At 68.8% G+C, this 104,967-nt stretch carries 91 protein-coding genes and 10 pseudogenes (1 of these 101 only partly in view); 59 read left to right on the forward strand and 42 right to left on the reverse strand.

Going from position 1 to position 104,967, the window contains the following annotated elements; genetic code table 11:
* The 3 genes from FCH28_RS08170 to FCH28_RS08180 all read right to left on the reverse strand — a co-directional run.
* On the reverse strand, window positions 1–1,326 hold the 5' portion of the coding sequence (locus tag FCH28_RS08170) for a PKD domain-containing protein (RefSeq protein ID WP_136739005.1). Its footprint begins 429 nt before the window's first position; 1,326 of the gene's 1,755 nt are visible here — the first part of the coding sequence; the start codon lies at window positions 1,324–1,326; its stop codon lies off the left edge, out of view.
* A gap of 260 nt (window positions 1,327–1,586) precedes the next feature.
* The gene (locus FCH28_RS08175) at window positions 1,587–2,798 is read right to left on the reverse strand and encodes an MFS transporter (RefSeq protein WP_136739006.1); all 1,212 of its coding nucleotides are present in this window, start codon (window positions 2,796–2,798) and stop codon (window positions 1,587–1,589) included.
* Between the two features lie 113 nt (window positions 2,799–2,911).
* The gene (locus tag FCH28_RS08180) at window positions 2,912–3,670 is read right to left on the reverse strand and encodes a DeoR/GlpR family DNA-binding transcription regulator (protein ID WP_136739007.1); all 759 of its coding nucleotides are present in this window, start codon (window positions 3,668–3,670) and stop codon (window positions 2,912–2,914) included.
* Window positions 3,671–3,907: 237 nt separating this feature from the next.
* Here FCH28_RS08180 and FCH28_RS08185 point away from each other — a divergent pair, with 237 nt between their 5' ends.
* The 7 genes from FCH28_RS08185 to FCH28_RS08215 all read left to right on the forward strand — a co-directional run bounded on the left by FCH28_RS08185 (window position 3,908) and on the right by FCH28_RS08215 (window position 14,425).
* Window positions 3,908–5,146, forward strand: coding sequence for an MFS transporter (locus tag FCH28_RS08185; protein WP_187363780.1), 1,239 nt, complete (start codon window positions 3,908–3,910; stop codon window positions 5,144–5,146).
* The gene (locus FCH28_RS08190; RefSeq protein ID WP_136739008.1) at window positions 5,143–5,760 is read left to right on the forward strand and encodes an HAD family hydrolase; all 618 of its coding nucleotides are present in this window, start codon (window positions 5,143–5,145) and stop codon (window positions 5,758–5,760) included. Before FCH28_RS08185 ends, FCH28_RS08190 begins: the two co-directional genes overlap by 4 nt.
* A gap of 3 nt (window positions 5,761–5,763) precedes the next feature.
* Window positions 5,764–8,445 carry a class III lanthionine synthetase LanKC gene (gene lanKC, locus FCH28_RS08195; protein ID WP_136739009.1) on the forward strand — a complete coding sequence of 894 codons (2,682 nt, stop codon included), beginning with the start codon at window positions 5,764–5,766 and terminating at the stop codon, window positions 8,443–8,445.
* An 871-nt stretch (window positions 8,446–9,316) separates the two neighbouring features.
* Window positions 9,317–10,585 carry an aspartate aminotransferase family protein gene (locus tag FCH28_RS08200; protein ID WP_136739010.1) on the forward strand — a complete coding sequence of 423 codons (1,269 nt, stop codon included), beginning with the start codon at window positions 9,317–9,319 and terminating at the stop codon, window positions 10,583–10,585.
* Window positions 10,582–11,535 (forward strand): inositol monophosphatase family protein, encoded by a 954-nt coding sequence (locus FCH28_RS08205; protein WP_136739011.1) that lies wholly within the window; start codon window positions 10,582–10,584, stop codon window positions 11,533–11,535. The genes FCH28_RS08200 and FCH28_RS08205 overlap by 4 nt, the downstream gene beginning before the upstream one ends.
* Window positions 11,532–12,566, forward strand: a complete 1,035-nt coding sequence (locus tag FCH28_RS08210) for a zinc-dependent alcohol dehydrogenase (protein WP_136739012.1) — start codon at window positions 11,532–11,534, stop codon at window positions 12,564–12,566. Before FCH28_RS08205 ends, FCH28_RS08210 begins: the two co-directional genes overlap by 4 nt.
* Window positions 12,563–14,425, forward strand: coding sequence for a beta-galactosidase (locus FCH28_RS08215; protein WP_169314086.1), 1,863 nt, complete (start codon window positions 12,563–12,565; stop codon window positions 14,423–14,425). The genes FCH28_RS08210 and FCH28_RS08215 overlap by 4 nt, the downstream gene beginning before the upstream one ends.
* 71 nt (window positions 14,426–14,496) lie before the next feature.
* Here the strand turns inward: FCH28_RS08215 and FCH28_RS08220 are convergent, their stop codons facing one another.
* Window positions 14,497–14,910, reverse strand: a complete 414-nt coding sequence (locus FCH28_RS08220; protein ID WP_136739014.1) for a hypothetical protein — start codon at window positions 14,908–14,910, stop codon at window positions 14,497–14,499.
* A gap of 289 nt (window positions 14,911–15,199) precedes the next feature.
* Here FCH28_RS08220 and FCH28_RS08225 point away from each other — a divergent pair, with 289 nt between their 5' ends.
* Entirely contained in the window at window positions 15,200–15,802 is a 603-nt protein-coding gene (locus FCH28_RS08225; protein WP_246102568.1) for a GNAT family N-acetyltransferase, read from the forward strand.
* 9 nt (window positions 15,803–15,811) lie between these two features.
* Here FCH28_RS08225 and FCH28_RS08230 read toward each other — a convergent pair whose 3' ends face one another.
* The gene (locus tag FCH28_RS08230) at window positions 15,812–16,795 is read right to left on the reverse strand and encodes a trypsin-like serine peptidase (RefSeq protein WP_246102516.1); all 984 of its coding nucleotides are present in this window, start codon (window positions 16,793–16,795) and stop codon (window positions 15,812–15,814) included.
* 351 nt (window positions 16,796–17,146) lie between these two features.
* On the opposite strand from FCH28_RS08230, the gene FCH28_RS08235 reads away from it, so the two are divergent.
* Window positions 17,147–17,896 carry an ATP-grasp domain-containing protein gene (locus tag FCH28_RS08235; protein ID WP_136739017.1) on the forward strand — a complete coding sequence of 250 codons (750 nt, stop codon included), beginning with the start codon at window positions 17,147–17,149 and terminating at the stop codon, window positions 17,894–17,896.
* A 266-nt stretch (window positions 17,897–18,162) separates the two neighbouring features.
* A pseudogene (locus tag FCH28_RS08240) lies at window positions 18,163–19,157 on the forward strand (M20 metallopeptidase family protein).
* 76 nt (window positions 19,158–19,233) lie between these two features.
* On the opposite strand, the gene FCH28_RS08245 reads toward FCH28_RS08240, so the two are convergent.
* Both FCH28_RS08245 and FCH28_RS08250 read right to left on the reverse strand, forming a co-directional pair.
* Complete coding sequence (locus FCH28_RS08245; RefSeq protein ID WP_246102518.1) at window positions 19,234–19,929, reverse strand: hypothetical protein; 696 nt, start codon at window positions 19,927–19,929, stop codon at window positions 19,234–19,236.
* A 226-nt stretch (window positions 19,930–20,155) separates the two neighbouring features.
* Window positions 20,156–20,896 (reverse strand): class I SAM-dependent methyltransferase, encoded by a 741-nt coding sequence (locus tag FCH28_RS08250; RefSeq protein ID WP_136739018.1) that lies wholly within the window; start codon window positions 20,894–20,896, stop codon window positions 20,156–20,158.
* A 514-nt stretch (window positions 20,897–21,410) separates the two neighbouring features.
* On the opposite strand from FCH28_RS08250, the gene rho reads away from it, so the two are divergent.
* From rho to FCH28_RS08290, 9 genes are all read left to right on the forward strand, one after another.
* A complete protein-coding gene (rho, locus tag FCH28_RS08255) occupies window positions 21,411–22,583 on the forward strand; it encodes a transcription termination factor Rho (RefSeq protein ID WP_136739019.1) in 1,173 nt (390 codons plus the stop codon).
* A gap of 70 nt (window positions 22,584–22,653) precedes the next feature.
* Window positions 22,654–24,024 carry an acyclic terpene utilization AtuA family protein gene (locus FCH28_RS08260; RefSeq protein ID WP_136739020.1) on the forward strand — a complete coding sequence of 457 codons (1,371 nt, stop codon included), beginning with the start codon at window positions 22,654–22,656 and terminating at the stop codon, window positions 24,022–24,024.
* Entirely contained in the window at window positions 24,021–24,350 is a 330-nt protein-coding gene (locus FCH28_RS08265) for a DUF4387 domain-containing protein (protein WP_136739021.1), read from the forward strand. Before FCH28_RS08260 ends, FCH28_RS08265 begins: the two co-directional genes overlap by 4 nt.
* A gap of 129 nt (window positions 24,351–24,479) precedes the next feature.
* Window positions 24,480–25,877 carry a tetratricopeptide repeat protein gene (locus FCH28_RS08270; protein WP_136739022.1) on the forward strand — a complete coding sequence of 466 codons (1,398 nt, stop codon included), beginning with the start codon at window positions 24,480–24,482 and terminating at the stop codon, window positions 25,875–25,877.
* 23 nt (window positions 25,878–25,900) lie between these two features.
* Window positions 25,901–26,332 carry a protein-tyrosine phosphatase family protein gene (locus FCH28_RS08275; protein ID WP_136739023.1) on the forward strand — a complete coding sequence of 144 codons (432 nt, stop codon included), beginning with the start codon at window positions 25,901–25,903 and terminating at the stop codon, window positions 26,330–26,332.
* Window positions 26,333–26,867: 535 nt separating this feature from the next.
* Window positions 26,868–27,029 (forward strand): hypothetical protein, encoded by a 162-nt coding sequence (locus FCH28_RS37985; RefSeq protein ID WP_169314087.1) that lies wholly within the window; start codon window positions 26,868–26,870, stop codon window positions 27,027–27,029.
* 209 nt (window positions 27,030–27,238) lie between these two features.
* A complete protein-coding gene (locus FCH28_RS08280; RefSeq protein WP_136739024.1) occupies window positions 27,239–28,327 on the forward strand; it encodes a helix-turn-helix domain-containing protein in 1,089 nt (362 codons plus the stop codon).
* 68 nt (window positions 28,328–28,395) lie between these two features.
* Complete coding sequence (locus FCH28_RS08285) at window positions 28,396–28,950, forward strand: hypothetical protein (RefSeq protein WP_136739025.1); 555 nt, start codon at window positions 28,396–28,398, stop codon at window positions 28,948–28,950.
* A gap of 107 nt (window positions 28,951–29,057) precedes the next feature.
* Window positions 29,058–30,902 (forward strand): glycoside hydrolase family 15 protein, encoded by a 1,845-nt coding sequence (locus FCH28_RS08290; RefSeq protein WP_136739026.1) that lies wholly within the window; start codon window positions 29,058–29,060, stop codon window positions 30,900–30,902.
* 51 nt (window positions 30,903–30,953) lie between these two features.
* Here FCH28_RS08290 and FCH28_RS08295 read toward each other — a convergent pair whose 3' ends face one another.
* Window positions 30,954–32,402, reverse strand: a complete 1,449-nt coding sequence (locus FCH28_RS08295) for a pyridoxal phosphate-dependent aminotransferase (RefSeq protein WP_136739027.1) — start codon at window positions 32,400–32,402, stop codon at window positions 30,954–30,956.
* A gap of 708 nt (window positions 32,403–33,110) precedes the next feature.
* Here FCH28_RS08295 and gntA point away from each other — a divergent pair.
* Window positions 33,111–33,812: a guanitoxin biosynthesis heme-dependent pre-guanitoxin N-hydroxylase GntA gene (gntA, locus tag FCH28_RS08300; RefSeq protein WP_136739028.1), complete on the forward strand. Its 702-nt coding sequence runs from the start codon at window positions 33,111–33,113 to the stop codon at window positions 33,810–33,812.
* Window positions 33,813–33,864: 52 nt separating this feature from the next.
* A pseudogene (locus FCH28_RS08305) lies at window positions 33,865–34,554 on the forward strand (protein-L-isoaspartate(D-aspartate) O-methyltransferase); the annotation flags it as partial.
* Window positions 34,555–34,710: 156 nt separating this feature from the next.
* Here FCH28_RS08305 and FCH28_RS08310 read toward each other — a convergent pair.
* The 3 genes from FCH28_RS08310 to FCH28_RS08320 all read right to left on the reverse strand — a co-directional run bounded on the left by FCH28_RS08310 (window position 34,711) and on the right by FCH28_RS08320 (window position 38,359).
* Window positions 34,711–35,484 carry an alpha/beta fold hydrolase gene (locus tag FCH28_RS08310; RefSeq protein ID WP_136739186.1) on the reverse strand — a complete coding sequence of 258 codons (774 nt, stop codon included), beginning with the start codon at window positions 35,482–35,484 and terminating at the stop codon, window positions 34,711–34,713.
* Window positions 35,485–35,594: 110 nt separating this feature from the next.
* On the reverse strand, window positions 35,595–37,418 hold the full coding sequence (locus tag FCH28_RS08315; RefSeq protein WP_136739029.1) for a TIGR03767 family metallophosphoesterase: 1,824 nt from the start codon (window positions 37,416–37,418) through the stop codon (window positions 35,595–35,597).
* A 224-nt stretch (window positions 37,419–37,642) separates the two neighbouring features.
* Window positions 37,643–38,359 carry a TetR/AcrR family transcriptional regulator C-terminal domain-containing protein gene (locus tag FCH28_RS08320; protein WP_136739030.1) on the reverse strand — a complete coding sequence of 239 codons (717 nt, stop codon included), beginning with the start codon at window positions 38,357–38,359 and terminating at the stop codon, window positions 37,643–37,645.
* Window positions 38,360–38,488: 129 nt separating this feature from the next.
* On the opposite strand from FCH28_RS08320, the gene FCH28_RS08325 reads away from it, so the two are divergent.
* Complete coding sequence (locus FCH28_RS08325) at window positions 38,489–40,162, forward strand: CocE/NonD family hydrolase (protein ID WP_425471899.1); 1,674 nt, start codon at window positions 38,489–38,491, stop codon at window positions 40,160–40,162.
* 630 nt (window positions 40,163–40,792) lie between these two features.
* Here FCH28_RS08325 and FCH28_RS08330 read toward each other — a convergent pair.
* The 3 genes from FCH28_RS08330 to FCH28_RS08340 form a co-directional block, all read right to left on the reverse strand.
* Window positions 40,793–41,386, reverse strand: a complete 594-nt coding sequence (locus tag FCH28_RS08330) for a hypothetical protein (RefSeq protein ID WP_136739031.1) — start codon at window positions 41,384–41,386, stop codon at window positions 40,793–40,795.
* Window positions 41,387–41,914: 528 nt separating this feature from the next.
* Complete coding sequence (locus tag FCH28_RS08335) at window positions 41,915–42,451, reverse strand: hypothetical protein (protein ID WP_136739032.1); 537 nt, start codon at window positions 42,449–42,451, stop codon at window positions 41,915–41,917.
* Between the two features lie 128 nt (window positions 42,452–42,579).
* On the reverse strand, window positions 42,580–43,734 hold the full coding sequence (locus FCH28_RS08340; protein ID WP_136739033.1) for a PP2C family protein-serine/threonine phosphatase: 1,155 nt from the start codon (window positions 43,732–43,734) through the stop codon (window positions 42,580–42,582).
* A 154-nt stretch (window positions 43,735–43,888) separates the two neighbouring features.
* On the opposite strand from FCH28_RS08340, the gene FCH28_RS08345 reads away from it, so the two are divergent.
* From FCH28_RS08345 to FCH28_RS08355, 3 genes are all read left to right on the forward strand, one after another.
* The gene (locus FCH28_RS08345; RefSeq protein WP_136739034.1) at window positions 43,889–44,620 is read left to right on the forward strand and encodes a DUF7873 family protein; all 732 of its coding nucleotides are present in this window, start codon (window positions 43,889–43,891) and stop codon (window positions 44,618–44,620) included.
* A 594-nt stretch (window positions 44,621–45,214) separates the two neighbouring features.
* Complete coding sequence (locus FCH28_RS08350) at window positions 45,215–45,937, forward strand: TetR/AcrR family transcriptional regulator (RefSeq protein WP_136739035.1); 723 nt, start codon at window positions 45,215–45,217, stop codon at window positions 45,935–45,937.
* A gap of 27 nt (window positions 45,938–45,964) precedes the next feature.
* Window positions 45,965–47,254 (forward strand): cytochrome P450 family protein, encoded by a 1,290-nt coding sequence (locus tag FCH28_RS08355; protein WP_246102522.1) that lies wholly within the window; start codon window positions 45,965–45,967, stop codon window positions 47,252–47,254.
* Window positions 47,255–47,258: 4 nt separating this feature from the next.
* Here the strand turns inward: FCH28_RS08355 and FCH28_RS08360 are convergent, their stop codons facing one another.
* A complete protein-coding gene (locus tag FCH28_RS08360; RefSeq protein WP_136739189.1) occupies window positions 47,259–48,023 on the reverse strand; it encodes a class I SAM-dependent methyltransferase in 765 nt (254 codons plus the stop codon).
* Between the two features lie 226 nt (window positions 48,024–48,249).
* Between FCH28_RS08360 and tap the strand changes: the two genes are divergently transcribed.
* Both tap and tpg read left to right on the forward strand, forming a co-directional pair.
* A complete protein-coding gene (gene tap / locus FCH28_RS08365) occupies window positions 48,250–50,658 on the forward strand; it encodes a telomere-associated protein Tap (protein ID WP_246102523.1) in 2,409 nt (802 codons plus the stop codon).
* Window positions 50,659–50,660: 2 nt separating this feature from the next.
* Entirely contained in the window at window positions 50,661–51,221 is a 561-nt protein-coding gene (gene tpg, locus FCH28_RS08370; RefSeq protein ID WP_136739037.1) for a telomere-protecting terminal protein Tpg, read from the forward strand.
* Between the two features lie 39 nt (window positions 51,222–51,260).
* Here tpg and FCH28_RS08375 read toward each other — a convergent pair whose 3' ends face one another.
* On the reverse strand, window positions 51,261–51,929 hold the full coding sequence (locus FCH28_RS08375; RefSeq protein WP_136739038.1) for a TetR/AcrR family transcriptional regulator: 669 nt from the start codon (window positions 51,927–51,929) through the stop codon (window positions 51,261–51,263).
* 251 nt (window positions 51,930–52,180) lie between these two features.
* A complete protein-coding gene (locus FCH28_RS08380) occupies window positions 52,181–52,603 on the reverse strand; it encodes a MerR family transcriptional regulator (protein ID WP_136739039.1) in 423 nt (140 codons plus the stop codon).
* A 116-nt stretch (window positions 52,604–52,719) separates the two neighbouring features.
* Between FCH28_RS08380 and FCH28_RS08385 the strand changes: the two genes are divergently transcribed.
* A complete protein-coding gene (locus FCH28_RS08385; protein ID WP_136739040.1) occupies window positions 52,720–53,583 on the forward strand; it encodes a polysaccharide deacetylase family protein in 864 nt (287 codons plus the stop codon).
* 212 nt (window positions 53,584–53,795) lie between these two features.
* Window positions 53,796–54,347, forward strand: coding sequence for a hypothetical protein (locus tag FCH28_RS08390; RefSeq protein ID WP_246102570.1), 552 nt, complete (start codon window positions 53,796–53,798; stop codon window positions 54,345–54,347).
* Window positions 54,348–54,496: 149 nt separating this feature from the next.
* Here FCH28_RS08390 and FCH28_RS08395 read toward each other — a convergent pair whose 3' ends face one another.
* Together FCH28_RS08395 and FCH28_RS08400 are read right to left on the reverse strand one after the other, a co-directional pair.
* Window positions 54,497–55,411, reverse strand: a complete 915-nt coding sequence (locus FCH28_RS08395) for a phosphatase domain-containing protein (RefSeq protein WP_136739042.1) — start codon at window positions 55,409–55,411, stop codon at window positions 54,497–54,499.
* A 2-nt stretch (window positions 55,412–55,413) separates the two neighbouring features.
* Window positions 55,414–56,625: an RNA ligase gene (locus tag FCH28_RS08400; protein WP_136739043.1), complete on the reverse strand. Its 1,212-nt coding sequence runs from the start codon at window positions 56,623–56,625 to the stop codon at window positions 55,414–55,416.
* A gap of 383 nt (window positions 56,626–57,008) precedes the next feature.
* Here FCH28_RS08400 and FCH28_RS08405 point away from each other — a divergent pair, with 383 nt between their 5' ends.
* Window positions 57,009–58,433, forward strand: coding sequence for an FG-GAP-like repeat-containing protein (locus FCH28_RS08405; protein ID WP_136739044.1), 1,425 nt, complete (start codon window positions 57,009–57,011; stop codon window positions 58,431–58,433).
* Between the two features lie 187 nt (window positions 58,434–58,620).
* Here the strand turns inward: FCH28_RS08405 and FCH28_RS08410 are convergent.
* Window positions 58,621–59,662: pseudogene (locus FCH28_RS08410) on the reverse strand (vWA domain-containing protein).
* A 943-nt stretch (window positions 59,663–60,605) separates the two neighbouring features.
* Between FCH28_RS08410 and FCH28_RS38495 the strand changes: the two are divergent.
* The 6 genes and pseudogenes from FCH28_RS38495 to FCH28_RS39055 all read left to right on the forward strand — a co-directional run.
* A complete protein-coding gene (locus FCH28_RS38495) occupies window positions 60,606–61,376 on the forward strand; it encodes a hypothetical protein (RefSeq protein WP_187363781.1) in 771 nt (256 codons plus the stop codon).
* A 208-nt stretch (window positions 61,377–61,584) separates the two neighbouring features.
* Window positions 61,585–62,718: a chitinase gene (locus tag FCH28_RS08420; protein WP_136739045.1), complete on the forward strand. Its 1,134-nt coding sequence runs from the start codon at window positions 61,585–61,587 to the stop codon at window positions 62,716–62,718.
* 642 nt (window positions 62,719–63,360) lie between these two features.
* Window positions 63,361–63,507 (forward strand): hypothetical protein, encoded by a 147-nt coding sequence (locus FCH28_RS37990; protein WP_169314088.1) that lies wholly within the window; start codon window positions 63,361–63,363, stop codon window positions 63,505–63,507.
* Between the two features lie 570 nt (window positions 63,508–64,077).
* A complete protein-coding gene (locus FCH28_RS08425) occupies window positions 64,078–65,133 on the forward strand; it encodes an alpha/beta fold hydrolase (RefSeq protein ID WP_222852397.1) in 1,056 nt (351 codons plus the stop codon).
* Window positions 65,134–65,310: 177 nt separating this feature from the next.
* Window positions 65,311–65,721 (forward strand): hypothetical protein, encoded by a 411-nt coding sequence (locus tag FCH28_RS08430; RefSeq protein WP_136739047.1) that lies wholly within the window; start codon window positions 65,311–65,313, stop codon window positions 65,719–65,721.
* Window positions 65,699–66,192, forward strand: a pseudogene (locus FCH28_RS39055) (SAM-dependent methyltransferase); the annotation flags it as partial. The gene FCH28_RS08430 and the pseudogene FCH28_RS39055, both read left to right, overlap by 23 nt.
* Window positions 66,193–66,428: 236 nt before the next feature.
* Here the strand turns inward: FCH28_RS39055 and FCH28_RS08440 are convergent.
* Window positions 66,429–67,349 (reverse strand): DMT family transporter, encoded by a 921-nt coding sequence (locus FCH28_RS08440; protein WP_246102571.1) that lies wholly within the window; start codon window positions 67,347–67,349, stop codon window positions 66,429–66,431.
* Window positions 67,350–67,401: 52 nt separating this feature from the next.
* On the opposite strand from FCH28_RS08440, the gene FCH28_RS08445 reads away from it, so the two are divergent.
* Both FCH28_RS08445 and FCH28_RS08450 read left to right on the forward strand, forming a co-directional pair.
* Window positions 67,402–67,926: a MarR family winged helix-turn-helix transcriptional regulator gene (locus tag FCH28_RS08445; protein WP_136739049.1), complete on the forward strand. Its 525-nt coding sequence runs from the start codon at window positions 67,402–67,404 to the stop codon at window positions 67,924–67,926.
* A gap of 216 nt (window positions 67,927–68,142) precedes the next feature.
* Complete coding sequence (locus FCH28_RS08450; protein WP_246102525.1) at window positions 68,143–68,598, forward strand: hypothetical protein; 456 nt, start codon at window positions 68,143–68,145, stop codon at window positions 68,596–68,598.
* 193 nt (window positions 68,599–68,791) lie between these two features.
* On the opposite strand, the pseudogene FCH28_RS39845 reads toward FCH28_RS08450, so the two are convergent.
* The 3 genes and pseudogenes from FCH28_RS39845 to FCH28_RS08480 form a co-directional block, all read right to left on the reverse strand.
* Window positions 68,792–69,791: pseudogene (locus FCH28_RS39845) on the reverse strand (IS630 family transposase); the annotation flags it as partial.
* A gap of 75 nt (window positions 69,792–69,866) precedes the next feature.
* Window positions 69,867–70,598 carry a dienelactone hydrolase family protein gene (locus FCH28_RS08475; RefSeq protein ID WP_136739051.1) on the reverse strand — a complete coding sequence of 244 codons (732 nt, stop codon included), beginning with the start codon at window positions 70,596–70,598 and terminating at the stop codon, window positions 69,867–69,869.
* 499 nt (window positions 70,599–71,097) lie between these two features.
* Window positions 71,098–71,517, reverse strand: a complete 420-nt coding sequence (locus FCH28_RS08480; RefSeq protein WP_136739052.1) for a hypothetical protein — start codon at window positions 71,515–71,517, stop codon at window positions 71,098–71,100.
* A 390-nt stretch (window positions 71,518–71,907) separates the two neighbouring features.
* Between FCH28_RS08480 and FCH28_RS08485 the strand changes: the two genes are divergently transcribed.
* On the forward strand, window positions 71,908–72,579 hold the full coding sequence (locus FCH28_RS08485; RefSeq protein ID WP_246102527.1) for a hypothetical protein: 672 nt from the start codon (window positions 71,908–71,910) through the stop codon (window positions 72,577–72,579).
* 616 nt (window positions 72,580–73,195) lie between these two features.
* Here the strand turns inward: FCH28_RS08485 and FCH28_RS08490 are convergent.
* Window positions 73,196–73,414: an EF-hand domain-containing protein gene (locus FCH28_RS08490; RefSeq protein ID WP_136739053.1), complete on the reverse strand. Its 219-nt coding sequence runs from the start codon at window positions 73,412–73,414 to the stop codon at window positions 73,196–73,198.
* 193 nt (window positions 73,415–73,607) lie between these two features.
* Between FCH28_RS08490 and FCH28_RS40040 the strand changes: the two genes are divergently transcribed.
* A complete protein-coding gene (locus tag FCH28_RS40040) occupies window positions 73,608–74,282 on the forward strand; it encodes a DUF4158 domain-containing protein (protein ID WP_246102575.1) in 675 nt (224 codons plus the stop codon).
* Here the strand turns inward: FCH28_RS40040 and FCH28_RS08500 are convergent.
* Complete coding sequence (locus tag FCH28_RS08500) at window positions 74,261–74,557, reverse strand: winged helix-turn-helix transcriptional regulator (protein ID WP_136739192.1); 297 nt, start codon at window positions 74,555–74,557, stop codon at window positions 74,261–74,263. The two genes, FCH28_RS40040 and FCH28_RS08500, sit on opposite strands and share 22 nt — an antisense overlap.
* Window positions 74,558–74,696: 139 nt before the next feature.
* Between FCH28_RS08500 and FCH28_RS38500 the strand changes: the two genes are divergently transcribed.
* The 3 genes from FCH28_RS38500 to FCH28_RS08515 all read left to right on the forward strand — a co-directional run bounded on the left by FCH28_RS38500 (window position 74,697) and on the right by FCH28_RS08515 (window position 76,184).
* A complete protein-coding gene (locus FCH28_RS38500) occupies window positions 74,697–74,900 on the forward strand; it encodes a hypothetical protein (RefSeq protein ID WP_187363783.1) in 204 nt (67 codons plus the stop codon).
* Window positions 74,893–75,204 (forward strand): EthD family reductase, encoded by a 312-nt coding sequence (locus tag FCH28_RS08510; RefSeq protein WP_136739054.1) that lies wholly within the window; start codon window positions 74,893–74,895, stop codon window positions 75,202–75,204. The genes FCH28_RS38500 and FCH28_RS08510 overlap by 8 nt, the downstream gene beginning before the upstream one ends.
* Before the next feature lie 110 nt (window positions 75,205–75,314).
* A complete protein-coding gene (locus tag FCH28_RS08515; RefSeq protein ID WP_136739055.1) occupies window positions 75,315–76,184 on the forward strand; it encodes a PhzF family phenazine biosynthesis protein in 870 nt (289 codons plus the stop codon).
* A 351-nt stretch (window positions 76,185–76,535) separates the two neighbouring features.
* Here the strand turns inward: FCH28_RS08515 and FCH28_RS08520 are convergent.
* Window positions 76,536–77,287 (reverse strand): annotated as a pseudogene (locus FCH28_RS08520) (IS5 family transposase).
* A gap of 36 nt (window positions 77,288–77,323) precedes the next feature.
* Entirely contained in the window at window positions 77,324–77,614 is a 291-nt protein-coding gene (locus tag FCH28_RS08525) for a hypothetical protein (protein WP_136739056.1), read from the reverse strand.
* Window positions 77,615–78,376: 762 nt separating this feature from the next.
* Here FCH28_RS08525 and FCH28_RS08530 point away from each other — a divergent pair.
* Window positions 78,377–79,789 (forward strand): AMP-binding protein, encoded by a 1,413-nt coding sequence (locus FCH28_RS08530; protein ID WP_136739057.1) that lies wholly within the window; start codon window positions 78,377–78,379, stop codon window positions 79,787–79,789.
* A gap of 64 nt (window positions 79,790–79,853) precedes the next feature.
* Here the strand turns inward: FCH28_RS08530 and FCH28_RS39675 are convergent, their stop codons facing one another.
* On the reverse strand, window positions 79,854–80,330 hold the full coding sequence (locus tag FCH28_RS39675; protein ID WP_281289685.1) for a transposase family protein: 477 nt from the start codon (window positions 80,328–80,330) through the stop codon (window positions 79,854–79,856).
* Window positions 80,331–81,114: 784 nt separating this feature from the next.
* On the opposite strand from FCH28_RS39675, the gene FCH28_RS38505 reads away from it, so the two are divergent.
* Window positions 81,115–81,288 carry a hypothetical protein gene (locus tag FCH28_RS38505; RefSeq protein ID WP_187363784.1) on the forward strand — a complete coding sequence of 58 codons (174 nt, stop codon included), beginning with the start codon at window positions 81,115–81,117 and terminating at the stop codon, window positions 81,286–81,288.
* A 246-nt stretch (window positions 81,289–81,534) separates the two neighbouring features.
* Window positions 81,535–81,681, forward strand: coding sequence for a hypothetical protein (locus tag FCH28_RS38000; RefSeq protein ID WP_169314090.1), 147 nt, complete (start codon window positions 81,535–81,537; stop codon window positions 81,679–81,681).
* A 1,374-nt stretch (window positions 81,682–83,055) separates the two neighbouring features.
* Here the strand turns inward: FCH28_RS38000 and FCH28_RS08555 are convergent.
* Both FCH28_RS08555 and FCH28_RS08560 read right to left on the reverse strand, forming a co-directional pair.
* On the reverse strand, window positions 83,056–84,219 hold the full coding sequence (locus FCH28_RS08555) for a cysteine desulfurase family protein (protein ID WP_246102529.1): 1,164 nt from the start codon (window positions 84,217–84,219) through the stop codon (window positions 83,056–83,058).
* Window positions 84,216–84,884, reverse strand: coding sequence for an ArsR/SmtB family transcription factor (locus FCH28_RS08560; RefSeq protein WP_136739058.1), 669 nt, complete (start codon window positions 84,882–84,884; stop codon window positions 84,216–84,218). The genes FCH28_RS08555 and FCH28_RS08560 overlap by 4 nt, the downstream gene beginning before the upstream one ends.
* A gap of 86 nt (window positions 84,885–84,970) precedes the next feature.
* Between FCH28_RS08560 and FCH28_RS08565 the strand changes: the two genes are divergently transcribed.
* Complete coding sequence (locus FCH28_RS08565; protein ID WP_136739059.1) at window positions 84,971–86,335, forward strand: MBL fold metallo-hydrolase; 1,365 nt, start codon at window positions 84,971–84,973, stop codon at window positions 86,333–86,335.
* Window positions 86,332–87,600, forward strand: coding sequence for an MFS transporter (locus tag FCH28_RS08570; RefSeq protein ID WP_136739060.1), 1,269 nt, complete (start codon window positions 86,332–86,334; stop codon window positions 87,598–87,600). Before FCH28_RS08565 ends, FCH28_RS08570 begins: the two co-directional genes overlap by 4 nt.
* A 348-nt stretch (window positions 87,601–87,948) precedes the next feature.
* Here the strand turns inward: FCH28_RS08570 and FCH28_RS08575 are convergent, their stop codons facing one another.
* Both FCH28_RS08575 and FCH28_RS08580 read right to left on the reverse strand, forming a co-directional pair.
* The gene (locus FCH28_RS08575) at window positions 87,949–88,368 is read right to left on the reverse strand and encodes an arsenate reductase ArsC (protein WP_136739061.1); all 420 of its coding nucleotides are present in this window, start codon (window positions 88,366–88,368) and stop codon (window positions 87,949–87,951) included.
* Between the two features lie 71 nt (window positions 88,369–88,439).
* Complete coding sequence (locus tag FCH28_RS08580; protein ID WP_136739062.1) at window positions 88,440–89,075, reverse strand: arsenate-mycothiol transferase ArsC; 636 nt, start codon at window positions 89,073–89,075, stop codon at window positions 88,440–88,442.
* Window positions 89,076–89,147: 72 nt separating this feature from the next.
* Here FCH28_RS08580 and FCH28_RS08585 point away from each other — a divergent pair, with 72 nt between their 5' ends.
* The 4 genes from FCH28_RS08585 (at window position 89,148) to FCH28_RS08600 (ending at window position 92,039) form a co-directional block, all read left to right on the forward strand.
* Window positions 89,148–89,462 (forward strand): ArsR/SmtB family transcription factor, encoded by a 315-nt coding sequence (locus FCH28_RS08585; protein WP_136739063.1) that lies wholly within the window; start codon window positions 89,148–89,150, stop codon window positions 89,460–89,462.
* Window positions 89,463–89,502: 40 nt separating this feature from the next.
* The gene (locus tag FCH28_RS08590; RefSeq protein WP_136739064.1) at window positions 89,503–90,303 is read left to right on the forward strand and encodes an aquaporin; all 801 of its coding nucleotides are present in this window, start codon (window positions 89,503–89,505) and stop codon (window positions 90,301–90,303) included.
* A complete protein-coding gene (locus FCH28_RS08595) occupies window positions 90,300–91,379 on the forward strand; it encodes an ArsO family NAD(P)H-dependent flavin-containing monooxygenase (RefSeq protein ID WP_136739065.1) in 1,080 nt (359 codons plus the stop codon). The genes FCH28_RS08590 and FCH28_RS08595 overlap by 4 nt, the downstream gene beginning before the upstream one ends.
* A 111-nt stretch (window positions 91,380–91,490) precedes the next feature.
* Complete coding sequence (locus FCH28_RS08600; protein ID WP_187363785.1) at window positions 91,491–92,039, forward strand: DinB family protein; 549 nt, start codon at window positions 91,491–91,493, stop codon at window positions 92,037–92,039.
* Between the two features lie 27 nt (window positions 92,040–92,066).
* Here FCH28_RS08600 and FCH28_RS08605 read toward each other — a convergent pair whose 3' ends face one another.
* Window positions 92,067–92,426 (reverse strand): ArsR/SmtB family transcription factor, encoded by a 360-nt coding sequence (locus tag FCH28_RS08605; RefSeq protein ID WP_136739066.1) that lies wholly within the window; start codon window positions 92,424–92,426, stop codon window positions 92,067–92,069.
* A gap of 150 nt (window positions 92,427–92,576) precedes the next feature.
* Here FCH28_RS08605 and FCH28_RS08610 point away from each other — a divergent pair, with 150 nt between their 5' ends.
* A complete protein-coding gene (locus FCH28_RS08610) occupies window positions 92,577–93,938 on the forward strand; it encodes an NAD(P)-binding domain-containing protein (protein ID WP_136739067.1) in 1,362 nt (453 codons plus the stop codon).
* A gap of 5 nt (window positions 93,939–93,943) precedes the next feature.
* Window positions 93,944–94,344, forward strand: a pseudogene (locus tag FCH28_RS40045) (MFS transporter); the annotation flags it as partial.
* Between the two features lie 140 nt (window positions 94,345–94,484).
* Here the strand turns inward: FCH28_RS40045 and FCH28_RS38650 are convergent.
* On the reverse strand, window positions 94,485–94,892 hold the full coding sequence (locus FCH28_RS38650; protein ID WP_222852399.1) for a hypothetical protein: 408 nt from the start codon (window positions 94,890–94,892) through the stop codon (window positions 94,485–94,487).
* Between the two features lie 8 nt (window positions 94,893–94,900).
* Complete coding sequence (locus FCH28_RS38655) at window positions 94,901–95,464, reverse strand: GNAT family N-acetyltransferase (protein WP_222852400.1); 564 nt, start codon at window positions 95,462–95,464, stop codon at window positions 94,901–94,903.
* A gap of 313 nt (window positions 95,465–95,777) precedes the next feature.
* On the opposite strand from FCH28_RS38655, the pseudogene FCH28_RS39075 reads away from it, so the two are divergent.
* A pseudogene (locus tag FCH28_RS39075) lies at window positions 95,778–96,155 on the forward strand (transposase family protein); the annotation flags it as partial.
* Between the two features lie 35 nt (window positions 96,156–96,190).
* Here FCH28_RS39075 and FCH28_RS08625 read toward each other — a convergent pair.
* The 3 genes from FCH28_RS08625 to FCH28_RS08635 all read right to left on the reverse strand — a co-directional run bounded on the left by FCH28_RS08625 (window position 96,191) and on the right by FCH28_RS08635 (window position 97,780).
* Window positions 96,191–96,403 (reverse strand): DUF4287 domain-containing protein, encoded by a 213-nt coding sequence (locus FCH28_RS08625; protein ID WP_136739069.1) that lies wholly within the window; start codon window positions 96,401–96,403, stop codon window positions 96,191–96,193.
* Window positions 96,404–96,483: 80 nt separating this feature from the next.
* Window positions 96,484–97,056 (reverse strand): dihydrofolate reductase family protein, encoded by a 573-nt coding sequence (locus FCH28_RS08630; RefSeq protein WP_136739070.1) that lies wholly within the window; start codon window positions 97,054–97,056, stop codon window positions 96,484–96,486.
* 163 nt (window positions 97,057–97,219) lie between these two features.
* Window positions 97,220–97,780 (reverse strand): dihydrofolate reductase family protein, encoded by a 561-nt coding sequence (locus tag FCH28_RS08635; RefSeq protein WP_136739071.1) that lies wholly within the window; start codon window positions 97,778–97,780, stop codon window positions 97,220–97,222.
* A 162-nt stretch (window positions 97,781–97,942) separates the two neighbouring features.
* Between FCH28_RS08635 and FCH28_RS08640 the strand changes: the two genes are divergently transcribed.
* The 3 genes from FCH28_RS08640 to FCH28_RS08650 all read left to right on the forward strand — a co-directional run bounded on the left by FCH28_RS08640 (window position 97,943) and on the right by FCH28_RS08650 (window position 100,447).
* Complete coding sequence (locus FCH28_RS08640; protein WP_136739072.1) at window positions 97,943–98,587, forward strand: TetR/AcrR family transcriptional regulator; 645 nt, start codon at window positions 97,943–97,945, stop codon at window positions 98,585–98,587.
* Window positions 98,588–98,868: 281 nt separating this feature from the next.
* Window positions 98,869–99,561 (forward strand): GTP cyclohydrolase I, encoded by a 693-nt coding sequence (folE, locus tag FCH28_RS08645; RefSeq protein ID WP_169314091.1) that lies wholly within the window; start codon window positions 98,869–98,871, stop codon window positions 99,559–99,561.
* Window positions 99,554–100,447 (forward strand): RibD family protein, encoded by an 894-nt coding sequence (locus FCH28_RS08650; protein WP_136739074.1) that lies wholly within the window; start codon window positions 99,554–99,556, stop codon window positions 100,445–100,447. The genes folE and FCH28_RS08650 overlap by 8 nt, the downstream gene beginning before the upstream one ends.
* 298 nt (window positions 100,448–100,745) lie before the next feature.
* On the opposite strand, the gene FCH28_RS38005 is transcribed toward FCH28_RS08650, so the two are convergent.
* On the reverse strand, window positions 100,746–101,477 hold the full coding sequence (locus FCH28_RS38005; protein ID WP_169314092.1) for a hypothetical protein: 732 nt from the start codon (window positions 101,475–101,477) through the stop codon (window positions 100,746–100,748).
* 792 nt (window positions 101,478–102,269) lie between these two features.
* A pseudogene (locus FCH28_RS08660) lies at window positions 102,270–103,442 on the reverse strand (IS701 family transposase).
* A gap of 146 nt (window positions 103,443–103,588) precedes the next feature.
* Here FCH28_RS08660 and FCH28_RS08665 point away from each other — a divergent pair.
* Window positions 103,589–104,532 (forward strand): IS5 family transposase gene (locus FCH28_RS08665; protein ID WP_425471900.1). Its coding sequence is split into 2 segments (ribosomal slippage): window positions 103,589–103,954 and window positions 103,957–104,532, totalling 942 coding nucleotides; the frame shifts between segments, so codons are not numbered across the junction.
* Window positions 104,533–104,554: 22 nt separating this feature from the next.
* On the opposite strand, the pseudogene FCH28_RS08670 reads toward FCH28_RS08665, so the two are convergent.
* A pseudogene (locus FCH28_RS08670) lies at window positions 104,555–104,839 on the reverse strand (phage tail protein); the annotation flags it as partial.
* Between the last annotated feature and the right edge of the window lie 128 nt (window positions 104,840–104,967).

Genomic DNA, 104,967 nt, shown 5'->3' on the forward strand with positions numbered 1-104,967 from the left:
GTCGGTCACCGGAGTGTTCCAGACCTTGGAGTCCCGGGTGAGAAGGGCGTTGTCCACGGTGAACAGCCCATCGGCCGCAACCGCGTACGGACCGTCCGTGGACGCCTTGTTGGCGGCGGCCGCGGCCTGGTGGTAGGCGGCATTGGCCAGTTGTGTGTACTGCTCGTAGCGCTTGGCGACGCCGCCGAGGGCGCCCTTGCAGGAGGTCAGCCACCATCCGGTGGCTCCGGGGGTCGAGCAGGTCTTCACCGGGATCGGAGAACTGCTGCGGCTCAGCGCGTAGTAGAAGTCGGCCACGATCACCTTCGGCCGCCCCGGCAGGGAATGGGCCTTCTCGATCGCCGCCCGCATCCCGCGCCCGCCGTATCCGACCTTCGCGCCGCTGAAGTAGGGCACGTCCTTGGCCGGGTTCTCCGGTGCCGCGCCGATGCCGGAGCACTCGCGCTTCACGGCCTTCGGCAGGTCCTCCGAGCCGGGGGTGATGCCGGCGCCGATACCGAAGAACGGGTCGAGGTCGTTGATGCACCCGTTGATCACGACCAGATCGAGACCGTAACCGCCCTTCCGCGCCTGCGCGCCCGCCTTTTCCAGTTGGCAGAACACGTCCGGCGTCTGCTGGGTGACCTCGCCGAATTCCATCTCCCCGTCGCCGTCCGGGTCCTGCCGTTCCGTCGTGTGCAGACACGCCGCGTCATTGTTGCCGGCGGGCAGATCGGGTGCGTCGAGCACCGCGCCGGAGATCGAGTAATCCAGGTGCTGATGGCCCCGTCCGGTCTCCCGGCCGAGCAGCTGCCCCGTCAGATAGGGGAACTTCTGGTCGTGGTCCAGGCCCTGCCCCCAGACCACGGAGTCACCGACGGACGCCACCCGCACCGGGTCGCACCCCCTGCGTATGGTGTCCCGCCAGACCTTGCCGTAGCGGCCTGCCGGACGGCCGTCGGCGGAGGCAGCGAGGCGGGCGTCGACCTGCAAGGCGGTCTCGGCTGCGGGCACCCGGTCGAAGGGGATGCTGAACTTCGCCGTGCCGACACTCGCGGTCATGTCGAGGCGCCCGCCGGCCAGTTGCTCTGCACCGGCGCGTATGCGCCACTCCACGGCGGCTCCGGCCTTCGCCGCGGCGGGGTCGTAGATCTGCACCCGGCCGCGTACGGCTCCGCTGCACACCGGATTCGGCGTCAGGTCCACGTCGAGGACGAGGGGAAACGCCGATCCCGCCAGGGCGGCCCTGGTCTGCGCCGCGGCGGGAGCCCCGCCGAGGAGCTGGCCGAGGAGCAAGGCGGCCGCGCCGACCGCCGCGAAACGCCCCGTGACCGAGCGACGGGCCACCCCCGGCCCGCTCGTAACGGAACCCGCGCCGGTGCCCGCCCTTCTCCGCACAACCCACCGCGACCACGCCAATCTCACGCCAACACCCCTGCTTTCGCTGTGATTTCGGACCGTGCGGAATCAACTGAATCCCGCACCGGTAGGGATGATGGCAGTCAAAAGAGCGGTATGGACTGCGAGTGGGACCCTGTGCGGGGTGAAACTGATCACTTACCGACAGTTACGGGCCATGTGTGAGGGCTTGCCTCGGTGGTGGCTGCTCACCGGCGGGGTGGGGTGGGCCGGAGAATTCCGGCCGAGCAGGCGGCCGCGACACAAAAGGCCACCGGGAGGAGGAACGTGAAATTGAGCGGAACGGCATGGGTGAGCGGCCCGATAACGGCCGGGCCCGCCAGCATTCCGACGTACCCCATGCCCGCCACCTTGGACACATTCGCCCCGGACGATGCCGGATCCACATTGCCCGCAGCGGTGAAGAACTGCGGAATGCACCCGGAAAGGCCGATGCCGAAGAGCGTCCAGCCCGCCAGGGCCAAGGGCACCCAGGAGGTCAGTGCGGCAAGTGCCAGCCCCGCCGCGGCGAGGCCGGCGCCGTAGCGGACCACGAACACCCGGCCGAACCGCGCCACGACCCGGTCGGTGGCGAACCGTCCGGCGGTCATCGCCGTCGCGAAACCACCGTAGGCCAGCGCGGCGGTCGCGGCGGGAGCGTCCAGCACATCCTGCAGGTGAAGAACGCTCCAGTCGTTGGCGACGCCTTCGCAGAGCATGAGCATCAGGGCGAGCGCACCCAGTGCCCAAATCCGCGAGGGTGTACGGCGCTTGGCGGCCGGCGCGTCCGCGGCCGGGGGAGTTCCGGTCGGCGGCGCGGACTCGGCACGCAGCAGGCCCGGCATCGCGATGAGGGTGACCACCACCCCGAAAAGGGCCACACATGACAGCGTGAGTCGGATATCCGCATCCCAGCTGATCGTCCGAGCCCCCACCAGCGCGGCGATCACGCCTCCAATGGAGAACACCGCATGGAACGCCGACATCACCGGCCTGCCATATCCGCGTTCGACCTGCACGGCCTGGGTGTTCATGCTGACGTCCAGACAGCCGTTGCCGAAACCCAGTGCCAGCAACGCCGCGGCCAGCGTCCAAGGAGCGTGGGCCAGGCCGGGGAGGATGACGGCGGTGCTGCACAGCACCCCGCCGACCAGCACGACGTTACGGCTGCCGAATCGGTCGGCGAGAGCACCGCACAGCTGCATCCCTGCGAATGCCCCGCCGCCCAGGAAGAACAGCAGCCATCCCAGTACCACGTGAGAGATGCCGACCTGGTGCTCGATCGCGGGGATGTGGACGATCCACATCCCCATGACAAAGCCGTTGAGCGCGAAGAACACGAAGGTGCAGATGCGCGCCGTACGGAGGCGTCGCGTCGGTGGTGCGGAGGTGGGGGGAGTCGATTCGATCGATTCAATCATCGGAGGTGATGGTATCTCACATCATTGATGTGCGCCCTTCACAGGTCGGGCGTCCGGCATGGATCCGGACAGACGGCCTCGGGCAGCTGAATCCAGCAGACGGTTCAAGACAGTCAGACATGGATGATGTCCACGCCCGCCGCGCGGAGTTCCTCGATCGCCGGAGCTCCTTGCGGCGCGTCCGTCACCACCAGGCTGATCTGTTCGACGGAACAGATCCGGCCGAGGGCCACCCGCCCCAGTTTCTCCGCGGTGGCCGCCACGATGGTCCGGCGCGCCGATCGCGCCGCCACCCGCTTCACATGGACGTCGTCGAGGCTGTAGGCCGTGGCTCCATTCGCCGCGTCGAGGCCGCAACACCCGAGGATGAAGGTGTCGTAGCGAAGGTCCTCGAAGGTACGCAACGCGGTTTCACCGTAGAACGCCAGCTCCCCGGGCCGGACCTGGCCACCGGGAAGGAGGAGCCGGATGCCTTCGTTCTCGGTCAGCGGGTAAGTGGCGTGCAGCGAAAGCGGGGTGACGGTCAGTCGGCGGCCCGCCATGGCCTGGGCGATCGCCACGGCGGTCGTCCCGGTGTCGAGCGCCACGGTCTCCCCGTCGTTGAGCAGCTCCACCACCACCTTGGCCAGCTTCGCCTTGCTCTCACCGCCGACCATGGCCCGCACGGCGTACGGCGGTTCCACTCCGCTGAGCAGTGCGCTGACCGCCCCACCGTGCACGCGCCGCAGCGCGCCCCGGGATTCCAGCACCTCCAGATCCCGTCGGATCGTCATCTCCGAAGCCTTGGCGGAACGGGCGAGTTCAGCCACTGAGGCCCGGTTGCGGTCTGTGAGCAAGGACAAGATGAATCGGTGACGCTCGGCAACATTCATGCCGTTGGCTTAGCACATCAACAGGCCGACTGCGAGTCTTGCACCCTTGGTTCGTTGGGATCGGCAGCCGAGTACGGTCCTCGTGGTTGACTAACTCTCATGTTGAGTGTGTACTCACACGCATTCGATGTGCTTTTTGCTTCGGAGAGGTCGTCGGCACCGCCGGCGCGCCCTCGCCGGCACACCGTTCAAGATTCCACCAAGCCCACCCACATTTCTCCTCGAAGGAGGACATCGATGGCCACGCCCGGCAAGGCTCTCCCCCCGAGAGGAAGCACGCCACCGCTGTTCACCCGTGCCGCCGTCGTTGCGTCCTGCGTCGGCTTCGTGGTGATCGGTGCCCTGCAGGCGCTGTACGGACCGGCGATCCCCGCGCTCCGCGAAAAGTTCGATCTCACACCGGCCGCAGCGGGACTGGGACTCAGCGCCCACTTCATCGGAGCGCTGCTGGGCGTCCTGGTCTTCCACCTGTTATGCGGGAAGACCGGGAACCGGCAGCTGCTCGGCGGCTCCTACCTCCTCATGGCGCTCGGCTCCCTGGGCTTCGCCCTGTCACCGGCCTGGCTCCCGGCGCTGGCCTCGGCGTTCGTCGCCGGCCTCGGGTTCGGCGGCATCGACTACGGACTCAACCAGCTCTTCTCCCTGGGCTTCGGCGATCGCAGCACGGCGATGCTGAACCTGCTCAACGCTCACTTCGGCATCGGAGCGGTGGCCGGACCCGCGCTGGTCGGCTGGCTCGGCGCCGAGAACTATCTCTGGATCTTCGGTGCCACGGCGGCCATCTCGGTCCTTCTCATGGCAACCCTGGGTGGCGTGGCGCAGAAGGAGCCGGTCAGCGAAAGCCAGACGCACCGACCCTCCGGGCAGTCCAGGATCCTGCCCATCGTCGCGGCGTTCATCGGCATCTACGTCTTCCATGTGGCGATCGAGACCGGCGTGGGCGGGTGGGAACCGACCCACCTGGAGACCTTCGGCTATGGAGCCGCGGCCGCCGCCACGGCGACCTCCGCCTACTGGCTGGCGATGACCGTGGGCCGGTTCCTCGCCGTACCGCTGACCCTGCGCTTCTCCGCTCCGGCGATCGTCATCACCTGTTGCCTGGGCATGGCCGCCTCCCTCCTGCTGGCCACCATCCCGGCAGCGGCCCCGTACGCGTACATCGGCGTCGGCCTCACCATCGCTCCGATCTTCCCCACCTGTCTTCCCTGGCTCAACCGCGCCGTCCCCACCGTCGCGGCGGCCGGCGCCTATGTCATCGCCGCTTCGATGATCGGCGGGGTCGCCTTCCCGCCCCTGCTGGGAACCGCCATCGAGAAATCCGGTGTCCGGTCGGTTCCCCTTCTGCTGTTCGCCCTGGCGGTGTTCTGCGTACTGCTGAGCCTGTGGCTCACCAGGAAGACCTCGGCGGCCAACGCCCCTGCACCCCGATCGCCGCTGGACGAAGCGGTGTCCCCCGACGCGGAGGTGACCACATGACCGCCGTCCTCTTCGACATGTTCGGTGTCATCGCCTGCCATCAGCCCGCCGACGCATGCGCTCGGCTGGAGGCCACGGCCCAGGTCCCCGGCAAGGATTTCTGGGACAGCTACTGGGGCCTGCGGCAGCCCTACGACCGAGGTGACCAGTCCGGCCCCGAGTACTGGCGGACGGTCGCCGATTCTCTCGGAGTGTCCTTCGACGAGCGGCGCACCGAAGCCCTCATCGCGGCCGACACAGCCAGTTGGAGCGAAGTCGATGCCGAGATGGTGCAGTTCATCGGCGAGCTGGCGGACGGCGGGACCAGGATCGGTCTGCTCTCCAACATTCCCGAGGAACTGGCCGCGCACTACGAAAAGCACCAGCCGTGGCTGCGGAACTTCGAATTCCTGGCCTTCTCCTGCCGGATCGGACACGCCAAGCCGGAGCCGGGCGCCTACACATGGTGCAGCGACGCATTCGGCCTGGCACCCGAGGACGTGCTGTTCGTCGACGACCGGCAGGACAACGTCCGAGCCGCCGAGGCCCTGGGGATGCGGGCCCACCTCTTCACGTCACTGGCCACGCTCAAGCCGGCACTGGCGGAATCGGCGCTCAGACCGGCAGGTGGCTGACGTATGAAGATGCGCCACCAGCAGTTCAGTCTGATCGACCCGGTCTTCTACGAGACCCCCTACGGCGTACGCCCCGGGGACACCTCCTTCGCGGTCGGCACACTCACACCGCCCGACGGATGGCAGCGCCACGAGGGCGAGGCATGGCTCCATCTCGCCCCCAAGGACCGGCAGTTACCCGATCAGGGCTGGAAGATCCATGTATCGGCCCGCCCCGAAAACGCCGAACGCGTCCTGCGGAAGGTCTGGCAGCACTGCACCCGCCACCGCCTGGCATTCAAATTCCTGCGGACGCCCCGCCTGCATCTGCTGCAGAACTCCAAGTACGCCGACCGGAGCTCCAGTGGAAAGCTGGCCACCCTCTACCCCTGTGACGAGCAGGAGCTCGAGGCCACGCTGAACGGCCTGGCGGCCGAACTGGGCGAAGAGCCCGGCCCGTACATCCTCAGCGATCTGCGCTGGGGCGCGGGGCCCCTCCATGTGCGCTACGGCGGATTCGCCGAGCGCTACTGCACGGACCTGCACGGTGAACCCGTGTTGGCGATCGAACGGCCCGACGGACAGCTGGTTCCCGACGAACGAAGACCCGCATTCCACCTGCCGTCCTGGGTCCCTCTGCCCGACTTCCTCACACCGCACCGGGACGCCCGTAACGACAAGGCGGGCGCAGAGCAGTTCCCGTACGACATAGACGGCGTACTGCATTTCTCCAACGGCGGCGGAGTCTATTCGGCACGCGCGAAATCCGACGGGACGCGAGTGGTGCTCAAAGAGGCCCGACCGCACATCGGGTCCGACAGCCGGCAGCGCGACGCCCAGGACCGGCTGCACCACGAGGCACGCATGCTGCGACGCCTCGACGGGCTGCCCGGCGTGCCGGCGTTCCACCGGCACTTCACCGAGTGGGAACACCACTTCCTCGCCATGGAACACGTCGAGGGCACCCCCTTGACCCAATGGGTCGTCCTCCACCATCCGCTGACCAGGGCATGTCCCGACCCCCAGGAGATCCGCCGGTACGCCGATCAGGTGCGCGCCATCATCGAGCGGACGCGGGTCATCACCGACTCCTTGCTGGAGCGCGGAACCGCGCACGGTGACCTGCACCCCGGCAACCTCATCGTGGCCGACGACGGGTCGGTCCATCTGGTGGACTTCGAATTCGCCAGGGACCGGGGAGAGGACCCCGAGCCGGGGCTCGGCGCGCCGGGTTTCGTGCCACCACCGGGGCTCACCGACGAACAAGCCCACCGGTTCGCGACAGCGGCGATCTGGCTCCACTGCATGCTGCCCCTGAGCCCGCTGCTCGAACTCGCCCCGGAGAAGACCGAACGCCAGGTGCGGGAGGTGCAGCAGCTCTTCGAGCTGCCGCACGACATCTGCGAAGCGTTTCTCGACGACCTCCGCCCCACGCCGAAGGACGCCGCCCCGCCCCGCCGTGAGGTCGGCGACTCACCCCTCCGCTTCGGCCCGCAGGCACCGCCGTGGTCCGAGATCCGCGCCTCCGCCGCCCGCGCCCTCACACTCAGCGCCACCCCACACCGTCAGGACCGGCTCTTTCCCGGTGACGTCAAGCAGTTCCCGCACGGCGGTTCCGGATTCGCCTACGGCGCCGCCGGTGTGCTGCACGCCCTGGCGACCGCCGGGCGGCGAAGAGATCCACGTCTGGAGGAATGGCTGCTGGAGTCCGTCACCCGGCGCACCCCGCTGCTGCCGGGGTTCTACGACGGCGCCCTCGGCATCTCCTATGCGCTCGACGGGCTCGGCTACCGGGACGCGGCCGACCGGCTGGTGGCCCAGGCGCTCGGCAGGCTCCCCGAAGTCACCGGCGCCAATCTCTTCGACGGCCTGGCCGGAACGGGGCTGCAGCTGCTGCGCCGGACCCGTTCGGGCCAGGAGGACCACCGGGCGGTGATCGGCGAGATCGCCAACCGGCTGGCCGGCTCCGTCGAGAGCGGCGTACTGCGCGGCTCGCCCGGAGGGGCCGGCGGACAGCGGCAGGACCCGGGCACCCGGCGTATGACCTACGAAGCCGGGCTGCTGTACGGCTGGTCCGGCGTGGCGCTCTTCTTCCTGCACCTGCAGGAACTCACCAAGGACGAGGCGTGCCTGGACCTCGCCCGGCGCGCACTGCACCGTGACCTCGACTCCTGTGTGGAGCTCGCGGACGGCTCGGTGCAGATCCGGGACGATGCCAACCGCGCCCTGCCCTATCTCGCCAACGGCGGCGCGGGCATCGCGCTCATCGCCGATCTGCTGCTCGCCGTCCGCCATGACGACCGATCGGCCGAGGCCCTCCCCGGGCTGCTGCTGGCCTGCACCCCCGAACTGGTGCTGGGCAGCGGTCTCTTCCACGGGCGCGCCGGCCTGCTGGCGGTCCTCAGCCGTCTCACCGCGCGCCGTCCCGAACTGGGGCACGGCACATCGAGCCACCGGCTGCTCGGCACGCTCGACCGCCATGCCCTCTCATACCGGGGGCACCTCGCCTTCCCCGGTGACCACAACCTGCGGCTTTCCATGGACGTGGCCACCGGGACCGCGGGAGTGCTCCTCGCACTCAAGACCGCCTACGGAAAGGAGGACACCGAGTTCCTGCCTTTCATCAGCCTTCCGGGAGACACCCCCGGCCCTGACACCGAGGGCTCTCCCCGTTCCGACAGTGCAACTGAATTCACAGAGAGGTGATCACCATGGGTTTCATTCTGGACCTTCAGGAGATGGAGTTCCCGCAGGAGTCCTCCCAGCTCGTCTTCAGCACGCAGAGCGTGTGGTGTTCGGTCTTCGGCTACTGCAAGTAGGAGCCTGACCGACCCTCAGACCGGCGCTGGGGCGGGGGACCTGACCCCCCTGCCCCAGCGCCTTGCTGTGTTCGCGCGCGGCCGGGCCGGAGCCCCTGGCACCTCACTCGGCCAAGAAGTGAACATCATTGACGCAAAAAGAAGCACGCATAATGTTTGAAATGATCACGCTCCATGCTCAGAAGGCGCTTTCCTGGTGGCGATGACGCCCCTTTTGGGGCGTCAGAAACCCCGTCGGATCGTCATTTACGCAGGTCAACCCGGCGTCTCCAGGCGCTTACCGGTGAAACCACGGGCATGTCGGACGAACTCCCGCAGATGATCTAGGCAATCGAACATTGAACCTGTTAGAGTTCTGGCGTCGGGAGCTGAAAGGCCCACAGAGCTGGACACATCTCCCGGGCGTATTCCCAGATGCCGCGCAGACCAGCGCATCGTTACACGGGGGAATCATGAGCAGCAAGATCTACTTCATGCGGGATGGCGTGACCCGATCGGCCATCGCTGTGCGACATCACACCCAACCTGCATTCCTGTCACTCACACAGCCCTGAGCGATGCTTGGCCGGCCCGGGTGCCGGCTTAGCAGGTGGCACCACCGGACAACGCAACAGAGTTTTTGTCGCATCCGGTCAACACCCATGTTCAGGCGGCGAGTTCGTCCGTCCCGCATCGAGACCCGCTGACGGGCGTCGGTGGCTGCGCAGAAACGTTCCGGCCAGCCGATGCCAAGAGCGGCTTCCCCTCAAGGAGCACTCATGGACGTCAAAGACGTACGCGACTTCATCTACTACCCCGTCAGCGCCCAGAAGATGGTGCGCGGCGAAGGGATCTACCTCTACGACGAGGACGGCAACGAGTACCTCGACTGTGCGTCGGCCACCTTCAACCTCAGCCTCGGGTACTCCCACCCGGCGGTCATAGCGGCGATGAAGGAGCAGTTAGACCTCTTCACGCACCTGACCTCGTCCATGCAGAGCGACCCCATCAACGGGCTGGTCAAGAGACTGGTGGAGGTCTCCCCGGACAATCTCACCAAGGTCCACCCGAAGGTCTCCGGCGGCTCCACCGCCAACGAGGGCGCCATCAAGATGGCGCAGCACGCCACCGGCCGCTCCGAGGTCATCTCCCTGTTCCGCAGCCACCTCGGACAGACCATGATGATGACCTCGATGTCCGGCAACGCCTTCCGCAAGGAGCCGTTCCCCTCCCTCTTCCCGCGCACCCTGCAGGTGCCGGACCCGTACTGCTTCCGGTGCTTCTACGGCCAGAAGGAAGGCAGCTGCGGGATGATGTGCGTCGACCGCATCGAGGACTTCCTGGAGTACGCCAGCACCGGTCAGGTCGCCGCCATCGTCGTCGAGCCGATCTCCGGCAACGGCGGCAACATCGTCCCGCCGGACGGCTACTTCCAGAAACTGCGGGCCTTCTGCGACGAGCACGACATCGTGCTCATCTTCGACGAGATCCAGACCGGGATCGGCCGCACCGGGGAGATGTTCGCGGCCCAGCACTTCGGGGTCGAGCCCGACGCCATCACCACCGCCAAGGGGCTCGGCGGTTCCGGCGCCCAGGTCGCCGCGATCCTCACCAACGAGCGGCTGGGCGGCCTGCCGGCCAACCACCACTCCTTCACCTACGGCGCCAACCTGCTGGCGGCCGCGGCGGCCAACGTCACCCTCGACATCATCCGGCAGCCGGAGTTCCTCGCCAACGTGCGCGCCACCGGCAACTACATCCTCGGCCGCCTCGCGGACATGAAGACCCGCTACCCGGCCATCGTCGACGTACGCGGCGTCGGCCTCATGATCGGCTTCGAGATGGCGGAGCCCGACGGCAAGCCCGCCGTCAAGCTCACCAACCACCTGGCCGGCGCGGCCGGGCAGCACGGACTGATCCTGCGGACCTCCCGCTACGGCTACGGCAATGTGCTCAAGATCCGCCCGCCGCTGATCCTCACCCTCGACCAGGCCGAGTTGCTGTGCGACCGGCTGGAGAACCTCTTCCTCGCGGAGCTTTCCTCATGAAGAACCTTCTGACCGGCCTCGGACAGCATGTGCGGTCCGAGCTGATGGCCTACGCGGACCGGGGACTGGCCCGGCAGGTGCACGGCGACTCCCCGGGCGGCGACGCCCAGTTCGACGTGGACGAGGTCGCCGAGCGCGCCGTGGTGGAATATCTGCGCGCCCATGCCGAGATCCCGCTGGCGGTCTACACCGAGGACGGCTCGCTTCTGGAGCTGGCGCCCGACCCGCAGTATGTACTGGTCGTGGACCCCATCGACGGGACCCGGCCCACCTCGGCCGGCCTGGAGATGGGCATGGTGTCGATCGCGGCCGCACCGCTGGAGAAGGACTCGCCGACCCTGGCCGATGTCACCGCCGCGTATCTCCTGGAAATCAAGTCCGGCGCCTGGATCTACGGGGACGACGACGAGGGGCTGTCCAGCGGCGGTTACGCCCATCCGCTGCCGCGGCTCAGCCGGACCACGGACCCCGCGAAGATGTTCTGGTCGATCGAGTTCAACGGCCACCCCATGCACCTGATGAACGCGGCCTACGCACATCTGGTGGACCGGTCCGCCAACACCGGTGGCGTCTTCGTGTTCAACAGCGCCTCCTTCTCCATCTCCCGCGTCATCACCGGCCAACTCGACTCCTACGTCGACATCGGCAACCGCATCCTGCGCGACCACCCGCACACCGAAGCGGAGTTCCTCAAGGCCGGGCGGGGTTCGATCCTGCACCTCTTCCCGTACGACATCGCCGCCGCGGTCTATCTCGCCAAGCTCAGCGGGGTCACGATCACCGACGCCTACGGCGAGGACCTGGGGACCACCGAACTGCTCGACCTGGACCCCATGAACCAGAAGTCGTGCATCGCGGCGGCCACCCCCCAGCTCCACAAGGAACTGCTCGGCGCCATCCGCTGGGACATCCCGGGCGCCACCCCCACGACGGCAGGAGACGCGGCATGAAGGCACTGATCCTCAACCAGCAGCGGACCATCTCGCTGGTCGACCATCCCAAGCCCGAGGCCGACGCTCCCACCGACATCGTCGTCCGGGTCGTACAGACCGGCATCTGCGGCACCGACCGCAGCGTCTTAGTGGGCAAGTTCCCCGCCGAACCCGGCGTCGTGATGGGCCATGAGGCGGTCGGCTTCGTCGACTCGGTCGGCTCCGCCGTCACCGGGCACCAGCCGGGCGACCGGGTCATCATCAACCCCACGCTCTACTGCGGCGGTTGCCCGTCCTGCCTCAAGGGCCACTGGGACTTCTGCGTCAACAAGGCCGGTACGGAGGTCGGCCTCGACCTCGACGGCGCGTTCGCCGAGTACATCCGGCTCCCCGAACGATTCATCCACGCCATGCCGGAGGGTATGGACTTCGACCGCGCGGTGGTCGTCGAGCCCCTGGCCTGCGCCCTCAACAACATCGAGGCGGGCGACCTGCGGGCCGGCGAGACCGCGGTCATCGTCGGCGGCGGCCCGGTGGGCGTGGTGTGCGCGATGGCGGCCCAGCACTACGGCGCCCGGGTGCTGCTGATCGAGCCGGACCCCTACCGCCAGGAACTGTGCCGCAAGGTCTTCGCACAGTCCGACGACGGGCGGGTCAGCGTGCACGCCCCGGACGAGGCCGAGCTGGCCGAACGCGGCGATGTCGTCATCGACACCGTCGGAAGCCTGCTGGAACAGAGCCTGGGGTACGCGGCCACCCGCGGCCGGGTCGTCATCATGGGATACAACAGCAATGCCGCGGCGACCGTACGGCCGCTGGAGCTCCTCCAGCGCGGCCTGCGGATCATCGGCGCCGGCGACTACAACAGCCAGCTGTTCCCCAAGGCGATCGAGCTGGCCCAGTGGCTGCCGCTGGAGAAGCTGGTCACCCACCGCTTCCCGCTGGAGGAGCACGAAGCGGCCTTCGCCGCCCTCGCCGCCGCCCCCGGCACCCCGTACTCCGCGCTGAAGGTCGTACTCGTACCCGACTCGTCCGGAGACCCCGCGTGAACTCTCCCCGTCTTTCGCTCCTGCCCGGACTCAACCGCCCGGTCGTCATAGGCGAATACCCCTACTACCGTGCGCAGCCCGAGCGGTGGGCACCCAATCTGCGGGAACTGCGGCGCCTCGGTGTCGACGTGGTCTCGTGCTATCTGCCCTGGCGCTTCCACGAGACCGATGGCGAGCGGCCCTTCGACTTCACCGGGGCCACCGACCCGCAGCGCAATGTGATCGGCCTGCTGGACGCGGCCGCCGAGGCCGGGCTGGGCGTCCTGCTCAAGCCGGGACCGTTCATCCACGCCGAGGTGCAGCTCGGCGGCCTGCCGGACCGGCTCTGCACGCCGGAGCGGACGCCCTACACCGGGCTCCACGGCTGGGCCCTGACCTCGCAGGGCCGGCCGCTGCCCAGCCTGTTCGACCCGGCCGTCCGGGAGGAGACCGCGGGGTGGCTGCGGGCCGTCGCCGACGAGGTGATCGCCCCACGGCTCTCTCCCCACGGGCCTGTTGTCGCCGTCCAGCTGGGCAACGAGGGCATCTGCGGAGACGCCCACCTGCCGATCACCAGCCAGGACGGCGGCCCGCACGCCCGCGCCGCGTTCGCCACCTGGCTGGCCGGACGGGGCCTCGCCGACGCCTCGCAGCAGACCGCGCGCGACGTCGAACAGTGGTCGCCCGAGCTGCGCGCGCTGTGGTCGAGGTGGTCAGGACGGGCCATCGCCGACGTATGGGACTGGTTCAGCGCCCTGCTGCCGGAGGGCGTGGCCAAGGTCGTCAATGTGCCGCTCGCGCCGGTCGCGGGGCCCGAACCCACCATCGACGCCTGGGCGGCGCGCACCAGGGGCATCGCCGGCGCCGGGTACCACGTGGGGCACACCGAGTGGGTGGGCAATCCGAGTACGGACCCGGACGCCTTCCGGGCCCATCTGCTCGGCATCCGGCTCAGCCGCTCCGACGTCCTGGAGGCCAACTGGGGCTTCACCTGGACGGACAGCGGCTTCGCCGAGGCCCGTACCCCGGTCTTCAACTCGCTGCTCGCCCTGATGCTCGGGTCGGGAACGGTGAGTGTGTACACGGCCGTGGCGACCGGATCGTGGGGCGCCCACATAGAGATGGACGCACAGGGACTGCTGGCCGAGGGGGTGGATCCCGCGCTGCACGCTCCGCCGTACTGCCCGGGGGCGCCCACCACCGAGAGCGGCGAACCCGGCGCCACCGGCCGGGGGCTGCGACTGCTCGCCGCGTTCCTGGACCGCTTCGGAGACCGGCTGCTGGCGAGCGAGCTGGTACGGGACGCGGTGCTGGCCATCGACCGCGCCCTGCCCGAGGCGGAAACGTGGGCGCCGGAGGCCGACACCGCACTGCGACAGTCCGCGACAGCACTGCACGATGTGCTGCTGCGGCGGTCCCTCCTGGTGGATCCGCAGTGGCTCGACGAGGACGGCACCACGCCCGTAACACCTCCGGAGCTCCCCGTGGCCGTACTCCGCTCGACGCCGAACGCCGCCGGGACGGACGCGCCCTCCCATGAGGTCGCCGAGCAGCTCGACAAGCTGCTGTCGGCCGTCGGACGCCCGGTGTGGACGAACGAGGAGGGCAGGGCGGCCGTCCTGCGCCGAGTGGACCGGCATCGCCACGTCGAGTTCATCGCGGTCTTCAACTCCACGGACGTCGCCGACCGGGTGACCGGTCGGGCGGGGGAGGAGCGCTACGAGATCACCGTTCCTCCCGGTGGCGCGGTGGTGGCCGTGATATCCGGCGGCGTCCTCGAAAGCTGGCTGGCCACCCCGGCGGAACCGGACGGCCCCGCAGCCGCCCTGTCCGTCGACGGCCGGCCGAGGGACGACCTCAGCCTCCTCGTCACGACCTGAGCGGAGCCCGGTTGCCGGTCGCATGTGGTCGGCAACCGGGCCCGCACACCGATCCACCGGAACAGGTCGCCTCAGGCCCGGTACAGCGCCTCTTCGAGGCGTGCCTTCACGACCTCCTCGTACTCACGGCCCTGGCGCCTGTCCTTGCGCCGGTTGGCGTCCAGGGCTCGTTCGGCATAGTCCTCGGACTTCTTCAGGAGGTCCCTGACCCGTTCCCGGTGGTGTGCGTTCCGGCAGGCGGGCAAGGCGTGGCCGATCTCCTTGACGGTGGCGTCGTTGTACCTGGCGGCCTCTCTCGTGTCCCCGTCGTCGCTGGACATGATGGCGTAGTAGTTGCGTGACTTGGCGAAGTCGATCCTGCCCTTGCACTCCGAAGCGGCAGCGGCCGGCTGGGCCGCGGCAAGGGGAATGACGAAAGTGGCGGCGGCCAGCGCAAGCGCCGTGGCCGCCCCGGCCGTCCTGGAGTTCCCCGCTATCCCACGCACTGTGACTCTCCCTGGATTCCGGGACCCCTGCCGGGCCCCGTGACTGTCGGCCGGCGGTCATCCGGCCGCCACCCATCATGCCGATCCTGGAGAAGCGCTCACCTCCTCTTCAGGTCGGAGTTCCCTCCGCCGCACGGCGGAGGCAACTCCGGGGCCGACGCGCGGCGGGACGCCGCCTCGTCGGGGTGTCTCCTGCACGCGATGCTCCGCCGCGCACCGCTCGCACCGAACCGGAGACCACCTGAGCCGGAGCGAGTCCGCCATCGGCCACAATCGGCGTGTGCAGATCATGTCCTTCCCCGAAGCCGCCACCCCGCCCCAGCTGCGCGCTCAGGTCCTCGACCTGCAGCGGGAAGCCTGGCCCCCGGCGGAGCCCGTCGACCCAGCGGCCGCAGCATCCGGTGACGCCGCAGGACCTGCGCCCGACCACGTCCACGATCCCGCGCTGGAACCCCTGTCGATGCTGCTCGTCGCCGACGGCACGGTGCTGGCAGCGCTCGACGTCCTGGCCAAGCCGATCGTGCACGCCGGCCGGCGCTACCGGGTAGGCGGGCTGAGCACCGTGGTGACCCGGCAGGCGGTACGAGGCCAGGGCCACGGCCGGCGCCTGGTGGCCGCCGCCCACGAGGCGATGCGGGCCTCGGATCTGGACCTGGGAGTCTTCACCTGCGATCGCCCCCTCCAGGCCTTCTACGAGAGCGCGGGATGGCAGCACCTTCCCGGCACGGTGCTCATCGGAGGTACGCCGCAACGCCCCTTCCCCAGCGACCGACCCGGCTTCGACAAGGTCACCATGGCCGACTTCTTCACCGACCGGGCCCGACACGACCGCCCCGCCTTCCGGCACGCCCGCATCGAGCTGTATCCCGGCGACATCGACAAACTCTGGTGACGGAGACGGCTATTGGCGCGGCGCCGCCGGTGCTTCGTCGCGCAAGGGGCGCGGCTCCGCCGGAGTGTCGCCGCGCACGGCGTGCCGATAGAGCCGCAGCGTGTCGAGTGTGAGGTACGAGCTGTAGGAGAGGTCCGGGAAATCGCCGCCCGTGTGGTAGCCGCCGATGACGCCGATCAGGGCGAAACCGCCGAGACGCGGTACCAGGAAGGGCCCGCCGGAGGTGCCACCGATATAGCCCGCACAGGCGATCTCCAGAAAGTCACCGGGCACGGCCGGTTCGGTACTGGTGTACCGGTGCGTGGAGGAGGTGCAGTCCAGTGGTTTGGGGTGGGTGGCGTCGTCGTTGCCCGGGTAGCCGATGAGCCGCACCCGGCGGTGGTCGTACCCCGAGTTGACGAGGAGGTCGTAGCCGCCGGTCACGTCCTCCACCTCGGTCCCGTCCTCGCGCACACTCAGCCGTACGACCGCGTAGTCCCAGCGTGCGCCCGCGTTCGTCCCCAGGTCGTAGTACCGCTGGTCGATGTAGACACGGTCGATGGGGAAGACCCCGTGCGGCTTGAGGCCGTCGTGATACTGGGGCACGAAGGACAGATGGCGCTTGGGGTCGGCGCCGCGCAGGCAGTGCGCGGCGGTGATGACGAGGTCGTGGTGCGGGCTGCGGACGACCGTTCCGCTGCAGAACCGGCCGGTGTTGTTCTCGTCCGTCCAGAAAAATGTGCCCACCTGGGGGACACCGTCGAACGGGTGGCTCGGCGGAACCGGCTCCGCCGCGGCTCGGCGGGGTGCCGGCGAACGACCCGCGGCGGCGGCCGGTTCGGCGGCCCGCATCCGCTGCGGGGTCCAGTACGCCCGGTCCGGAGCTGACGAGGCGTCCGTGGCGCCGGCGGCGTGTGCGAACGGTCCGGGCAGGGTGCCGGCGAGCGGCAGCGCGAGAAGCGAGGTGGCGAGCAGCGTCGGGACGAGGCCGCGTACGGCGAGCGGTCTGCGCACGGTGGGGATCCTTTCGCGAGGACGGCGTACGGGGGACGGGGAGCGGGAGGACCGGCGAGAGGAACGTAGCGAAACTCCGCGTGAGTCGTATGGGTTGATGCCCGGGTTTGTTCGCCGCATGTCGCGGGGCAGTCATCCTCTCCGATGACCGTTCCCGACGTGGCCGTCCCCGCCGGAGGAGTACCCCGTGCGTGTGTGCCTGCCGCAGCTGGCTCGCGGCCGCCGAGTCCCCGAGCCGCGCCACTGCACGGACATGGACGTCGTGTGGGTGCTCAACTACCCGCAGCCCACGGGACGACCGGGCCGTTCGAGACCTAGGCCTGGCAGCTCCTGTGGCGGCTCAACCAGCGGGTGCCCTTCGTCAACGACGTCACCGGCATTCTGATGCTGGGCAACAAGACGAACCTGGACACCGTCGTCCCGCCGGGGCATCTGCCGCGCACCCTGATCTCGCACTCCTTCGACCAGCTGTGGGCCCACTACCAGCGGGAACCCGGCGCCACCTGGCTGGTCAAACCGACCGACGCGGACGCCGGCGCCGATGTGTACCTGCTCCGGCCGGGATCGTCCAACAACCGTGTGCTGCTCCAGTCCATGACCGGGAACACCGGGGTCACCGAACTGCTCACCAAAGGCGGCCTGAGGGGCTTCGGCAACCGGTACTGCGCGCTCCAGGAATACCACCCGCACACCGACGAGAAGCGCGTCATCCTGGCCGCCGGGCGGCCCGTGGCCCAGCAGCTCCACCGGCTCGCCCCCGACGAACATCGCGGCAACACCGCCCATCGTGTCCACTGCGCCGAAACCGCCCTGACCGCCGATGAACAGCAGCTGTGTGAGCGGATCGGCCGGCGGCTGGCCCGGCACGGCATCCGCTTCGCCGGCATCGACCTCGCCCACCCCTACGTCTTCGAGGTCAACCTGGTCAATCCCGGTGGTCTCGACGAACGCGTCGCCCTGGGCCTGCCCGACCGCAGCCCGGACATCCTCCAGGCGCTGCTCGACCAGGCCCGGCGTGACTTCTCCCGTGACGCTCCTGGTGACTTCCCCGACGAGGTTCCCAGCGACCATCCCGGTGACGACCCCGGAGGACTCCAGTGACCGGATCCCACACGGCCGCCGACGCACCCGACCCCCTCACCGGGCTGCTCGCGGAGGCACGCCGGCTGCTGCCCGGCATCATCGCCGTCCGCCGGACCATCCACCGCGCACCGGAGCTGGGCCGGCACCTGCCGCGCACCCAGCAGACCGTGCTGCGCGCGCTCGACGGGCTGGGCCTGACGGTGCGTACCGGAGAACGCCTCAGCTCGGTCGTCGCCATCCTGGAGGGCGCACGGCCCGGCCGTACGGTCCTGCTGCGCGCCGACATGGACGCCCTGCCCCAACACGAGGAGACCGGTCTGGCCTTCGCCTCCGAGACACCGGGGGCCATGCACGCCTGCGGCCACGACACCCACACCGCCATGCTCATCGGCGCCGCCCGGCTGCTGGCCGCCCGCCGTGCGCGGCTGGCGGGCCGGGTGGTGTTCATGTTCAGCCCGCCGAGGAGTCCGGCGGCGGAGCCGAGCACATGATCGACGAAGGCGTCCTCGACCCCCCACCCGCTTCGGACAACCCCGATGCCCCTGACGGTCACGGCGTGGACGCGGCCTTCGCCCTGCACATCACCACCCGCTTCGAGACCGGAACGGTGCATCTGCGGCCCGGCCCGATGTTCGCCGCCTCCGACCTGATGCACCTGACCGTACGCGGCCGCAGCGGCCACGCCTCCGCCCCGCAACTGGCCCTCGACCCCGTCCCCGTGGCCTGCGAGATCGTCCAGGCCCTGCAGACGATGGTCACCCGCACCGTCAGCGTCTTCGACCCCGCCGTGGTCACCGTGGCCGCCATCCGGGCCGGCACCACCACCAACATCATTCCCGACACGGCCGAGATCCACGGCACCGTCCGCACCCTGTCCCCGGCGACCCGCCAGACGGTGCGCGACGGCATCGCCCGCGTCGCCCACCATGTCGCCGCCGCCCACGGCGCGTCCGTCGAGGTCGACCTGCCCGAGAGCTACCCCCCGGTCGTCAACGACTCCGCCTTCGCCGCTTTCGTCCATGACACCGCGGGCGCCCTGCTCGGCCAGGACCGGGTGCGGAGGCTGCCCGAACCGTCCATGGGCGCCGAGGACTTTGCGTATGTGCTGCGCAGAGTGCCCGGCGCGATGGCCTTCCTCGGGGCGCGTCCCGGCGGCGCGCCGCACGGCGGCGTCCCGGACTGCCACTCCAGCCATGTCGTCTTCGACGAGGAGGCGCTGGCCGTCGGTGCCGCGCTGCATACGGCAGTGGCCATGTGCCATCTGACGCACCGTCCGTAGGGCGAGGCACAAGTGTGCCTCCCGCCCCGGGGGGACGGGAGGCACTACGGCCGGCGGCCGCCTTGACGACGCTTCGTCAGCGCTTGACGACGAACGCCTGGCCCTGCTTGGCATCCGCCGAGCAGGACTTCTGCTCCGCATCCGTCATCTTGCGCGTCTTGACGATCACCGCATTGCTCTGCCCGTCCGTGCCGTTGGGCGCGGGACCGGTGACCGTGTCCGGCACGTACCAGTAGTAGTGACCCCACTTGGGGCTGTCGTAGTGGGTCTGCCAGGTGCCCGAGACGGTCTGCATCACCTGCGCACGGGAGATCCAGCCCACCTCGCCGGGCTTCACCGTCATGTTCATGGAGCTGTTCTCGGTGTGTGAGCTCGACCAGGTGTGGCTGTAGGTCGCGGTGACACTCAGGTCGATGAGACCGGCGATCTTTCCGCCGGCGGTGACGGAGACGCCCGCGGAGTCAGTGGAACCCACCGTGTCCGCCCAGCCCATCGACTGCGTGGCATCCGAAGTGCTGCAGTTGAAGAGCGAGTTGGAGACCTGGTGGAAGTCGCCGAGGTACGCCGTACCGAGCTTCGGCTCGTTGAAGCTGCACTTGCCCTCGCCGGAAGCACAGTCGGCTATCAGCTGCTCCCGGGTGGGCTGGTCATCCGCGGCGGCCGGCGCCGCCATCGCCGCGACCAGACCGAGTGCCGCGGTGGACAGCGCCATCAGCCGGCTACCGCCGCGGATGGCCCTGCTCGCCCTGCTGGTTGCGCCAGTTCCGCTCATCGAGCTTGTCTTGAACTTTTTGGTCATCTTGCTTGTTGCCTCTCGCCCAGCTTCGTGGAAGCGACGAGTCCGGTGGGGGGTGGTCGTCGCTGTTCCGTTTGAGACTGGAGTGAAATTTGATTCAACTACACCAAGAATCAGTAAAGTTGTAGTTGATGGTGAAACAGGTACTTTGCGGTAATAAGAAACGGAGGCAGCGTCAGGTCGGTCGAGGGCTGAGGCGGCGTCAGATCGGCTGGCGATCCCGGGTGGCGACCACCAACCGGCACCGCGGGCTGCCGTCGGGGCGTCGGCCGAGTTCCGGGAGCGCGTGCAGCCGTACGTCGAAGCCGGCCCCGGCCAACTCCGCCCGCACATCCGCGAGACGGAACGTCCTGTAGTACATGACGAAGTGCGGGCGCCACAGCGCGTTGCGGATCCGCATCGCCGCGTCGAAGGCCAGCATCATCCAGTAGCCGGGCGACCCCGGACGGGCCGGTGCGACGACGGGGAACACGAAACGGCCGCCGGGGCGCAGCACGGAGTGAACCTGCGCGAACAGTCCAGGACGCTCGCGAGGCAGGAAATGCCCGAACGCGCCGAAGCTCACCACGAGATCGAAGGCAGGCCCGAACGGCAGGGCCCGCGCATCCGCGCGCACCCACTCCATGCGCGGCGCCGCGGCGGCCACCGGCTCACGGGAACGGCCCACCGCGAGCATCCCCGCGCTGATGTCGACCCCGGTGACCCGCTCCCGGCACACCTGGCGCAGGACGTCCATACCGGCGCCGGTGCCGCAGCAGAGGTCGAGGCCGCTGTCGAACGGGCCGAGGGTGCGCAGTACACGGGAGACGGGAGCCAGCACCGAGGCCGGGGTCCGGAACGGCGTATGGTCGAATTTGGGCGCGAGCAGGTCATAACCGCGCTCGACGGAGGACAGCGCCTGGACGGCGAGTTCACGGAACGTGGGGCCCTGGGGTGCGAACATCGCACTCAGCATAGGCCCGGTCGGATCCCTACTTGTCCGTACCTCGGCAACACACCGCGACGCGACGACATCCCGGCGCCCGCCCCCTCGACACCGGTCCGATCCGTAATCCGCTGGACCGACCACGCCGGGCGGGTGGTACTCTCCGAGAGGGACGCACTCATGCTCGCCGAAATTCCGGCGCGGGTGCCACTTTCCCCTTCATATGGCTGTCGAGCAGCCACCTTGAACAGTCACTGTGAACCGCCGGCTTGAACGGCTCTCCCTGTGCAGCCGTGCCTCTGGGCCAGCAATGCAGCACCGGCTGACCGGCTGTTTCCCTCTTTTCCGGCCGCGGGCCATCTGACCGCCCGCCCGGCGCCGAGCGCGATCTCGTCGCGCCGCCTCCCGCCTTCCCAGGCCGGCCTCCCACCCACTTCAACCCATCCTCACCGCCCTTTCCCACCTCCCTTTCCCACCTCCCTTTCCGAACATCCACGTTTCTGCGAACGTCCCGAGAGGACAGCCCACACCCATGACCATGACGCCAATCCACCACACCATCAGCACCGACCGTCCTGTTGAGCCGACTGAGGCGCAGCCCTCCGTGTCGGCGGCCGGAATCCTGGATATCGCCGACGAAAGGCAGGGATCCGGATTCCTTCGCGCCGAGGGGCTCCTCGCCTCGTCCGAGGACGTCCGAGTGTCCCTCGCCCTGATCCGCAAATTCGGCCTGCGCAAGGGCGATTTCATCGTAGGGAAGCGCACCCGCCAGCGCTCGCTCGTCCAGGTCGAGTCGGTCGACGGCCGCCCGCCGGAGGCATTGCGCGGCCGGCCGCATTTCCGTGACCTCACACCGCTGCATCCGCGAGAGCGTATGCGTCTCGAAAACCCGGCAGGCGGGCTGACGCCACGCATCATCGACCTGGTCACGCCGGTCGGCAAGGGCCAGCGCGGGCTGATCGTCGCGCCACCCAAGACGGGGAAGACGGTCCTGCTGCAACACATCGCCGCCGCCATCGCCGACAATCACCCCGAATGCCGGCTGATGGTGGTCCTGGTCGACGAACGGCCGGAGGAAGTCACCGAGATGCGCCGATCCGTACGCGGAGACGTGTTCGCCTCGACCTTCGACCGGCCGGCGAAAGAACACATCGCACTCGCCGAAATGGCAGTGGAACGCGCCAAACGACTCGTCGAGGACGGGCAGGACGTTGTGGTCCTCCTCGATTCCCTCACCCGGCTGTGCCGTGCGCACAACAATGCCGCGGCGTCCGGCGGACGGACGCTGAGCGGAGGTGTCGACGCCGCGGCCCTGTACGGACCCAAGCGGCTTTTCGGAGCAGCGCGTCTCGCGGAGGAGGGTGGTTCGCTGACCATTCTCGCCACTGCGCTGGTGGAGACCGGTTCCCGGGCCGACGATTACTTCTTCGAGGAACTGAAGAGCACCGGAAACATGGAACTCCGCCTCGACCGGACGCTCGCGCAGAAGCGCCACTACCCGGCCGTCGATATCACCGGATCCGGCACCCGCCGCGAGGAACTGATGCTCTCGATGCCGGAATTGACCGCCACCCGCCTACTGCGACGTGCCCTCCGGACCGGTGACGTATCGCAGAACACGGAGGCGTTGCTCGACAAGGTCCGGAGTGCCCCCGACAATGCGACATTCCTGCGGCAGGTGCGGCACACTGCGCCGGGTGAATGATCCAGCAGTACCCACAGAGCCGCGGTCCCCGGGCCCCGCGGCCGCCGACCACCTTCCGGAGGGCCGAACGATGGACGAGATGCGCGTACTGGCCCCCACGGCGATCCTCGGCTACGGATTCCCCGAGGCGTCGTTCGCCGCCGGCCTGGCCCGCCGACCGCATGTCATCGCCGCCGACGCAGGGTCCAGCGACCCCGGCCCGTACTACCTGGGTGCGGGCACCTCGTTCACCGACCGTACGGCGGTCAGGCGCGACCTGGAGCGGATGATCACCGCCGGGCAGGAGCTGGGGATCCCCGTGGTCATCGGTTCCGCGGGCGGTGCCGGGGCCGCACCGCACCTGGACTGGCTCCGCGGCATCGTCGACGACATCGCCGCCGAGCAGGGGCTCCGGCTGCGCGCGGCCGTCATCCCCGCCGACATCGACCGGGACACCGTCCTTGAGGCCCTGCGGGACGGCCGGATCAGCGCGGTTCCGCACGGCCCGCAGCTCACCGCCGACGACGTTCAGGCGAGCACCCACCTGGTGGCGCAGATGGGCACGGAACCGCTGGTGGCGGCGCTGCGCGCCGGCGCCGACGTGGTTCTCGCCGGGCGCGCCTACGACCCCGCGGTCTTCGCCGCGATGCCGCTGCTGCACGGCTTCGACGAGGGACTGGCCCTGCATATGAGCAAGATCCTGGAGTGCGCCGCGATCGCCGCCGTACCCGGCAGCGGAAGCGACTGCATGCTCGGCACCCTGCGCCGAGACCACTTCGTCCTCGAACCGCTCAATCCCGACCGCCGCTGCACCCCCACCTCCGTATCCGCGCACACGCTCTACGAGAAGAGCGACCCCTACCGCCTGCCCGGCCCCGGCGGCTACCTGGATCTCAGCGACTGCGTCTTCACCCCGGAGGACGACCGCAGCGTTCGGGTCACCGGCTCCCGCCACCTCGCCCAGCCCTTCGCGGTCAAGCTCGAAGGCGCCCGGCTGCGCGGCTATCGCACCGTTTCGGTGGCCGGCGCCCGGGACCCGTTCTTCATCCGCGAGATCGACACGATCGTCCAGGGCGTACGGGACCGCGTGGCGGACAACTTCCCCGACATCCCGGCGGACAGCTACCACCTGCTCGTCCGGGTCTACGGGGCCGACGGCTGCATGGGCACGCTCGAACCGTCCCCCCGGCCGACCGGTCACGAGGTCGGCATCGTCATCGAGGCCGTCGCCGACACCCAGGACCTCGCCGACACACTCTGCGGCTTCGCCCGCTCCACGATGCTGCACTTCGGCTACCCGGGCCGCATCTCCACGGCCGGCAACCTCGCCTTCCCCTATTCCCCGTCCGACTTCCACGCCGGCGAGGTCTACGAGTGGAGCGTCTACCACCTGATGGCAACCGACGATCCGCTCGCACCCTTCCCGATCAGCTACATCGACTACCCCGGAGACCCGTCGTGACCGCAGACACCGCTCCGCTGACCGAACTCGCCGACGTCATCCGCAGCAAGAACTGCGGACCGTACGAACTCACCATCGACATCATCTTCACCGGCCAGGACCAGTACGACCTGGTCAAACGGCAGCGGGCCATCAACCGGGACCTGGTGGCGGAGCTCTACCGGATGCCCGTCGACGACGTCAGCGAGCCGATCTTCTACGATCCGGCGAAGGCCGTGAAGATCAACCTGCGCCGCCCCCTCGTCTCCGGGAACGTCGGCGAACGCGACGTCTACGGAGCGCAGCAGCACGGCCCCTTGCTGGCGATGCGTCTGCCGACTCCCTGAGCTCCCGTTCCGCGGCCGCGCACCCGGGTAAGGGATATATCCGGCTGAGCCGGCAGCTGCCGCCGACCCGGCCTGCGCGCCACCCCACCCGCACCCGCCACGGCACCACCCGCACTCCGAGGAGCCCCCATGACATCGGACCGGCACGGGCACGTGATGAGCGCCACCGGCGCCGAAGCCCTCCCGCACTACGAACAGGCCCTGGACGACCTGCTGTTCTTCCGCCCCCAGGTCCTCGACACAGCGCAGTCGGTCCTCGCCGCCGCGCCGCACTCGGTCATGGGGCAGGCGCTGGTCGCGTATCTGGGCGTCCTGGGAACCGAGGAGAAGGACGCCGCCGCGGCGCGGGAGAACTTCGGCCGCTTCCGCTGCGGTCTCGACACACAGCGGCTGACGCCCCGGGAGCGGATGCATGTCGCCGCCGCGACGGCATGGCTGGACGGTGATCTGCACCGCGCCGGCGATGCACTGGGCGACCTCACCGTCGACTTCCCACGCGATGCGCTCGCCCTCTTCGCAGGCCACCAGCACGACTTCCTCACCGGGAACGCCCAGCGCCTGCGCGACCGCGTCGGCGGCGCCCTGGACGCCTGGGACGAGGACGACCCCCACCATGGGCCGCTGCTGGGCATGTACGCGTTCGGCCTGGAGGAATCGGGTCACTACGAACACGCCGAGGAGACCGGCCTCGCCGCCCTCGCGCAACACCCCGACGACGTGTGGGGGATCCACGGCGTGGTGCACACCTACGAGATGCGGGGACGTTTCACGGACGGCATCCGCTTCCTCGACGCCCGCACCGACCACTGGGCGAGCGGCAGCCTGCTCACCGTCCACAACTGGTGGCACTACGCCCTCTACACGCTGGAGACCGGCGACACCGCACGTGTGCTGGAGATCTACGACTCCGCCCTCCACCACGAACGTTCGGCGGACGTGGCGATGGAACTGCTGGACGCCGCGGCCCTCTTGTGGCGGCTGTACCTCGCCGAGCACCAGCACGGCGCACGGTGGGGCCGGCTCGCGGACGCCTGGGAGCGCCGCCACGACGGACCCCACTACGCCTTCAACGACGTGCACGCGGTCATGGCGTACGTCGGCGCGGACCGTGTCGCCCAGGCGCAGCGCCTCGTCGAGGACCGCGAACGCTGGGTGGCGGCGCGGCCGTCCGGCTCCAACCACGCCATGACCGCCGAGATCGGCGTCCCGGTCTGCCGCGCGCTGATCGCCTACGGGCAGCGCGACTACGGCCTCGCGGCCGACCTGCTGCTCCCCGTCCGCCATCGCCTCCACACCTTCGGCGGCAGCCACGCCCAACGGGACGCCATCCAGCGCACCCTCGTCGAAGCATCCCTGCGCGCGGGCCGCACCGACCTGGCGCGGACCCTGCTCAGCGAACGCATCCAGCTGCGGCCCGTCTGCCCGTACAACTGGACGGCCAAGGCCAGGCTGGAGGACATGCTGGGCGATCCGGTACGGGCTGAGGCCGCCCGCGAACGCGCCGCCGCTCAGGCGGCTCTGTCGTGAACCACGGCAACTAAAGTGATCGGATGACCGACATCTGGAAGGCGACCGACACCGGCGTCCTGCGGCTTCCCTCCGGACGCCTCATCCGGGGCCGCGGGCTTCGTCACCCGCTGCCGGACGGCCCGACCCCGACATACGGCGTCTACCTGCTCGGCAAGCAGCCTCCCGAGTTCCCCTGGGAGGTGGAATGGCTGCGCTGGCCGGACTTCCGGCTGCCCAGCGACCGCACCCGGGCCCGAGCCCTCCTCGGCGACGTGTTGGCCCGCGCCGGCACCGAACGCGTCGAGATCGCCTGCGGCGGCGGCCGTGGCCGCACCGGCACCGCCCTGGCCTGCCTCGCCGTCCTGGACGGCGTACCGGCCGACCGGGCAGTGGACTTCGTACGCGAGCACTACGATCCCCGCGCGGTGGAAACCCCCTGGCAGAAGCGCTACGTTCGCCGTTTTACCGAGTGACCGCTCTCCACGACCACGTCGCCGCCTGCCCCGTTTCGCCGGAGCTTGCCGCGCACATCGTGTGTCTGGCCCGTTTCGTCACCGGGGCCGGTTCTGACATGCCCGGCACTCCGGTCGAATGCCGCGCCCTCGCCCGGCAGTGTGCAACCGGCATGTGCCGACGGCACGAAATTTGCTGACGCATATCGCAAAGTTGCTCGACGAGTGTGCTGGTACGCGAGATGATGCGGTCGTCGCCGATACCGCGACGCGGTGCCGTTGTTGCTTTCGTGCACCCGATGAACGGCCTTTCCGCTTTCGTGACGGATCCGTCGCTCTCCGTGTAAGCGAGGGGTTAGGGTCGGCATGCGAAAGGGCCCCGAGGTGGCGTCCAACCTTCCCGCAGGGCCCTTCCGTTCATCTGTGACAACGAAGCAAGGAGAACTGGATGCCCCATCGTCCGCGTCCTGCCGGTCCGGCGCTCGCAGCGCTGACCAGCGGGTTCGAAGCTAGCATGCACCGCCTTTACCGATGGCAAACATCAGGCGTAGTCGACATGACTGTCAGCCTCGGCGCCGGCGTCTTCATCGCCGTGGCTTCGCTGGGCATCGTGCTGATCTACGGCCCGGCTGCCGCGCCCGCCGTGGCGCTGGCGGTACCGCTCGCTCTCGCGGCCAACCGCTCTCACCTCAGCTATCGCGCGGTGCGCTGGCGGTAGTCGATGCCGGGGGCCGGCCGCCACGGCCGCGCAGCGCGCCGCACGGACCGGCCCCCGGCACCCTCCCGCCGCACCCCAGCCGGCGAGGGCCCCGGCGGTTTCGTTTCACCGGACACCCCACAGCGCCCGCCCTCGCGTGACGAAAGCCACCGACCGTGTGACACCACGCCAGGGCGTCACGCAACCCCGTACGCAAACACGGAACTTCGATGACGAAGAGCAACGCGCACATCATCTGCGGCTACTGCCGCCGTACTTTCCAACGTCCCAAGCCCACCGGCCGCACCCCCCGCTACTGCAGCGCCAGATGCCGCAGCGCCTCCTACCGTGACCGCACCGCCACCCCGGCCGAGCCCCGCCGCTACGACGACGATGTCGTACGCATCAGCCGAGCCCTGCTGACGAAGGCTCAGGTCCTGGACCACATCGCGCGCAACCGCGTGCAAGCCCTCCCACTCGAAGCCGTCGAGCAGTGTGTGGCCCTGCAACGCGACCTGGGCGACGTCACCGCCGTCATCATCCGCCAGGCACTGTCCTACGGGGCGCCCTGGCCCCAGATCGCGAACGCCATGAACAGCTCGGCGAGCACCCTCAAGGGCAGCTACTCCGCGGAGAAGGTCGACAAGATCCTGGCCAGGCGCGCGGACCGGGGCCCCGCCCGGCTGCGGCGACCGGCCGGTCTCCAGAACGGCAAGCCCGCGAGCACCGTGTCGCGGGCCAGCTGCTGGCTGCCCGGCCAGCCCGGCTACGCCCTCTCCCGCGCCCTGTCGCACCTGGGCCGCGCCGGCGGGCAGCCGACCGTACGTGATCTGGCGGCCAGCACGGGCGTCTCCACCTCGTACATCTACCGGATCATGTCGGGGGAGCGGACGCCCACCTGGGAGGTCGCCGCGGGCTTCGCCCGAGCCTGCGAAGCCGACCCCGACGACCTGAGCTTCCTGTGGAACACCGCCCACGAACTCCCCTCGGACCCGCCGCCCGGCCAGACCTACCCGGAGGCCGTCCATGCGCTCCAGGCCGCGCTGCGCGGACTCCGCCTGGCCGCCGCCTGCCCCGAGATACCCACTCTCCTGCGGCAGGCGCCGGCGCCGCTGACCGCCGGCGCGGCCACCGCCCTGCTGTCCTCCCAGACCCCGGCCGCCGGCTTCCTGCGATGGCCGGTGGTCGGCGCGCTCGCAACGGCTCTGCAGGGCGATCCGGACGCGATCCGGCCGCTCTGGGAACGCGTCGACGCACTCGCCCCCACCGCTGACGACGCCGACCGCGGCCGCTCGTGGCCGGCGGAGGCATTCGGCTGACCCCCATGGACCGCGCCGCACGGATATCCGACCACCCGCGCCCCACACCGATTTCCCCCGGGGGAAACATGCCGTCCGCACCCTCCGCCGCTGGCACCACGACGCACACCACCCCCGTGCGGCCGAAGCTCGGCGAGGCAGCGATCACCGTGGTCCTGCCCGCCGACTTCACCGCTTTCTGCCAACTCCACCACGACGTCTACCAGCACTACGCCCACCACCTGGTCGCCGATCGCGACGCGGCGGCCCGTGCCGTCCAGCACGCCCTCGGCGACCTCGCCGCGTCCTGGACGCAGGCCCTCGCCGGCCACCACACCAGCGCCATCGCCTGGACGGCGCTGACCAGACGCGTCCACGACGCCGCCCGCACCCCCTCCAGCACACCCGCCCAGGCCCTCTACGACCTGGTGCCCGCACCGGAAGCCGACGCCGCCGTTCTCCACCGCGTCATCGGCCTCAGCATCACGAGCACGGCCGACACACTCGGCACCGAAGCCACCGCCGTCACCTGGCTGCTGAACACCTTCGGCCGACGCCTGGGCGCCGACGCCGCCGGGACCTTACGCGCCTGCTGGACGGCAGCCGGAGGGGCCGTCGGGCCACCCTGCTCATCCGGGCGCTGACCTGCGGGTTCGCTCATGTGCGCGGAGCGCCGCCGCCCAGGTTCGGTCCGCCGGCGACTGGCTAGCCTGAGGAGAGAGGCATACGTCATCGGCACCAGGAGGCCGACGTGACCGCTGAGGCCGGCACCAGCCGCTACCTGCCCGTCGCCGAACACGGACTGATCGGCGATCTGCGCAGCGCCGCACTGGTCGGCACCAACGGCACCATCGACTGGTACTGCTGCCCGCGCTTCGACGCCCCCAGCATCTTCGCCTCGATCCTCGACGCCGACCGTGGCGGGTCCTTCGAACTCGCCGCGGATGTCCCGGCACGCACCAAGCAGTTCTACTTCCCCGACACCAATGTGCTGATCACCCGCTTCTTCGCGGACGACGGAGTCGGCGAGATCCAGGACTTCATGCCGGTCGTCGACGACTCCCGGGAGGCCGACCGGCACCGGCTGATCCGCCGGGTGGTGTGCGTACGCGGATCGCTGCCGTTCCGGGCCCGCATGGCGCCGCGCTTCGCATACGGGACGCAGCCGCACAGCGTCCACGTCCAGGACGGTCAGGCGGTCTTCGAGACGCCCTCCCTCACCCTCGCGCTGACGGCCACCGTGCCGATCGAGGTCAGCGGCCCGGACGTCTGGTCGCTGTTCAAACTGCACGAAGGCGAAGCCGCCGTCCTCGCCCTCGACCGGGTGGGCGGCGACGTGGCACCCCGCTTCTGCGCGCTCTCCGAAGCGGAGCACGAGTTCAACGCCACCGTGACCTACTGGCGGCGGTGGCTGTCCCGCTCCCGCTACCGGGGCCGCTGGCGGGAGATGGTGCACCGCTCCGCCCTCACCCTGAAGCTGCTCACCTACGCCCCGACCGGCGCCATCATCGCCGCGCCGACCACCAGCCTGCCCGAACAGATCGGCGGCGAGCGCAACTGGGACTACCGCTACGTCTGGATCAGGGACGCCGCGTTCTGTGTGTACGCGCTGCTCAGACTCGGTTTCACCGAGGAGGCCGAAGCGTTCATGGGCTTCCTCTCCGAGCATGTCCACCTCTCCGAGCAGGCCCACCCCGCAGCGGCAGGCACGCCCCGCCCCACCGGCCCGCTGCAGATCATGTACGGCATCGACGGGCGGCGGGAACTGGCCGAGCGCGAACTGTCCCATCTGGAGGGCTACCGCGGCTCGGCCCCCGTACGCGTCGGCAACAGCGCCGTCGACCAGCTGCAACTGGACATCTACGGGGCACTCATCGACTCCCTCTATCTCTACGACAAGTGGGGGCAGCCCATCTCCAGCGCCCACTGGGACAGCATCGGCGAGCTGGTCGACTGGGTGTGTGACCACTGGGACCAGCCCGACGAGGGGATCTGGGAGACCCGCGGCGGACGCAAGAACTTCCTCTACTCGCGGCTGATGTGCTGGGTCGCCATCGAACGTGCCATGCGGCTGGCCGGCCACCGCGGGCTGCCCGCCGACATGCCGCGCTGGGGACAGGCCCGGGACACGATCTACCGCCGGATCATGAGCCATGGCTGGTCCGACCAGCGGGACGCCTTCGTCCAGCATGAGGACGGCCATGTCCTCGACGCGTCCGTCCTGATGATGCCGCTGGCCAAGTTCATCTCCCCGACCGACCCGAAGTGGCTCGCCACACTGGACGCGTTGGGCGATGACCTGGTGTCCGACTCGCTGGTCTACCGCTACGACCCGCAGGCCAGCCCCGACGGGCTACGAGGCGAGGAGGGCACCTTCTCGATCTGCTCGTTCTGGTACGTCGAGGCGCTGACCCGCGCCGGCCGCCTGGACGAGGCCAGGCTCGCGTTCGAGAAGATGCTCACCTACGCCAACCACCTCGGCCTCTACGCCGAGGAGATCGGCCACACCGGGGAGCAGCGCGGCAACTTCCCCCAGGCGTTCACCCACCTCGCCATGATCAGCGCGGCCTTCAACCTCGACCGGACGCTGGGATGAGCGGGTGGCAACGGACTCCGCTGCCACCCCTGACCGCTGCGCCGACCGCCGTTACCGCTGCCCGCGAGAGGCCAGCGCCTGGCCGATGCGATCGATCGCCTCGCGGACCGTCTCCTTGTCGAAGGCCGTGTAGCACAGCCGGAAATAGCCCGGTTCGACGTTGGACATGGCCTGGCCCGGGAGCAGTTGTACGTGCGCGTTCTCCGCGATGTACTTCCGCAGGTCCTCCTCCGCGCTGTTGATCTCGGAGAAAAGGACCGGCAGGCGGAGATCACCGGGCTTGGCCGGCTCCCCGTTTCCGTTCTGCGGGAAGTGCGGCCCCCGTTCCCACGGAATCTCCGGCACCTCGTGCTTCAGGTACTGCCGCAGATCGAGCCAGAAGAACTGGGCCGGGTTCTGCCCTTTATGGAAGACGTACTTGATCTTGTTGCGGTCAAAGGCCGCCCTGGCCGACTGGAATGCGTCGGTGAGGGTTTCCCGGTACTCCGCCATCAGTTCGAGGGCGAAGCTCCCGCCGTCCTTTCGCGTCTCCAGCAGCTTGCCGAGGACGTAATGCTTGAGCGAATCGAACGGGCTGAACCAGGAATACGGTTCGCCGCTCTTCTCCGTCAGCACGTCCTGGACCACGGACGAACGGGAGATGACGACACCCGCCTTGAAGCCCGAGAGCCCGAAGTCCTTGGCGAACCCCCAGGTGACATGGACCCGCTCGCGCGCCGCCGGGTCGTTCCGGTAGGCATCCAGCGACAGCGCGCTGACGAAGGGCAGCTCCGAAGTCCGGATCTGGGAATGCGCATACATCTCGTCGGAGATGATGTGCATCTGCGTTTCCTTGAGGGCCCAGTCGTAGATCTTCTCCAGCAGATCCTTGGGATAGTTGACACCCAGTGGATTGTTGGGGTTGGTGAGAACGAGCAGCTTGGGCGGTTCCTTTTCCGCGTGGTACGCCCGTTGCAGGTCCTCCAGCGTGAGCTCGAAGTTCTCCGAGCCCTTCGAGGTCAGCGGGGCGGCGACGCAGACCAGGCCGGGCCGTTGCTCGAAGCACCACTTGAAGCCCGGCCAGAACGGAGCCGGAAGCAGCACCCGGTCGCCGGTCTCGAGGACTTCGCCGTGCTTGAGCGCGAACGCCAGACATTCGAGGGCTGCCGAGACCCCCGACGTGCCGAAGACATCCTCTTTGCGGAGATCCGAGTCGAACAGCGGTCGGAGCAACTCCGCGATATCCGTGCGCAGTTGCTGGGTCCCGTAGATGGGCACGGGATACCTGATGTCATGTTCGCCGATGCCGGGGAGCTCGTCGAAGACATTCTCCTTCAGCCGCGGATAGAGCAGCACGTTCTCCGCCGTACCGAGATTGAGCAGATCGGGGAACAGCTGCTGGTGGACGGCCAGTCGGCGCTCCGGGTCGGCGATCCGGGCGAGAATCGCGGTCACCCGGTCCGGGGTGAGACCGGTGATGCCCTGTTGCGTCAGGCCGTCCGGTTGTTCGTGAGGAGCCATCGTTTTCCTCCTGTTGAGCCGGTGCGGTGGGAGGTTCGCGGTGAGAGTGAGGAGCGGGGGGCGGTGGGTCTTCCTGGGCCTTGTCGGGCCTCATGACCCCGGGCGTCGTAAAAGCCATCCTTCGCAATTCCCGAGCACCCCGGCAGAGCGCGGTTCAGCCACCCGCCCGCCCGATGCCTTTACAGGCCAATGTGTCCGTGGGCGGTAGACACCGAATTTTCGGAAACTCACTGGACATGAGCGACTTCCCGCCAGAATTCCAAACATATGTCCGACGTGATAATGGCTCGAACGTCGCGTTAGGGCTCCGGTGCGGAAATTCCGGTGCCGCTGCCGAAAGGGCCGAGAGCCGAGGCGCGGTCCCGGTAGCCGTCCCCGGCGGCGCACGGCCGACGCTTCCTGTATTCGTCTGATCACCCTGGGCGACTTCGTTGCTGTTGTCGCTGGCGAAAAGTCGCGGTCGTCCCAGGTGTGAGCGATTCGTCAGCGGAAGATCTCGCTACGGAATTTCGTTGATCGGCGTTGGCCAGTCACAATCACCCAGTGACCTTCCCCGTCCTCTAACGGACTCGGTCCTGCCCGCGCGCGGTGACGCCTGCCGCAGCTGCCCGTGGGCCCGGGTGCCGTGGATACGGGGTGGGCGCTTTCGGATGCGTGAAGGAGATGATCTCCCTTCGAGGAGGCATGTTGGTGGAAGGAAGGCTGGCCATGACGGCGGATGCGCGTGGTGAGGTCGAGGAGTTCATCCTGGGGGAGCGGTTCTCCTGTCTGGCGGGTCGCTCCGCCTGGCGCCAGGGCGGTATTACACACCGGCACTACGACCTTCTGGGGAGCGAGGAGTCCGCCCGCCTGATGGCACTCGATCTCGCGGAGTTCGTGGGATCGGCGGACTGGAGCGCCCGGTCGTTCACCAGCTTCATCGCGACCTTCGAGCAACCTCGCGGGGTGGATGAGCTGCGGTTCGAGGAGCTTCTCTGGCAGCAGCTGCAACTGCTGCACGAACAGGACGCGGAGTCCCATCGCTGGGCCGAGGGCTATTCGTCGGACCCGCAGTCCAGCAGGTTCGCCTTCAGCGTCGCCGGCCATCCCTTCTTCGTGATCGGCCTGCACGAAACCCACCGCCGGTGGGGCCGTCGGCCTCCTTTCCCGATGCTGGCCTTCAATTCCCACGAGCAGTTCGACCGGATCAAGCTCGCCGGTATGTGGGACCGCCTGGCGGAGAAGATACGCAAGCAGGACATCAAGCTGCAGGGCGATATCAACCCCAATTTGCACGAGTACGAGGAACTCTCCGAGGCTCGCCGCTACTCCGGCCGCCCCAAGCCCGCCGATTGGCAGTGTCCCTTCGCCGCCCGGGAAACGGAGCACGAGCTCGGGCCGGAGCGGGAACTGACCGTCTCGGGGGCGTGAAGCACGCCGCCGGCTCCGCCTCCCCAGGGCACCGGGTGCCCCGGGGAGGCGGATGCGGGGGCTGGTCGCACGCCTCCGCGAGCGGTTTTCTGGAGGTGTGACTCCGGGCGGACGAGAGACGGCGGGCGCGACCGGAGGCCGTCCGAGCGAGGATCTCGTACGGGCCGTCCGAGCCGCCGGCATCGTTGACGAGCGCCTGCTGGAGGCCGTACGTACGACACCACGAGCGGAATTCGTCCCCGCCGAGCATGTCTCGTACGCCTATCACGACGCGCCGCTGCCGATCGGGCACGGTCAGGTGACCACCCAGCCGTCCCTCTCGGCCATCATGATCGACGGTCTCGGGCTGCTCGGCGTCGAGCACGTCCTCGAAGTCGGCACCGGTTTCGGCTTTCAGACGGCTCTGCTGTCTCGTCTGGCCGACGACGTCGTCAGCGTGGAGCTGTGGCCGGACATCAGCCGGCAGGCGCGGCGCAATCTGGACCGCCGGAGAATCAAGAACGTGGAACTGCGCGTCGGCGACGGCAGCGCCGGCGTGCCGGACCGCGCCCCGTACGACGCGATCCTCGTCTCCGCCGCCTTCCCGGACGTTCCTGCGCCGCTGGTCGAGCAGCTGCGGGTCGGCGGCCGCCTGGTGCAGCCCCTCGGCCCTGGCGGTCGGGAGGAAGTCGTGTCCTTCCGGCGGACCGCTGCCGGACTGGAGCGTCGGCGAACCCTGACGCTCGCCTGTTTCGTCCCCCTGCACGGCCGCTACGGCTTTCCCCCTGATTCCCGGAACGGGTTATTCGGCGCCGCCCCGGAAATTCCGGTAGCCGATTCCGTCAACCGAGGCACCGGAATTTCTTTTCGCAAGCGCAAGGGGAAATTCACTGTCCCATCGCGCGGGCGCCTCGGAACGTCAGCGAGCGTCCGTCCTCAGGAACTGGCCGATAGTGATGGCGAGGGCCTGGGGCGATTCCTGGGGAGCGTAGTGCCCGGTGTCCGGGAGTTCCTTGAGCTGGGCATGCGGATACCACTTGAGCCATGTGCCGTGCATGGCCTCGGTTCCCAGTGCGGGGTCGTTCACCCCGACGACGAGAAGGACCGGGATCGGGTTGTCCGCCACACGGGTGTGGAAGTCGGTGCGCGACCAGGAGTCCAGATAAGCACGGAAGGCCGTCGGCGAGGAACGTCCCACGGAGCGGCTGACCATGGCGTCGAGCCAGGGGGCGCTGCGCCGTCCGCCGGTGGTGTTGTCGATGATGGCCCTGCGGTTGCCGGGGCTCTCCGCGGCGCCGGCGAAGAGTTCCCAGGTTTCGCCTTCGAGGGGAAAGCCGGAGGCGGGGACGGGGGAGACCCCGAGGAGGGTGCGGATACGAGAGGGGGCCTCCAGCAGCATGAGCTGGGCCGCCTTCGCGCCCATGGAGTGACCGAGGACGGAGAACGTGTCCCAGCCCAGGTGGTCGGCGACGGCGAGGGCGTCCGCGGCGACCTCCTCCATCGTGTACGCGCCGTCGGTCTGCTTGGCCTCGCCGTATCCGCGGCAGTCGACAAAGGCGTAGCTGTACGCGTCCCCGTCCAGGTGTTCTCGCAACGGGTCGAAGCTGGTTCGGTCGCCGAACCAGTTGTGGAGCAGGAGGATGCGTTCCGCGCCACGGCCCTGCACCTCGTGTGGAAGAACCTGTCCGGCCACCATGCTCCCTCGTCGCGGGGCGGTCACCCGCGTACGGATGCTGGCGGTGACCTGCGGCCGAGTCTTGCGGGCGGCGGTGGGACCGGTCAATGTGCCACGCTGAGGCGGGCTCACGCGCGACGTATGAGGAGTTCGGTGTTGCGGTCCGCGGGGGTACCCGCCATGGCTTCGTGGACGTCGCCGGTCGCACCCGTGATGCTGCCGGCGAGGCCGGGCGCGTTGTAGGACAGCTCCCGGTAGAGGGAGCCGAGTCCGACGGCGGAGAGGTCGTCGAAGTCGGTGCGGTGCGGGGCGGCGGATTCGATGAGGGTGGTGAAGAGGGACAGCGTCCCGTCGTGGTTGTCGGCGAGTTCGACGAGGCGTGCGTGTTGGGGGTAGTCGATGTGCGAGGCGGTGTTGATTTCCCAGAAGGAGCGCTGGGGCGTGGCGTGCGGGTGCGGGGTGATGCGGTTGACGTGGCTGTGACCGTTGATCCATGCCGCCACGTTGGGGAACCGGCTGAGCAGGGCGATGACCTCTTCGCCGTCGTGCCGTCGCTCTTCGGTGCGCGCGGCGTCACGGCGCCTGGTCATGCTGGGGCTGTGGTGGTGACTGAAGATGAGGATGTGTGCGTCGTCGGCGCCGATGTTGCGTACCGGCCGACCGTCCGCGTCGTAGTAGCGGGAACTGTGGGCGGCCAGTGTCCGCTCCAGCCAGTCCAGTTGCCCGCTGCCCAACGACCCTTCGTAGTGACCGCTTCGGTAGGTGGTGTCGATGCTGATGCCGATGACGCCTTCGGCGACGGCGAAGGAGTAGTACGTCTGGTCGCTGTCGAGGTGGTTCTCGGAGTATCCGTGCCCTGCAGGGCCCGCCCCGGCGTGGGCGGGGTCCAGGTGCGCGCTCAGGTACTCGTGCGGGGTGAACATGCGGCGCCGCTCGTCGGCGGTCACGGTCCGTGCCCTGGTGGCGTTGCGCTGCAGGATGTCCTTGAGCACGGTGCCTTTGGGGTCGTCGCCGGTCCGCAGTACGCGGGCGTAGGCGGCCACGTCGGTGTCCGGCACGGAGAAGAGTTTGCGGCCACCGGTGATGTAGTCCCGCAGCATGGGGTCCTGCGGTGACAGGCATCCGCCCGGCAGGTCGTCGTGGTTGCCGGGGGTCGAGTACCACGGGATGCGCAGGCCCGGACTGGTCAGTGGGCGCATGGCGGCATGGAGGTAGCCGGGTATGTGCGGCAGGCCGCGTTGCTTGTCCTGGTCGCGCAGCGCGGCCTCCGGGTGCCAGTACAGCGGGAGGCCGCAGTTGTGGACCCCTTCGTACGACGCGGCGTCTCCGGTGTTCGGGGTGATCCGGCCGCCGCTCATGAGGGTGAGGAACCACTCCAGCTCCACGGACGAATGGTTGTCGATGTTGTCGCCGGTGGACATGACGAAGGCGGGCGGCCGGCCGGTGTGGGGCCCGGCATCGAGCGCGTTGACCTGCTCCACGAGTGAGACGGCGCCGGGCACCGACAGCGCTTCCTGTGTCCGCCACGATCCCGGTGATCCGGCGCGCAGGAATTCGGTGCGCAAGGGGCTTTGGACGTCGGCTATGTGCAGGTCGGTGAACTGCACGAAGCAGGCGAGCGGAGTGCGCCGGTCGCGGCGCCCGGGGCTGGTCGCGGCGAGTTCGGAGCGGACGACCAGGGGCCAGCCGGGGCCGGAGACGATGCGCCGGTAGCCGCTGCCGCCGGTGAGGCGCGCGGCGGTGTCCAGGGTGGTGAGCCCGTACGGTGCGGCCCGCCGTACGCGGGGGCGTACGAGCGGGGGACGGGGGTCGGCCGGCCGGTGCCCGGCGGCCGGAGACGTGCTGCCGGAGCGCTGGCCCGGCAGTGCCCATGCGGTGCCGCTCGCGGCGAGGGCGGCACCGGAGGTGAGAAGGAAGCGGCGGCGGTTGGTGGTGGTTTCAGTTCCGGCCATGAGGCCCTCCGTGCTGTGGCCGGTGTGTGCGGCCACAGCGTGATCACCAAGCGGAATATCTCACTCCGAGAGGTTGCGGGGTGAGCCTGGCCGCAAGTTGAACGGTGCCGGAACGTGGAACGCCGATCGTGGGTCGGGTGCGGTCGGCGACCCGGGTGGCGGGTCGGCAGGCCGTGCCGGTGAAGCGAGGTGCCCGGCCGGAGCGGTGGGGCGCCTGGCCCCGATCAGTCGGTGTCCAGGCCGTCGATCAGGCGGTCGAGGAACCGGGTGAACGTGGAGTCCGGGTCCAGCGGGCGCCCGGGTGCGGCGAGGGCCTCGGCGAGTTCCGGGTGCCGGCCGTCGGCGGCGACGGCGGCGAGATAGCGGGCCTCGGCCGCGGTCCGCTCGGGCGACTGCGCGGCCGCGGCCTGTGCGATCTCGTGGGCGACCTGCGCGGCGACGAATCCGGTGAGCTGGGCGAACACTTCCAGCTTCGCCGCGCCGTCCAGCCGGGTGGGCCGCAGGACGGCCAGGGCGCGTTCCAGGAAGGCCAGCGTGTGCGGGCCGAGTGTCCGGCGGGCGGACAGCGCGGTGGGGAGCCAGGGGTGACGGAGCATGAGGGCGCGCTGGAGGTGGCCGATCGCCTTCAGGTCGGTGCGCCAGTCGCCGGTGAGCGGGTCTGCCGTCGGGAGCTCTCCACTGACGTGGTCGACCATCAGTTCCAGGAGTGTCTCCTTGTCGGGGGCGTAACTGTAGAGCGACATGACGCCGGCCCCGACCTCGGAGGCGACGCGCCGCATGGTGACCGCCTCCAGCCCCTCCGCGTCCGCCAGCGCGACGGCCGCGGCCGTGATCGCTTTGCGGCTGAAGGCGGGCTTGCGCCCTCTGCTGGGCTGACGGGGGCTCAGCCAGAGCTGCTGGGGGTCGACGCCTGTGGCGCGTGCCCCTTCACCACGGGTCACGATCTTCTCGTTCCTCTCCTGGCCACTGGCAGTCGGTCACTGGCAGTCGGTCAACGGCGGCTGGGAGTTGCGTAGTCCATCCAAGCATCAGCTATTCTCGTACAAGGTACGAGAATAGCGAGGGGAACCATGACAGCTCACCCGCACCACGTCATACCGAAGCCCAACTGGACCGCGCCGCCCGGCAAACCGCCGTTGTCCGCACGCATGATGAGGGCGACCTGGCGCGGCCTGCCGGCCAAACGGCACCGAGCCGGCTGGGAACCGGGGCTCGTGGTACCGGCCGCCGACGGCACCCCCTTGCTCACGGACCACTACTTCCCCCGCGCGGAGGGCGACTTCCCCACCCTGCTCGTGCGCTCGCCCTACGGCAGGGGCCTGCCCTGGTCACCCATGTACGGCATCCTCTTCGCCGAACAGGGCTTCCACGTGATCCTGCAGAGCTGCCGCGGCACCGGCGGCTCGGGCGGCCGGCTGGAACCATGGCGCAACGAGCCCGCAGACGGCCGGGCCACGGTGTCCTGGCTGCGACAACAGCCCTGGTTCAATGGAACCCTGGGCACCGTCGGCCCCAGCTACCTCGGCTATGTGCAGTGGGCACTCGCCCTGGACCCGCCACCGGAACTCAAGGCGATGGCGGTACAGGTCGGCCTGCACGATCCCCATGCCTTCTTCTACGCGGGCGGTGCGTTCCACCTGGAGAACGCCCTCGCCGTCGGCGCCGGCATGACGTACCAGCACCAGGGGACAGCACCCCTCGTGAAGGCGATGCTGCGTCTGCGGCGCCACCTGCGCGACATCACCACCGCACAACCGCTGCGCGGGGCGTACGAGTCCGCCCTCGGAGAAGTGCCCTGGCTGGACGAGGTCATGACGCACCCGGACGCCGACGACCCGTACTGGCACGGCATCTCCCTGGGCGAGGCAGCGGAACGGCTGACCGTGCCCACCAGCCTGATCGGCGGCTGGCACGACGCGCTGGCCCACCAGACCTTCGAGCAGTACGGCCGACTGCGGAGAGCCGGCTGCGAGACCGCGCTGCTCGTCGGCCCCTGGACACACACCTCCGCGTTCCAGCAGGGCTGGCCCGAGGTGTTCGCCGAAACCCTCGGCTGGCTGCGCGCACACCTCTGCGACGACCCGTCCGGCGTACGCCCCACCCCCGTACGCGTGCACGTCGGCGGCGAAGAGGCATGGCGCGACCTCGACGACTGGCCGCCGACCCCGGCCACGACCTCCTGGTTCCCCACCCCGGACGGGCACCTCACCCGGCAGCCCCCCGCCGACTCCACACCGCTGACATCCTTCCGCTACGACCCCGCCGACCCCACCCCTTCGGTCGGCGGTCCACTGCTCTCCCGCACCGCCGGCTCCCGCGACAACAGCGCCCTGGAGGCCCGAGAGGACGTCCTGACCTTCACCGGACCGCCGCTGACCGAGCCCGTCGACGTCCTCGGCCCGGTCTCCGTGCGACTGCGGATCTCCACGGACACCGGACACGCCGACGCCTTCGCCCGCCTCTGCGACGTGGACACACAAGGCCGCTCCATAAGCGTCTGCGACGGGCTGGTCGGGCTGCGGACGGCCGGCTCGACCCCCTCGGAGGTCACCGTTCCGATGAGCCCCACCGCCCACCGCTTCGCCGCCGGGCACCGTATTCGCCTTCAGATCAGCGGCGGCGCCCATCCCCGCTACGCCCGGAATCCCGGCACCGGGGAGACATCGACCGAGGCCACCGGCCTCATGCCGGTACACATCACCCTGCACACGGGATCGGCATTGACTCTTCCCCAGGTGAGGTGAGGTGAGGTGATGTGAGGTGATGTGGCGGCGATCAGGTCATGTTGCGTGCAGGGTTGCTGAGTTCGGAGTGGAGGGCCGTACTGGAAACTGGCGGTGCGCAGGATCTGGCCGTCCTCTTCCGGCATCGCATCCACCAGGGTCGTCCTGGACGTCTGCCCCGGCCAGGACTGATCATGCGGCGCAGCCCGACCGCCAACCCTCTTCGTCCGACAGAAGTCATCACATATCAGCGGCTTCCGACGGCAGTTGAACTCCCCGGCTCTCGGCCTCTCGCGCTGCGCGGCCCACCCCGACGGACTGATGTCGGTGCCTTTGACCTGGTGGCCGCGCAGAGCGAGAGCGATCGCCTGGGTGCCGATCCCGCGGGAGCAGTCCATGACCGACGCGGCACTCATACCGAGGCGTGAGCCGGTCGCCGCGTTCAGGGCTTCACCCTGCCGGGACATCCTGCGTACCCATCGACATGGATGAGGTGACAGTCAGCCGTGAGCCGACCGTGGAAACGTGCCACCGAAGCCTCAGGCAGGAGGCTCGGGTTGGCGGCACCACCCTCATCGTTGAACATTTCGGTGACTCCGGCCGCCGACCGACAACGGCCGCATCAGCGGACAGGAGCGAGCAGCCCTGGTGTCAGGCCAGGGCGGGCGCGGCCTCCCCATCGTCATTCGTGGCCCCGGCTTCCGGTGCTTCGGAGCTCGCCGTAGGAGCGGCGGCGGGAAGGGAGTAGAAGACGGTCCTGCCCTGCTTGCTGCGGTGTGCCAGGCCCTTGGCGACGAGCGAGTTCTCCAGGGTGTTGCGTACCGCGGTCTCCGGTGCGGTGTGGTCCGGGTGCTCCTGCGCCAGCAGCTTCGTCATCTCCGCCACCGTGCGCGGCTGCTCGTCGAGCAGCCCGAGAACGCGGTCCGCACGAGTGGAGTTCCCCTGCCGCGCCTTGCCCCGCGCCGAGATGGCCTTCCGAGTCTTCTTCGCACTCCCCGCCGCCTTGGCCGGAGCCTTCTTCGCCGGCTTGGCCTTCGGCGAGGTGGTTCCCGAGCGTCGTGCCGCGGGGATGGTCACCGGCTTCGTCACCGGCTCGGTCACCTCGGTGTCGACCTCCGTGGTCGGCGATGTGACAGCTTCCTCGCCGGGGGCCGTTGCGAGGTGCTGCTGGAGGTCCTCCAGCTTCGTCCTGAGCTTCTGCAGCTCATCGATCTCTTGCGTGATGCTGCTCAGCTTCGCAGTCACTTGTGCAGCGAGTTCCGCGTCGGACATGGCACACCTGCTCTCTATTGCCTGATCGACCTGTGGTTGGCTGGATATTACTCACGTTTCCAGGGAACTAACCCTCCCCGCTTCCCTCACGATCACCGGCACGTGGTATCCGAAGCTCAGTATCGGAGCTGAACAGGCCCTCAAGTACGAGGTGTTCGAGAGTGGCCTGAACATTCGTGTCAGTTATGAAGGGGAGTTGAACGAGCCAGGCGATACCCCTCCGCGCACCGCTACCGGCACGTTTGCTGCGGCTTTCCTACTCGCCCGGCCGGCAGCCCGATGGACGGGCAACGTCGTCCAACACATTCATCACAGCGGCGGTCAACAGGGCAGCTGCACGCGATCAACCGTACTGCCGGGGAAGGCGATGATGTCAACGTCGTGTGCCGGGATGAAGCCGATCAGGGGGTCCCACCCGGCAGCCCCGTTGGCGCACTCGGCCTCGAAGGTCTCATCTCGGCTCGGCCGTCGGCAGCACAATCCCGCGGGAACACCAGTCGTTCAGCTGTAGTCGGCGTTCCGGAACGCCGCTTCGAAGAGCCGGTCGGCCAATTCGCCGAAGGCGGCGCACAACTTCTCGTCGGCGATACCGTCGGCGTAGCCCTGAAACGCCAGTCCGGCGGCCGCCTGGACAGCGGGTGTCGCCAACTCCGGATCGACGGGGGAGGGCTCACCGGGCGGCCAGGGCGCCGGCCAGCGCTTGGGCCAGGGAATCGTCCGATGCGGCGGCGTGGGACACCAGTCGTCGCCGATCTCCTGCACGATCTCGCGAATGTCACGGCCTGACTGGTGCGCCCCGATCGTCGCCTCGGCCACTCCGTGGGTCGTCCGCCGGATGGCGAACCGTAGGAGTTCACGCGGCGGGAGCGGCTGCGGATTGAGGGCGACCTCCGAGCCACCATCGAGGGAACGGATCTGTGCCGCACCAGTGGTGAGGACCGGTCCGTGCGGGTGAAACAGATCCCAGAGCTCGGGGTGGAGACGCGCCAGCATCCGCATGATCCGCGCGGTGTGTGCTGCGCTGGTCGGACTTCCCATGCTCCGCCGCCTCCACTCTCACCAGCTGACGAGGCGTAAGCATATTTCCTGTATACGCTTGAAGTCGCATTTCGGAGGCGGTCGTGTGTCGTGGAGACGTACGGCTACGCCACGCCCGCGCGCCAAAACTATGCCTGTCCCTCCCCGAGCGCAGGCTCTCCCCGGGTGACCGCCAGCAGTGCCATGTCATCGTTGATACGCCCGCCGGTGTGGCGGCTCACCTCGGTGAGAAGAGTGTCGAGCAGTGCGTCCGGGCTGGGAAAGTCACGTCCGGTCAGCCCGGCAGCGGGGTTGTAGAAGTCCCCGGCACGATTGCGGGCCTCGGTGAGGCCATCGGTGTAGAGGAGAAGAGTCGCCCCCGGAGGGAAGGGCACCGTGTCGGTCCGGTCCTGGCCGGCGGCCAGCTCGGCCAGTCCCAGCGGGAGCGCTGGCTCGGATGGTTCCGCACTGCGCACCTGCCCGGCGTGCAGCAGCAGTGGCGCCGGATGGCCGCGGTTGACCAGCCGCAGTTCATCGCCGCGGTGCGGGATCTCGACGAGAACGCCGGTGACGAACCCCTCGGTCCGCTCGACCCCCGCCCGCCGCTCCGTTTCCCGTATCAGTGCCCGCTCGACCCTGGCGGCGATCCCGACGAGCGTGGCTTCCTCCTCGGCGGCCTCCCGGAACACCCCTATGGCGACGTCCACCGCCTTGACCGCCTCCATGCCCTTGCCCCGCACGTCGCCGACCAGGCAGCGTACGCCGTACGGGGTGTCCTGGGCGCTGTACAGATCGCCACCGATCTGCGCGTCTTTCACGGCTGCCTGGTAGCGCACAGCGATCCGCAGGGGCCCGATCGAGGTCGGCGGCCGCGGCAGCACGGCGCGCTGCACGGCGAGGGCGACTCTGCGTGCGGACCGCAGCCGCACGTCGCTGTAGTACATGAGACGGTTGACGACGATGGCGAAGGCCGAGACGGTCGCGACCGCCGCCAGCTCGCTCCGCCCACCGGTACCCCCGATGAAACCGAAGTGGGTGAGCAGCGCGAAGTCGGCGGCGCAGGCACCGAGGCCCGCCAGGACCGTCGCGCGCAGCGACAGCAGTGCGGCGGCCGTCATCGGCGCAGCTGTGTAGAACGCCTCTCCGCTGGTATGCGCAGAGGTGTTGTAGTCGAAGAGGACACCCCCTACGAGCACGATGACGGGCAGCAACTGGAGGTGGCGCAGACACCAGCGTCCGACGGCGGTGCGCCCCACGCTCGGTGCCCTCACGTACCCGCTCCCGCTCTGTCGTCCGTCCACCATGCTCAAGCATCCTCGGGCCGGATTACGGCTGCCAGTCGTGGAGCGGCCGTATGGGTTGGCGGCAGAGGAGCAGGTGGCCCTACGGGTACCCGCCGCGGGCGCCGCCCCGAATAACTATTCGATCGATGACGGTGCTCGCTGTTATCTTTCCGACGTGGCGAAACTCAATCAGATCATTGCCGTGGAGAAGGGCGTCAAGTCCAAGTCTCATCAGGACCTGACGGCCGCTCATCATGGGCTGCAGAAGCCGGCGCTGCTGGCCGGGATTTCTCGTACGTATCAGCCCAAGGACGAGGACGGGGAGCAGCTGCCGCCCGAGGCGACGCGGGTGCAGGTGAAGGCCGAGGACGTGCTCCGGGAGACGGCCCGTACGCTGACCCGGCTGTTTGACGTGACCGCCACCAAGGACTGGGCCAACTGCGCGGCGCGGGCCGATGTGAAGGTGGACGGGCGGACGCTGCTCACGCAGGTGCCGGTGTCGTATCTGCTGTTCCTCGAGAAGCAGCTCACCGATGTGAACACCTTCATACGCAAGCTGCCGGTGCTGGACGCGTCCGAGTCCTGGGTGCAGGATCCCTCGACGGACGCCTGGAAGACCGAGCCGGTCCGGACCGTGCGAACCAAGAAGGTGCCCCGCAACCATGTGAAGGCGGAGGCCACCGACAAGCACCCGGCGCAGGTCGAGGTGTACTACGAGGACATTCCGGTCGGCTACTGGACGACGGTGAAGTTCTCCGGCGCACTGCCCGCGCGACGGGTGAACGAACTGCTGGACAGGGTGGAGAAGCTGCAGCAGGCGGTGAAGTTCGCCCGTGAAGAGGCGAATGCGGTCGAGGTCACCGATGAGCGGGTGGGTGAGGTCGTCTTCGGCTACCTGTTCGGGTAGCGTCTACAACTCCCCGGGCGCCACAGTGCGGCCGGGGTGCGCTAGGAGCGCAAGCTGAAACTGAAGTTTGTCGTGACGAACGCGGTCTCCAGTGGAGGTTCAAGCCCTCCCCGCGGCTTTTACGCGCCGCGGTAGCCCAACTCGGCAGAGGCGGACCGCATCAATCTCAGACTCTTGCTCCAGTCTCAGTATTCGCCACCGATCGCCGGATCGACCGGGCCGGGCCTGGTCGTCGGATGCCGGTTCAAGTCCGGCCCGTGCAGCTCTTTTCCCGATGCACGGTAGTTCAAAGGCAGAACACGACGACATGATGACTGACCCGCGCTCTTCACCGTGCCGGCGTGCGCAATTGGGTGGCATCACAGGGCTCGGGGGCAGGCTACGCCCCCGGGCCCGCTCCTCATCTTCCTGAGTGCCCGCACGATGACACTCACCCCGAGACCGATCTCCCCCCCCCGCCACAGGTGACCCATCGCCCGGCGAGGCGTTGGCTGGATCGTCTCTTACTTCCGGGCGTTGCCAGGCCTACCTTTGACTGCATGACCGGATTCGAAATCTGGTCACGCGGTCAGGGAGAGGAAGGCTGAGGAGACGGTGGAACAGGCGGAGCGTGGTGAGCGCATCCTGGAGGCCGCGGCCGAGCTGCTGCTCGCCTGGGGCTATCGGCGAGTGACCATTGACGAGATCGCTCGACGTGCCAAGGTCGGCAAGGGCACCGTCTATCTGCACTGGAGGACCAAGGAAGCTCTCCTGCTGGCCGTCCTGCTCAGGGGCAAGTTGCAAGGCCAGCGGCGGGAGTTGGAGCGTATGCGTGCCGACCCGCTGGAGATTCTGCCGAGCCGGATGATGTGTGGGCACTACCGCGACTTCACCGAAGATCCGGTGCTGCGCGCCGTCTACACCGACGACAGTGACATCCTCGGCCGGCTCAACGACGTCGCGAAGAAGGAACTCGCGGGACTGATCACCGAGGGCGAGCGGGCCCTGAACCGCCATCTGGAGGTGCTGCGCGAGCACGGTCTCGTACGCGACGACATGGACGTCATCCACCAGCGGTACGCCCTGATGGCCGTGGCCACCGGTTTCTTCATGGCCGAAGCACTGCTCTCCGACCGAGCCCCGGACACCCCGGAGACTCGGGCCGACATCCTCGCTCACACGGTCCGCAGCGCGCTGGAAACCCCGGCGGGCTCCGACCCCGCTGCCGGCCGCAGCAGCGAAGCCGCAGCTGCCGCCGCCGCGCCCGAGATCATCGCGCTCTACGAGCACCTGGAAGAGCTCAGCGCGCAGGAGATGCGCCGGCAGTTGCGCAACTGATCCCCACAACCTGGAGGAGAACGAACGATGACCGAAGCACCCACTGCCTCACCGCTCGCCGCGCACGTCGGCAAACACCCTGGCGAGCCGAACGTCATGGACCCCGCACTGCTGACCGACCCGTTCGGCGGCTACGGCAAGCTGCGTGAGCAGGGCCCGGTCGTCCGTGGCCGGTTGTTCGACGACTCGCCCATATGGTTTGTGACGCGTTTCGAGGAGGTCCGCGAAGTCCTGCGCGACCAGCGGTTCGTGAACAATCCGGCCGCGGCCGCGGCGGGCCCGGGGGAGGACCCCCTGTCCCGGATGATGGACATTTTAGGTTTCCCCGAGCATCTGCGTGTCTACCTGGCGGGCTCCATCCTCAACTGTGACGCCCCCGACCACACCCGGCTCCGCCGCCTGGTGTCGCGGGCCTTCACGGCACGCAAGATCACCGATCTGCGGCCGCGGGTCGAGGAGATAGCCGAGGACCTGCTGGCCCGGCTTCCCGAACATGCCGAGGACGGTGTCGTCGACCTCATCCAGCACTTCGCCTACCCCCTGCCGATCACGGTGATCTGCGAGCTGGTCGGCATAGCCGAGGCGGATCGCCCACAGTGGCGGGAATGGGGGGCCGACCTCATCTCGCTGGAGCCGGACCGGCTCAGCAGAGCCTTCCCGGTCATGATCGACCACATCCACGAACTGATCCGCGAACGCCGCGGCTCGCTGACCGACGACCTGCTCAGCGAGCTCATACGCGCTCATGACGACGACGGCAGCCGCCTGAGCGACGTCGAGATGGTCACCATGGTCCTCACTCTCGTCCTGGCCGGCCATGAGACCACCGCCCACCTCATAAGCAACGGCACGGCCGCGCTGCTCACCCACCCCGACCAGCTCGGCCTGGTCCAGGCGGACCCGGGCCTGTTGCCGCGCGCCGTCCATGAACTGATGCGCTGGTGCGGACCGGTGCAGGCGACCCAACTGCGCCATGCCACCGAGGACGTCGACGTCGCCGGCACCCGTATCAACAAGGGCGACTCGGTCCAACTGATACTGGTCTCGGCGAACTACGACCCTCGCCACTACACCGACCCCGAACGCCTCGATGTGACCCGCCACCCCGCCGGCCACGCCGAGAACCACGTCGGCTTCGGCCACGGCATGCACTACTGCCTGGGCGCCACACTCGCCCGCCAGGAGGCCGAAGTCGCGTTCGGCAGGCTGCTCGCGCGCTACCCCGGCATATCGCTGGCCGTGGAACCGGATGCACTGGAACGCGTACCGCTGCCCGGCAACTGGCGGCTGGCTCGTCTGCCGGTGCGTCTGTCGTAGCGGCTCAGGCAGCGACCAGCACGGCGAGGTCGTAGCGCTCGACGACGGGAGCCGGCCGACTCCTCGACCCGCTTCGGGCGTCCGCCTCCAGGCGTCGCAGGCCGTCCTGGAAGTCCGCGGGAGTGAGCTGGGCGAACTTCGACTGCGGCTGCGAAGTCATACGGGCGTAGTACTCGTGGAGGCTGGTCGCTGCCGGCCGGGCAAAGGAGGTGACGGTCCGAACCGTGAACCCGGCCGCCTCGAAGTCCCCAAGCACCTGGGACTTCGAGGGAAACCTCTGTTCGTCCAGCTCACGAAGGCGCGGCCAGTAGTCGTAGACCAGCGCGTCCAACCGTTCCCGGAAAGTGGTCCGGATGACCACCACTCCCTCGGGACGCAGTACGCGGGCCAGCTCGCGAGCCACCCGCGACCGGTCGGGCAGATGATGGATCACACGTGACAGCAGCGCGAGGTCGAACAGGTCGGAGCGGGTGGGCACGGCTTCCGCAGTGCCCAGCAGGTAGTGGACCGAGGGGTGGGCGTTGAGACGCCGAGCCTGGGCGAGCATCGGTACGGACGCATCAACCCCGACCACGGTCGATCCCATCAGCCAGCGGGCCATGGCCGAACAGAACATTCCGGTGCCCGCCCCGATTTCCACGATCGAGGGAGAAGGGCGGTCTGTGAAGGAACCGATCAGCCGTGTCCAGTCGCGGAGCGACTCCTCGGGCATCGCATTGCCACCCTGATAGACCCCGGCCAACCGCTCGTCGTCATAGACCCTGTTCATGCCAGCCAATGCTGCGGGCGCCGCCGCCCCGGAGCAAGAGCGCCGATCCTTCCACGCCCCGTCCTCCCCGTCTCCCACCTCCCCACCTCCCCACCTCCCCACCTCCCCACCTCCCCACCTCCCCACCTCCCCGCCTCCGCACCCCACGGCGCCGCGCCAAAATGAGTGCCGTAATGGGCGATCCGATGTGTGGTGGAACGTTAGAATCCGGTAGGGAGGTGGATTGATGTCCACGCAGGACGAGTTGTTCTCGAGGGTTGATGCGTTGCTGGCTCGTCCCGACGAGTTGCCCCCGCCGGCGGAGCGTAAGCGGTTGCGGCGGGCTGCGAAGGTGACGCAGGACGAGCTGGCGGCTGTCTTTGAGGTGCGGCGGGAGACGTTCGCCGCCTGGGAGGCGGGTCGTAACGAGCCAAAGCCGGCGAAGCGGGCGGCCTACATTCGGCTGTTGGCCGGCTGGGCGGCGAAGTACCCCGACCTGGCCGAGGACGAGGCCGGGGCTGAGTCCGAGCCTGGGCTCGTGGAGGGGGAGGCCGGCCCCGGTGTGGGCAAGCCGGCCGGGCCGCCTCCTGAGCCGTTGGCGGCCGCGGTTCCGGATGCCGCCGCTCCTGCTACCGCTCCTGCCCCGGCCCCTGCTGCCGCTGCCGCTTCCGTGCTCGCTCCTCCCGCCCCCGCTGCTGCCGTTTCCGCTCCGGTGGCCCCGGCAGGCCACGCAGCGGCGCCCGTCGCGCCGTCGACATCGCACCCTCCCACCCGGCCGGCCGCCCCCCAGCTCACCCCGCCGGCCGCCAAGCCCGCCCCGCGAGCCACCAAGCCCATCCCGCAGCCCACCGGGCAGCCCCTCCCGAGGCCTGCCCGGAAGCCCGCGGACGCCGATCCGCGGTTCCCGCACGGTCCGTTGGCCGTCGTCGATGCCCTGGACGGCGAGGTCACGGCGTACTGCGCCGGCGGCCTGGTTCTGGACTGTCCGGCCAAGAGCGTCGCGTCGCTGGTGGCCTGGGCACTGGAGGACGCCGGGCTGGGCGCTCCACGGCTGCACCGGCACGGCAAGGACCAAGATCCACTGATCGTGCTGACGGCGGCCGCGGCCGAGCGTTTCGGCCTGCCGGCTGAGCTGGCCGACCAGCGCGGCTGGCGGCTGCCGGACGACCACAAGGTCATCAAGCAGCTGACCCGCTCCCGGTGGAAACTGACCCAGCGCGGCTTCGGCCCCTGGGCGAGGATCTACCGCCCGGCCCAGGGCGGCCGGCGCCAGTGCGTCCAACTCTCCGTCCTTCCTTGGGACGCACTGGACTCCCGCGCCTGGCCGGGCGCCGGCGGCCTGACGCCGGACGAGCTCGCCCATGTCCTCGGCCTCTATGCCGCCCGCGTCCTGACCCCACGTGGCTCCACGGCCGTCTGCGGTCTGGAGCTGATGACGGCTCTGCGCCCGGCGACCCGCCCCGTCAAGGATGAGACGGCCGGTTCCTATGTTTCCGGCCCCAATCCCGTTGCGCTGACCCGGCCGGTGGATCCCGCGCCGCCGGAGGCCCCGCCCGAGCACCCTGTCGCCGTCGGCCGGGCCCAGGAGGACTTCCTGGACGAGGAGGCCTACCAGTGGGTCCGGGATGTGCAGTTGCTCTCGGACCAGGAGTGCCTGCTGCCCTGGGCGGTGGGCATGGACATCAACACCGCCTTCCTCGCGGCCGCGCCCCGCCTCACCGTCGGCCTGGGCGACCCGGTCCATGTCAGCGCCCCCGTCTTCGACAAGAAGACCCCCGGCAGCTGGCTGGTCGACCTCTCCCACCTCGACCTCGACCCCCGCCTGCCCAGCCCCTTCACCCCCACCGGCGAACGGCCGACAGGCCCCGGCTGGTACGCCACGACCACCGTCGCCTACGCCGCCGAACTCGGCGCCGATATCCGCCCCTTGGAGGCCTATCTGCGCCATGAGAAGGGCCCGTACCTCGACCCCTGGCACGACCGCCTCAAAGACGCCTACCTCGCCACCATGACGGACTTGTCCATCCCGGTCGCCAAGGACGCCGACCCTTCCGAAGTCCTCGCCGCGATGGACCTGCACAGAGCCCTCAGGAACGCGGACGGCAACGACCTGACCGCCATCCGCACCCTGTACCTCCACCTGGCCACCTGGGCCGACGACGACCTGCGCTCTGTCATCCGCCGGCACGCGCAGGGCGCCATGGTGCTCTCCGCCATCAAAGCCACCGTCAAGGGCGGCATCGGCAAGCTCCGCGAACGCCCCCAGGGCCGCGGCTACCGTGACGGCCAGCGCTGGCCTGCCCTGGAGCGTCCCACGTGGAGCCCCCACATCCGGGCGGAGCTGATCGGCAAAGCCCGTACCAACATGCACCGCAAGATGCACAAGCTCGCCCAACTGACCGGCCGCTACCCCCTCGCTGTCCTGTCGGACTGTGTGGTCTACCCCTCCGCCGGCCCCTCACCGCTCGATCTCCTGCCGCGCAACGACGACGGCACACCCGTCTTCGGTACGTTCCGCATCGGCGCCACCCCGGGCCTGGCCAAGCACGAGGGCACCCAGCAGATGATGTGGGCCGTCGACATCATGGAACAGGGCTACAACCCCGCCCGTCACATCAAGGGCGACGACCATGACGCCGTCGCCGAAGGCGAGTGACAGTGAGCGACATCGACGACGCCCTCGAACGTGCCGACCACGAGGCCTTCACCCGCGAACCACCCAAGTCAACTCAAAAACGTGTCGAGTTCCTGCTGCACCAGCTCAAAACCACCCGGGCCGTGGCCGACCTCCTCTCCGTCAGCCAGCGCTCCGTCGAGCGCTATCTCAAGGCCCAACGCAAAACCCCACCAAAAGCCATCGCCGACCGGATCGAGACCGAAGTCCGGCGCCGCTGGCAACCCCGCGTACGCCAACGCCGTCGCCGACAAGCCGCCACCAGCACCGGCCTGACCGTGGAAACCCGCGCACGCTTCGGCTACACCGCCCCGATCGGCACCACCGACGATCCCCGGCAGCGGCGCCTGACCGTGCACCTTCCCCCCGAGTACGCCGACCGCCTGTTCCAGGCCCAGCAGCAGGGCGCCAACGAGCAACGACTCCGTGAAATCATCGCCGAGGGACTCCAGGAGATGTACTTCAAGGACGGCGGACGACGCGCGCAGGGCCTCGATGTGGAGATCACCGATATCGACTACCTCGATATCTCCTATGCGCCGTGAGTCACATCCCGTCGCCCCGGACACACGGCGGGGGAGACGTCAGCTGCGGCCCGGCTCCTGCGCGGCCTCGCGACTGAACGCTCCGGAGCGACCGAACGCGTCGGAGCGACCGAATGCTCCGGAGGCCGCCGACCAGTAGGCGGCCTCCGCGCTGGTTTCCGTCAGCCGTGCGTCGATCGGCCGGCGCATGACCATGAGCCGGTAACAGAAGGCGGCGCTCAACGAGTCGATCACCTCGGTTGCGTCCGTATCGGGCGGAACCTGGCCGCGGGCGACGGCCCGATGCACGATCTCGGTGGCCTGACCGGTCCAGCCCAGGAAGGAGTCCCGCAGGACCTCGGCGGCCGGCTCGTCGTGCACGGCCGCAGCGACCATTCCCTCGATCAGGTTCCGATTGCCCGCATCGGCATGGAACCCGGCGATGGCCAGGGCCAGTTCCCTCAGATCGCTTCTGAGGTCCCCGGTGTCCGGCACGGGCAGCGTCTCCGACATCTCCTTCAACACCTCGGCGACCACGGCCTCCACGGTGTGCCACCGGCGGCGGATGGTCGAGACGTGCACCCCCGAACGATCCGTCAGCGCTCTCATCGTCAGCGCGCTGTAGCCGCCCTCTTCCAGGATCGCCGACGCCGCGTCCAGGACGGCCGTACGGGTCCGGGACGTGCGTCCTCCGGGCCGCACGGTTCCGTGCGGCGGCCTGCTACTCACATCAACCTACTCACATCAACACCTTACGTCCCGAAGTCACTGACCTTAACGCGCCGATGCGCGCATTAGTGTTAGTGTGACATCCGCACCACCTCCCCGAGAAGGCGCAACGCGGGCCTCTGCGCAGGCATGTAGCCATCGCCGACCACCCGTCGCCCTCTCGGGTGCCGAGTCGATCTGACACCTGAGGGTCACCGGTGTGCCTGTGCCACGACGACGGGGGTGTTGTGGCACAGGCACACCGGGACACCTCAGTCAGCGGCTGGCTCCGGCGGCCGGCTGTGGTGGTCCGGCGTCTCCTTGTTCCCTGCGTGCTGGTAGTCGAGCACCGCATCGAGATACTCGCCGATAGCGTCCCGGTTGCGCGTCAGACACCGGATGCGCTCGCTCATACGGTCCTGCTCATGCCGCAGCGTGGCGAGCATCTGCGGTGTGGCGTCGGGAAAGTAGATGGTCCGGGGTTTGTCGAGGCAGGGCAGGATCTGCTTGATGATCCGGGTCGGCAGCCCGGCGTCGAGCAACCCCCGGATCTGCAGGACCCGATCGACGAAACGCTCGTCATACTCCCGGTAGCCGTTCGCGGCGCGGTCGGCGGCGATCAGCCCCTGTTCCTCGTAGTAGCGCAGCAGCCGGCGCGGTGTACCCGTGCGCTCCGACAGCTCCCCGATCCGCATGCCTCACACCTCACACAAACTCACTTCGGACCTTGTCGCCTTGACCTTCACATCAATGTGAAGGTTTCAGGATATCCCTCGTACGCAACCGCACCGCCCACGCGAGGTGAGTTCTGATGGACAACCGGCTCTTCGACTACAGCCCCATCGTCGAGCGCGCGCCGCTCCACTGGCCCGACGGCGCCCGGGTCGCCTTCTATGTCGGACTGAACGTCGAGCACTACCGGATCGATCGCCCTTCGACGAGCACGTTCCCGGGTACCACCCACCTGACGCCGGACCCGCTGAATTACGGATGGCGCGACTACGGCCCCCGCGTCGGCTTCTGGCGCCTGATCAAAGCCCTGGACCGGCACCGCATCCGCGCCAGCGTCCTCCTCAACTCCGATGTCGCCGACCGCTATCCGCAGATCATCCAGGCCGGCCGGGACCGGGACTGGGCATGGCTGGCCCACGGCAAGAACAACTCCATTTTCCAGCCCGACGTGGCACCCGACGAGGAACGTGCCTATCTCACCGAGGTCGTCGACACCATCGAAAAGGCCACCGGGAAGCGCCCGCGGGGCTGGATGGGGCCGGCACTCACCGAGTCCTTCCGCACGCCGGAACTCCTCGCCGAGCTCGGTCTGAGTTATGTCCTCGACTGGACCAACGACGACCAGCCCTACACGCTGAACGTCCCCGGGATGCTGAGCGTCCCGTACTCCGTCGAGCTGAACGACATCGGCCTGTTCGTCGGCAAGCGTCTCAGCGGCCCGGACTTCGTCCAGATCGTCAAGGACCAGCTGGACCAGCTTTACGAGGACGCGGCGGACGGCGGGCGTGTGATGGCGCTGGCCCTGCACCCGTTCGTCATCGGCCAGGCCTTCCGGCACAGGTATCTGGACGAGGCCCTGACGTACGTGGCCGAGCATCCCGGCGTATGGCTGACTACCAGTGACGAGATCGCCGACCATTACGTACGGACGGTCGGTCAGTAGGTGTGGTGTGAAGGAGTCGTCTCGTCTTCATTCGGCTGACGGCCCCGTCGGGGAGACGTTCCGGACCCCCATGTCCACAAGCGGATGGTTCCGCTCTAGGATCGTGCTCCTGCACGATGCCTGGCTTATGGGGCTGTCCGCCCGGCCGGGCACCGGAACACTTCAAAACGGGGGAAGACATGCACACGTGGGCTCGTACCGTTCCGGCGACGATGGGCGCCGTGGCGCTGGCTGTCGCGCTGACCGGTTGCGGCAACTTGGGTCCGGGGAAGGGCTCCGGCTCCCCCTCACCGGAGACCAAGACGGCCTACCAGCTGGGTGAGGCCAGCCCGCCGCAGAAAAGTCACATGCAGAAGACCGCGAACAGCACGTTCACGGTCACGCCCACCAAGGTGCAGACCGGAACAAAGGCCGACATGGACAACTCCGGCCTGGAGAAGAAGAAGGGTGAGAAGCCCACGATTCCCGTGTACGTGTGGTCCACCCTCACTCACAAGAGCGGCCAGGCCCTGGACATCAATGACATGGACAGCGACCTGATCGTCAGAACGAACGGGGGCCAGCGCACCCGCGCCCTCATCGTCATCATGGGCGACGCCAAGTGGCCGAACTGCCCGGCACCCGACAGCGAAAAGAAGCTGAGTGCGGGGCAGTCGGAGAAGATCTGCACGGCCTTCCTCATCCCCGAGGGCCAGAAGGCCGCCGCGGTCGAACTGAGTCAGGGCTTCCAGGCGGCGCCGCTGGAGTGGCCGGTCAAGAATTGAAACGCCCGGCCGGCGGGCCGGCTGATTCCGGGGTCGGGCTGTGGGCAGGACCAGCGGCCGTTGGCGGCACCGCCGCTCGGCGGCCGCTGTCCTCTCGGCCCGTCTCCCGCCCTCAGCCCATCGCCCGTCCCCAGCCGACCGTCGGCCGGCTAGAAGTTGCCGTAATTGACCTGCCAGGTGGGCAGGCCCATTCGCCGCCAGACAGCGACGACGCGGTCGCGGTCGTCCAGGGAGACGCGCACCGCGAAGCGCCGACGCACATGCCGATCGAAGAGTTCGGCCTTCACCACGTCGTCACGGCGGCCGTCGCCTGCGGCGCGCATCCACAGTTCGTCGTAGGGCACCTCGTGGTGACGCAGCCACGCTTCCGTCTTCTCACGGTGCTCCTCACCACGGCCCGAGAGCAGCACGATCACATCGCCGTCCGCGCGCCGGAAAGAGCACAGCGCTCCCCGTACGGAGGCGTTGAGCAGGTCCTCGTCGCAGTGGGAGAAGTCGTAGGGACCCCGCTCGCCCCTGATGGCCAGCGTGCCGTCGATGTCGCACATCACCGCGGCCGGCAGCGCGAGGTCGGCGACATACGGTTCGACCGTGGGCTCGTCGTTCAGCCATGCCTCGGTGAGCCGCCAGCCGCCCTTCGCGGCCTTCACGTGCTTGTCGGCGAGGATCCGGATGATCTCCTCGCCGACCGACCGGTCCCGGTCGGCGTCGCGCCGTATGCACTCCTCCACCGGCACGTCGGTGAAGTCGTGCACGACAAACGTGGCCTGTCCGGCCACCGCGGCCTTCAGGCGCTTGGGGATGTGGGACGTCAGATGAGTGTTGTCCACGACAACGTCGAACCCGTCGTCAACCGCCGCCCGAACCGCCGCGTCCTGGATCGCCAATACGGTCTGCTCGTGCGCGTGCGACCGGCCACGCTCGGGCGCCGGGACGTCGAGCATCGCTCGCAGGTCGTCGAGATTGACCCGGCGCATCCGGCCCTCGGACTCCGCCTGCAATTTGCGCGCGGCGGTCGTCTTCCCGGAGGCCGGGAGCCCCGTCATGACGTGTACTACGGGCACGGTCAGTTCTCCTCGTCGGTCTTGAACGGGTCGGCCGCTTCCGGCCGGACGGAACGGTATGTCGTGAGCTCCGTGGGGCGCCCGTCCAGGCGCTGGAACATGGCGGGACGGACGGCGGCGGCATCCGGCAGTGCCTGTACGGCGCGGGCGAAGGCGCCGCGGTCGGCGGCGAGATGGGCGACGGACCGGAACGCCTCGTCGATCGCACGCTCGCGGTCGGCCACGCCCTTCTCGATCCGCGTGATCACCTCGCGCACCCAGACGTCGAACTCGTCGGGCACCTGCTCCAGCAGCGCGTCCAACGGCCTGCCGCCGGACGACTCGATGTCCGCCACCGAGGAGCCCAGCGCCTGTGCCACCTGCTTCGCGGGCAGACCGGCGAAACGCTGGATGCCGTGGCTGCGCCAGATGTCCCGCTCGGTGACACCGGTGAGCACCTTGTGGAGCCGTATGTACTCGGAGAGCTTGGCCTTCGCCCGTATGCCCGAGGCGAAGCGCAGGACAAAGCCCTCCGCGTCGGTGCCCGTGGCGGTCCGGCCGCCCGGCAGCTGGTTGGACTCGGTCAGGCCCAGCAGTTCGTCGAGCGGCATGGCGGGCCAGACCGTCACGACCGAACCGATGCCCTTCCAGCCGGCCGCGGCTTCGGCCAGGGGGATTTCCCTGCCGTCCATGCCCAACGCGGCGAAGAGCACCAGGTCCCGGCGGTCGCCGTAGTCGACGACTATCCGGTTCTGGGGGTACAGGATCTCCGCAAGGTAGGTCACTCCCGGAACCAGGGCAGAGGTGTCCCGGCCGTCCAGCAGGCGCTGGGCCCAGGTGGCCTGGGTGCTGATGAACGATCCCTTGGACGCGACCCGCCACCGGCCGGCGTAGTGGAAGATCACCGCGAGGCTGCCGTCGACCTTGTCGTACACCTCGAACGGCTCGTCCGGCAGAGCGGGCGCGTACGGCTGACCGGCCTCGTGCTCGCCGACGTTGAAGAACTTCGGCAGCGGCAACGCCACTATCTCGCCCGTGACATCGTCGGCGACCAGCCCTCGACAGCGCGTGGTCACCTGGTTCCACACGCGCTCGTACTGGCACCTCCTGGTGTACGTGTAGAGCGAGAGCGGCAGTTCGGGGTGCGACTTGCGGGTGACGTGCCCGGCGTCGAGAGCCGACGCCAACTCCTCGGGCGGCAGCAGCTCGTGCAGAGTCAGGTACGCCTGGCTCATGTGTTCCTCCTGGTAGCGGGCCTTGATTGTCACCTGCGGGGGGTGCGGGGGAGTACCGAATTAGCGGCGGGGGCGACACCCCCGGCCGTGGGAGGTCAGAGTTCCCCGGCGGCATCTGGGACGCACCGAGCACCCGGGAGGAGTTCGTCAGGCAACCGCTGGCGGCGCTCGGCCGAGCCCGCGCCGCCAGGTCCGGCGCCGGGCCCGGTGTCGGGCTGCTTCTCCGTGATCAGGGCACGTGCCGCATGCCGCGGCATCTGAGCGCGCCCGATCGACCTCGAACAAGGTTGTTGATTCGTAATCTATTCCGGCACAACCTTCTGTACGGCCGGTCTGTCACACCCCAGAACGATCGATCATCCTCGCTCTTCTGGGAGACACTGTTGCGCATAAGAACCATCGCAGCGATCGCCACGGTGACGGGCCTGGCCGCCACGGGCCTGACACTGCCGCTTGCGGGGCCCGCCGAGGCCGCCCCGACCACGCGTGCCGACTTCAATGGCGACGGCTATGACGACGTTGCGGTCGGTATGCCGAAGGCGACCGTGGACGGCAAGGCCAAGGCGGGGTATGTGAACGTGCTGTGGGGCAGCGCGAACGGTCCGGCCAAGTCCACCGTCGTCAGCCAGTCCACCACCGGGGTGCCGGGCACCTCCGAGGCCGGCGACCTGTTCGGTACGGCCGTGGCCATCTCCGACCTCAACGGTGACGGCTACAGCGACCTGGCCGTCTCCGCCTCGGGCGAGTCCCTCACCAGCTCCACCACCGAGCACCATGGCACCGTCACGGTGGTGTGGGGTTCCGCGTCCGGCTTCACCAAGGGCGGCCTCACCGCCGCCAAGGGCGACTCGGAGTTCTCCAAGCTCGGCGGGAAGATCGCGGCCGGCGACTTCGACCACGACGGTGACCAGGACCTGGCTCTGAGCGCCTCCGGTGAGGAGGGTGGCAGTACGCGGATGCGTCCGGGCCCGTTCACCTCGGGCTCGTCGACCAGCACCCAGCTCGTCGACGGGTACGCCTTCGGTGGCGCCCGTGCCCTGGCCGCCGGTGACTTCGACGGCAACGGCACGGACGACTTGGCGGTCACCTTCAAGGGCGTGGAAAGCTCCGGTACCCGTGTCTACAGCCGGACCTCGGGCGCCTGGTCGACCACGTGGAGCACCAGCGACTACGGCAGCGCGATCGCCACCGGCGACTTCGACGGCGACCACACGGCGGACCTGGCCATCGGCCTGGTCCAGCCCAACCCGGAGGCCGACGGCACCTTTTGCGAGGACCGCCTCGGCGGTGCGATCGCGGTCGTCTACGGCAAGGAGGGCACCACGCTGGGCGGCAATGTCGCCTGCACCACGCAGTCCTCGCCGTACGTCGGCGGCACCGCCGAGGCCGAGGACGACTTCGGCGCGTCCCTGTCGGTGGCCAACCTCGACCGGGACAACATCGATGAACTCATCGTCGGTGTCGGCCACGAGGCCGTCGGCTCGAAGACGAACGCGGGCTCCTATCTGTGGCTCGCCGCGAGCCACACCGGTGTGATGACCGGCCCCTCCTTCAGCCAGGACTCGGCCGGCGTGCCCGGCACCGCCGAGACGGGCGACCTCTTCGGCGCGGCCGTCTCGACCGGGGACTACAACGGTGATACCTACCCGGACATCGCGATCGGCGCCCCCGGCGAGAACAGCAAGTCGGGCGGCGTCTGGTTCGACCCGTCCAGTGAGGAGGGCACCCCGCCCCCGATCACCGCGGTGACCCCTGCCGGTCTGGGGCTCAATGGCGCGGTTGAGTACGGCGGCGTACTGGGCCGCTAGGCGACCGGACCGGGGCCGCTGGCCTTTTGCTGGCGTGCCCCCGCAAGCCGTCCCAAGCCGCTGCGTGCCAGCTGCCAGCTGCGAGCTGCGTGCTGTGAGTTGCCGGGTGGTGGTTTTGCCTGGGTGGGTTCGCCGGCCTGTGTTGACTGCCCCCGCCGGTCAGACCGGCGGGGGCAGTTCAGGTGTGTCAGAGCATCAGCAGTAGCCGCGTGTGCGGTACCAGCTTCCGGTTCACGCTGGTGCTCTGTACAAAGATGGTGAAGTCGTCGTTGTGGTCGGGCTTGACGCGGACTTCCTGGTCCGGCAGGCCGAGCAGGGCTCGGGCCTCCGGTCCGGTGTAGACCCGGTCTGTTTTCTTCTCCAGCACCGCAATTTGCTTCTGCGCCTGGACTTTCTCCGACTTGCTGAGCTGGTAGAAGGCGCAGCCGGTGCGGTAGGTGTGTCCGCATTCGACGACCCAGTTTCGGATTGTCGCTTCGCGAGCCACGGGGATCAGTTGGTACTTGGAGGGGTTTACCGGGGTGAGCCCGGCGGCCTTTATGGTGTCCTTGTTGACGGCCTCGGCGCCCGTGGAAAATACACGCTCGTGATCCGCGGACGCCGCGGGCGCGGCCCACCATGAAATTCTCGGTTGCCTGCTGGATGACCTGCCCGGCCTCCTCCAGACCCCGTGTGCTTGTGGCGTCCCAGATGGCGATGTTGTCCTTCGGGAAACCGCACTGCATGGCCTCGCGCTTGCCCATCTGGTCCGGTACGAGGACGGCCAGTGTCCAGTTGTCTTCCTGCGTCTCGATCATTGTGGCCACGGCCTGCACCAGTTCACGGGGATTGCCGGCAGGGGAGTCCACGCAGCGGTGACTTGCGTTTTCCTGCCCGTCGGTCAGTACGAACGTCAGGAAGCTGTGGTCGCCGTAAAGTTGAGCGGTCTGCGCCAGCTCCCGCTGCGAATTCAGTGTGGCCGCCAGCAGAGCTGTCATTCCTCCAACCTGGTACAGCTGCTTCAGGGATGGCATCCGCAGCACGTCCTTGTCGTAGATGACGCACTTCACCTTGTCCGCGAAGACGTACACCGTGACGCGGGTTTCCTGGTCGAGTTCCTTCGATCGGCGCGCCAGGTAGGCAATCTGCTGGTCGGCGACTTCGACGACCTTGCGGCTCAGGTGTGACATGGACGAACTGGCATCCAGTACAAGAGCGACGTGATTGATGTAGTTCTGGCTTCCGGACATAACTGCTCCCCCTCTTCCGACTTGGTGTACTCAGCCTCTCACCCACCACTGACAATCGATCTTGGATCCAGGCGGAGGCAGATACGGAGGCCTGAACTCCACGAGTGGACGTCCCCCGGCCTGTGCCTTCACCCGTGCCGTATCAGCGGGCTGTCCAGGCGAGAGCCGACCGCCTGAACCGGGTGCTCCGCACGGGGGCGGGAAGCGGCCCGCAGGCCGCACGGTGGGCGGGGGCCAGTCCGCAGGCCGCACCACGGTTCACCAAGACGCGGCAAGCGGCCGCAGGGTGCCACATCTGCCACCGGGGCCGGCACGCCACGTCTGCCGTTGGTCCAGCACCCTGGCGTCGCGCGAATCGGCCGGCGCTTCCACCCGCCAGGACACCTGCCGGGGTCGTGCTGAAACCCTCTGAGCTCAAGGCCCTGGGCAGCTCGGCGGGCAGCTGCTGTGCCCGCTCCGGCAGCACTTCTCTCCACGTGTCCTGCACCCCGCGACTCGCGTCCCGCGGCACCGCGACCATCCCGGCCGCCGGCGCCCCTCTCCACTGTCGCGGCCACCGACACCCCGCACCGGCACTCCCAAAGGTCGCCCCGGCAGCAACCCCGAATCCGCGACTTCTTTGGGAGCGGGTGGCCGGCCATCAACCGGGCAAGCCGGGGTTCGGCGGGGCGTAGTGCCATACCAGGGGCGCATCGGCATACCTCGGGCCTGGAGAGGGGGCAGGGTGGGCCGGACATCGCTGCGTGAGTAGGGTGGTCCGCCACCCAGGGGGCTGGGGCGGCGACCGGAGGAAACGGACAACCGCATGGACTACTGCGTTGGATGCGGGAGCTATCTCGGCGGAGCAAAGGCGTGTCCGGAGTGTGCCGGCGCGCACGCTGGCGCAGCCACTGGGAGCCCCCCACCACGGCCGCACCCCCTCTACCAGAGCCGCCTCCCGCTGATGCCCGAGCCACCGGGCTACGAGCACACGGGAACGCACGGGTACGACGGGGGTTTTGAGGCTCCGCACGCCTACGAGCAGACGCAGGCGTACGAGCCGATGGAGTCCTACGAGGCAGGCCCGCTTCCCGAACAGGACGGCGAGCCCGGACCCGGCCCGGCCGACCCGGACCTCGACTCCGGCGCAGCCACCGGCTATGCCGCTGCGGGTGCGGGTGCGGGTGCGGGTGCGGGTGCGGGTGCCGGTCCCGGTGAGAGTGACGGTGATGGTGACGGCACCGACGGGTACGCCTCCCGTCGGACGTCGGCGACCCGCCGCCGTGGCAAGGGCCCGCGCCGGGCACGACGACGCAAAAACGGGAGGGCCAGGCTGGCCCTCGGCGTCGCGGGCGGGATCGTACTGGTCGGTGTCGTCGCGACAGGCCTGTCTGGGGAACTGCTGCCCACCGGGCTCACGCCCAGCAAGGAGACGGAGTCACAGGCGTCGGCCACCCCCGTCGACGCGTCCGCCACCGCGCACCCCTCACCCGGCGAGACCGCGGAAGGGTCGGCTCGTCCGTCGCATTCCGCGAAGCCGTCCGCATCAACATCGCACGCCGTGTCCCACTCGGCGGTTCCCGTATCCGCGACCACGGCGCCGCCCGCCGCCACCCGGGCCACGACCAAGGAACCGCCCCAGCCGGCGCCGTCGCCCACGAACGCGGGGACGAAGCCGACGCCCACACCCCGCCCCACGCGGCCGCCGTCCTGCTTCCTCTTCTGGTGCTCCTAGACGACCGCCCGAGTCGCCGGTGACGTCGCTCACCTGTGCGGGTCCTGCGGCGCGGGGCGGGTACGAGGATCATGGGTGAGGCGCTGAAGCAGCCGTCCTTGGCGGCGTCGGGTCCGTCGGTTCCGCCGTCCGCCGCCGCGCGGGTGCTGCTTCGCGCCGCACACCACACCGCTCCACTCCATCACGGCATGAAGGATGCAGTTCGACGATGACGAACCCCGCCGACGTACCCGCCGTCCGCCCGAGCCGTCGTTCGATACGGACCGCCACGGTGATGGCGACGGCTGCGGCGCTCGCCGTGGCGCTGCTCGCCGGATGCTCGACCGACGTCCAGCACAAGCCCGGTCACCCACGACCGACGCCCTCCCCGCACGCGAGCCACAAGGACCGGGCCAAGCCCGAAGCTCCCAAGCCAACACCCACCCAGCACCCGAGCCCTTCGCCCACCCCTGAGCCGGCGGGCTTCTCGCCGTACGTGGACACCTTGCTCAAGCCCTCGTTGGACCTCCTCAAGGGCGCCCAGGAAACTGGGGTGAAGGAGTACACCCTGGCCTTCGTCTCCCCGGGGGGCGGCTGCGTGCCCAAGTGGGGCGGCCGGCAGCCGCTGGACGCCAACCCGGTGGCACGGCAAGCAGACCGGCTTAGGGCCCGGGGCGGCAACGTACGCGTGTCCTTCGGCGGACAGAGCGGCAACGAACTCGCCAGGGCCTGCGGCTCGGTGGACGCGCTGATGAAGGCATATCGCACGGTCATCGACACCTACGATCTCACGAAGGTCGACTTCGACCTGGAAGGCCCCGCTCTGACGGACACCCGAGCCAACGAGCTCCGCGCCCGGGCCGTCGCACGGCTCCAGCAGCAGCGCAGGAACCTGGACGTCTCCTTCACCCTCCCCGTGATGCCGTCGGGTCTGAACCGGCACTCCGTCGCTGCGCTGGCGGCCGCGAAGAAGTACGGGCTGCGAGTGTCCACCGTCAACATCATGGCCATGGACTACGGCACCTTCTACGACGGCGACATGGGCGCCTACGCCATCGCCGCCGCCACTGCCACCCACAAGCAGCTCAAGACGGTGCTGGGCATCCGGGACGACGCCACGGCATGGCGGACCGTCGCCGTCACGCCCATGATCGGTGTCAACGACGTCAAGGGCGAAGTCTTCACCACCGCCGACGCGGCGCAGCTCAAGAGGTTCGCCGACTCCAAGGGACTCGGCCGGCTGTCGATGTGGTCGGTCACCAGGGACAAGCCCTGCGCCAAGGGTGGCGAGGCGAAGGCGTTGGCGACCTGTTCGAGCATCGGCAAGGGCGCGAACGCATTCGCCCGCATTTTTGCCGGCTGACCCACAATCCAGACGGCGCTGTTCAGCCCCGTCGGCGGCTCCGGTCGGTCCTGTCCGCGCGCCGCAGACGTCCACGCCTGACCCGGACTGGGTCCGACGCACGCCGCGATGGGCCCAGGTCTGCCGGGCGCAGGTACCGCGCTGGCGCAACGGCCGTTGACGGCAACGCCGGCCATGAATGCTCCCGCCCTGATCGGGCGGGCAGACCGTGCTGGTGTGTCGGAGAGACTGGCCGCACTCCGTCTCGCTGCCATCCTCGCCATCCTCATCACCGCGCTGAGGAAGAGGCAGGCCCGGTAGGGCTCTGGATGCGCTTGGCCGACTTCGGTGGCACAGGACAACGGTGTCTTGTGCCACCGAAGTTTGAGCACGTGCCATCGAACGTTGAGCAACGGAAGTTCGTGACACCTAATGAGGCACTTATCGCCTCCCCAACTATTGACACATAAAGTATGCAAACGGCTACCATCAGTCGCGTAAGGGATGCGCAGCCGCGCAGCCCGACCCCCTACACCTCTCATGCCCCACCCGCTACGGGTCCACAAGCGCCCCGGAGCAGATCTGCTACCGGGGCTCGCCGAGGAGAAGGGGGCCGGGATGCATGACGGCTGGACCGGGGTCGCGATCGGGGTGATTGGAAGTGTGACGTTCGTAGTCACCTACGCCCTGCACGTGATGTCCGGACTGGCGGAGAGGACGGCCAGGACCGTCCGCGCGCTGAAGACCGCCAAGGCGGAAATCAAGCGCCCCGCCAAGGATGACAACGACACGGGTAACAACGCCCAGTAGTCGGGACGGCCCCCGCAAGCATCCCGCGGGGGCCGTCAACTCGTTCTGGGCCGCCAGTAGTTCTCGTAGAGCGTCCTGCGCCCTGGGGTTGCCGCGCCAAGCGGCGCCCCCAAGCCACGACCTGCCGTGAATGGCTCAGCCTTCTATGGCACAGGACAAACGGCTGTGACTGAGTGCTTCAGCTGGCGGACATCGCCAACTGAAGCACTTATCCAACACATCAAATTTGTCAAGTAGGGGTGTCTTGAACGGTTGTGTCACGCGCCCCAATTGGGGCGCGTGACACAACCGTTTCCCCCAAACGCCCGCACTCGCCGTGCGCGCCGGGCGCGTCCCCCTGCACAACCCTCGCCTGCTCTGGTCAACCGAGCACTGCGGGCGCAGTGTGTTGATCACCGGTGAGCCCGCACGCGCGGGAGCGCTCCTCCCGATGGCTGCTGGAGCCCTCGGGATGGTAGGGGGCAGGCCTGTGGCCTGCATGTTTCTGTCTTCGGCTCAGCTCAGCAGCCCCTGGCTGCCGTACTACGGAATGTTGAGGCACATGTGACCCGATTTCGAAATAGCGTGCGAGTGCGGTGTGTTCTCGGGCTGGCCGCGCTGCTGGCGGTGTGTGTGCCCAGCGGGGCAGCGCAGGCAGCGCCGGCCTCGTGCCAGGGCGCCGACATCCCCGTCACCGGTGTCGTGTCGGCGACGATGCACGGCACCCTGTGCGTGCCCGCGGGTGGTACGGCCGACACGGTGATGGTGCTGGTGCCCGGAGGGACGTACAACCACACCTACTGGGACTTCCCGTACCAACCCGAGACGTACAACTTCCGCCAGGCCATGAACGGTGCCGGCTATGCCACCTTCGTCGTGGACCGGCTTGGAACCGGCGCGAGCTCACGCCCGCCCAGCATCCTGGTCACCGCGTCCGTCCAGGCCGGGGCCGTGCACCAGGTGATCCAGGCACTGCGCGGCGGCCGGATCGGCGGCACGGACTTCCGCAAGGTCATCCTCGGCGGCCATTCGCTCGGCTCGCTGATCAGCGTCATCGAAACGGGCACCTACAACGACGCGGACGCCGTGGTGCTCACAGGCATCACCCACCGGATCGTCGCCCAGAATCTCGTGGACATCTTCACCTCGTCCCTCTACCCCGCGGCCCTGGACCCGGCATTCGCCGGAAAAACCTACGACCCGGGGTACCTGACCACGAGGCCCGGCACCCGGGGCACCGACTTCTACGCCCCCGCGACCACCGACCCCGCGGTGCTCGCCACGGATGAGGACACCAAGGACGTGTTCAGCGCGGCCGAGGCGGCCGACGGTCTCGGTGTGGCCGCACTCCTGCCGTACTCCCGTCAGATCCAGCACCCGGTCCTGCTCGCCGTCGGCGACCAGGACCGATTCTTCTGCGACTCCCTGGCCGGCAACTGCGCCAGCGCGGCGACGCTCAAGGCCCAGGAGGACCCGTACTTCGGATCTGCGGCCTGCCTGCACACATACGTTCAGCCCGGGGCGGGCCACGACCTGAATCTGGCCACCAACACCGTCCCGTACCAGCGGGCGGTACGGGACTGGGCCGACACATTCGTCGGAACGGGGCCCGAACCGGTCACGCCGCCCGCCAAGGCCTGTGTCTAGGGGGCTTTAATGGTTGTGTCACGAAACCCAATTGGGGCGCGTGACGCAACCATTGAAGACACCCCAAGTAGTTGAGCTTTTGCCCTGGTTGACCTCGACGATCGGCAGCAGGGATGCTGACGGCGGGATGTTCAGTTCCCGTGCCGTCGGGCCCGATGACGTCGGCACATCGGCGAGGTGTTCGAGCAGGTCGTCGAGGGCGCCTTGGCCGTCCTCGACGCCAGCGTGTTCTTCGTCTTAGGTACTGCCGCCGCGTTTGCCGTGCCGCAGGCGGTGGATGCCCTGCAACCGGCGGTGGGCGGCCCTCCGTACGCGTGGGCCGTCACCGCCTGTGCGGTCGCCTATGGGGGCACGGCGGCGGCCTATGCGGTCGCCTCGGTGCCCGTGGCGGGGCCGGTGGTCGTGCAGCCGGGTGCGTCGGCCACTCGGCGTTCCTGGCGTACGGCGGCCGTAGCGGCAATGGCGCTGTTCGTGACCGCGGTGGGCTGTGGAGTGCTGGCTCTGGCCTACCCGTCGTGGGCGCAGGTGTGGCAAGTGGCCAGCGCGGTTTCCGGTGTTGCCAGTGCCGCCGCTGCCGTTCGCGGATGAAGCCTTCGACCTGGTGGTCGGGTGTCACCCGGTGGCCACCTGGTGGGAGGAGGTCGCTTGTGTCCTGCAACCCGGCGGCACGTACCTCTCCCAGCAGGTCGGCCCGTCCAGCGTTCTCGGGCTCGTTGAGTAGTTCCTTGGACCGCAGTCACCTGAGCCGCGAGGCAAGCGCCGCGCAGACGACGCCGTGCCGCTACTGAGGCCGCCGGCTTGTCTGGAGGTCCTCGGCCTGCGCTCGGAGTCCTTGCGTACCGAGTTCTTCGATGTCGGCGCGGTGATCTACTTTCTGCGGAAAGCGATCTGGATGGTCCCCGGGTTCACCGTCTACCAGTACCTACCAGTACCAGTGCCTACCAGTACCAGTACCAGTACCGGGACCGGCTCAGGCAGCTGCACGACTGTATCCGGAGCGGCGGCCCCTTCGTAGCATGCACCACGCGCTTCCTTGTCGAAGCCCGCGAACCCTCCTGATGTAGGCGTCTGTTGGTCTGTGCTGATCGCGCCTGATGGGCAGCCGTCAGGGATTTCTCGAACACGCCGGGTTGGGTGGGGCGGCGGCTGGCACGGCCCTGGCGGAGCCTCGACATGGTGCTTCTCATGGGTATCGGGGCCGGCCGACGAGGCCGGCGCCGGCTCCAGCAGCCGCATGTTCCCTCGAAGCCGCTCGACAGTAGTTGTCCATGGGTTTGCTCCCCTGTCCCTGGTCCTCACCGGGGATGGCAGGTTGAGGACTCGCGGGCGGGATGCTCGTCGGGTAGAGGTTGGAGGGGAGTCTGACTCCTGCTGCGTCGGCCCGCGCGTGTGGGCCGGCCCAGGACGACTCCGGCCAGGACGAGTGCCAGCCCGCACACTTGCTGTACGGTCAGCACCTCTCCGGCGACTGCTGTGCCGAGCAGCACGCCGGTAACGGGGTTGAGCAGTCCGACCAGGCCCACTGTCCCTGCGGGCAGATGCCGCAGCCCGGTGAACCAGGCCGCAAAGGCCAGCGCGGTGGCGACCAGGGTGACGTAGCCGCAGGCGAGGAGCGCCGGTGTGGAGAGTGCGGGCGGAGGACCCTCCACGGCTGCGGCGACCGGCAGCAGGAACAGTCCTCCTGCGGTGAGCTGCCAGGCGGTCGAGGCGAGCACATCGGCACCGGTGTTCCATCGCTTGGTCAGGATGTAACCGAAGGACGACACGAGCATGGCTGCGGCCGAGGCGAGGATTCCCGGTACGCTCACCCCTCCCGCCCCTGTGAGCAGCATGAGACAGACCCCGCCGAGCCCGATCGCGGCGCCGGCCAGGTGCGCGAGGCCGGGGCGCTCGGATACCAGGGCCCAGGCGATGAGCATCATCGCCAGCGGGGACACCGCCATGACGGTCGAGGCGATGCTCGTCGGGAGCAACTGGGAGGCGGCATAGACGAGCACGAAGAACACGCTCACGTTGAGCAGCCCGAGCACCGCGGACCGCCACCACCAGGCGCCGTGCGGTCGCTGCCTGCACAAGCCCAGCAGGACGAGGCCGGCGGGCAACGCCCGCAGGGCCGCCCCGTACAGCGGGCGGTCCGGCGGCAGGAATTCATGGGTGACGAAGTAGTTGGCTCCCCAGGCCACCGGCGCGACAGCGGTCAGTGCGACCCACCGCATATTAGCTTCCATGGAAGACAATATATCTTCTGGGGAAGCTATTATGGTGTCCATGGATGACCCGCAGCCCCTGGACCGCGTAGCCCGCATCCAGGCCGACTGGCGCCGCGAACGGCCCGACATCGACATCGCTCCGCAAGGCGTGATCGGCCGACTGCACCGCCTGGCCGACCAGCTCACCGAGGAACTCTGCCTCGTCTACGGACGCTACGGACTCAGCGAGGGGGAGTTCGACGTCCTGTGCGCACTGCGCCGCGCCGGTGAGCCCTACGAACGGGCACCCGGCGAACTCGCCGCCCACACCATGGTCACCACCGGCGCGATGACGAAGAGAATCGACCGCCTGGAGCGCGCCGGACTCGTCACCCGCCGCCGTTCCGACGACGACCAGCGCGGCCGGATCGTCGCCCTCACCCGGCCCGGACGCGAACTCATCGACCGGGCGTTCACCGACCACATGCGCAACGAACGCCGCCTGCTGGACCTGTTGACACCCGCCGAGACCCAGGCACTCGAAGGGCTGCTCACAACCTGGCTCTCCCGCGTGGAAAATCCGCGTCCGTCCGACAGCAAGTGACCCACCGTCCCCATGAGATGGATGGGGTTCCGGCTCAACTTCTCTGCTGGGTGACGCTCTGTTATTGCTGGGCATCGAGCAGCGGGGCGGAAGGCGGAGGGCGAGGCACTGCGCGAAGGCGGTTGATGTCGGCGACCGGCGGACACGCCCGACCCAGCCGGCTCGCCATCGCGTCTCGTACGGTGAGTCAGAGCGTCCGCAACGACGGCGGTCGAGGTGCCCAACGCATATATCCTGCTGCGGGAGTTGCAGGTGTACGGGACGACCGGACGGGCCTTCAGGGGGTACTTGGTGCGCATGCGGAAGGGCGTCGTCCCAGCCCTCGCCCTAGTGGTGGTGGCGGTGGCGGCGACGGGGTGTTTCTCGTCCGAGGGCGGGGACGAGCAGCGGCTGACCGGGCTGCGGGAGAACTACTGCCTGAAGCTGGGGGCGTGGCAGAAGGCGCGGAACGCCGCCGGCACGATCACACCGGAGTCGTCGGCTCACGAGAAGGCCGGGCTCGCCGCTCAGGAGGCCTCCCTCGCGATGCAACCACTCAGGGACGAGAGCGTCAGCGGAGGTCGCACCTTGGGCGAGGAGACGGGGTGGGCGATCAATGACGGTGACTCCGAGGCGGAGGCGCGTGTCGTGCAGTACTGCGACGATGCCGGCTTCGAGACGCTGACCCGCTAGGTGTATTGATCACGAGCGTTGTTGACTGTGCCAGGTCTTGATCATGGTGAAGACCTCCGGCGTGGTGGAGCTGTCTAGGACTGCACCGCACGGAGGTCTTCGTGTATCACCGTAACGCCCGGCTGACGTCTTCGGCAGACGGCTGCTGGTTGACCGTGTCCGTTCCGGGCGCCCGAGCGGGCATGTCGCCGCTGAAGCGCAGGGCGGTGAACTGGGCCTCGATGCGGTTGAGCCAGGAGGAGTTGGTCGGGGTGTAGGCGATCTCGACGTTGTTCGCTGCGGCCCAGGTGCCCACCCGCTGGCACTTCTTCGTGGTCAGGTGCGGGGAGAAGTTGTCGCAGACGATCGCGATGCGGATCTCGGGCCGGTAGAGGGTGCGGGCGGTAGCGGCAGAACTCCAGGAACTGGGTACGTTTCTTGACCGGTTTGATGTGGCCGTAGCGCTTGTCCTTGGCCAGGTTCAGGGCGGCGAACAGGTGCCGGGCCCCGCCGTAGCGGTTGTAGGTAGCCCGCTGCCTACGGCGTGGTTCGCGGCCGGTGTCCTTGTGCCTGCCGCCCCGTTCGGCCCACTGCCACCCGGGGTGTGGCATCAGGTTGAGGGGACCGAACTCGTCCACGCAGAAGACCACTTCCGGTTCGTCGGCCTCGGGTATGACCTCTCCTCGGCGATCGCGTAGAGGTGCTCGACGCGGGCCTTCTTGGCGGCGTAGTCCGGGTCGCGGGAGGTCTTCCAGGTCTTCAGCCGTTGAAAGAAGACGCCTTCCTCGCGGAGCAGGATGCGCAGGCCCTCGTGGCTGGTGTCGTCGACCACCCCCTCGGCGACCAGGAAGTCCGCCAGCTTGGTCAGACTCCAGGTCGAGAACGGCAGGTCGTTCTCGGTCGGCTTGGACATGGCGATTTTCTTGATCTCGCGGCGTTCGGGCAGCGTGAACGTCTTGGGCCGGCCGCCGTGAGTACTTCGGATACTGCGAGTCGAAGCCGTCGGTGTTGAAGTTGTGGATCATGTCCCGCACCCGGTCCGCGCTGGTGAACGTCACCTCGGCTATCTTCGCCACCGGCATGCTCTGCGCGGACAGCAACACCATCTGGGCCCGCCGCCAGGTCACCACTGATCCGCTGCCTCTACGGATGATCCGCAGCAGCCGTCGGCCCTCATCGTCATCGATCTCCCGAACCTGAACTCTGTCGGCCACGCCGACCAGTGTTCGCTGAACGCGCCGATCGGGAACGGATCCCGATCGGCGCGTGGCGGACTGCAGGCAGCGCTGTCAGCCGAGGTGCCGGGTGAAGAACCGTAGTGTGCTGTCCAGTTCGAATGCCGGGATCTCCCCGTGCTTGCCAGGGTTGGCGTGCAGAGTCTTCTCAGCTGAGGTCAAGGCGTCGAACAGCGCCAAGCTCTGGGCCCGCGGCACTCGCTCATCGTCCCACTGCAGCAGGAACTCCACCGGGACGGTGATCCGCGCCGCAGCCTCGGCCGTTGCCAACGCCCCGCCCAAGCCCAGTACTGCCGCACGGACCCGAGGTTCGGCGGCTACGAATGGAACGCCGAGCCCGCAACCCAACGAGACCCCCCAGTAGCCCACCGGACCAGCACCGACGTGCTCAAGTTGCTGGACCGCGTCCAGGACCGTTCGCCATTCCGGGACGGTCTGGCGGGCTACGAGCGCCTGGAAGCCAGCGATCAGTGGAGCCAACTCTTCACCGGCCTCCACGCGAGCCTGGTTCTCGGTCGCGATCCGGTCGTACTCCTCATCCGTTGGCCGGTCACCATGGCCAGGCACGTCGACCGCCACCACCGCGAAATCGCACTCCGCCACGAAGCGGCGCGCACGGCCCAGGATGTCTGGAGCTTTCTTGTGCTGGCCGCCGCCGTGTCCCATCAGGATGAGGGGCCGAGCACCGGCGGCACCTACTGGCGTCCACAGCACACCGGGAATCTCACCGAGGGTGAAGAGCTGTTCGCAGACGCCGTCGGACGACGTCTCAGAGGTGAAGCGCATAGCGTTTCAAGCCTTTCGGGATGCCTTCTGCGGGCACTCCCTAGGCCATGCGAGAGAGGGAGCCCCGACCTGTCACAGCGTTGATCGGTCTCACCTCCTCAGTTCGCAGCAGCGCACAGCGACGCAGAACGTATCACGGAGGGCTCAACCGCGTCTGTGCAAGGTCATCAACAGTGCGAACGTTGCTTGATGCGGCACTAGGTCTATGTTGAGGTCGAGGTCAGGGGTGCGTGGGCGACCTGGTTATGGTCGTAGAAGAGCCAGGCCCCGCCGCCCGGGTCTGTAGGGGTTCACCATCCTGCGTATGAAGGCGGGCTTGCCGGCTGGTGCACCGAAACCTCAGTCCCGGGTCCACAGGCCAGCGGTTGGAAGAACCGTCGCACGGCCTCCGTCATGACGCGGGCCGCGTCCTCGCCAGCGGGGAGGTTTGCAGCCGACCTACCACCACAAGATGGCACCGAGCCCAGGCGAATCCGCATCGCGCTGCTGACCCACACGTCTATGACCGAGTAGCTACGGCAGCGATGCCGGACGCCCGCAGCTTCCGAGCCAGGAGTTCCATCTCAGGCAGAGTCCCCAGGTGGCCACCGTTCAGCACACGCCGCAGCACAGCCTTGGCATTCACCAGGTCGATGCCGAGTTCAGCGCGCAGCAACCGCATGATCACGACACTGTTCGCCGGCGGACTGATCACTTGCAGTTTCGCCGGTCCATGCTCGCAGAGCATCTGCTCCCGCCGTTCGCTCGGCAGGTCCCCACCACACACGGCGACCGCGAATCCGCAAGCGGAGCACGTTGACTCGACATCCCACCGCAAGCGGCCGTCCACGAGAGCCTGGACACCGCAGCACTCCAGCTGCGCACCGCATTCCTGGCACACCGCGGGGTAATGGACGGATTCGAAAACAGGCTGCTCCATGTCACCTCCAACGGGACGAGGTTAGACGACATGCTGAGTGCGTCTGGTTGAACGTGAAGGCTGGGGGCTGCCGTGGGGTAGCAAGTCAGGGCATGTATGAGAGTTGCCACGCCTGGCTGCATCGGTGCGTGTCGGCGTGCCCTGGACGTCAGCCTGTCGTTGAGGAGCCGCTACACCATAAGTCTGCCGGTGGGTGTTCAGGCCGCGTGGCTCTAGGTCGTGTCCGATGGGCCAGGGCCGAAAGGCCGCAGCGTCTGGCATGGCACCTCGCGGCGTTGCCGAACCGTCCTAGTAGCTCCGCTATCAGGCCGCTCCGGTGCCTTGCGATGCATTGCACCCGACGCCGAGGCTTTCCCGACCCTGACCCTCGGACAGGCCTAGGGTGGAGCGATGCCCGCGCTGATCGACCTCGCGTACACCACCGGTGGCGGCATCATCGGTGCTGCTGTGACCACCTACCTTGCCCGCAATCACGAGCGGCGACGCTTGCGTGCCGAGGTCCAGCAGCAGCTCCACCGGGTCGGTGCCGTACGGGACGGTGTGTGCGACATAGTGCCCAGTCCTGTCGCCGACAGACGTCGGCCCGTCCAGTACATGGTTGGCGAACGCCTGCTCGCCACCGGTGAGTTCGGGCTCTCGGCGCTGTTGGACGACGGCACCGACGCCGAGCGTGCGCTGCGCGCAGCACTCGAAGATCTCATCGTGGCCGCGCTCTCCGCCGGAATTCCCCGCAGAGTCCTCGACTTCGCGGGAGGCGGAGAGGAACGTGCCCTGCAGTGTGAGGTCATACGTCTCATCGACCTGCGCATCGGCGGCGTCCTGGGCGACGAGAACCTCGATGCGCTCATGGATGCGTGTGACGACTACCGCGAGGCAACCGTCCAACTTCTTCTGCAGGCGCTCTGGCACCCCTGGCAGAACCGGCTTCGCATGCGCGCCCGCATACGCACCTTGCGTGGGCAGGTAGCGGCCCTGCACCGCCGCCAGGAGACAGCTATCGCATTTCTGGCCCGGCCTGAGCACACCCGCGCTCTCGCCCAGCGCATCGCCTCCGCTCCGTAAGCCTTGTCACCCAGTAAGTGGATCTGCCGGTAGGTGATCAGGCGGCAGGCCGGTGGGAGGAGCGCTTGATGGATGGCGGCCCTGTGTTCCCAGTGGCCGCGAAGGCGCCGGAACCCGTCCGGTTAGGCGAACGCGCGCTCTTCCCCCCCCACCACGGGTATACACCAAGTCCGTTGCCGCGCCGTGTACTGCGTCGGGCGGTGGCAGGCCGGATGTCCCGGGCCCGTACCTGATCGCGGTAGATGTTGGGGGCGTAGCCGCGGTCGGCGATGAGCGAGGCCGGGCTTGCGGCGAGGCGTCCGACGCGGCCCGTGGAGGGGCGCAACAATTTATCCGCTGCTTGGCGTTTGATGCCGGGGCCGGGGCCGGGAGCGGGGGCTTGATCTGTGCTGGTCCGGGGTGGTGGTCGTGTCGGCCCAACTGTTGCGGCTGCGACGGGGATGGCGGCCCGACCCGCGTCCCTGACACGCCTCGCGGCGCCGGCGGATGGACGGTTCGGCGGCGACCACACCCTGGGATCGGCCCGATGTCGAACCGGGTCCGGCAGGCGCACGTGCCGGACCCGGCCGGGCATGTGTGCCGGACCTGGCGGGTCCAACTGCCGGGCCTGGCAGTGTCAGCTATTCATGGCCGCCCAGAATTCCTCGAAGGACATCTGGCGGTCGCCGTTGGTGTCGAGGGAGTCGATCAGTTCCTGGGCCTGCGCCTCGGTGATTTCCGAGCCCTCCAACTCCGCCACGACCTGCCGGTATTCGTCTGCGGTGACCTGGCCGTCCCCGTCGAGGTCGTAGCGCTCGAAGACCTTCCGCGCCGCTGTCTCCACGATGTCTGCCATGTGCTCTGCCCTTCCGTGATCTTCGCTGACCAGTCCAGAGTAACCTCAGCCCCGAGTGAGGCGGGCGTGCCCAGCCTGCCTGGCTGTTGCCGACCGAACTCGGGGTGTGACCCAGATACGCTCCAAACGGGCCATGGGATGATCTTGGCGGCGTGAGGGGCGCCACCGTCACCCGTTCAGCCCAGCGTCGTTGATGGTGACGTTGGGCTGTCGTCTGGGGCCGGGGTGGGCTGTGACCTCGATTGAGCGGACCGCGTATCCACGGTTCAAACAGCTGATCAGTGCGTATGAGCTGCACTTGTTCTTCGCGCCGAGTCGCGAGGAGGCGGCCTGGGCCGCGGAGAGCACGCACTCCGAGGGGCACCAGCTCGCGCTGCTGCCGGCGCTGAAGTCGTATCAGCGCATGGGGCGCTTCCCGAAACCGGAGGAGTATCCGGCGGCGGTGGTGGACTTCGTTCTCCGGGCGGTGGAGCTGCCGGAGGGCACGGTGCTGCCGACCTTGGCGGACAAGACCGCGAAGAACCATCGCAGCCTGGTACGCCGGCACCTGGACGCGCGGTACGAACCGGGTCGGGCGGGAGGTTGCCGAGGAGGCGATCCGGGCGGCGGCGGCATCGAAGAACCGCCCCGCCGACCTGATCAACATCGGGCACATCCGGCGCTTCGGCGAGTACTCCACCCACGAGCTCGGCGACGAGCCCGACGCGTACGACCCGCGCCTGGACGTCGACTTCACCCCTCTGCGCGGCGACGAGCCAGCAACCGAGGGTTTCTCGCAGGCCGCGTGAGCCCGTGTCCCGAGTCGGCGGCCGTCACATCACCGCTCCACCTGGTCGGGCGTGACCTTCACGTCTCCGTGGGCTCCTGATCGTTGTGTTCTTGCTCCTGCGCCCAGGCGATCGCCCATTCGTCGAGCGGACGAAGGGCATCACGGAGTGCTGTCCCCAGCCGAGTGAGCTCGTAGCCATCGGCCGAGGGCGCGATGATCCCGCTCGATGTGAGTTCGCGGAGCCGCTGGTAGAGGACGCTGGATGACAGCCCTTCGCACCGTCCCAGCAGCGCGCGGGCACCGAGCGGACCCGCACGCAGCTCCCAGAGAATTCGCAGCGCCCACCGACGGCCGAACAGGTCCATCGCGGCCATGACGGGACGGCCGGTCGTCGATCCACGAACCGGTGTTCCTGGGCGCGGCGTCGGCATGACCCTCCTTGCGTTTCTTTATTCGAAACACTAGCATCCATCCGGCGTTTCTGATTTCGAAACGAACTCGACGGGAGAGCCGATGTCGCGGATAGCCCTGCTGGAACCGCCGTGCAACGACCAGGCCGGCGCACTGCTCGCGCGCATGATGCCCGGGGACGCCCCGCCGATCGGGCTGTTCCGCATGTTCGCCAGAAACCTCCCGATGGCCGGCGCCATGCACGGGCGGGGTCGCTACGAGTTGGGCAGCCGGCTGACGTCCCTGGGCGGAGGTCGTCATGCATAGGTCGTTGGTCCTGTATTACGAGCCCGCCGACCCTGACCACTTCCGCGACTACTACGTGAACAACCACCTTCCGCTGGTCAAGAATTGGCCCGGCCCGCTTGCGTGGCGCTACAGCTTCGACGTGGCGGCGACCGAGGGAGAAGCGCCGTATTTCGCGGTCTTCGAAGCCGACTTCGCTGACGCCGCCGCCATGGCCGCGGCGCGGGCGTCGCCGCACGGCCAGCGGGTGGCCGCCGATGTCGTCAACTACGCCACCGGCGGTTTGGTCGTCATCCACTATCCGGTGCAGGACGGCACCGGCTGAGGCATGCCGGTACGCTCTGGGACGCGTTCGGTCGGCCGCTTAAGGCCAGGTCCGGCTAGCGGCGGACGCCGTTGGCGGTTGCCGGTTCGTTGAGCGTCAAAGGTGGGCCGATGTCCTGGCGGGATGTCACGGTGGTTGATGCGTGCGTGCGGCGTGACGGTCGGGGCGGTAGCCCCACGGCCGTCACCGACGACGACCCGGCGGCGACGGACGCTAACCGGCGTGCGCTCGCCGCTGCGGCCGGCACCTCGCACGCGGCGTTCCTCGGCCCGGGGCGGGCGGCGGACGGTGGCCGGCCGGTCCGGTTCTTCACCGCCACCGCCGAACTGTCCGGCTGCGGGCACGGCACCGTTGCCGCGCAGGCCGTCCGGTTGACCCGCACCGCGCTGGGCGAGCTGAACGACCGCCAACACACCGGCGGGCGCACGTTCGACACCGTCGCGATCCGCCGCCCCGCCGGCATCGAGGTGTGGTTCGACCAGGGCCTCGTCGCGCTGCGACACCCGGCACCGGACGAGCGCGCCGCGATCGTCGCTGCGCTCGGGCTCACCGCGGACGATCCGCATCCGACCGACTCGCCACGGATCGCCGCGCCCGGCGCACCACGCATGCTGGTACCGGTCCACGACAGGTCGGCGCTGCTCCGAGTCCGCCCACACCTCGGCAGGCTGACAGCGGCGTGCCGGCGGTACGGGCTCCTCGGCTGTTTCGTGTACGTACCGCCGGTGGGCGGCCGACCGGGTGCGGCGCGGATGTTCGCGCCGGCGATCGGTGTCGACGAGGACGTCGCCAACGCCAACAGCACCGGCTGCCTGGCCGCCCACCTGCTCGACACGACAGGGGCGCAGACGGTCGTGATCGAGGTGGAGCAGGGCGACACCCTCGGTCGACCGGCCAGCGTGCTCGCTTCGGCCCGACGCGGGCCGGCGGGCATCACGACCCGGGTCGGCGGGTTAGCGGTGGTCCGCGACGGACACTGAGGCGACGACTAGACCGTCCTCTTCTGCGATCCGCGCATGGGGCTGGGGCTGTCCGCTGCGGTCAAGCGTTGGCAGCCGGTGGCGGCCGCAGCCCCGACCGACGCACCGAGCCAGAGCCGGTCGAGACGATGACCGGCTCGCCGGAAGGGCGGCGGCCCGAACAAGAACGAAAAGGAGACGACAAGTAAGTACGAGTCGCACCAGTACCACGTGATCGGCCATCAACCCCGAGCCCCTGCCACAGATGTCGCCAGACCTGGCCGAGCTCTTCGAGGACGGACACTGATGTACGAGGTCCGCGACTCTCACAAATGACCATCTGTGAGAGTTCTGCGAGAGGCCGGTTCGTGATCACGTTTCCGCAGGTCGCCATTCGCAGATGCCCGCGACGTGCAGTCCGGCCAAGTAGATGGCCGCTGTCTTTCTCGTAGCGGGTGGCGATCCCGTGCCACTGTTTCAAGCGGTTGATGCACCGTTCGACGGCGTTGCGCTGCTTGTATGCCTCGTGGTCGAAGGAGGGTGGCCTGGCACCCAGGTTGCCCCGCCGCAGGCGGTGTCCGCGTTGGTCGGCCGGAACGGGGATGACCGCCTGGATGCCGCGCCGCTGCAGGTGTTCACGGATGGCTCTTGACGAATACGCTTTGTCAGCCAGGACGGCCTCTGGCCGGGTTCGGGGCCGTCCACGCCTTCGGGGAACGCGCAGAAGGGCCATCACGTCAGCGAAAGCAGGCGCGTCACCGGCCTGTCCGGCGGTGAGATGGGCGGTTTTTTTTGCGGGCTCCGGCCGCGTGCTGGTGAGCTCGCACGATCGTGGAGTCCACCGAGACAACCCAGTTCAACTCCTCGTCGGCGTCAGCCTGTGCCAGAAGCTCGGTGAACACCCCCTCCCGGGTGCCGTCTGCGCACCACATCCGCAGTCGGTTGTAGATGCCCCGCCAGTTGCCGTACTTTTCCGGCAGCTGCACCCACTGTGTCCCTGTCTGAAACTTCCAGGCGATGGCGTCGAGCACCTCTCGGTGGTCCCGCCACCGGCCGCCCCTCGTCGGTGGCCGGTTCGGAAGCAACGGCTCGATCTGCGCCCACTGGGCGTCAGTCAACGGCACACCCGGACAAACGAGCAGACGATCCGGAGGGAGCGACTACGTGTAGTCGGCGCCATCGATCTTGCCGGCAGCTGTCCACCAGGAGATCACTCGAGCAGCCATCGCTTCAGGATCCGACGGCAGAGGGGTGAGACCGAAGTGATCCTCCAGCTCGTCCCGCAGGAACTCGCCGATCTCCGTCTGACCGGCGCCACCACGGAGCCGCTGGAGGAGAGGGGCGAGCATGCAGTTGTATTCGTCCTGTACATCATCAGCGACGCCGATCGGATCCCACTCATTGAGCAGGTGCTGCAAGCCGTTCACGGTGACGTCGGTTCCAGGTTGCATCGCTCCAGGGTGCCACCCGGGATCCGCCGTGGTCACTCACCCCCATCATGATCCAAACGAAACCGCCTAGCCGTGGTGACCTCCGAGCCGTCCTTGGTTGACCGCACCGCCGCACCTGCTGTTCCTCGGGTGATCGTCTACTGCCCGCCCCGCAACGTATCCAGGACACTGACGGCCATGACTGAAACCGTACTGAGTGCCGATCAGACTCGCCAACGTAAGCAGCGCACACCCGGCGTGCGCCAGATCGGCTCCGCGGGCCGTCTCGCCGACATCGGCCACGAAGATCCCCAACACCCGTCTACCGTCGCTGCTGACGCTCCTCTCAAAGCCCGGCCGTAGCCCTCGCCGCGATCGAGGGCATCTGGGACGCGCTGGTCGGCGCGGCCGATTCTGCGGCGGTGTCCTGGCCGACGACGACCCAGCCCGGTGCCCAGGCCGCCGACGCAAGCCTCCGTCGGCAATTACGCGACCACTGCCGTCCCCCCGTTGGCACCTAGCCACCCTCGGCGCACCTTCAGCGCGGATGACCACCGTGTGGCAGGTCGGCCTTCTGCGATCTGAGGCCCGCACCGCCCGCGGGCTTCGCGTCCCCGCCCGCAATGTGCTCCAGGCGGACAGCGGCCCCCATCGCGCCTCCCGGGAGTGCTGCGCGGGACCCATCAGCAACACACGTAGGGAGACGTGAGCGCAGCCAAGCGCGCATTGCAGGCAACCAGTACGCAGGACCGGCGAAACACATCACCACAAGGAGCCTCAACCATGCTGAACGGCTGCACCCCGCTCCCACCCCACGCCATCGGTCGCTATTACAACCACGGCTTCTACCAAGGCGCCGCCCTGCCCCAACTCCTCTCCGACGCCGCCCGCGCATACGCCACCTGCACCGCCCTCATCCACGGCGAGCACCGCCTCACCTACCGCGAGCTCAACCGCCGTGTCGAGCGCATGGCCGCCGGCCTCACCCTGCGGGGCATCCGCTGTGGCGATCGGGTCATCCTCCAGCTCCCGAACGTGCCCGAGTTCGTCATCACCGCCTACGCCCTCATGCGTGCCGGCGCCCTCCCGGTGTTCGCGCCCATCTCCCACCGCGCACGCGAGATCGCACATCTCGCCCACATCACCGAAGCCGCCGCCTACATCGGCCCCGGCCTCCATCACGGCTTCGACCACGCCAAAATGGCCGCGGAGATCAGCGACGACCATCCACGTCTGCGCCGTGCCTTCACCCTCGACGGCCCCGAAGGCACCCAAACAGGCTTCGCCACCGCCCCCAGCGGATGCCTGTTCTTCCCCCTTGGCTCCGTGGACGCTCCCAGCGACCGGGACCGCACCTACCACCCCAACGATGTCGCGTTCTTCCTGCCCTCGAGCAGAACTGCCGGCTCACCCAAGCTGATTCCGCGCACCCACAACGACTTCGCCTACCAAACCCGAGCCGCAGCCGACCTCATCAACCTCGGCCCCCAAGACGTCTACCTCGCAGCCCTCCCGGCCGAGTCCAACCTCACCCTCGGTGCTCCCGGCATCCTCGGCGCCCTCGCCGCCGGCGCCACCGTCGTACTGATCGACACCCCCGACCCCGCCGACGCCTTCCCCACGATCGAGGCCGAGAAGGTCACTGTCACCTCCCTCCTGCCCGCCGTCGCGCAACTGTGGTTGGACACCCCCCTCAACGGCCAGTACGACCTCTCCAGCCTGCGTCTCATCCAGATCGGTAGCGCACCTGTGCCTTCCGAACTCGCGGCCCGCATCCAACCGGCCTTCGACTGCCGCCTCCAGCAGGTCTACGGGACGGCTGAAGGGCTGCTCTGCCTCACCCGCCTCACCGACACCGACGACGTCATCCACCACACCCAGGGCCGCCCCCTCTCACCCGGCGACGAAATCCGCATCACCAACGCACACGGCACCGACCAACCGACGGGAACCCCCGGACAGCTCTGGATGCGCGGCCCCTACACCCTGCGCGGCTACTACAAAGCCCCCGACCACAACACTCACGCCTTCACCCCTGACGGCTTCTTCAAGACCGGCCACACCGCCCGCCTTACCGAAGACGGCAACCTGCTCATCGAAGCCCACACAGACGCCGCTGACTCCAGCCTCCCCGAACCTGCCAACCCACCCACCGAGCCCCCACACCAGCCCGCCCGACCCCGCCTCGACCCATGAGGACGACGAGGATGACGAAGACGACGAGGATTACTTCACACCGGCCCCCTGCCCCGCCGACAACTCACACCACCAGACGACCAGCACCCCAAAGCGGCAGCGCTCGGCCGGCGACCGGCCGTTCAGCCAGCGGTGGCACGAACCTGGCCATCGAGCCCAGCCGGGCACCGGCCCTGCCTGCCAGGGCGAGACCGACTGCGGCCAGGGTGGAACGCACTCGCTCGGTGCGCTGGCTATGCCTGCGCGTGAGGCCGGGTATCTGTTCCGCGAAGGTCCGGCGGGGGCACATGTTGTTCCCGCATCGAAACCGCCGAACTCGTAACTGGAGTGCGACGCGTCGTCCGGCGCTCGGCGCGTCAGCGGGAAACCGCAGGTAGGAGCTGTGAATCCGACTCGACCGAGCCCCGCACGCCGGGCAGACGGCGCCGACCCTAGTGCAATGCGCGTCAACACGCACTATCGACCACCACTCAGAGTGGCCGCGGCACGGAAGGTGTGCCAGAACCGTGATCCGTGAACAAAACCACGACGCCCGTTGCATGTACCTCTCCAACTTGGCGGACAGGACACGGGCGTTGGCCAGTGGGATGGTGAGGTCGGTTTCTTCCTTCAGTTTGCAGGTGACGGCGTCGGCGAGGGACTCGTCGGGCTCCGGGCATGCTCCGACTGGGCCCACCGAGCCAGCAGGTGCCTTCGAAAGTCGTCAGCCTGGCCCACTTGGGGAGACGCGGGATTGAACCCAAGATCTCTTCGTCGCGAATGAGGTTCGGGCACTGATCGTGCCTGCGCGGATGGCATTTGCGCTGGTCATCGGCGTGGTCCCGGTTGGTCTCGCGTGGTGTGGAAGGGGCTTGGGGAGCGGATCGGCTCCCAAATGGCTCCCAGGAGCGGCTGGCGGGCGACGGTGTCACGCGCTGGCCGCCGTTTGGACGATCAAGACACCCTGGCGGTCGTCACCAATGACCGCCGGATGCGTTGCTCATGTGCAGGTCCCGTGCCGCGCCCTTGGTGACCGCCTTTGACTGCGTCGGTGGGCATGGGCTATTGGGCACAGCTACCAGTTGCTCCCGGCCCGAGGGCCGGTATGGGCATGGTGCTTCCGCGCCGGCACTCAGACGCTGGCGGCGGCCGTCGCGTCCCGTGTACTCAACCGTCCGCACAGCAACACCGCCGATGTGGAGATCCCGGCCTCGGCGCCGAAGGCGTAGTTCGAACCGACCGGCAAGCCCGACCTCGCCACAGGCAAGGGCACGCCAGGGCACGCCGAGCTCTTCGTCGACCGTCACCGCGTCGGATCGGCCGACTTCCCCACGACCACCCCCGTCATGTTCAACCCCGGTGGCCTGAGCTGCGGAGCCAATCCCGGCCCCTCGGTCACGCCGGAGTACGCCTCTCCCTTCCGGTTCACCGGCACACTGCACACCGTGACCGTGGACCTGTCGGGCGAACTCATCATCGACGCGGAGTGCGAGATGCGGATGCATCTGGCACTCCAATGAACAGGACGGGGCCGGTCCAGGCGCCGACCGGTCCAGGCACCGTTAGGGCCCTGGGGCCGTCTTGTCGGCTGACTTCCTGGGGTGAATTCATTCAGCCACCGGTCAGCACTCTGGGTGCACACTACATCCGATTTTGCCTGAATTTTCATACATGTCTGTTTGGTTGCGATTCGTGCCGCGGCGTAGCGTGGGAATTGGTCCAGTCAGAGAGGACTGGTCCGTGACACGAGCTCCAAGGAGGCGATCATGAGCTTCCGCAAGGTGATCCGTAGGCGCAGGCATGGCTGCGACGGCTGGGACTACGACGACTGGGGCGACTGCGGATGCCGCCGTCGCCGTCGCGGATACGGTCGTGGATTCGGGTTTGGCTGGGGTTTCTTCCCCTTCATCTGAGGAGCGTCTCCTCACCACGCCCTAGTCTCGTGAACCAACTTCGAGGCTGGTCCTTCGTTCCACGAGGGCCGGCCTCTTGATGTTGCAGGCGGACGTGGCTTGTTGTTGACGCGGCGAGCGGCGGCGCACGGGTGTGGTGGTGGCCGGCCGGTGTGGACGAAATGCACGGTCGTCCGTACGGCGAGCATCTGAGGGCTGTTGCTCGGTGGTTGGGCGCCCGCGGTGCAAGCCCGCCGTGGGCCGAGACCGGCTGCGGTGAGTGCCGGCGGTGCACAGGGACAGGACGTGTCGTTGGGGTAACGGGTGAGCCCGACGGGGCCGTTGGTGGCTCGGGTCAGGACACCCCTCACGATGCAGGCCGTCGCCCGCCGCCTGGGCTGGGCTCTGCGCTCTGCCGTTGGGTGGGCGGCCGTGAGGAACTGCTCGAACCGGTCAGTGCCGAGCTGAGCCGGCGGATCGTGCCCGGCGCGAGCCCACGGAAGCCGACTGGCGTGACTGGCTGGCCGAACCACACCACCGGGTCGAGGTCGGCAGGGAAGACAAGCTGGACTTCCAGCCGTTCGGTGGGCAGGCGGACGCCCCACTGGAACCAGTTGCCCACTTGTCGTCTTCGACGGTGTAGGCGTACTCGATCCATACGGATTCGCCCGGGTAGAGCGGGAAGCGGCCGCGTTCGTTGTCCAAGAGCAGCCGGACTTCCTTGAAGGCATCGCGGTCGTGTTTGGCCTCCCATCGCCCCGGCACGTGGCCGTCAGATCGAGTTCATCCCAGGTCAACAGGTGGGCTCGGTAATGCGTGTTGGACCGCTCGGGGCCGCCGGGGTTGCGGTCGACGGAGATGCGGATCAGGTAGCGGGTCACCGGTTGGTCGCTGGTGCTCTGCAGCTGCCGGCGCATGGCCAGCCGGTGGTTGCTGCCGTCGTACTGGAGCCTGAGCTTGGGAAAATCAGGGGGCCTACGGGTGCCCTGCGCCTTCCTGACCAGGAAGAACGCTGCAGCTGGGATGGGTGTGCTCGGTTGAATCTCTGGCCCTTGTTGAACCGCTGTTTGCCCCTCTGTCTGGCACGGCAGTGGCACGGTGGCCGGCAAGCCCCGGAATCGGGGCCTATCCGGAGGGGCCGGAGCGCTGCGTGTCACGGGAACTGCTGCGGACCATGTGCGGATTGCTTGGGCGAAGAGGAGTAGTCCCCGAGTGATCGTCCGTTGTCAGCTCCTGTCCGAGCCATCGTGGCGGGCGGTCGGATGTGGCGGCGGAGCGTGAGCCGACGAGGAATAGGCGCAGCACGGCGATTCCGGCGATGCCGCCTGCCAGGACGAGCAGCGGGTCGAGTGGCCGGGCGGCACCGTTGCATCAGGGCGGGCCCGAGGTCCTCTGTCACCTGGCGGCAGCGGCCTTGCCGATCAGGTGGGCCGCCGTCTCGATTTCCTCTGGTGTGCTCCAGCGGCCCAGTGACAGTCGCAGCGTGCTCAGGGCTCGCTCCGGCGGCAGGCCCATAGCGGTGAGGACCGGCGAGGGGGTGTGCTCGCCGCTGTGGCAGGCCGAGCCTGTCGACGCCGCCACCTCCGGCACGGTGTCGAGGAGTTCGTGGCCGCGGATGTGGTCGATGCTGACGTTCAGGGTGTTCGGCAGCCGGGTTGTACGGGGTCCGTTGAGGTGCACCCGGCCGGGCAGGGCGGCGGCCAGGCGCTCGTGAAGGTCGTCGCGCAGCGCGGCAACGCGGTGGTGGGTGCCGGCGGCGAGGTCGTCGGCGGCCAGCTGCGCGGCTTTGCCGAGCGCGACGGCGAGGGCGACGTTCTCTGTGCCGGCCCGCAGCCCGCGCTCCTGCCCGCCGCCGTAGACGAACGGTTCGAGGACGGTTCCGTCGCGCACGTACAGGGCGGCGATGCCCTTGGGGGCGTACATCTTGTGCCCGACGAGTGTCAGGAGGTCCACGTCCCACTGCCGGACGTCCAGCGGGATCTTTCCGGCCGCCTGCGCGGCGTCGCAGTGGAAGAGCGTCCCGTGGGCGCGGGCGATCCGGGTCAGCTCGGGGATCGGCTGGAGGGCGCCGGTCTCGTTGTTGGCGGCCATGACCGAGACCAGCACGGTGTGTTCGGTGAGCGCGGCGGCCAGGTCCGCGGGGTCGACCAGGCCGTGGCGGTCGACCGGCAGGTACGTCACGTCGGCGCCGTGCAACCGTTCCAGCGCCCGGCAGGTTTCCAGGACGGCGGGGTGTTCGGTGACCTGGGCGATCACATGGGGCCGGTCGGTCTTGGTCGCCAGGACGGCGCCGCGCAGGGCGAGGTTGTCCGCCTCGGAGCCGGAGCCGGTGAACACGACCTCCCCGGCGTCCGCGCCGATCAGGGCGGCCACCTGCGCACGGGCACTGGCCAGGGCTGTCTTCGGCTCGTTGGCGTAGGTGTGGCCGCTGGAGGGGTTGCCGAACCAGTCCGCCAGATACGGGAGCATCGCGTCGACCACCCGTGGGTCCACGGGGGTGGTGGCGTTGTAGTCCAGGTATACGGGTCCGCCCCGCAGCCCGGGGCGCGCGGGGATCACGCGGCGGCCTTTGTGGCGACCGGCAGGTCGGCCAGCCGCCACTCCAGCATCCCGTCCGTCAGCCGCATGGCTCTGCGGCCCCGCTCGTGCAGCAGCCGCACCGCGTCGTAGGCCAGGACGCAGTACGCGCCCCGGCAGTACGCCACCACCTCCGCGTCTTTGGGCAACTCGGCGATACGGTCGGCGAGTTCCGCCACCGGGATGGAGAGGGCGCCGGGGATGTGTCCGGCGGTGTACTCCTCGGCGGGGCGCACATCCAGCACGACGATCTCGCCCGTCGCGGCGCGGGCGAGCAGTTCCTCCCGGTCCACTTCCTCCGCCTGGTCGGTGCCGAGATAGGCGGTGCGGGCGGGCTCGACGGCGTCCTGGTGGGTCTGGGCGACCTGGCGCAGCAGTGCGAACAGCTGCGCGACGTCGTCTCCGGCGAGCCGGTAGTGGATGCGTACGCCGTCACGGCGGGTCGCAACGAGGCCGGCCTGTTTGAGGGTCTGCAGGTGTGCCGAGGCCGTGGTCAGGTTGAGCCCGGCGGCCTTGGCGAGGGCGTCGACGGTGCGCTCGCCCTGGGCCAGCAGGTCGAGCAGTTCCAGGCGTTTTCCGCTGCTCAGCGCCTTGCCGGTGCGGGCGAAGGCGTCGTACAGCGCGGCCTTGCGGGCGGCATCTCCCATGGCATCCTCCATAAATCCATGGAATATTGTAGATGTGGGTGAGCGTGGAAGCCACACGGCCCGTACCGTGACACCTGGAGGACGCCATGGGCTTCGCCGACGGCCACCTGATACCCCTGGTCGACGCCGGGCTGGGCAACAGTGCCTACCTCGTCGACCTCGGTGACGGACGCGCCCTGGCGGTGGACGCGAGCCGCGATCTGCGCACCCTGCGTGCGGCGGCCGGCCGGCGCGGCCTCACCGTCGCGTTCGCCGCCGACACTCACCTGCACGCCGACTTCCTCTCCGGGGCCGTGCAGCTCGCACACGACGACGGCGCCACGGTGCTGGCCTCCGCCGCCGGGCACCGCGCCTTCGAGCACACCGCGCTCGCCGACGGCGACGAGAGGGACCTGGGCGGGCTGACCCTGCGGGCACTGGCCACTCCCGGACACACCGACGAGCACATGTCGTTCCTCCTCCTGGACGGCACCCGCGAACTCGGCGTGTTCACCGGCGGCTCGCTGATCGTCGGCTCGGCCGCCCGCACCGACCTGCTCGGCGCCGACCGCGCCGAGGAACTGGCCCGAGCCCAGTACCGCTCGCTCAGGCGGCTGGCCGAACTGCCGGACGCCACCGCCGTGTGGCCGACCCACGGCGCCGGATCGTTCTGCTCCGCCCCGCCCGGCGCCGAACGCACCACCACCATCGCCGCCCAGAAGCAGGCCAATGCGCTGCTCGCCGCCCCCGATGAGGACACCTTCGTACGGGAACTGCTCGGCAGCCTCGGCTCCTACCCCGCCTACTTCGCCCGGCTCGGCGAGATCAACCGACGCGGCCCCGCCGTCCTGGACTTCGAACCCGCCCTTCCCGCACTCACCGCGGACCAGGTCCGCAACCTGCTCGGCCAGGGTGCCCGGGCCGTCGACGTACGTCCCGTCGCGGACTTCGCCGCCGGCCACATCCCCGGCGCGCTCTCCATCCCGCTGCGCGAGGCGTTCGCCACCTGGCTCGGCTGGCTGCTGCCCGACGACACCCCGCTCGTCCTGGTCACCGGCCCAGGACAGGACCTCGCCGAGATCACCTGGCAGGCCCTGAAAATCGGGTACGAGCGGCTGGCCGGACACCTTGAGGGCGGCATGGCCGCCTGGACCGCAGGAGGCGGAGCGCAAGAACGCATCGAGCTGGTCACCGCCGACCGGATCGCCGGCCGCCCCGTCCTCGACATCCGGCAGGCCGCCGAACACATCGCCGGGCACATCCCGGACGCGGTCCACATCGAACTCGGCGACCTCGCCGCCCGTTCCGATGAAGCCCCGCAGCGTGCCGTGGTCGCCTGCGGTCATGGCGAACGTGCCATGACCGCCGCCAGTCTTCTGGCGCGCGCCGGGCACCGCGACCTCGCTGTTCTCCACGGCGGACCTGCCGACTGGGCCAAAGCCACCCACCGCCCCCTGGAGGAGGGCGCGTGACCACCGCCCGCACCGCACGCGCTGACAGCCACATCCGCCTCGGACTGCGCGCCAATCTCGCCCAGTTCACCCTGCTGGTCGCGGTCAACGCCCTGGTCGGCGGCATGCTCGGCCAGGAACGCATCGTCCTGCCGCTGCTGGCCGACGACGTCTTCCAGCTGTCCGCTTATACCGCGGCGCTCACCTACATCGTGGCCTTCGGCGCCACCAAAGCGATCACCAACTTCTTCGCCGGCACCCTCTCCGACCGCTATGGCCGCAAGCCCGTCCTGGTCGCGGGCTGGCTGATCGCCCTGCCCATTCCCGCCATGCTGGCCTGGGGCCCGTCCTGGGGCTGGATCGTCGCCGCCAACGTCCTGCTCGGCGTCAACCAGGGCCTGACCTGGTCCACCACCGTCATCATGAAGATCGACCTGGTCGGCCCGGCACGCCGCGGCCTTGCGATGGGCTTCAACGAGGCCGCCGGATACCTGGCCGTGGCCGCCACCGCCATGGCCACCGGAGCGATCGCGGAACACGCCGGGCTGCGGCCCGAGCCCTTCCTGCTCGGCGCCGCCTACGCCGCCCTCGCCCTGGGCCTGTCGCTCTTCGCCATCCGCGAGACCCGCGACCACGCCCGCATCGAAGCCGCCCGGCACCCCGGCCGGAACGGGGCAGACGCGGACCTGACCACTGGTCAGATCGCCTGGCGCACCAGCATCCGCGAGAGGGCGCTGTCAGCCGCGAGCCAGGCCGGGATGGTCAACAACCTCAACGACGCCCTCGCCTGGGGAATCTTCCCCCTCCTGTTCGCCGCCCACGGCCTGTCCCTCGCCCAGATCGGCCTCCTCGCCGCCCTCTACCCCGCCGTCTGGGGCGGGGGCCAGCTACTGACCGGCTGGTGGTCCGACCACATCGGCCGCAAACATCTGATCACCGCGGGCATGCTGCTGCAGGCCGCCGCCATCGGCCTCGTCGCCGAGGGCACCGCCTTCGGCGTCTGGGCAGCGGCGCAGGTACTCCTCGGCATCGGCACCGCCCTGGTCTACCCGACCCTGCTCGCCGTCATCGGGGACGTCGCCCACCCCGCCTGGCGCGCCCGCGCCGTCGGCGTCTACCGCCTGTGGCGCGACGGCGGCTTCGCGATCGGCGCCCTGCTGGCCGGAGCCCTCGCCGACGCATACGGCCTGCGCCCCGCCATCTGGGCCATCGCCGCGCTGACCGCCGCCTCCGGGCTGCTGGTAGCGGTGCGGATGTACGAAACGCATACCCGGGCCCCGGGATGATGACGGGCACGGTCGTCTTGCGGTCGGTGGGGTGGCGGTGCGCAATGCGGTGGCCGGAACCGGCGTGCGCCTTGCGGGCCGGATCCCGCCTCCGGCGCCCCGGTTCAGTGCACCTTCTCCATGGGGCGCCCGCAGCAGCAGGTCACCTCGCTTTCGACGAATCCCATGAGGTGACCTCCTTCTGGCTCCGTGCCTACGCCGGTGACCGCAAAACCTTCCCCCAGGGGGCGAGGTCAAGGAGTCGGTGATGCGGGTGTCACCGGCCGGTGCCCAGCCTTGATGAGGGGTGCTCTTCCGGCATATCCGAGTGTGTGTCGACGCAGTTGCGGATGTCAGCGTTCTCGGTGGTCACTTGGCTGCCTCGGCGTCGATCTCGGCGATCAGGGCCTCGATGCGCGTCTTGATCTCGTCGCGGATCGGGCGGACGGACTCGACACCCTTGCCCGCCGGGTCCTCCAGTGCCCAGTCGAGGTACTTCTTGCCGGGGAAGATCGGACAGGCGTCGCCGCAGCCCATGGTGATGACGTAGTCGGATGCCTGGACGGCTTCGGTGGTGAGGACCTTCGGCTTCTGCTCGGAGATGTCGATGCCGAGCTCCCGCATCGCCTCGACGGCGGCCGGGTTGACCTGGTCGGCGGGGACCGAGCCGGCGGAGCGGACCTCGACGCGGCCGCCCGCGAGGTGGGAGAGGAATCCGGCGGCCATCTGCGAGCGCCCGGCGTTGTGAATGCAGACGAACAGCACGGAGGCGAGCGGGGTGGACGACATGAGTTCTTCCTTCAACGAGGGGATCAAAACGAGGGGTTCAACGTGGATCAAGAAGCGGGGTGAGCGGCGGTTCAGGGGTCGGGCAGGGTGCCCAGCAGGGTGGTGATGTGGGCGTCTAAGGCATCGCGGATGTCCCGTACGACGGCGATGGGGGCGCCGTCGGGGTCGGGGACGGGCCAGTCCAGGTAGCGGCGGCCGGGTACGACGGGGCAGGCGTCGCCGCAGCCCATCGTGATGACGATGTCGGCGGCTTGGACCACCTCGTCGGTCAGCGGCTTGGGGTAGGCATCGGCGAGATCGACGCCCGCTTCCGTCAGGGCCTGGACGATGCCCACTTCCACCTCGGCCGCCGGGGCGGCGCCCGCGGAGGAGATCGTCACCTGTCCGCCGGCTCGGTGGTTGAGGAGGGCGGCGGCCATCTGGGAGCGGCCGGCGTTGTGGCTGCACACGAACAGCACCCGCGGCAGGCCCGCGCCGGGAGCTCCCTCGACGTGGGCGAGGGCCTCCAGCCGTTCTGCGGTGAACCGCTCGGCCAGCACTACCAGGTGGGTGTGTACTCGGGCGTGCTCGGCGAGCAGGCGGTAGGAGTCTGCCAGGAGCGCCTGCACGGTCTCTGCGCAGAAGCGTCCGGAGTGCTGGGAGGCGAGGCGGGCTGCTCCGGCGGCGAGGCGGTCGTCGGGCAGGGCGGGGGACGGGGATGCGGGCATGCGAACCCTCCGCGGGCTCAAAAGATCAGCACAGGCTGGTATCAGCTCGGGGTGATGTGACAGTATCAGTCCATGATGACGTCAGTCGACACTGACCTGATTCGGGTGCTGGCCGACCCGCTCAGGCTCCAGATCGTGACCCTGCTGGCCAAGGAGACGCTCTGCACCACGCACCTGGTCGAGGAGACCGGTGCCAAGCAGACCAACCTCTCCAACCACCTGCGGGTGCTGCGCGAGGCGGGCGTGGTCGAGACCGAGCCGTGCGGCAGGTACACCTACTACAGGCTGCGCCCGGACGCCATCGCCTCTCTCGCCGGTCAGTTCGCCGACCTCGCGGAGGCCGCGCGCGCCACCGCCGAAGCGAACCTCAAGCGGTCCTGCCCCTGATCCTCGCGCCGTACCGCCGCGACAGCACCAAGGAGTCCCGTTGACCGCCACCGAGGCCGCCTCCTCCGAGGCCACCCCGCAGACCGCCATACCCACCACCGGATCCCAGAGCGCCCCGGAGGCCACCGCGCCGCCGCTGGTCGCGCGGGCCGCCGCCGAGCTCGTCGGTACCGCCGCCCTGGTTGCGGTAGTGGTCGGCTCCGGCATCCAAGCCACCGAGTTGACCCGGGACGTCGGCCTTCAACTGCTGGCCAACTCCATTGCCACCGTCTTCGGACTCGGCGTCCTGATCGCCCTGCTCGGCCCGGTCTCCGGCGCGCACTTCAACCCGGCCGTGACGCTGGCCGAGTGGTGGACGGCCCGCCGCGCTGGCGGCTCCGGAGTCACCCTGCGCGAGGCGGTCGTCTACCTTCCCGCCCAGATCGCGGGTGCCATCGCGGGGGCCGTGCTGGCCGACGCGATGTTCGGTGAGCCGCTGGTGAAGTGGTCCACCCACGACCGGTCCGACGGGAACCTGCTGCTGGGCGAGGTCGTGGCCACCGCAGGGCTGATCCTGCTGATCTTCGGCCTCGCACGCACCGACCGCCTCCGCTTCGCACCGGTCGCCGTCGCCTCGTACATCGGCGCCGCCTACTGGTTCACCTCCTCCACCTCCTTCGCCAACCCGGCGGTGACCATCGGCCGGGCCTTCACCGACACCTTCGCGGGCATCGCCCCCGGCTCGGTCGCCGGCTTCATCGGCGCCCAGCTCGCGGGCGCCGTGGTCGGTCTGGCCCTGGCCGCGGTCATCTTCATGAACGGCAAGACCGGCACGAACGCCGGACAGTCCACCGCCGCATGACCCAGCGGGCCGATGTGGTGGTGATAGGCGGCGGCCAGGCAGGGCTCGCGGCCGGTTACCACCTGCGCCGCCTTCGCGTGGACTTCGTCATCCTCGACGCCCAGCCCACGCCGGGCGGCGCGTGGCAACACACCTGGGACTCCCTGCGCCTGTTCTCCCCGGCCGCCTACTCCTCACTGCCCGGCCGCCTCATGCCGCCCCAGTCGGGTGAGACGTATCCGGACGCCGGACACGTGGTGGAGTACCTCGCCGAGTACGAGAAGCGGTACGAGCTGCCCGTCCAGCACGGCGTCCATGTCCAGGCGGTACGCCGCGACGGCGACCGGCTGTGGGTGGAGGCCGACTCCGGCAGTTGGCGGGCGCGGGCGGTCATCAGCGCCACCGGCACATGGTCGCGCCCTTTCCGGCCCGCCATTCCCGGCTGGGAACTCTTCGCCGGGCGGCAGCTGCACACGGTGGGCTACCGGCGTCCGGTCGGCTTCGCCGGGCAGCGCGTCATCGTGGTCGGGGGCGGCAACTCCGGCGCGCAGATCGCCGCAGACCTCGCCAGCCACGGGGAGCTGACCTGGGTCACCCAGCGGCCCCCGCGCTTCCTGCCTGACGCGATCGACGGCCGCGTCCTGTTCGACGTGGCGACCACACGCCGTCGCGCCCTCGACAGCGGTGCGGGGGACACCGGCGGAGTGGCCTCGCTGGGTGACATCGTCGCCGTCCCGCCTGTACGGGATGCCCGCGACGCGGGACTCCTCAAGGCCGAGCCCATGTTCACCCACCTCGACGCGCACGGCCCCGTGTGGGCCGACGGCACGAGCACCGCAGCCGACGTGATCATCTGGTGCACTGGCTTCCGCCCCGCCCTCTCCCACCTCGCGCCACTCGGCCTGCGTGACCAGCGCGGACACATCCCCACCGGCGGCACCCGCGCCCTCGGCGAGCCCCGTCTGCACCTGCTCGGCTACGGCGACTGGACCGGTCCCGCTTCCGCCACCCTCATCGGTGTCGGCCGCCCGGCCCGCGATGCGGCCCGTGAGATCGCCCAGCGGCTCGGCATCGTGGAGAAGTGCCGCCCCGCCTGAGCGTTCTGCCGTGCAGTCAGCAGGGCTCTCGCCTCATGATGCCCGAGTGGGCATCATCGAATCCCCGGCTGACTCCAGCCAGCTGGTCGTTCGCGGAGAGCTGGTGGATCCATGACGGAGCGGCAACCTTTGAACAAACAGACCGTCCATGACGAGCTGGAGAGGGCCCGCGCGGACTTCCATGCCCTGATCGGCGGCTTGGGCGAAGCCGACTGGGCCGGGCAGACGCGAGAAACCCGCTGGAACAATGAGCAGCTGCTCTTCCACATGCTATTCGGGTACATGGTCGTCCGGGCACTGCTGACGGTCGTGCGCATCTTCGGCCGACTGCCGCGCGGCGTCAGCAGGGCGTACGCACGATTGCTGGACGCAGCAGTCAAACCCTTCGACGAGATCAACTACGTCGGGTCGTGTATGGCCGCCAAGGTCTTCAACCGGCGGCGGATGGGGACGAAGTTCGACCGCGTCATTGCCTCGTTGCACTGTCGCCTTGATGCCGAATCCGAAGCCGACTTGGCGCGCGGGATGCACTATCCCGTCCGCTGGGATCCTTTCTTCAAGGACTTCATGACACTCGCGGACATCTACCGCTACCCAACCCAGCACTTCGACTTCCATCGCCGGCAACTCACCCTCGACGCGGCCGGTCGCGGCCGTTGAGCCGTGACGCGGCCCCAGGGCATGTGATCAGGCGGCGAACTGTCCCAGCATCTTCCCCATCGCAGCCACCACCGACGGTGCGACCCGGTAGTACACCCAGGTGCCGCGCCGCTCCGAGGTCAGCAGGCCAGCCTCGCGGAGCTTCTTGAGGTGATGGGAGACGGTCGGCTGTGAGACGCCCACGTCGGAGATGTCGCAGACGCACGCCTCGCCGCCCTCGTGGGAGGCGACCAGCGAGAACAGGCGCAGCCGGATCGGGTCGCCGAGCGCCTTGAACATCGCAGCCGTACGGACTGCCTCCTCCGCCGACAGCGGCCGCTCGGTCAGAGGCGGGCAGCACGGCTCAACGTCGGACTCCACCAGCGGCAACGTCTCGGCATTCGACATGCGTCTATGTTGACACACGTCGAATCAGAGCCTCCGGGGCTGCGGGCGAGGGTCTAATTCGATTCATGTCTATGTTGACGTCTATCGAATCAGGTGTCACGCTGGCGGCATAAGCCATCGACGGATGTCGAATCAACGCGGGAGTCCATCGTGAACGCGCCCACCGCCGCCCTGCCCACCGTGGTGATCGGAGCCGGCCCCGTCGGCCTGGCATCCGCCGCCCACCTCATCGAACGCGGCATCGAACCGCTCGTCCTGGAAGCCGGCCCCAGCGCGGGCAGCGCCGTACGCGACTGGAGCCACGTGCGGCTGTTCTCCCCGTGGTCCGAGGTCGTCGACCCGGCCGCCGAGAAGCTGCTCGCCCCCACAGGCTGGATCCGCCCCGACGGCGCCACCTACCCATCCGGCGGCGACTGGGCTGAGCACTACCTCCAGCCACTGGCCGACACCCTCGGCGACAAGGTCCGCTACGGCACCCGCGTCACCGGCGTCTCGCGCGCCGGACGCGACCGCGTCGTCGACGCGGCCCGCGAAGACCAGCCCTTCACCGTCTACGTACGCAATGCCGACGGAACCGAGGAGCGCCTCACCGCCCGCGCCGTCATCGACGCCTCCGGCACCTGGACCACCCCCGGCCCACTGGGCGGCGACGGTCTCCCCGCCCTCGGCGAGCGCACCGCCCCCGACCGCATCTCCTACCGCGTCCCCGACCTCAAGGACCCCGCCGTACGCGCCCGCTACGCCGGCAAGCGCACCGCCGTCATCGGCTCCGGCGCCTCCGCCTTCACCGCCCTCGCCTACCTCGCCGACCTCGCCAAGGACGCCCCCGGCACCCACGGCGTGTGGATCCTGCGACGGGGCATCAACGGCTCCACCTTCGGCGGCGGCGAAGCCGACCAGCTCCCCGCCCGCGGCGCCCTGGGCCTCGCCGCCAAGGCCGCCGTCGACGACGGCCACGCCGACGCCGTCACCGGCTTCCGCACCACCGCCGTGGAGAAGGCCGGCGATCAGCTCGTCCTCGTCGCCGAGGACGGCCGCCGCCTCGACCCGGTCGACGAGATCATCGCGCTCACCGGCTTCCGCCCCGACCTCTCCGTGCTCTCCGAACTCCGCCTGAACCTTGACGAGCGTCTCCAGGCCCCGGTCGAGCTCGCCCCGCTCATCGACCCCAACGTCCACTCCTGCGGCACCGTCTATCCCCACGGCGCCAAGGAGCTCGCCCACCCCGAGCAGGACGTCTACGTCGTCGGCATGAAGAGCTACGGCCGCGCCCCGACCTTCCTGGCCATGACCGGCTACGAGCAGGTCCGTTCCATCGCCGCCGCCCTCGCCGGCGACCACGAGGCCGCCGAACGCGTCGAGTTGACGCTGCCGGAGACCGGCGTCTGCGGCGGTGCGGGCCTCTTCGACGAACCTGAGGCAGCACAGGGAGACGGCGGAGGCTGCTGCGCTGCCCCGTCCACCCTCCAGATCGGCATTGGCGCCCATCCCGCTACCTCTGAGGGCTGCTGACCGCGATGACGCAATCGCGTGCGGGGGAGGCTGCGCCCGGTACGGGGGACCGGCCGCGGCCTCACGCCGTCCTGCCCGCCCTATGCGCCACTTAGATCACCAGCTGGGGCGTCGTCTGTTACGCGTTTCCCGTCCTGCTCCCGCACTCGACCGCCGACACCGGCTGGTCCACCGGCGTTACCGCCGCCGCGTTCTCCGCCGCACTCCTCACTTCGGCCGCCGATGGCATCCCCGTCGGCCGCATCCTCGCCCGCTACGTCCCCCGCACGGTGATGACCACCGGCTCCGTCCTCGCGGTCCTCTCCTTTCTCGCCCTCGCCTACGCGCCGAACCTGGCCGTCTTCACGGTGGCCCGGATGCTTGCTGGCCTCGCCATGGCCGCACCTTCTACCAGTCCGCTTGGGCGGGGCCCCGGTTCGAACTGCGTCCGCCCTCGGCAAGCCCCGAATCAACCCATGCCTCGACAGGTACCGAGCGTGTTCAGGCCCCCTTCACGGTTGGACGGGCTCCGCGGCGGCCTCGGCTCCGGCTGGCCGGCGGATGGGGTCAGCGCCAGTCGTCGATCACGTACGCGTCGGGATGGCTGTAGCCGGGCTCGTTGGGCCGATGCATCGTTACGCCCTGGAGCCAGGTGCGGAAGCCGCGGTCGATCATCCGCCGGTACGCGTCCGGGCGGCCCAGGTTCATGCCGGCGTCCAGGTGGCCGAGGCCGCGCTCGGTCGCCAGCTGCTCGCAGGCGTCGAGCAGCAGCTCGAAGCGGTCTGCCGCTCCCGGCCCGGGGCGTACGGCGCCGAACTTGACGAAGCACACGTCCTCGCCGGCCTCCGTTCCCGCTCCGTAGTGGCAGATGGCCAGGCCGTCCACGGCGGAGCCGTTCCGGAAGGGGACGGTGTCGCCGAGCGCCAAAGTGTGAACGGCGACGATCTCGCGCTCCAGGTCGAGGCCCTCGTACACGGCTCCGGTCAGCGCCCGGCATTCCTCCAGGCAGGCGGGCCGCTCAGCTGCGGGCAGCTCGTTGTACGCGTGGCGCGCCCGGGGACGGCGGCACGGGTCGTGATCGGTTTCTTCATGATGGCGGTGAGGAAGCGGGGCCAGAAGCCGTACTTGCGGTAGAGCTCCAGGTGCTTGGGGCTGTGGGAGAAGGTGAACAGGCCGAGGTGGCGGTTGCCCCATGTGGTGAAGCGGTCCATGACCGGTTCCATCAGGCGCTTGCCGATGCCCTGGTCCCACATGTCTGGGCGCACGGTCAGTGGGCCGAAGCATCCGACGCTGCCCCAGTTGGTGGCGAAGTTCGATGCCACCAGCTCGTCGTCGACGGTCTCGGCGAACGCCGATTCCGGATCAGCCGCCCATCGGACGTGGATGAAGTCGGCGCTCTCGAAGGTCTTCTTCGGGTCGGGCACGCCGAGGAACGTCCCGAAGGCGACCCTGCAGATCTCGTCGGCGAGGTCAAGGTCCGTCTTCTCCAGGGGCCGGACTGACACCTTGCCCGTGAGGGCTGTATGCCCTGGCGTCGGTGAGGTCATGGTGCTGTCCCCCTTGTGCCGTCTCTCCTTCGAAGGCGGCCGTCGCGCGGTGCTTTGGGGGAGTCATTGCCCGCATCCCGGAGCCGCCTCGGTGTGTATGCCGGCGATCGTGCCGTCGGCACCGGGCGCGTCAGGTGAAGGCTTCGGCGATGTCCGGCGCGCGACCGTTCCACGCCCTTTTGATTACTCCCCGTAACTCACGCTACGCCTCGTAGCCGAGCGGTCAAGACCCGAGAGACGCCGCGGCGAGCGGTCATCAGACGGCCTCCCCAGGGGATCTTGAAGCGTTCTCCCGGAGCCTCAGCCGGTGACCGACGCCCCGCAGATGACCGAGGTCTTGGATGGCATCCGAGTTCCTCGCCCGGACGGGGCCGTCCGGGTACCCGGCTGGAACGCTTGTGTGCGGACCGGGCCGATGGCTCACGCGGCAACCGTCGCTACTTGCGCCGCCGGCAGATCAAGCACACCATTCCCGAGCCGAAGAACCAGCGGGCCAACTGCCGGGCCGCGGCAGCGTGGGTGGCTGGCCCTGTGGGTTGACCAGCGAACCTACCGTCGCAGGAATGTAGTTGAGCGCACGATCTTGGCGCTCAAGGGGTTCCGGGCAGTGGCCGCCAGATACGAGAAGCGGGCGTACGTCTTTCACGGCACGCTCACCGTCGCCGCGATCCGGCTCTGGCTCCGCCCATGACCGCCGCGGCCCTGCTGAAGGCTCCTCCGGGAGGTTCACTTACCGGTGTCCTCGGCGAGGGTGTGGGCAACCAGGGCGTTGGCGTGGCCGTGGCCCAGGCCGTGTTCGGTCTTCAGCCAGCTGACGAGCTCCATGTGCTTGGTCAGGGGTGAGGAGCGGATGAGATCCATCCATTCGGTGATCGGGCGGCCGTACTTCTTCTCGATGGAGGGGAAGTAGCTGGCAGGGCCTTTCGCTGCTGCGGTCATGTCGGGGTTCTGTCCTTCTGTCCGTGTGTTGCGGGGGCGTACTTCGGGGACGCGACGGTAGGGCGGGTGCGGGAGCCTTGTCAGCGGACGACGTCGAAGACGTTCTTCTGCAGGCCGTTGGCGTAGACCTCGTGCTCGATCAGCTTCAGCTTCTGGGTGTCCTTGTCCGTGGCGCTGAACAGGCGCTTGCCCGCGCCGAGCAGGAGCGGGAAGACGAGCAGGTGATAGCGGTCGATCAGGCCGGCGTCCGAAAGGGCCTGGTTCAGGGCGGCGCTGCCGTGGACGATGATCGGGCCGCCCTCGGTCTCCTTCAGCGCGGCGACTTCGTCGAGCGAGCGCAGGATCGTGGTCTCGCCCCAGTTCGACACCAGGTCATCCTCGGTGAGCGTGGTGGAGACGACGTACTTCGGCATGACCTTGTAGTCGGCGAAGTCCGCCATGTCCGGCCACACCGGGCTGAACGCCTCGTAGCTGGTCCGGCCCATGAGCATGGCGGTGGCTTCCTGCTGCTCGCGGCCCTTGATGTCGAACGCCTCGGGCAGGAACTCGATGCCCTTGAAGGTCCACCCGGAGTTCCGGTATCCGGGCTCACCGCCCGGGGCCTCCACGACGCCGTCGAGAGAGATGAACGCGGTGCTGATCAGGGTACGCATCTCAAGGTTCCTCGGTATCTCGTGTCTGGGTACAAGAGGGTTCAGCCGGTGCACGCTTCGATCACACTCGCTGCCGCGGCGCACCCGCTGTGATCTCTGACTGCTGACCACGGCGAAACTCATCGGTCGCCGCCCGCCCGTCGGGGCGGCTTGAGCGAGCGGTCTAGCTGGTCCGTTCGTGACGGAGGAGAACGACCTGGGAGTCGAAGGTCCTGGTCTCGGCCAGAGTCAGGTCGAACCGCTGCTGCGGGGTGGTGAAGACGGGCTTGCCGCCGCCGAGTACGACGGGGTGGACGAAGATCTGGTACTCGTCGATCAGCTGGTGTTCGGTGAGGAAGCCGGCCAGCGTGGCGCCGCCGAACAGCAGGAGATGGGCGCCGCTGTTCTTGAGGGCGGTGAGCTGCTCGACGACGTCGGTGTTGATGACGCGGGTGTTCCAGTCGGCCTCGGTCAGTGTCGAGGAGACGACGACCTTGGACGCCTGGCGCCAGACGGGCGCGAATGCGAGGTCGTGCTCGTGGGTGGAGAACTCCTCGGCGCGGGGCCAGAAGCCGGACATCATGTCCCAAACCTTGCGGCCGTAGAGGAAGATGTCGGCGCCCTGGGTGAGGGCCTGCGAGTAGGCGGACAGCTCGCTGTCCATCCGGGGCCAGTCGAACTCGCCGTTCGGTCCCTCGATGAAGCCGTCCAGCGACTGGTGCACAAAGTGCGTGATCTTGCCCATGAGAAGCGGAATCCTCCTGGTGAAAGAACGTCCGGGCGGTTGACGGCCACCCATTGTGTACGATGTTCACATTTGGAGGATGTGGCGATCCGCGTCCCCCGAGTGATCACGCAGGAGCCTAGACGACCTAAGTGGATGCTGTCCACATTGGAGGCGGCGGCCATGACAGCAGTCGGGAATAACAAGCCGAAGCGGGAGACGTACCGCCACGGCGACCTCCGCAATGCACTGGTCGAAGCCGGCCTCGAACTCGCCCGCCAGGGCGGGCCGACCGCCGTTGTGCTACGCGCCGCCACCCGGCAGGCCGGAGTCGCCCCCAACGCCGCCTACCGGCATTTCACCGACCGCAACGCACTGCTCCATGCCGTCTCCCAGGCCGCCATGGCCCACCTCGCCCGCACCATGGAGGCCGAGCAAACCACCTTGCCACCGACCACGGACGCGGCGGCTGCCGCCCGTGCCCGCTTCCGTGCCGTCGGCACCGGCTACCTGCGCTTCGCCCAGGAAGAACCCGGCCTGTTCCGCACGGCCTTCCACGTCCCCGGCGACATGACTCACGCCGCCGCCGACACCGCCGCAGGCACCACCGGCAAGACCCCCTTCGAACTCCTCGGAACAGCCCTCGACGGCCTCGTGGAAGCCGGCCTCCTGCCCGAAGACCGGCGCCCCGGCGCCGAGTTCCTCGCCTGGTCGGCCGTCCACGGCCTCGCCTGCCTCCTCATCGACGGCCCCCTCCGCGGCCTCCACCCCACCCGGGTCCACGACGCCGGCCAGCACGTCATCGACATGATCGAGCGCGGTATCTGACACCACCAAGCGCGGCTCTGACGTCGAAGGAATTGGCCTGGGGCCACGGCTCAGAAGGAGTCCGTCTTGTCGGACACGCCCGGACGGGGTGGGTATCGGGATGGGTGCGTTGGTATTCGGTGTCGACTTATTGGACGCCGGCTCACTGCGCTGCTGGTGGGAGGCATCGTGAGCTCGTGCAGCGCTCACGCAGAAATCGGTCGACAATGGAAGCGGCCCAGTGTTGCGAGATACATGGTTCCTCCGTTTTGAGGTCGCATGTGAGTGATCAATCTGCGCAGATGAACGGCCCTCCACCCGTCGCAGGGCTGGTCGGGGAAGGAATCCTCCCCATCACGGACGAGGTGGAGTGGGCGTCCGTGTCGCCGCGGCAGATCACCACCGAGGAGTGGCAGCGGTTCGAGGACTACCTGAAGGAAATCTTCGGAGCGCTGGGTATGGCCGTCGGGTCGGCGGCCACGGCCGACACCCCCCGCCGCTTTCTGCGCGCCCTCTTCGACGCCACCAGCGGATACGAAGGCGACGAGAAGCTGGTCACCGCCTTCGAGACCGAATGCCACGGCGGTTCGGACTGCCGGATCAGCCAGATCGTCGAAGGGCCGATCCCTTTCTTCTCGCTGTGCGAGCACCACAGCCTGCCCTTCTTCGGCAAGGCGTACGTCGGCTACATCGCCCACGAACACATCCTGGGACTGTCCAAGCTGACCAGACTGGTGCGGCTGTTCGCCCGCCGGTTCTCGATGCAGGAGCGCATCGGTCGCCAGCTCGCCGAATCCTTGCAGCAGATCCTGCAACCACATGGCGTCGCGGTCCACCTGGAAGCGGTGCATCTGTGCACGCAGATGCGCGGGGTACGGGAGATCGAGTCCAGCACCCGTACCACCCACTGGCGGGGCACCTACGACGAGGATCCGCAACTGCGTGCCGAATTCTTCACGCTGTGCGGCCAACGGGGCCTGGCCGGACATGGCTGAGCACAACACCGCGCCTGCCGCCGGCGGAACGCCAGGCTTGCTGGAGCCACTGGAGCCGCTGTACGAGGATGCCGGACAGCCCCGCTTCGGTCTGCCTCCGGCGCTCGCAACGGCCTATGGCGGGGATCTGGGCTTCACCCCGCCGTGCGTGTACGCGAACTTCGTCTCCTCCATCGACGGAGTGGTCGCCCTCGGTCCCGAATACCCGTCCTCCGGGTCGGCGATCAGCGGGCGTGCACCGGCGGACCGATTCGTCATGGGACTTCTGCGCGCATGCGCCGACGCCGTGCTCATCGGGGCCGGCACGCTCCGGGCCACGCCCGGCCACCAATGGACACCCGACCACGTCTTCCCGCAAGCCGCCCCCGACTTCGTCGAGCTACGGCGCAGCCTGCGACGCGCCACTCAGCCGGAACTGGTCGTGGTCACAGCGAGCGGCGACGTGCCCACCGAGCACCCGGCCCTGCAGTCGGGCGCGCTCGTGGCCACCACAGCAGACGGCGCCCGCCGACTGGACGGACGCCTGCCGGCGGCATGCGAGATCCTCACCCCGGTCGAAGGATCCACCCTCCGTATGGCCGACGTACTCGCGGCTCTCCGCGCCCACGGACACACGGTGGTGCTCACCGAGGGCGGGCCGCACCTCATCGGTCACCTCCTAAGTGAGGGCCTGCTGGATGAACTGTTCCTCACCACTTCGCCGGTGCTCGCCGGCCGGGCCGACACCTCTCGCCCCGGGCTGATCGCCGGTCTCGAACTGCTGCCGAACCGGCCGGTGTGGACGGACCTGGTCAGCGCGCGGCGACGGGATTCGTACCTGTTCCTCCGCTACCGGCTTGGGCCACCACGCGCACACGTCGCCCCGCACTCAGCGTTGTCCAGTTGACGCAGGTCGAGAGTGGGGCGCCGATTTCGCGTGTTCAGGCCGTGCCGTCGGCCGGACCTTCCTCGGCGAAGATGCGGTAGACGGTGGCCACCGAGGGTGCTGGCCCTTGTTCTTGCCGGATCGGACCCCCACGATTCCGTTGAGGACCCTGCGGTCGTCCTTCCCTTTTGCAGCCCCGATCCGACCGAGGCAACGAGGGCCGGACGTATTCCCACTCGGCGTCGGGCAACTCATGGCGACATATCGCCCGACCATGATCCACCACTCAAGATCATTTGACGACGGATCAATTTCACGGTCAGGGAACTGGCGTCACGTCGATGACGACGGCCCCGTTTCCGCCGACGTTTCCGGACACGCCGTTGTCCCCGGCACTACCGGCAGACCCGTTGGCGGCGGAAGCACCGCCGCTGGTGGCGCCGGCGCCACCAGCCCCGCCGGCGCCACCCTTGCCGCCACCGCCACCGCTGCCTCCGGCTCCGAAGGTGAACCCGTCGGCGGTGATGCCTGCGCCACCGGTCCCCCCGCTGCCGCCGTTGCCGCCCGTGCCACCACTGCCGCCGGCCCCACCCGTGCCGCTCTGCTGGCTCGCGCCACTGCCGCCGGCCGTACCGGAGTTGCCTACGGCGCCGGCGTTACCGTCATTGCCGTTCAGCGAGGCGGCGGGGATACCCAGACACCGTGACACTCGACCGCCGGTACCGCCGGAACCGGTGATGGTGCCGCCGCCCCCACCGCCGCCACCAATCCCGCCGGCCCCGCCGAGCCCGCCGACAGCGCCGCCGAAACCGCCCCTGCCGCCCGTCGGGGTCCTGGTGCCGGCGGTGCCGCCGGAGGCGAAGGCCAGATTCACCGCCGGGGTGAGGCCCACCGTGCTGTCCTGACCAGCTCCGCCGAGGGAGGCGGAACCGCCTGCGCTGCCAGGACCGCCGCCGAAGGGACCGCCACCGCTGCCGCCGGAGCCGCCATTGCCGCCGGCGCCCGCGCCGCCGGCACTTCCCCCCGCGCCCACCACGACGGTCAAGGTCACGCCGCCGACAAGTACCTCAGTGCACTTCACGAAGCTGCCGGAGCCTCCGCCACCACCGCTGGCACCTCCTCCGCCACCACCGCCCCCGCCACCGCCTCCCCCGCCCAGCGAGAGAAGGGCGTTGCCGCCGCCACCTCCTCCGCCACCACCGCCGCCACCGGCTCCACCGCCCCCGCTGGCCCCGGCGCCCCAGACCCTGATGGTCAGGACTTTCACGTCGGTGGGGCTGCCGGGAACCGTGAAGGTGAACACGCCGGGATTCGTGAAACTCGTCTGCTGCTTCGTCTGCGCAGCCGCGCTGTCAGCACCCACCATCGGTGGGAGAAGTCCGCCCACCAGCACTGCCACGCCTACGCCGACGCGCATTCCCCGACCCGCGTGCCTCTGCCGGTTCATCAAACCCCGCACCATGATGTGCCTCCCCTGACTCCTAGGCGTTGTGGGCGAGAGCGAACGTGACGGGCATCGCCGGCCAATCCCAAGAACGCCCCATGGGAAGGTTTGCCTGGCCGAAACGTGCCGCCAATGCCACGAAAGGGGGGCGGGAAGGCTACGAGGGGGCAGGAAGAAGCAGAGGAGGGACTGCAATTCGGCCACTGCCGCACGGATGGTGCCCCTGAGAGTCGCGAGGCAGGCAGGAGTTGGACGACACGACCTAGTAGGGCTTTGTCAGGTGGTGTCGTAGGGCTGCCATGGGGTGGGTTGGTGGCAGGTGGGGCAGGTGCCGGCCCAGGTGGCCAGGTGGCCAGGTGGCCAGGAGGTGTTGGAGGAGGTCCAGGGCCTGGTAGAGGGTCAGGCCCTGGCAGGGGCTTTTGGGCTCCTCCGCTGTTCGGTCAGGAACAGGTGGGCGGCGGTGACGAGGGTGACATGGCGGTGCCGGCCGGCGAACGAGCGGCCTTCGAAGTGGTCCAGCCCCAGTGCGGTCTTCACCTCGCGGTAGTCGTGCTCGATGCGCCACCGCAGTTTCGCGATGCGGACCAGATCGCGGGCGGGGAGGTCGGCGGGCAGGTTCGAGATCCAGTACTTGACCGGCTCGTCCTCGCCATCGGGCCACTGGGCGATCAGCCAGCTCAACGGGATCGTGCCGTCCGCGGCGGGTTTGGGCCGCCGCCCTGCGAGCCGGATGCGCACAAGCACGAAGTGTGAGCTCATCGCGGCTTTGGAGTCCTTGCGCCAGGTCAGGGTCCGTCCCTCGCCTCGCCCTGCAGCCAACGCGCGGTCACGCAAGGACACCGGCCGGGTGCGGTTACGCGGAAGGGGCCTGGGCCCAAGTCCGCTATAGGCAGGCTGGTGGGGTTCGGCAGCCTCATCATGGGCGGTCATCTCGGCCTTGGCCTGCAGGACATAGGCCAATCCGCGGTCTTCCAGGCCACGGCGGAAGTCGGCATCGGCGCCGTATCCGGTGTCCGCGACCAGCACAGCGGGCCTGAGGCCGGCGCCGGCGAGTTCATCGAGCATCCCCAGGGCGAGCTGCCACTTGGGACAGTGGTGTTCGTCGTCGGGGATGCGACAGCGTTTTCTGCGACTGTCCGCCTGGGGCATATCCCAGCTTTTGGGTAGGAACAGCCGCCAGGACAGCGGGCACGAGGCGGTGTCGGAGGCGGCATGGACGCTGACTCCGATCTGGCAGTTGCCGACCTTGCCAGCGTGCCGGAGTACTGCCGGGCCACACCGGGCGAGGAGATGCCGTCCTTGGGGAAACCGGTGTCGTCCACCACCCACGCCTGAGGACGCACCACTCGCACGGCCCGCCATGCCAGCCGGGCCCGTACAGCATCAAAGGGCCAGGTGGAGGAGGTGATGAACTGCTGGAGTTGTTGGTGGTCCACCCCCAGACGCTCAGCCATCGGCTGCATCGACTTGCGTCGGCCGTGCAGCAGCAGCCCCCCGCAGATACAAAGCGCCCTTCTCACGCTGATCCCGCCGCACCAGCGGCGCGAACACCTCCCCGGCAAACTCCTCCAACCGGCCCCGACACGCAGCAAGTTCCCCAGCCCTCGTACAACCAGCGAACTACCAGCCACCCACCGTGACAAGACCACGTAACAAAGCCCTACTAGGAGCTGTCCGGCCGATCATGTGACCGCCTCCTCATCCGGTTTGTTCCTGGCATGGGTGGGCATCGGCGTGGTGAGCTGTCGGATGCCGAGTGGGAACGACTGCGGCGGTTCTTGCCGGTGAGCAACCGTCGGTGTGGGCGGTGGCGTGACCATCGCCAGGTGATCGACGGGATTCTGCACCGGGTGCGGACGGGGGTGCATTGGCGCGACCTGCCGGAGCGGTTCGGGCCCTGGAAGACCGTCTACGAGCGCCATCGGCTGTGGTCGGCGGACGGTACCTGGGAGCGTCTCCTGCAGCAGGTCCAGGCTGCGGCCGACGCGGCTGGCGGGATCGATTGGGATGTCTCGGTGGATTCCACCAGCGTGCGGGCCCACCAGCAGGCGGCTGGCGCCCGAACCGCTCCACCGCCTGCCCCGGCGGAGTCAAAGGGGGCCGAGGCCGTGGAACACCAGGACGAGTCGCCCTGGCAGAGCCTGGTCGCCCGGCTGGTGGAGGTGGTGCGGGAGGTGAGGGCCTGGGCCGCTCGCGCGGCGGCTTCACCAGCAAGATCCACCTGAGTGCGGACGGCCGCTGCCGCCCGCTATCGCTGATCATCACGCCCGGACAGCGAGCTGACTGCACCCAGTTCGTGCGGGTGCTGGAGAAGATCCGAGTTCTTCGGCAGGGGCTCGGCCGGCCCCGCAAGAAGCCGGACAGCGTCGCAGTTGACAAGGCATACAGCAACGGGTCGTGTCGTCAGTACCTGCGGCAGCGCGGCATCCGGCACGCCATCCCGGAGAAGGCCGATAGTCAGGCCGCCCGCCTGCGCAAAGGATCGCGCGGAGGGCGGCCACCGGGCTTCGACGAGGAGCGGTACAAGAAGCGCAACACCGTCGAACGGGCCATCAACAAACTGAAGAACCACCGCGCAGTGGCCACGCGCTACGACAAGCGCGGCTACGTCTTCCTCGGCACCGTCACCGCAGCATCCTTGGTCATCTGGCTTCGGACGTGATCCGCCGGCCAGAACTCGATTGCTACTCGACAGTCATGTCTTCGTAGGTGATCGTCACCTGTTCCGTCGCCGACCCGGACTCGGCGGCTCCCAGCGATGGTCCCTCCCAGCGGGACGCCCAAGCGTTGCTGAGGTGAATGCGGCGGATGGTCTGCTTCTTCGCATCCTTCAATGCGATCGTGATGTTCTGGCGGGCAGCGTCGAGGTCGGCGTTAACCAGAGTGGCCTTGATCCAGTCGGTGAACGCGGTGCTCTTGTCCGCGCCACGGGTGATCGTGATCTCACCGGTCTTGCGCGCCCCCGGCTGGGGTGGGCCACTGTCTCAGTTCGGTGTCCTGGCCGGCGATCTGCCTACCTTGCCCGCCGTTCTCGTCCTGGGCCGGGACGTCGAGGTCAACACTGGTGAATCCGGCGCTCGTGGACGGATATCTGAGG

This window comes from Streptomyces piniterrae (genome assembly GCF_005048155.1).
In the GTDB taxonomy this organism is placed as follows: domain Bacteria; phylum Actinomycetota; class Actinomycetes; order Streptomycetales; family Streptomycetaceae; genus Streptomyces; species Streptomyces piniterrae.

What these genes read in the sequence shown, in the direction of transcription:
- FCH28_RS08245 (WP_246102518.1), bottom strand. Translation starts at nt 19,929, where the DNA reads ATGAGCGGAACTGGCGCAACCAGCAGGGCGAGCAGGGCCATCCGCGGC.
- FCH28_RS08175 (WP_136739006.1), bottom strand. Translation starts at nt 2,798, where the DNA reads ATGATTGAATCGATCGAATCGACTCCCCCCACCTCCGCACCACCGACG.
- FCH28_RS38000 (WP_169314090.1), top strand. Translation starts at nt 81,535, where the DNA reads ATGAGCTTCCGCAAGGTGATCCGTAGGCGCAGGCATGGCTGCGACGGC.
- FCH28_RS37985 (WP_169314087.1), top strand. Translation starts at nt 26,868, where the DNA reads ATGACTGTCAGCCTCGGCGCCGGCGTCTTCATCGCCGTGGCTTCGCTG.
- FCH28_RS08650 (WP_136739074.1), top strand. Translation starts at nt 99,554, where the DNA reads ATGGCTGAGCACAACACCGCGCCTGCCGCCGGCGGAACGCCAGGCTTG.
- FCH28_RS38495 (WP_187363781.1), top strand. Translation starts at nt 60,606, where the DNA reads ATGCCCGAGCCACCGGGCTACGAGCACACGGGAACGCACGGGTACGAC.
- FCH28_RS08485 (WP_246102527.1), top strand. Translation starts at nt 71,908, where the DNA reads ATGCCCGCGCTGATCGACCTCGCGTACACCACCGGTGGCGGCATCATC.
- FCH28_RS08630 (WP_136739070.1), bottom strand. Translation starts at nt 97,056, where the DNA reads ATGCGTACCCTGATCAGCACCGCGTTCATCTCTCTCGACGGCGTCGTG.
- FCH28_RS08270 (WP_136739022.1), top strand. Translation starts at nt 24,480, where the DNA reads ATGACATCGGACCGGCACGGGCACGTGATGAGCGCCACCGGCGCCGAA.
- FCH28_RS08390 (WP_246102570.1), top strand. Translation starts at nt 53,796, where the DNA reads ATGGGCGCCGTGGCGCTGGCTGTCGCGCTGACCGGTTGCGGCAACTTG.
- FCH28_RS08575 (WP_136739061.1), bottom strand. Translation starts at nt 88,368, where the DNA reads ATGTCGTCCACCCCGCTCGCCTCCGTGCTGTTCGTCTGCATTCACAAC.
- FCH28_RS08475 (WP_136739051.1), bottom strand. Translation starts at nt 70,598, where the DNA reads ATGCGCTTCACCTCTGAGACGTCGTCCGACGGCGTCTGCGAACAGCTC.
- FCH28_RS08190 (WP_136739008.1), top strand. Translation starts at nt 5,143, where the DNA reads ATGACCGCCGTCCTCTTCGACATGTTCGGTGTCATCGCCTGCCATCAG.
- FCH28_RS08420 (WP_136739045.1), top strand. Translation starts at nt 61,585, where the DNA reads ATGACGAACCCCGCCGACGTACCCGCCGTCCGCCCGAGCCGTCGTTCG.
- FCH28_RS08180 (WP_136739007.1), bottom strand. Translation starts at nt 3,670, where the DNA reads ATGAATGTTGCCGAGCGTCACCGATTCATCTTGTCCTTGCTCACAGAC.
- FCH28_RS08360 (WP_136739189.1), bottom strand. Translation starts at nt 48,023, where the DNA reads ATGAACAGGGTCTATGACGACGAGCGGTTGGCCGGGGTCTATCAGGGT.
- FCH28_RS08335 (WP_136739032.1), bottom strand. Translation starts at nt 42,451, where the DNA reads ATGGGAAGTCCGACCAGCGCAGCACACACCGCGCGGATCATGCGGATG.
- FCH28_RS08200 (WP_136739010.1), top strand. Translation starts at nt 9,317, where the DNA reads ATGGACGTCAAAGACGTACGCGACTTCATCTACTACCCCGTCAGCGCC.
- FCH28_RS08490 (WP_136739053.1), bottom strand. Translation starts at nt 73,414, where the DNA reads ATGGCAGACATCGTGGAGACAGCGGCGCGGAAGGTCTTCGAGCGCTAC.
- FCH28_RS08580 (WP_136739062.1), bottom strand. Translation starts at nt 89,075, where the DNA reads ATGCCCGCATCCCCGTCCCCCGCCCTGCCCGACGACCGCCTCGCCGCC.
- FCH28_RS08480 (WP_136739052.1), bottom strand. Translation starts at nt 71,517, where the DNA reads ATGGAGCAGCCTGTTTTCGAATCCGTCCATTACCCCGCGGTGTGCCAG.
- FCH28_RS08205 (WP_136739011.1), top strand. Translation starts at nt 10,582, where the DNA reads ATGAAGAACCTTCTGACCGGCCTCGGACAGCATGTGCGGTCCGAGCTG.
- FCH28_RS08625 (WP_136739069.1), bottom strand. Translation starts at nt 96,403, where the DNA reads ATGACCGCAGCAGCGAAAGGCCCTGCCAGCTACTTCCCCTCCATCGAG.
- FCH28_RS08605 (WP_136739066.1), bottom strand. Translation starts at nt 92,426, where the DNA reads ATGTCGAATGCCGAGACGTTGCCGCTGGTGGAGTCCGACGTTGAGCCG.
- FCH28_RS08325 (WP_425471899.1), top strand. Translation starts at nt 38,489, where the DNA reads ATGACAGCTCACCCGCACCACGTCATACCGAAGCCCAACTGGACCGCG.
- FCH28_RS08280 (WP_136739024.1), top strand. Translation starts at nt 27,239, where the DNA reads ATGACGAAGAGCAACGCGCACATCATCTGCGGCTACTGCCGCCGTACT.
- FCH28_RS08185 (WP_187363780.1), top strand. Translation starts at nt 3,908, where the DNA reads ATGGCCACGCCCGGCAAGGCTCTCCCCCCGAGAGGAAGCACGCCACCG.
- FCH28_RS08530 (WP_136739057.1), top strand. Translation starts at nt 78,377, where the DNA reads ATGCTGAACGGCTGCACCCCGCTCCCACCCCACGCCATCGGTCGCTAT.
- FCH28_RS08565 (WP_136739059.1), top strand. Translation starts at nt 84,971, where the DNA reads ATGGGCTTCGCCGACGGCCACCTGATACCCCTGGTCGACGCCGGGCTG.
- FCH28_RS08385 (WP_136739040.1), top strand. Translation starts at nt 52,720, where the DNA reads ATGGACAACCGGCTCTTCGACTACAGCCCCATCGTCGAGCGCGCGCCG.
- FCH28_RS08515 (WP_136739055.1), top strand. Translation starts at nt 75,315, where the DNA reads ATGTCCTGGCGGGATGTCACGGTGGTTGATGCGTGCGTGCGGCGTGAC.
- FCH28_RS08560 (WP_136739058.1), bottom strand. Translation starts at nt 84,884, where the DNA reads ATGGGAGATGCCGCCCGCAAGGCCGCGCTGTACGACGCCTTCGCCCGC.
- FCH28_RS08355 (WP_246102522.1), top strand. Translation starts at nt 45,965, where the DNA reads ATGACCGAAGCACCCACTGCCTCACCGCTCGCCGCGCACGTCGGCAAA.
- FCH28_RS08295 (WP_136739027.1), bottom strand. Translation starts at nt 32,402, where the DNA reads ATGGCTCCTCACGAACAACCGGACGGCCTGACGCAACAGGGCATCACC.
- FCH28_RS08285 (WP_136739025.1), top strand. Translation starts at nt 28,396, where the DNA reads ATGCCGTCCGCACCCTCCGCCGCTGGCACCACGACGCACACCACCCCC.
- FCH28_RS08225 (WP_246102568.1), top strand. Translation starts at nt 15,200, where the DNA reads ATGTCCTTCCCCGAAGCCGCCACCCCGCCCCAGCTGCGCGCTCAGGTC.
- FCH28_RS08525 (WP_136739056.1), bottom strand. Translation starts at nt 77,614, where the DNA reads ATGCAACCTGGAACCGACGTCACCGTGAACGGCTTGCAGCACCTGCTC.
- FCH28_RS08400 (WP_136739043.1), bottom strand. Translation starts at nt 56,625, where the DNA reads ATGAGCCAGGCGTACCTGACTCTGCACGAGCTGCTGCCGCCCGAGGAG.
- FCH28_RS40040 (WP_246102575.1), top strand. Translation starts at nt 73,608, where the DNA reads ATGGTGACGTTGGGCTGTCGTCTGGGGCCGGGGTGGGCTGTGACCTCG.
- FCH28_RS08275 (WP_136739023.1), top strand. Translation starts at nt 25,901, where the DNA reads ATGACCGACATCTGGAAGGCGACCGACACCGGCGTCCTGCGGCTTCCC.
- folE (WP_169314091.1), top strand. Translation starts at nt 98,869, where the DNA reads ATGAACGGCCCTCCACCCGTCGCAGGGCTGGTCGGGGAAGGAATCCTC.
- FCH28_RS08440 (WP_246102571.1), bottom strand. Translation starts at nt 67,349, where the DNA reads ATGCGGTGGGTCGCACTGACCGCTGTCGCGCCGGTGGCCTGGGGAGCC.
- tap (WP_246102523.1), top strand. Translation starts at nt 48,250, where the DNA reads ATGTCCACGCAGGACGAGTTGTTCTCGAGGGTTGATGCGTTGCTGGCT.
- FCH28_RS08510 (WP_136739054.1), top strand. Translation starts at nt 74,893, where the DNA reads ATGCATAGGTCGTTGGTCCTGTATTACGAGCCCGCCGACCCTGACCAC.
- gntA (WP_136739028.1), top strand. Translation starts at nt 33,111, where the DNA reads ATGACGGCGGATGCGCGTGGTGAGGTCGAGGAGTTCATCCTGGGGGAG.
- FCH28_RS08380 (WP_136739039.1), bottom strand. Translation starts at nt 52,603, where the DNA reads ATGCGGATCGGGGAGCTGTCGGAGCGCACGGGTACACCGCGCCGGCTG.
- FCH28_RS38505 (WP_187363784.1), top strand. Translation starts at nt 81,115, where the DNA reads ATGTTCAACCCCGGTGGCCTGAGCTGCGGAGCCAATCCCGGCCCCTCG.
- FCH28_RS39675 (WP_281289685.1), bottom strand. Translation starts at nt 80,330, where the DNA reads ATGCAACGGGCGTCGTGGTTTTGTTCACGGATCACGGTTCTGGCACAC.
- FCH28_RS08500 (WP_136739192.1), bottom strand. Translation starts at nt 74,557, where the DNA reads ATGGCCGCGATGGACCTGTTCGGCCGTCGGTGGGCGCTGCGAATTCTC.
- FCH28_RS38500 (WP_187363783.1), top strand. Translation starts at nt 74,697, where the DNA reads ATGTCGCGGATAGCCCTGCTGGAACCGCCGTGCAACGACCAGGCCGGC.
- FCH28_RS08585 (WP_136739063.1), top strand. Translation starts at nt 89,148, where the DNA reads ATGATGACGTCAGTCGACACTGACCTGATTCGGGTGCTGGCCGACCCG.
- FCH28_RS08635 (WP_136739071.1), bottom strand. Translation starts at nt 97,780, where the DNA reads ATGGGCAAGATCACGCACTTTGTGCACCAGTCGCTGGACGGCTTCATC.
- FCH28_RS08315 (WP_136739029.1), bottom strand. Translation starts at nt 37,418, where the DNA reads ATGGCCGGAACTGAAACCACCACCAACCGCCGCCGCTTCCTTCTCACC.
- FCH28_RS08260 (WP_136739020.1), top strand. Translation starts at nt 22,654, where the DNA reads ATGGACGAGATGCGCGTACTGGCCCCCACGGCGATCCTCGGCTACGGA.
- FCH28_RS08595 (WP_136739065.1), top strand. Translation starts at nt 90,300, where the DNA reads ATGACCCAGCGGGCCGATGTGGTGGTGATAGGCGGCGGCCAGGCAGGG.
- FCH28_RS08340 (WP_136739033.1), bottom strand. Translation starts at nt 43,734, where the DNA reads ATGGTGGACGGACGACAGAGCGGGAGCGGGTACGTGAGGGCACCGAGC.
- FCH28_RS08445 (WP_136739049.1), top strand. Translation starts at nt 67,402, where the DNA reads ATGGATGACCCGCAGCCCCTGGACCGCGTAGCCCGCATCCAGGCCGAC.
- FCH28_RS08600 (WP_187363785.1), top strand. Translation starts at nt 91,491, where the DNA reads ATGACGGAGCGGCAACCTTTGAACAAACAGACCGTCCATGACGAGCTG.
- FCH28_RS08250 (WP_136739018.1), bottom strand. Translation starts at nt 20,896, where the DNA reads ATGTTCGCACCCCAGGGCCCCACGTTCCGTGAACTCGCCGTCCAGGCG.
- FCH28_RS08640 (WP_136739072.1), top strand. Translation starts at nt 97,943, where the DNA reads ATGACAGCAGTCGGGAATAACAAGCCGAAGCGGGAGACGTACCGCCAC.
- FCH28_RS08210 (WP_136739012.1), top strand. Translation starts at nt 11,532, where the DNA reads ATGAAGGCACTGATCCTCAACCAGCAGCGGACCATCTCGCTGGTCGAC.
- rho (WP_136739019.1), top strand. Translation starts at nt 21,411, where the DNA reads ATGACCATGACGCCAATCCACCACACCATCAGCACCGACCGTCCTGTT.
- FCH28_RS38655 (WP_222852400.1), bottom strand. Translation starts at nt 95,464, where the DNA reads ATGACCTCACCGACGCCAGGGCATACAGCCCTCACGGGCAAGGTGTCA.
- lanKC (WP_136739009.1), top strand. Translation starts at nt 5,764, where the DNA reads ATGAAGATGCGCCACCAGCAGTTCAGTCTGATCGACCCGGTCTTCTAC.